Source organism: Chryseobacterium sp. RLHN22 (assembly GCF_051011795.1).
GTDB classification, from domain to species: domain Bacteria; phylum Bacteroidota; class Bacteroidia; order Flavobacteriales; family Weeksellaceae; genus Chryseobacterium; species Chryseobacterium zhengzhouense.
Map to the genome: position 1 here is coordinate 1 of NZ_JBPCHW010000011.1, position 115,343 is coordinate 115,343.

General features: G+C 34.4%; 105 protein-coding genes and 3 pseudogenes (1 of these 108 running past the window's edge). 33 read left to right on the forward strand and 75 right to left on the reverse strand.

Annotated elements, in window-relative coordinates:
- Positions 1-205: 205 nt before the first annotated feature.
- A complete protein-coding gene (locus ACR1PN_RS12070; protein ID WP_433980237.1) occupies positions 206-1,876 on the reverse strand; it encodes an amino acid ABC transporter ATP-binding/permease protein in 1,671 nt (556 codons plus the stop codon).
- Entirely contained in the window at positions 1,866-3,608 is a 1,743-nt protein-coding gene (locus ACR1PN_RS12075) for an ABC transporter ATP-binding protein/permease (RefSeq protein WP_433980238.1), read from the reverse strand. Before ACR1PN_RS12075 ends, ACR1PN_RS12070 begins: the two co-directional genes overlap by 11 nt.
- A 246-nt stretch (positions 3,609-3,854) precedes the next feature.
- Here ACR1PN_RS12075 and ACR1PN_RS12080 point away from each other — a divergent pair, with 246 nt between their 5' ends.
- A complete protein-coding gene (locus ACR1PN_RS12080) occupies positions 3,855-4,295 on the forward strand; it encodes an RrF2 family transcriptional regulator (protein ID WP_079466029.1) in 441 nt (146 codons plus the stop codon).
- A gap of 15 nt (positions 4,296-4,310) precedes the next feature.
- On the opposite strand, the gene ACR1PN_RS12085 is transcribed toward ACR1PN_RS12080, so the two are convergent.
- The 39 genes from ACR1PN_RS12085 to ACR1PN_RS12275 all read right to left on the reverse strand — a co-directional run bounded on the left by ACR1PN_RS12085 (position 4,311) and on the right by ACR1PN_RS12275 (position 41,561).
- Positions 4,311-5,519 (reverse strand): hypothetical protein, encoded by a 1,209-nt coding sequence (locus ACR1PN_RS12085; protein ID WP_433980239.1) that lies wholly within the window; start codon positions 5,517-5,519, stop codon positions 4,311-4,313.
- A 33-nt stretch (positions 5,520-5,552) separates the two neighbouring features.
- Positions 5,553-5,870 carry a DUF2149 domain-containing protein gene (locus ACR1PN_RS12090; RefSeq protein WP_228418942.1) on the reverse strand — a complete coding sequence of 106 codons (318 nt, stop codon included), beginning with the start codon at positions 5,868-5,870 and terminating at the stop codon, positions 5,553-5,555.
- Positions 5,871-5,884: 14 nt separating this feature from the next.
- Positions 5,885-6,484, reverse strand: a complete 600-nt coding sequence (locus tag ACR1PN_RS12095) for a MotA/TolQ/ExbB proton channel family protein (protein WP_426473889.1) — start codon at positions 6,482-6,484, stop codon at positions 5,885-5,887.
- 191 nt (positions 6,485-6,675) lie between these two features.
- On the reverse strand, positions 6,676-7,359 hold the full coding sequence (locus ACR1PN_RS12100; RefSeq protein WP_433980240.1) for a hypothetical protein: 684 nt from the start codon (positions 7,357-7,359) through the stop codon (positions 6,676-6,678).
- Between the two features lie 3 nt (positions 7,360-7,362).
- A complete protein-coding gene (locus ACR1PN_RS12105; protein WP_433980241.1) occupies positions 7,363-11,598 on the reverse strand; it encodes a cobaltochelatase subunit CobN in 4,236 nt (1,411 codons plus the stop codon).
- Positions 11,583-13,574 carry a TonB-dependent receptor plug domain-containing protein gene (locus ACR1PN_RS12110; RefSeq protein ID WP_433980242.1) on the reverse strand — a complete coding sequence of 664 codons (1,992 nt, stop codon included), beginning with the start codon at positions 13,572-13,574 and terminating at the stop codon, positions 11,583-11,585. The genes ACR1PN_RS12105 and ACR1PN_RS12110 overlap by 16 nt, the downstream gene beginning before the upstream one ends.
- Before the next feature lie 80 nt (positions 13,575-13,654).
- Positions 13,655-14,269 (reverse strand): HmuY family protein, encoded by a 615-nt coding sequence (locus tag ACR1PN_RS12115; protein WP_072408830.1) that lies wholly within the window; start codon positions 14,267-14,269, stop codon positions 13,655-13,657.
- A gap of 182 nt (positions 14,270-14,451) precedes the next feature.
- Positions 14,452-15,075, reverse strand: coding sequence for an ATP-binding cassette domain-containing protein (locus tag ACR1PN_RS12120; RefSeq protein ID WP_433980243.1), 624 nt, complete (start codon positions 15,073-15,075; stop codon positions 14,452-14,454).
- Complete coding sequence (gene modB / locus ACR1PN_RS12125) at positions 15,072-15,755, reverse strand: molybdate ABC transporter permease subunit (RefSeq protein ID WP_433980244.1); 684 nt, start codon at positions 15,753-15,755, stop codon at positions 15,072-15,074. The genes ACR1PN_RS12120 and modB overlap by 4 nt, the downstream gene beginning before the upstream one ends.
- Positions 15,756-16,502: a molybdate ABC transporter substrate-binding protein gene (modA, locus tag ACR1PN_RS12130; RefSeq protein WP_228418940.1), complete on the reverse strand. Its 747-nt coding sequence runs from the start codon at positions 16,500-16,502 to the stop codon at positions 15,756-15,758. It abuts the gene before it with no gap.
- Positions 16,503-16,661: 159 nt separating this feature from the next.
- Positions 16,662-16,886 (reverse strand): hypothetical protein, encoded by a 225-nt coding sequence (locus ACR1PN_RS12135; protein ID WP_079466024.1) that lies wholly within the window; start codon positions 16,884-16,886, stop codon positions 16,662-16,664.
- Between the two features lie 23 nt (positions 16,887-16,909).
- Positions 16,910-17,362, reverse strand: coding sequence for a hemerythrin domain-containing protein (locus ACR1PN_RS12140; protein WP_433980245.1), 453 nt, complete (start codon positions 17,360-17,362; stop codon positions 16,910-16,912).
- 61 nt (positions 17,363-17,423) lie between these two features.
- Positions 17,424-19,670: a nitric-oxide reductase large subunit gene (locus ACR1PN_RS12145; protein ID WP_072408822.1), complete on the reverse strand. Its 2,247-nt coding sequence runs from the start codon at positions 19,668-19,670 to the stop codon at positions 17,424-17,426.
- A gap of 12 nt (positions 19,671-19,682) precedes the next feature.
- Positions 19,683-20,408 carry an iron-sulfur cluster repair di-iron protein gene (ric, locus tag ACR1PN_RS12150; RefSeq protein ID WP_433980246.1) on the reverse strand — a complete coding sequence of 242 codons (726 nt, stop codon included), beginning with the start codon at positions 20,406-20,408 and terminating at the stop codon, positions 19,683-19,685.
- 246 nt (positions 20,409-20,654) lie between these two features.
- Positions 20,655-21,068 carry a c-type cytochrome gene (locus tag ACR1PN_RS12155; protein WP_072408819.1) on the reverse strand — a complete coding sequence of 138 codons (414 nt, stop codon included), beginning with the start codon at positions 21,066-21,068 and terminating at the stop codon, positions 20,655-20,657.
- Positions 21,069-21,087: 19 nt separating this feature from the next.
- The gene (locus ACR1PN_RS12160; RefSeq protein WP_433980247.1) at positions 21,088-21,651 is read right to left on the reverse strand and encodes an SCO family protein; all 564 of its coding nucleotides are present in this window, start codon (positions 21,649-21,651) and stop codon (positions 21,088-21,090) included.
- Between the two features lie 3 nt (positions 21,652-21,654).
- Positions 21,655-22,416, reverse strand: coding sequence for a formylglycine-generating enzyme family protein (locus ACR1PN_RS12165; protein WP_433980248.1), 762 nt, complete (start codon positions 22,414-22,416; stop codon positions 21,655-21,657).
- Positions 22,417-22,526: 110 nt separating this feature from the next.
- A complete protein-coding gene (gene nirK, locus ACR1PN_RS12170; RefSeq protein WP_433980249.1) occupies positions 22,527-23,561 on the reverse strand; it encodes a copper-containing nitrite reductase in 1,035 nt (344 codons plus the stop codon).
- 129 nt (positions 23,562-23,690) lie between these two features.
- Positions 23,691-24,122 carry an RrF2 family transcriptional regulator gene (locus tag ACR1PN_RS12175; RefSeq protein WP_072408812.1) on the reverse strand — a complete coding sequence of 144 codons (432 nt, stop codon included), beginning with the start codon at positions 24,120-24,122 and terminating at the stop codon, positions 23,691-23,693.
- Between the two features lie 79 nt (positions 24,123-24,201).
- Positions 24,202-25,158, reverse strand: coding sequence for a DUF438 domain-containing protein (locus ACR1PN_RS12180; RefSeq protein ID WP_433980250.1), 957 nt, complete (start codon positions 25,156-25,158; stop codon positions 24,202-24,204).
- A 162-nt stretch (positions 25,159-25,320) separates the two neighbouring features.
- A complete protein-coding gene (gene moaCB, locus ACR1PN_RS12185; RefSeq protein ID WP_433980251.1) occupies positions 25,321-26,226 on the reverse strand; it encodes a bifunctional molybdenum cofactor biosynthesis protein MoaC/MoaB in 906 nt (301 codons plus the stop codon).
- 11 nt (positions 26,227-26,237) lie between these two features.
- On the reverse strand, positions 26,238-26,675 hold the full coding sequence (locus ACR1PN_RS12190; protein WP_072408807.1) for a molybdenum cofactor biosynthesis protein MoaE: 438 nt from the start codon (positions 26,673-26,675) through the stop codon (positions 26,238-26,240).
- Entirely contained in the window at positions 26,672-27,754 is a 1,083-nt protein-coding gene (locus ACR1PN_RS12195) for a ThiF family adenylyltransferase (RefSeq protein WP_433980252.1), read from the reverse strand. Before ACR1PN_RS12195 ends, ACR1PN_RS12190 begins: the two co-directional genes overlap by 4 nt.
- Before the next feature lie 12 nt (positions 27,755-27,766).
- The gene (locus tag ACR1PN_RS12200; RefSeq protein WP_072408803.1) at positions 27,767-28,000 is read right to left on the reverse strand and encodes a MoaD/ThiS family protein; all 234 of its coding nucleotides are present in this window, start codon (positions 27,998-28,000) and stop codon (positions 27,767-27,769) included.
- An 11-nt stretch (positions 28,001-28,011) separates the two neighbouring features.
- Positions 28,012-29,553, reverse strand: a complete 1,542-nt coding sequence (locus ACR1PN_RS12205) for a TonB-dependent receptor (protein WP_433980253.1) — start codon at positions 29,551-29,553, stop codon at positions 28,012-28,014.
- Between the two features lie 53 nt (positions 29,554-29,606).
- Positions 29,607-30,074, reverse strand: coding sequence for a TonB-dependent receptor (locus ACR1PN_RS12210; protein WP_433980254.1), 468 nt, complete (start codon positions 30,072-30,074; stop codon positions 29,607-29,609).
- Between the two features lie 2 nt (positions 30,075-30,076).
- Positions 30,077-30,658, reverse strand: coding sequence for a molybdenum cofactor guanylyltransferase (mobA, locus tag ACR1PN_RS12215; RefSeq protein ID WP_433980255.1), 582 nt, complete (start codon positions 30,656-30,658; stop codon positions 30,077-30,079).
- 147 nt (positions 30,659-30,805) lie between these two features.
- On the reverse strand, positions 30,806-30,970 hold the full coding sequence (locus ACR1PN_RS12220) for a hypothetical protein (protein ID WP_433980256.1): 165 nt from the start codon (positions 30,968-30,970) through the stop codon (positions 30,806-30,808).
- Entirely contained in the window at positions 30,958-32,154 is a 1,197-nt protein-coding gene (locus ACR1PN_RS12225) for a molybdopterin molybdotransferase MoeA (protein WP_433980257.1), read from the reverse strand. Before ACR1PN_RS12225 ends, ACR1PN_RS12220 begins: the two co-directional genes overlap by 13 nt.
- 62 nt (positions 32,155-32,216) lie before the next feature.
- Complete coding sequence (locus ACR1PN_RS12230) at positions 32,217-32,816, reverse strand: molybdopterin-dependent oxidoreductase (protein WP_072408916.1); 600 nt, start codon at positions 32,814-32,816, stop codon at positions 32,217-32,219.
- An 88-nt stretch (positions 32,817-32,904) separates the two neighbouring features.
- On the reverse strand, positions 32,905-33,300 hold the full coding sequence (locus ACR1PN_RS12235; RefSeq protein ID WP_433980258.1) for a T9SS type A sorting domain-containing protein: 396 nt from the start codon (positions 33,298-33,300) through the stop codon (positions 32,905-32,907).
- A 219-nt stretch (positions 33,301-33,519) separates the two neighbouring features.
- The gene (locus tag ACR1PN_RS12240) at positions 33,520-34,428 is read right to left on the reverse strand and encodes a hypothetical protein (protein WP_433980259.1); all 909 of its coding nucleotides are present in this window, start codon (positions 34,426-34,428) and stop codon (positions 33,520-33,522) included.
- 76 nt (positions 34,429-34,504) lie between these two features.
- Complete coding sequence (moaA, locus tag ACR1PN_RS12245; protein ID WP_433980260.1) at positions 34,505-35,503, reverse strand: GTP 3',8-cyclase MoaA; 999 nt, start codon at positions 35,501-35,503, stop codon at positions 34,505-34,507.
- Positions 35,487-35,771, reverse strand: coding sequence for a DUF6755 family protein (locus ACR1PN_RS12250; protein WP_433980261.1), 285 nt, complete (start codon positions 35,769-35,771; stop codon positions 35,487-35,489). The genes moaA and ACR1PN_RS12250 overlap by 17 nt, the downstream gene beginning before the upstream one ends.
- Positions 35,772-36,032: 261 nt before the next feature.
- Positions 36,033-36,560, reverse strand: a complete 528-nt coding sequence (locus ACR1PN_RS12255) for a ubiquinol-cytochrome c reductase iron-sulfur subunit (RefSeq protein WP_072408790.1) — start codon at positions 36,558-36,560, stop codon at positions 36,033-36,035.
- Between the two features lie 10 nt (positions 36,561-36,570).
- The gene (locus tag ACR1PN_RS12260; protein WP_433980262.1) at positions 36,571-37,146 is read right to left on the reverse strand and encodes a 4Fe-4S dicluster domain-containing protein; all 576 of its coding nucleotides are present in this window, start codon (positions 37,144-37,146) and stop codon (positions 36,571-36,573) included.
- Positions 37,147-37,159: 13 nt separating this feature from the next.
- Complete coding sequence (locus ACR1PN_RS12265; RefSeq protein ID WP_433980263.1) at positions 37,160-39,391, reverse strand: molybdopterin oxidoreductase family protein; 2,232 nt, start codon at positions 39,389-39,391, stop codon at positions 37,160-37,162.
- Between the two features lie 12 nt (positions 39,392-39,403).
- The gene (locus ACR1PN_RS12270) at positions 39,404-40,459 is read right to left on the reverse strand and encodes an MFS transporter (RefSeq protein WP_072408784.1); all 1,056 of its coding nucleotides are present in this window, start codon (positions 40,457-40,459) and stop codon (positions 39,404-39,406) included.
- A 634-nt stretch (positions 40,460-41,093) separates the two neighbouring features.
- Positions 41,094-41,561, reverse strand: coding sequence for a DNA/RNA non-specific endonuclease (locus tag ACR1PN_RS12275; protein WP_433980264.1), 468 nt, complete (start codon positions 41,559-41,561; stop codon positions 41,094-41,096).
- A 57-nt stretch (positions 41,562-41,618) separates the two neighbouring features.
- Between ACR1PN_RS12275 and ACR1PN_RS12280 the strand changes: the two genes are divergently transcribed.
- Both ACR1PN_RS12280 and ACR1PN_RS12285 read left to right on the forward strand, forming a co-directional pair.
- Positions 41,619-42,998 carry a hypothetical protein gene (locus ACR1PN_RS12280; RefSeq protein ID WP_433980265.1) on the forward strand — a complete coding sequence of 460 codons (1,380 nt, stop codon included), beginning with the start codon at positions 41,619-41,621 and terminating at the stop codon, positions 42,996-42,998.
- 39 nt (positions 42,999-43,037) lie between these two features.
- Complete coding sequence (locus tag ACR1PN_RS12285; protein WP_433980266.1) at positions 43,038-43,481, forward strand: hypothetical protein; 444 nt, start codon at positions 43,038-43,040, stop codon at positions 43,479-43,481.
- Positions 43,482-43,487: 6 nt separating this feature from the next.
- On the opposite strand, the gene ACR1PN_RS12290 is transcribed toward ACR1PN_RS12285, so the two are convergent.
- The 4 genes from ACR1PN_RS12290 to ACR1PN_RS12305 form a co-directional block, all read right to left on the reverse strand.
- Positions 43,488-43,622 (reverse strand): hypothetical protein, encoded by a 135-nt coding sequence (locus ACR1PN_RS12290; RefSeq protein WP_433980267.1) that lies wholly within the window; start codon positions 43,620-43,622, stop codon positions 43,488-43,490.
- Positions 43,623-43,720: 98 nt separating this feature from the next.
- Positions 43,721-44,020 (reverse strand): helix-turn-helix domain-containing protein, encoded by a 300-nt coding sequence (locus tag ACR1PN_RS12295; RefSeq protein ID WP_433980268.1) that lies wholly within the window; start codon positions 44,018-44,020, stop codon positions 43,721-43,723.
- Positions 44,021-44,177: 157 nt separating this feature from the next.
- A complete protein-coding gene (locus tag ACR1PN_RS12300) occupies positions 44,178-45,029 on the reverse strand; it encodes an RteC domain-containing protein (RefSeq protein WP_433980269.1) in 852 nt (283 codons plus the stop codon).
- A gap of 123 nt (positions 45,030-45,152) precedes the next feature.
- Positions 45,153-46,859 carry a helix-turn-helix domain-containing protein gene (locus ACR1PN_RS12305; RefSeq protein WP_433980270.1) on the reverse strand — a complete coding sequence of 569 codons (1,707 nt, stop codon included), beginning with the start codon at positions 46,857-46,859 and terminating at the stop codon, positions 45,153-45,155.
- Positions 46,860-47,059: 200 nt separating this feature from the next.
- Here ACR1PN_RS12305 and ACR1PN_RS12310 point away from each other — a divergent pair, with 200 nt between their 5' ends.
- The 3 genes from ACR1PN_RS12310 to ACR1PN_RS12320 all read left to right on the forward strand — a co-directional run bounded on the left by ACR1PN_RS12310 (position 47,060) and on the right by ACR1PN_RS12320 (position 49,375).
- Complete coding sequence (locus ACR1PN_RS12310) at positions 47,060-47,371, forward strand: hypothetical protein (protein WP_433980271.1); 312 nt, start codon at positions 47,060-47,062, stop codon at positions 47,369-47,371.
- Between the two features lie 195 nt (positions 47,372-47,566).
- A complete protein-coding gene (locus tag ACR1PN_RS12315) occupies positions 47,567-49,069 on the forward strand; it encodes a MauE/DoxX family redox-associated membrane protein (protein WP_433980272.1) in 1,503 nt (500 codons plus the stop codon).
- Between the two features lie 33 nt (positions 49,070-49,102).
- The gene (locus ACR1PN_RS12320) at positions 49,103-49,375 is read left to right on the forward strand and encodes a DUF6520 family protein (RefSeq protein WP_433980273.1); all 273 of its coding nucleotides are present in this window, start codon (positions 49,103-49,105) and stop codon (positions 49,373-49,375) included.
- Between the two features lie 28 nt (positions 49,376-49,403).
- Here the strand turns inward: ACR1PN_RS12320 and ACR1PN_RS12325 are convergent, their stop codons facing one another.
- The 3 genes from ACR1PN_RS12325 to ACR1PN_RS12335 are packed head-to-tail and all read right to left on the reverse strand — an operon-like array spanning position 49,404 to position 56,473.
- Positions 49,404-51,884 (reverse strand): alpha/beta hydrolase family protein, encoded by a 2,481-nt coding sequence (locus ACR1PN_RS12325; RefSeq protein ID WP_433980274.1) that lies wholly within the window; start codon positions 51,882-51,884, stop codon positions 49,404-49,406.
- A 47-nt stretch (positions 51,885-51,931) separates the two neighbouring features.
- On the reverse strand, positions 51,932-53,314 hold the full coding sequence (locus tag ACR1PN_RS12330) for a RagB/SusD family nutrient uptake outer membrane protein (RefSeq protein ID WP_433980275.1): 1,383 nt from the start codon (positions 53,312-53,314) through the stop codon (positions 51,932-51,934).
- A gap of 18 nt (positions 53,315-53,332) precedes the next feature.
- On the reverse strand, positions 53,333-56,473 hold the full coding sequence (locus ACR1PN_RS12335; protein ID WP_433980276.1) for a SusC/RagA family TonB-linked outer membrane protein: 3,141 nt from the start codon (positions 56,471-56,473) through the stop codon (positions 53,333-53,335).
- Between the two features lie 700 nt (positions 56,474-57,173).
- On the opposite strand from ACR1PN_RS12335, the gene ACR1PN_RS12340 reads away from it, so the two are divergent.
- The gene (locus tag ACR1PN_RS12340; protein ID WP_433980277.1) at positions 57,174-57,482 is read left to right on the forward strand and encodes a helix-turn-helix domain-containing protein; all 309 of its coding nucleotides are present in this window, start codon (positions 57,174-57,176) and stop codon (positions 57,480-57,482) included.
- A 334-nt stretch (positions 57,483-57,816) separates the two neighbouring features.
- Here ACR1PN_RS12340 and ACR1PN_RS12345 read toward each other — a convergent pair whose 3' ends face one another.
- The 9 genes from ACR1PN_RS12345 to ACR1PN_RS12385 form a co-directional block, all read right to left on the reverse strand.
- Positions 57,817-59,835 (reverse strand): AIPR family protein, encoded by a 2,019-nt coding sequence (locus ACR1PN_RS12345; protein WP_433980278.1) that lies wholly within the window; start codon positions 59,833-59,835, stop codon positions 57,817-57,819.
- A 7-nt stretch (positions 59,836-59,842) separates the two neighbouring features.
- Positions 59,843-60,844 (reverse strand): PD-(D/E)XK motif protein, encoded by a 1,002-nt coding sequence (locus tag ACR1PN_RS12350; RefSeq protein WP_433980279.1) that lies wholly within the window; start codon positions 60,842-60,844, stop codon positions 59,843-59,845.
- Complete coding sequence (locus ACR1PN_RS12355) at positions 60,837-63,605, reverse strand: Z1 domain-containing protein (RefSeq protein ID WP_433980280.1); 2,769 nt, start codon at positions 63,603-63,605, stop codon at positions 60,837-60,839. Before ACR1PN_RS12355 ends, ACR1PN_RS12350 begins: the two co-directional genes overlap by 8 nt.
- Before the next feature lie 7 nt (positions 63,606-63,612).
- A complete protein-coding gene (locus ACR1PN_RS12360) occupies positions 63,613-65,073 on the reverse strand; it encodes an ATP-binding protein (RefSeq protein ID WP_433980281.1) in 1,461 nt (486 codons plus the stop codon).
- A complete protein-coding gene (locus ACR1PN_RS12365; protein WP_433980282.1) occupies positions 65,070-65,765 on the reverse strand; it encodes a hypothetical protein in 696 nt (231 codons plus the stop codon). Before ACR1PN_RS12365 ends, ACR1PN_RS12360 begins: the two co-directional genes overlap by 4 nt.
- Positions 65,762-66,817 carry a DNA cytosine methyltransferase gene (locus ACR1PN_RS12370; RefSeq protein WP_433980283.1) on the reverse strand — a complete coding sequence of 352 codons (1,056 nt, stop codon included), beginning with the start codon at positions 66,815-66,817 and terminating at the stop codon, positions 65,762-65,764. Before ACR1PN_RS12370 ends, ACR1PN_RS12365 begins: the two co-directional genes overlap by 4 nt.
- Positions 66,814-68,241 (reverse strand): DNA cytosine methyltransferase, encoded by a 1,428-nt coding sequence (locus tag ACR1PN_RS12375; RefSeq protein WP_433980284.1) that lies wholly within the window; start codon positions 68,239-68,241, stop codon positions 66,814-66,816. The genes ACR1PN_RS12370 and ACR1PN_RS12375 overlap by 4 nt, the downstream gene beginning before the upstream one ends.
- Positions 68,241-68,645 (reverse strand): very short patch repair endonuclease, encoded by a 405-nt coding sequence (locus tag ACR1PN_RS12380; RefSeq protein ID WP_433980285.1) that lies wholly within the window; start codon positions 68,643-68,645, stop codon positions 68,241-68,243. Before ACR1PN_RS12380 ends, ACR1PN_RS12375 begins: the two co-directional genes overlap by 1 nt.
- A gap of 405 nt (positions 68,646-69,050) precedes the next feature.
- A complete protein-coding gene (locus ACR1PN_RS12385; protein ID WP_433980286.1) occupies positions 69,051-73,901 on the reverse strand; it encodes a sacsin N-terminal ATP-binding-like domain-containing protein in 4,851 nt (1,616 codons plus the stop codon).
- A gap of 230 nt (positions 73,902-74,131) precedes the next feature.
- Between ACR1PN_RS12385 and ACR1PN_RS12390 the strand changes: the two genes are divergently transcribed.
- Positions 74,132-75,223 (forward strand): hypothetical protein, encoded by a 1,092-nt coding sequence (locus ACR1PN_RS12390; RefSeq protein WP_433980287.1) that lies wholly within the window; start codon positions 74,132-74,134, stop codon positions 75,221-75,223.
- Between the two features lie 77 nt (positions 75,224-75,300).
- On the opposite strand, the gene ACR1PN_RS12395 is transcribed toward ACR1PN_RS12390, so the two are convergent.
- Positions 75,301-76,557: an exodeoxyribonuclease VII large subunit gene (locus tag ACR1PN_RS12395; RefSeq protein WP_433980288.1), complete on the reverse strand. Its 1,257-nt coding sequence runs from the start codon at positions 76,555-76,557 to the stop codon at positions 75,301-75,303.
- Positions 76,558-76,759: 202 nt separating this feature from the next.
- Here ACR1PN_RS12395 and ACR1PN_RS12400 point away from each other — a divergent pair, with 202 nt between their 5' ends.
- Both ACR1PN_RS12400 and ACR1PN_RS12405 read left to right on the forward strand, forming a co-directional pair.
- Positions 76,760-77,563 carry a hypothetical protein gene (locus tag ACR1PN_RS12400; protein WP_433980289.1) on the forward strand — a complete coding sequence of 268 codons (804 nt, stop codon included), beginning with the start codon at positions 76,760-76,762 and terminating at the stop codon, positions 77,561-77,563.
- A pseudogene (locus ACR1PN_RS12405) lies at positions 77,564-77,662 on the forward strand.
- 37 nt (positions 77,663-77,699) lie between these two features.
- On the opposite strand, the gene ACR1PN_RS12410 reads toward ACR1PN_RS12405, so the two are convergent.
- The 4 genes from ACR1PN_RS12410 to dinB all read right to left on the reverse strand — a co-directional run bounded on the left by ACR1PN_RS12410 (position 77,700) and on the right by dinB (position 83,807).
- Entirely contained in the window at positions 77,700-78,860 is a 1,161-nt protein-coding gene (locus ACR1PN_RS12410) for a hypothetical protein (protein ID WP_433980290.1), read from the reverse strand.
- A gap of 18 nt (positions 78,861-78,878) precedes the next feature.
- On the reverse strand, positions 78,879-79,487 hold the full coding sequence (locus ACR1PN_RS12415) for a hypothetical protein (protein WP_433980291.1): 609 nt from the start codon (positions 79,485-79,487) through the stop codon (positions 78,879-78,881).
- Between the two features lie 90 nt (positions 79,488-79,577).
- On the reverse strand, positions 79,578-82,652 hold the full coding sequence (locus ACR1PN_RS12420) for a DNA polymerase III subunit alpha (RefSeq protein ID WP_433980292.1): 3,075 nt from the start codon (positions 82,650-82,652) through the stop codon (positions 79,578-79,580).
- A 12-nt stretch (positions 82,653-82,664) separates the two neighbouring features.
- A complete protein-coding gene (gene dinB / locus ACR1PN_RS12425; protein WP_343679446.1) occupies positions 82,665-83,807 on the reverse strand; it encodes a DNA polymerase IV in 1,143 nt (380 codons plus the stop codon).
- A 61-nt stretch (positions 83,808-83,868) separates the two neighbouring features.
- On the opposite strand from dinB, the gene ACR1PN_RS12430 reads away from it, so the two are divergent.
- The 4 genes from ACR1PN_RS12430 to ACR1PN_RS12445 all read left to right on the forward strand — a co-directional run bounded on the left by ACR1PN_RS12430 (position 83,869) and on the right by ACR1PN_RS12445 (position 88,942).
- Entirely contained in the window at positions 83,869-84,651 is a 783-nt protein-coding gene (locus ACR1PN_RS12430; RefSeq protein ID WP_433980293.1) for an XRE family transcriptional regulator, read from the forward strand.
- A gap of 96 nt (positions 84,652-84,747) precedes the next feature.
- Complete coding sequence (locus tag ACR1PN_RS12435) at positions 84,748-85,362, forward strand: alpha-ketoglutarate-dependent dioxygenase AlkB family protein (RefSeq protein ID WP_433980294.1); 615 nt, start codon at positions 84,748-84,750, stop codon at positions 85,360-85,362.
- A 98-nt stretch (positions 85,363-85,460) separates the two neighbouring features.
- Positions 85,461-86,849: a DUF3945 domain-containing protein gene (locus ACR1PN_RS12440; protein ID WP_433980295.1), complete on the forward strand. Its 1,389-nt coding sequence runs from the start codon at positions 85,461-85,463 to the stop codon at positions 86,847-86,849.
- Positions 86,850-86,872: 23 nt separating this feature from the next.
- Entirely contained in the window at positions 86,873-88,942 is a 2,070-nt protein-coding gene (locus ACR1PN_RS12445) for a DNA topoisomerase (protein WP_433980296.1), read from the forward strand.
- A gap of 166 nt (positions 88,943-89,108) precedes the next feature.
- On the opposite strand, the pseudogene ACR1PN_RS12450 reads toward ACR1PN_RS12445, so the two are convergent.
- Positions 89,109-89,429 (reverse strand): annotated as a pseudogene (locus ACR1PN_RS12450) (conjugal transfer protein TraG); the annotation flags it as partial.
- Between ACR1PN_RS12450 and ACR1PN_RS12455 the strand changes: the two are divergent.
- Positions 89,416-89,673, forward strand: a complete 258-nt coding sequence (locus tag ACR1PN_RS12455; RefSeq protein WP_433980297.1) for a hypothetical protein — start codon at positions 89,416-89,418, stop codon at positions 89,671-89,673. The pseudogene ACR1PN_RS12450 and the gene ACR1PN_RS12455 sit on opposite strands and share 14 nt — an antisense overlap.
- A 119-nt stretch (positions 89,674-89,792) precedes the next feature.
- Here the strand turns inward: ACR1PN_RS12455 and ACR1PN_RS12460 are convergent, their stop codons facing one another.
- A complete protein-coding gene (locus ACR1PN_RS12460) occupies positions 89,793-90,575 on the reverse strand; it encodes a hypothetical protein (protein ID WP_378172408.1) in 783 nt (260 codons plus the stop codon).
- Between the two features lie 270 nt (positions 90,576-90,845).
- On the opposite strand from ACR1PN_RS12460, the gene mobC reads away from it, so the two are divergent.
- On the forward strand, positions 90,846-92,840 hold the full coding sequence (mobC, locus tag ACR1PN_RS12465; RefSeq protein WP_433980298.1) for a conjugal transfer protein MobC: 1,995 nt from the start codon (positions 90,846-90,848) through the stop codon (positions 92,838-92,840).
- A gap of 102 nt (positions 92,841-92,942) precedes the next feature.
- Here the strand turns inward: mobC and ACR1PN_RS12470 are convergent, their stop codons facing one another.
- The 3 genes from ACR1PN_RS12470 to ACR1PN_RS12480 all read right to left on the reverse strand — a co-directional run bounded on the left by ACR1PN_RS12470 (position 92,943) and on the right by ACR1PN_RS12480 (position 95,098).
- Positions 92,943-93,710 (reverse strand): MBL fold metallo-hydrolase, encoded by a 768-nt coding sequence (locus ACR1PN_RS12470; RefSeq protein WP_378172415.1) that lies wholly within the window; start codon positions 93,708-93,710, stop codon positions 92,943-92,945.
- Positions 93,711-93,777: 67 nt separating this feature from the next.
- The gene (locus ACR1PN_RS12475; RefSeq protein ID WP_433980299.1) at positions 93,778-94,644 is read right to left on the reverse strand and encodes an AraC family transcriptional regulator; all 867 of its coding nucleotides are present in this window, start codon (positions 94,642-94,644) and stop codon (positions 93,778-93,780) included.
- Positions 94,645-94,759: 115 nt separating this feature from the next.
- On the reverse strand, positions 94,760-95,098 hold the full coding sequence (locus ACR1PN_RS12480; RefSeq protein WP_378172421.1) for a winged helix-turn-helix transcriptional regulator: 339 nt from the start codon (positions 95,096-95,098) through the stop codon (positions 94,760-94,762).
- A 113-nt stretch (positions 95,099-95,211) separates the two neighbouring features.
- Between ACR1PN_RS12480 and ACR1PN_RS12485 the strand changes: the two genes are divergently transcribed.
- From ACR1PN_RS12485 to ACR1PN_RS12520, 8 genes are all read left to right on the forward strand, one after another.
- A complete protein-coding gene (locus ACR1PN_RS12485) occupies positions 95,212-95,670 on the forward strand; it encodes a hypothetical protein (protein WP_378172424.1) in 459 nt (152 codons plus the stop codon).
- Between the two features lie 19 nt (positions 95,671-95,689).
- Complete coding sequence (locus tag ACR1PN_RS12490; RefSeq protein ID WP_378172427.1) at positions 95,690-96,586, forward strand: SDR family oxidoreductase; 897 nt, start codon at positions 95,690-95,692, stop codon at positions 96,584-96,586.
- 11 nt (positions 96,587-96,597) lie between these two features.
- Positions 96,598-96,987 carry a nuclear transport factor 2 family protein gene (locus ACR1PN_RS12495; protein WP_378172432.1) on the forward strand — a complete coding sequence of 130 codons (390 nt, stop codon included), beginning with the start codon at positions 96,598-96,600 and terminating at the stop codon, positions 96,985-96,987.
- Positions 96,988-97,178: 191 nt separating this feature from the next.
- Entirely contained in the window at positions 97,179-98,027 is an 849-nt protein-coding gene (locus tag ACR1PN_RS12500) for a helix-turn-helix domain-containing protein (RefSeq protein WP_433980300.1), read from the forward strand.
- A 99-nt stretch (positions 98,028-98,126) separates the two neighbouring features.
- Positions 98,127-98,537, forward strand: coding sequence for an OsmC family peroxiredoxin (locus ACR1PN_RS12505; protein WP_433980301.1), 411 nt, complete (start codon positions 98,127-98,129; stop codon positions 98,535-98,537).
- A 62-nt stretch (positions 98,538-98,599) separates the two neighbouring features.
- Positions 98,600-98,893, forward strand: coding sequence for a thioredoxin (trxA, locus tag ACR1PN_RS12510; protein WP_433980302.1), 294 nt, complete (start codon positions 98,600-98,602; stop codon positions 98,891-98,893).
- Positions 98,894-98,936: 43 nt separating this feature from the next.
- A complete protein-coding gene (locus tag ACR1PN_RS12515) occupies positions 98,937-99,644 on the forward strand; it encodes a DsbA family oxidoreductase (protein WP_407476054.1) in 708 nt (235 codons plus the stop codon).
- Positions 99,645-99,683: 39 nt separating this feature from the next.
- Positions 99,684-100,250: a class I SAM-dependent methyltransferase gene (locus ACR1PN_RS12520; RefSeq protein ID WP_433980303.1), complete on the forward strand. Its 567-nt coding sequence runs from the start codon at positions 99,684-99,686 to the stop codon at positions 100,248-100,250.
- 1,019 nt (positions 100,251-101,269) lie between these two features.
- On the opposite strand, the pseudogene ACR1PN_RS12525 reads toward ACR1PN_RS12520, so the two are convergent.
- A pseudogene (locus tag ACR1PN_RS12525) lies at positions 101,270-101,389 on the reverse strand (YWFCY domain-containing protein); the annotation flags it as partial.
- A 179-nt stretch (positions 101,390-101,568) separates the two neighbouring features.
- Here ACR1PN_RS12525 and ACR1PN_RS12530 point away from each other — a divergent pair.
- Positions 101,569-102,576 (forward strand): PDDEXK nuclease domain-containing protein, encoded by a 1,008-nt coding sequence (locus ACR1PN_RS12530; protein WP_378172448.1) that lies wholly within the window; start codon positions 101,569-101,571, stop codon positions 102,574-102,576.
- Positions 102,577-102,594: 18 nt separating this feature from the next.
- On the opposite strand, the gene mobB is transcribed toward ACR1PN_RS12530, so the two are convergent.
- A complete protein-coding gene (gene mobB / locus ACR1PN_RS12535) occupies positions 102,595-103,878 on the reverse strand; it encodes a conjugal transfer protein MobB (RefSeq protein ID WP_378172451.1) in 1,284 nt (427 codons plus the stop codon).
- Positions 103,879-103,885: 7 nt separating this feature from the next.
- Positions 103,886-104,317, reverse strand: coding sequence for a conjugal transfer protein MobA (gene mobA, locus ACR1PN_RS12540; protein ID WP_378172455.1), 432 nt, complete (start codon positions 104,315-104,317; stop codon positions 103,886-103,888).
- A gap of 608 nt (positions 104,318-104,925) precedes the next feature.
- On the opposite strand from mobA (ACR1PN_RS12540), the gene ACR1PN_RS12545 reads away from it, so the two are divergent.
- The 3 genes from ACR1PN_RS12545 to ACR1PN_RS12555 are packed head-to-tail and all read left to right on the forward strand — an operon-like array spanning position 104,926 to position 106,737.
- Entirely contained in the window at positions 104,926-105,693 is a 768-nt protein-coding gene (locus ACR1PN_RS12545) for a ParA family protein (RefSeq protein ID WP_433980304.1), read from the forward strand.
- A 10-nt stretch (positions 105,694-105,703) separates the two neighbouring features.
- The gene (locus ACR1PN_RS12550; protein ID WP_433980305.1) at positions 105,704-106,102 is read left to right on the forward strand and encodes a DUF3408 domain-containing protein; all 399 of its coding nucleotides are present in this window, start codon (positions 105,704-105,706) and stop codon (positions 106,100-106,102) included.
- Between the two features lie 2 nt (positions 106,103-106,104).
- The gene (locus ACR1PN_RS12555; protein WP_433980306.1) at positions 106,105-106,737 is read left to right on the forward strand and encodes a conjugal transfer protein TraD; all 633 of its coding nucleotides are present in this window, start codon (positions 106,105-106,107) and stop codon (positions 106,735-106,737) included.
- A 25-nt stretch (positions 106,738-106,762) separates the two neighbouring features.
- Here ACR1PN_RS12555 and ACR1PN_RS12560 read toward each other — a convergent pair whose 3' ends face one another.
- Complete coding sequence (locus ACR1PN_RS12560; RefSeq protein WP_433980307.1) at positions 106,763-107,629, reverse strand: DUF4238 domain-containing protein; 867 nt, start codon at positions 107,627-107,629, stop codon at positions 106,763-106,765.
- 166 nt (positions 107,630-107,795) lie between these two features.
- Between ACR1PN_RS12560 and ACR1PN_RS12565 the strand changes: the two genes are divergently transcribed.
- The 5 genes from ACR1PN_RS12565 to traJ are packed head-to-tail and all read left to right on the forward strand — an operon-like array spanning position 107,796 to position 112,455.
- Positions 107,796-108,101, forward strand: coding sequence for a DUF4134 domain-containing protein (locus ACR1PN_RS12565; protein WP_433980308.1), 306 nt, complete (start codon positions 107,796-107,798; stop codon positions 108,099-108,101).
- 11 nt (positions 108,102-108,112) lie between these two features.
- On the forward strand, positions 108,113-108,445 hold the full coding sequence (locus tag ACR1PN_RS12570) for a DUF4133 domain-containing protein (protein WP_115929548.1): 333 nt from the start codon (positions 108,113-108,115) through the stop codon (positions 108,443-108,445).
- Positions 108,442-110,952 (forward strand): TraG family conjugative transposon ATPase, encoded by a 2,511-nt coding sequence (locus ACR1PN_RS12575; protein ID WP_433980309.1) that lies wholly within the window; start codon positions 108,442-108,444, stop codon positions 110,950-110,952. The genes ACR1PN_RS12570 and ACR1PN_RS12575 overlap by 4 nt, the downstream gene beginning before the upstream one ends.
- A gap of 20 nt (positions 110,953-110,972) precedes the next feature.
- Positions 110,973-111,605, forward strand: coding sequence for a DUF4141 domain-containing protein (locus ACR1PN_RS12580; protein ID WP_115929550.1), 633 nt, complete (start codon positions 110,973-110,975; stop codon positions 111,603-111,605).
- A 1-nt stretch (position 111,606) separates the two neighbouring features.
- Entirely contained in the window at positions 111,607-112,455 is an 849-nt protein-coding gene (gene traJ, locus ACR1PN_RS12585) for a conjugative transposon protein TraJ (RefSeq protein ID WP_433980310.1), read from the forward strand.
- Positions 112,456-112,680: 225 nt separating this feature from the next.
- Here traJ and ACR1PN_RS12590 read toward each other — a convergent pair whose 3' ends face one another.
- The 4 genes from ACR1PN_RS12590 to ACR1PN_RS12605 all read right to left on the reverse strand — a co-directional run.
- Complete coding sequence (locus tag ACR1PN_RS12590; RefSeq protein ID WP_433980311.1) at positions 112,681-113,013, reverse strand: hypothetical protein; 333 nt, start codon at positions 113,011-113,013, stop codon at positions 112,681-112,683.
- 61 nt (positions 113,014-113,074) lie between these two features.
- On the reverse strand, positions 113,075-113,875 hold the full coding sequence (locus tag ACR1PN_RS12595) for a GLPGLI family protein (protein WP_433980312.1): 801 nt from the start codon (positions 113,873-113,875) through the stop codon (positions 113,075-113,077).
- 357 nt (positions 113,876-114,232) lie between these two features.
- On the reverse strand, positions 114,233-114,907 hold the full coding sequence (locus ACR1PN_RS12600; protein WP_433980313.1) for a hypothetical protein: 675 nt from the start codon (positions 114,905-114,907) through the stop codon (positions 114,233-114,235).
- Positions 114,908-115,343: the 3' portion of an RHS repeat-associated core domain-containing protein gene (locus ACR1PN_RS12605; protein ID WP_433980314.1), read on the reverse strand. Its footprint extends 6,062 nt past the window's final position; only the last 436 of its 6,498 coding nucleotides appear in the window; its start codon lies beyond the right edge, outside the window — the gene reads right to left on this strand; its stop codon occupies positions 114,908-114,910.

Consider the following 115,343-nt stretch of genomic DNA (forward strand, 5'->3'; position numbering starts at 1 on the left):
CATTACTTAACACCAAACCAAATGCACCAGCAGTCTGAATTAAAAATGAAAACCTATAAAACTAAAAACCAAAGCAAAAACGTTTTTGCTTTGGTTTAATTATTATTTTTATCCTATAATCTGTATCGAAGTTTTAGGACGAGACAATTTATATAAAAAAAAGGCTGTCTCAAAAGTGAGGCAGCCTCTTTTTTTTGTTGACTTATCATTTGCGAATCTCTGACATATTTAAATACTCTTCAGCAATTCCCTTTGTTGAAGTTCTATGCGTTACTAAAATTATAGTTTTATCTACTGAAGCCTCTTTAAGTGATTTTAAAATAATGCCTTCATTAAGACTATCTATATTGCTTGTAGGTTCATCTAAAAGTAAAAGCGGTGCATCATGCAAGAATAATCTTGCTAAACTTATTCTTTGTTTTTCTCCTGCAGACAGACGGTCTCCCAACTCTCCCACTCTAGTATCGTAACCATTTTCGAGCTTATTTATAAACTCATCTATACTCGCTTTTTTTGCGGCATTTTTAATATTCTCCAAATCTGCATTATAGTTACCAATACGAATATTCTCAGCAATGGTATCGTCTAGCAAAATAGGATTTTGAATAAGGTATGATTGATTAATCCTTAAAGATGATGTATTAATATGGTTTATATTTTCGTCTGATATTTTTATTGTTCCACTATCTGTTTCCCAAAAACGCATCATAAGTTTCAGTAAGGTAGATTTTCCGGAACCACTTTTACCATTGATGGAGAGAATTTTATTTTGTTCTAAATTTAAAGATAAACCGTTCAAAATATTTTCTTTTTGATAAGAAAAACTGATATTATCACATTCAAGTTTATTAAAAATAATATTAGAACCGTTTGTTATTTCATTTACTTCAGGCTGTTCATTAATTAAATCGATGATTCTTTTTCCGGAAGCAGAAACCAGTAGTAAAGTATTAGCGACATTCGAAAGCGCTAAAACAGGACCAAATGATGATAAAAGCGCAATCACGGGAATAATCATCGATGGGAAATCTATCTGACCTGTTTGATATAGCTTCCCCCCGAAAATAAGAATTAAAGCAGGAAAAAAAACCATTGCAAAACCATTCAATAAACTTGTTTGAAAGCCATATTTTTTCAGTTTCCGCTGATTATTCTTTAAGTCGGTTCCAATTTTAGAAATGGTATCAACTCTTTGTTTTTCAACACCAAACTGAAAAATCTCACTAATTCCTTTTAAAGTTTCATACATATAATCGTTGAGTTTAGAAAAACTTTCACGTTGCCTTATGCCGCTTTTCCTTCCTGCTTTTGAAATATATAAAGGTAAAAATACACCTACGAATAGATAGGTCAATAATGCAATTATACCAAATATCCAGTGAAATGATCCAATGAACAATACCATTACAATAGATACTATTCCGCCAATTATCATAGGTGATACCGTATGTGCATAGAAAACCTCCATAATCTCAACATCTGCTGTAACCATCGAAATAAGTGATCCTTTATCTCTGTTTTCTAATTTTGCAGGTGCGAGCCGACGCAAGGCAGAAAAAATTTTATCACGCAATAAGGCAAGTACGGTAAATGCAATAAAATGATTGCATAGTTGCTCTCCGTAACGCAGAAATCCTCTCAAAGCGGCAAACGTAAAACATAAAATGATGAGAACATTGAATGATAAAGGAACTTTAAACCCCAAAATATCTGCCATGGCATATGTTCCGAAAATTAGAATGAAAATAGCCATTAAAAAACCAATAACACCAGCGCTTACCGCCAAACACATATAGCCTGTAAGTGGTTTCACTAACTTTAGAAGTTCTAAAAAAAGATTCAGCATATTATCTTTTCTTTTATTACTATTTTGCATACTTTTCTAAATGTTTTTGATGTTGATATAAAATTGCATAGTCTTTCTGTGCATTAATAAGTTCTTCGTGAGTGCCCTGTTCTTTCACTTCTCCGTCTGACATATAATAAATATTATCAGAAAGTTTTACATTGGAAAGGCGGTGAGAAATAATGATAATGGTTTTCTCGCATGAGATTTTACGAATCAATTTCATGATAATTTCTTCGCTTTCTTCATCGATGTTAGAAGTTGCTTCATCAAATATTAAAATTTTAGGATCTTGAAGAAGGGTTCTTGCAATGGCAAGCCGCTGCTTTTGTCCTCCTGAAAAATTGCCGGCATTTTCAGAAAGATATGTTTCCAGCCCTTGTTGCTCATAGAGAAAATCATAAAGATGTACGTCTCTCAACAAAGAATCCATCTCTTCATTGGTTGCATTTGGATTTGCTATATGTAAATTTTCTTTGACAGTTCCTTTAAAAAAATAAGGATTATGAGTCAGCATATTGACCGTCATCATGCGGTTTTCCGTGGTAAGAAACTTATTCTCAATTCCTCCAATAATTATTTTACCCTGATAGCCAGTAACTGTTGCAATGAGTAAATTTGCAATTGTTGATTTTCCACATCCAGATTGCCCCACAATTGAAGTAATTTTTTTGTGAGGAAATTCCATATTCAAATGACTTATGATTTTATTCTTATCATATGAAGAACTAACTTCTTTCAGTTGTATGTCATAATCCAAATTCTCTATTGTTTGATTTGCCTGAGTATTCTCAGGAGCATCAAGAACATCCTTTATAAAAGTGCTAGCCCAGATTCCATTCATTGCAACATGAAATAATGAGCCCAAAATTCTTAATGGTACAAAGAAATCATAACAGAGAAGAATAATAAAAAATACTGCCAGAAGACGTATATCACCTTGTAAAACAAACATTGACATTTGATGATTTTTTAGTTGATACAAAGCTGTAACAATTCCGGCGGCAAGACCTCCAAATGCAATAATATCCATCATATTAATTGAATTAAGCTGCGATCTCAGCAGACTCATTGTCTTTTTACGAAAGTCTTCAGCTTTAAGATTCATTTGCAAATGTTTTTCTGCATCTAAATCATAACTTTTTAGCATGGTGAGGCCTTGTATATTATCTAAAAAAATGTGTCCAAGACTAAAGTAGCTTTTCCAATATTTACCTAATATTTTTTTTGCTATCCTCAATCCAATCCCTATCACTAATGGGATAATTGGTGATAGTAATAACAGAATAAGTGATGTTTTAATATTAATAAAAAAGCTGATCACAACCATTGTTAAAGTGGCCGCAATACTGTAAAACAACTGAGGCATAAAACCTGAATAATACGTTTGCAGTTGCTCAATACCCTCCCCGGCAAGCTGCATAATTTTGGAGGTAGAAATTTTCTGATTATAAGAAGGTCCAATCGAAATAATCTTTTTGAAAAATTTTTGGCGTAGGTCTATTTTAACACTTTCTGATAATTGATGTCCGTAAAGTTCAGCCCTTCTTTCAAATAAAAATTTGACCAACCAAAAACTCAGTACCGAGATAAAATATAAAAAATAATTAGGAGGTTGACCAATAAACAAATCATTTAAAAGCCGTGCAACTGAAAAAGAAATTAGAATGTTCATCAACAAAGCAAACCATCGAAAAAGAACGTTCAACAGAATATTCTTCTTAGTTCCCTGTACATAATGTAAAAGTTCTGAATTAAGCATATAATGAAGTTTTAAATTAATAGTATAAGACCTTTTTATCTTATTTTTTATATTAGTTAAGTTTTTTCCATACATTCAAATATTGAATCAGAAACAACGACATATTTCATAATGCTTTATTTCATCAATATGTCTGATAACAAAATTCAATTTCAATAGTAAGCTGATTACTTAAAGATTTTGTAATTTTATCACTATTTTTTTGGGTAGAAATATTCAAAAAACATTTTTAAATAATTATTATAAATGCTAATATTTTCTTATACCTGTCAATACGCTATTAAAGCCTGCATTGTTCTTGCTACAGAAAGAAAAAAGATAGGTATCATTGATATTTCTGAGCAAATAGGTACCCCAACATATTTCACCTCTAAAATCTTACAACAGCTCACTAAAAAACAGTTGATCTCTTCAGGAAAAGGAAAAGGAGGAGGATTCTATCTAACAGATGAGCAATTTGAAAATCTTACCATTCAAGATATCTACGAGAATTTTGAAGGTAAAGAAGTTCTCACTTCTTGTCTTTTGGGTTTAAAACACTGCAGCGGTGAAAACCCTTGTCCTATTCATCATCTTGCAGTTGCAGTAAGAGAAAAGGTCCTTATTATGTTCCAATATAAAATTAAAGATTTGAAAGATTTGGGAAGTGTATTTCAAATTATGAGTCAACCTCCTGAATTACTGTAATTTTTTTATATTAAATTATTTATTTTCAATTTTTAAAGATCGTATAAAAGTTAGGATTGAAATCATTATAACAACCGAAGCAAAGAGCAGCCAATATTTTGAGCTTAAAAAAGGAATGTAGAATATTGAAAAAATTCCGGATAAAGCTAAGATAAATTCGTTGCAAATAATTCCGAAAACCATTAATAACACACTGAATTTTAATACGAGATTTAGTTTTATCATTCTATTCTGCAAAATTCTCCAAACCAAAAATAGACTAACTCCCATCAATAAAACCAAATGCAGATAAGCTATAACAATGTTAATATTGCTAAAAGCAAAAATTCCTAAACTTGGAATTACCGATAAACTTTGAAGAATAAATTTTAGAATAAAAGCAAAACCAAAAACACAAAGAAGAAGTTTCTGTATAAAATTTTGACGCTTAAAAATATTCGTTTTTCTTATCCAATTCAAAAATGGAATTGCGCCGAAGAATTGAATTACGGAAATCAAGACAAAAAATCCATATAAAACTGAGTTCATTTCAATCCATAAAACGGACAATCCGTAACCGAAAAAACATCCGAAAAACAAAAGATAGAAAATGGTTTTGTTGAGTTTTTCCTTGATTTCAATTCCGATTTTTTTTAATGAAATCAACAATAATCCGATGCAGGAAAACAGGAAAAATCCGTTGTATTGATAATGCAAATAAAAGTAAGTGGAAGCTCGAAACAGAACATCAAACTCTTCTTTCTTGCTAGAAAAATACGCCAATCCGAAAATCCCGATTGCTGAAAATGTGGCAAAAAAAGCGCCTGATTTCAACCAGATAATTTCAGGATTTTCATTCGATTTTGTATCAATTAACAAAAAAATAAAATATGCAAACCCAGTAAACAAAGCAATCGACGCAAAGACAATCGACAACCAAAAATAGCCTCCATAAAGAAATGTAAACAACATTCCGTAGGAACCAATTTGATTGCAAATCATTAAATATTGATATTTCGCAAGATTGATTTTCTTGAAATTTTCACTTAAATATTTCGTCACAAAAAGAAAAATTCCCGCCGAAACCCAACCATAAAATGCAAAATGTGAATGCGATTCCTGCATAAATTTATGATTAAACCCAGACAAAGAAAAAGCCATATTGTAGCGCATCATCACACCGACGGTCGATACAACGAAGAAATTGAAAACGCAGATTTTTAACCAAAAATTAAAGTTTTTCATTTCTTATTCAGTACTATTTCTCAAAGTTAAAAATTACTCCGGAACATAAATAATTTCACCATTTTCCAGCTCATACGCGATTCCGATTTTCTTGCCTTTTTTGTCAGACGATTTTTTGTCTTCAGATGGTGTATATTTATTAATTTTTCCGCCTTCTTTGGTGATGATTTCCATATTATCTTTACCCGGATTTTTCACAACGGTGAAATCTTCTTTTGTGAAAACTTCCGACATATTCATATTCATCACCATTGCAACCATCAGAGCCACAGAGAAAACCATCGCAACATCAAAAAGATTTACAATCACACTCAACGGATCAACATCCTCTTCTACCCGAAATTTAGACATGCGTCTTTTTCTTCTCATTTCTGCAAATCTTGGGTTAAAACTTGGGCAACATAATCCAAATTATTGGTTTCTTTGGCATACCATCTTTGCTTGAATTGCAAAGTCACCAAACCGACAGCACTCACCACCAAACCGACAACCGTGGTCGCAAAAACCACTTGCATATTGTACGCCATACCAGAAATATCGCCCGAAGACAAACCAACCAAAGCGGGACTCATCGCTATCAAAGTTCCAATCAAACCCAAAACAGGTCCTAATTTTGCCAAAAGTTTGGAAACCGCAATGTCTTTTTCCGCTTCACCTTCAAAATTTGAAATCAAAAAATCAGAATAAGTAACATCCGGACGATGCGTGAGCAAATCTCTTAAATATTTAATATACAAAGAATTATCTTTTTTCGGCAAATTGTTTCTCAGATTTTCTGAGGTTTCAGAACTTAATGTTTTGATAGACAAATCCAGCAATTTGTCGTTTTTCTGTTTCGTGATAAACTGGTTGTAAAAACTGCCCGTAAGCAATAAAGATCGTACAAATAAAATCAGCAAAATGATGATATCGGGAATCAGCAAACTGTTGGCGACCCAAAAAAGTACTTTAGAAATTGTTTCCATTTTCGTTTTATTCTATTATTTTTTTAAATTATTTTTATGATTTGGGCAGCTATTTGACTACGTCGAAAGCAATTTTATATTTACTTTTTATGGCAGCTTTTACGCCTTCCACTCCCGCTTTTTTGCTCGTCATTCCTCCTCACAAAAAGAGCTCCATTCAAGTCGGGCTGCGAGCAATTCTGTGTTCCAGACTATGGTTTCCGAAAAAATTTCCACCAGATTTTATTAATGAAAAATCCTGCAAAAAATAAAAATCCAAACAACCCAAAAGTAAATCCTAACCTTTGGAAATTCAGAGGTTCATCTACTGCAACATAAACCATTTTTCCACTTGTTGTGACGATTAATCCAAGAATTGCAACAAACAAACTCATCAAAAAATGAATCTCCAATCTCAAATCTTTTTCAGGAACCAAATAGCGAATTCCGAAACTTAAACCGATTATCCAAACAATGACAATCACAGCAAAAAGCATCGATAAAACTTCAAAATCAAAACCTGTAAAAGTGAAAAAACTTTGTGTCAGGAGGTACAACAAAACAGGAAAAATCAACAAACCGGGATAAAATTTCAAAACCGAATTCCATTTGCTTTGTTTTCCATTCATATATTCCAGCAAAGCCGTAAAACAAAAACTGAGGCAAATTGCAGATTCCAGCGTTACCAAAATCGCAATATTGCTGAGAATCTCTGTATTTTGAAGATATTCTTTCATTTTCACCTGCGACTGTTCTATCGCAAAAGGATAGACAAAAAATAGAAATCCGCCGGCTAAAATCGCCATTACCAAAATCTGCCAGAATTTCCAAAAACTCAATTTCAGCAGTGTGTTGATGATGATGAAGAGAATCAATATGTCGATGATGATGTTCATAGATTATTGTTCGTTTTTTCTTCTTTTTCTTAAAACAAAAATCAAAATTCCGAATAAAATCACAACCACAGCTCCGATGAAAACGCCGTTCAGTTCAGTTTTTTCCTGTTGATCTGCAGTTTGTCTTTCTTCTTTTTTAAGAACTTTTCCGTCTTTAGAAATTTTCCCATCGTTCACGCCTTCTTTCATTTCCCGAATCTGTTCTTTATAAATTTTCGCATCTTCAGGAGAGCTGTTTTTAGAAATATAATCCTGTAATTTTGTATTGTCTCCAGCAAAACCTCCAGGTTCTGCGCCAAATTCTTTTACCAATTTCGTATGAAGCGAAGCAAGACCTTTCAATTGTTCTGCATTGGCTTTCCACATTCCTTTTCGGGAAGTTTCCAGCATTACGGCTGTCATTTCTTGCAAAGTGGCAGGATTTTCTTTCGTAAAAAATTCTTTCACGCCAAGATTATGAACGTCATTCATATAAGTATCATAGATTTCGTTCCACATTTCATTGTCAATAACTTCTGGTCTGGTTGCGTTCCAGCCGTAAGTATTGGTCACGATTTCTGTAATTTGCGATGCGCTGGAAGCTTTTCCTTTCATCACCTCATTAATATAAGTCGGGTTGAAAATCGTTGCTCTGGCTTCCACACCAATTGCTTCTTTCAGTTCCTGCATTCTCATATTATTTCGGTTTCGGTAATCTGCCAAATATGCGTCTGGATCTTTGCCCGTCACTTCTTTGATTGCCGTGTTCATTCCGCCCATAAATTCGTAAACGTGGTCCAAACTTATTGCGCCCCAAGTATTATTTTGACGAGGCTGAATAATGACATCCGTATTTTTAAGCGCCGCTCTCAACATTCCTTCGCTGTATTTTCCCCAATCTTTTTCCTGTCCGTAAGTTGCGCCCATATTGTAAATATATTGGTCGGCGATTTCCTTTTGGGAAGTCCATTTATCTCCTGCTGTAATCAGTTCTTTGATTCCTGTATCGTATCTTCCCTGCAAACCTCCGAAAATCCTTTGCTTCGACATTTCCCGCGCATCTTTTGGTGGAACTCCGTTGGCTACCAATTGTTTTTCAATATCTAAAGTTCCTTTATTAACTTGATTTTCAAAACCTTCATCTTTTGCATTCGCTGCTAATTCGATGGCTTTAGAAATTAAGAATAATCGTGAAGTCGCCAAATCTCTAAACTGACCAGAAGTCTGAATAATCACATCAATTCTTGGTCTTCCCAATTGTTTTGATGGAATCAATCTCACATCCGAAACTCTACCGTAAGTATCTCTCACAGGCTCGGTTCCCAACATGTATAAAACCTGCGCAATGGAAACACCTTCCGTTTCTACAAACTCACTGCTCCAAAATGTATAACAGATTTTTTTAGGAAATTCTTTATGTTTTTTCTTGTATTCGTCCAGTGTTTTTTGAGCTAAAGTCACGCCTCTGTCCCATGCAATTTCTGACGGCGTAGATTCTGCATTTACGGAATATAAATTATGCCCAGTTGGAACAGCATTCGGATTTGCAACTGCGTCTCCGCCAGAAGAAGGCGCAATGTAACCGCCGGATAAAGCGTTTAGCAAAGTCTGCAATTCAAATTCAGGGCTTTTTAGAAGATTTTCTTTGTAGCGCAAAACATTGGTCAAAGTTCTGTCGATTTCCAAAATTGCCCTCGCTTTATCCTTCATCGCTTTTGGAATTTCAGGTTTTTTGGAATCTGCAAAAGATGGCTTTCCTGATGGTTTTTCAGCATTTGGTTTTCCTGAATATTTCTGATTTCCGGATTTTGCAAAGTCTGGTTTTTGACCTTTCATTTTACTTAAATTCGGTTTTCCTTTTCCTGATTTTTTATCTAAAAACGCAGGTCGCATTTTTGGAGGATTCAAAAGCAATTTGGATTTTTCTAATTCATCCATTTTAACACCAGCAACAGAGCTTACAAATTCTGGAGAAACTTGTTTTCCATTTAAAATTTGATTCACTAAAACTTTCGCAGGATTCAAATATTTTTGATTAAAAAAAGCTTTATTTTTCAGTTGAATATCCGTTACTTTTCCATTCATTTTATCCAATGAAGCTAAACTGTAAGCAATTGGATCTGCGCTCATCGCCAAAACGGTAGAATTTATTTTTTCTGATTTATAAGCTTGTCCAGCAACATAAAATTCACCATTGATTTTTTCCGTAGAAACTTCTTCAGCAAAATTATCCAGCTTTTCGATTTCCATTTCAGAATAAGGTTTTGTGAGAATACTGTCTAATCTCAAACTTCTGTGAAGTCCCATTTTAACAGCCATTTTCTTAACCTCGATAGAAATTTCAGGTTTATTTTTAGCATCCGTTTTATGATAAAATCTAATCTTATCTTGCAAACTTCGGAAGTAATTTCGCATATCGCTTTCTACAAAAGCTGGCGTTAAATAAGAAATCGTTGTTGCATAAGTTCTTCGTTTAGCCATCATACTTTCGCCGATATTTCCAATCGTGTAATAGTAAAAATGAGGAATCGTTCCGACCAAAATATCGCCCCAATCGTTTCCGGAAAGAGCAACTTGTTTGTCTGGCGTAAATTCTAAACTTCCGTGCGTCCCGAAATGAAGCATTGCATCTGCTTTAAACTCTTTCTGAGCCCAAAGATAAGCGCCCAAATAAGCGTGAGTTGGAGGTTCTTTTACGCCGTGAGTAATTTTAAATTCATCATCACCAATCGCTGCAGATGGTTGTGGAAGCAATGCTATGTTACCAAAACGAACCGCAGAAATTGCGAGATAAGATTTTTCGTTTTGATTGATATTCATAAAATCTCCCGGTGCAGAACCATATTTTTTGATGACATCATCATAGGATTTTTTGCTTAATGAAGATTTCAGCCAAGAATCATATTTCGAAGATTCTATCAAAGTCGGTTTTCCATTTTTCACAAATTCCTCGAAATGACCTTTCGCTTTTGGACTGAAAATACTCCCTTGTTTTTGAATAATATTTTCAAATTCTTTCTCGGTTTCGGGAAGCCCGTTCAGGTTGTAACCTTCAGCTTTCAATCGCTTCAGAACGTTGTAGAGAGACTCTGTACCTTCCATTCCTTGTGCGTTCAGCGTGTTTTTTCCTTCACCTTTAAAATAATAGACCGCAACTTTTTTATCCTGATTTTTTATGTTTTTCAAATCAATAAAATTATTTACGATTTGGGTGAATTTTGCCAATCTGTCAGGAATCGTTTTAAACAAAAACATTCCGTCTTTGGTTTTTTCCTGAGCGATGAGAACATAAGGATAAATCGCGCCGTCCAATTCCGGCATTACGATACATTGCCCCATAAATCCACCGACCATTCCCATTGCATCTTCCAACCATTTTTCTTCCAACTGCAAAATAGAAAGTGGTGTGAAAAACGGAATATTTCTTTGTTTCAGCCAATTGACAGCTTCGTCGGGATTTCCCATTGTGAGACGACCGTGTGGAAAATAGACGACTGCATTTGGATTTATTTCTGATAAAAATCTGATTCTATCGGTGAAAGAAGCAACAGGATAAACATTCAAACCGGACTTTTGAAATGAGACAATAATGCTGTCCAAATACTGCTTGTTTCCGCTAAAAGGATCGTGAATACCAGAAATCAAAGCTACTTTTGGTGCACCTTCTTTATAGAAATTATTTTTTTTGAGGTAATCTTCATAAGATTTAATATCGTTAAAAGCTACTTTCTCATCAATATGGAAATAGACATTTTCTTTACTCGCAATCGCATCTTTAGGATTGGTGACGAATAGTTTTTTACCATCAATATCCTTTCGGATGTAGCGAACCAGATTTTGATAATTTTCTTTATTTCCGCTTTCGAGATAAGACGAAACTTTCTTCAGTTGAAGCGAATCTAAACTGTTGATATTATTTTCAGGATTCGTAACCGAAGTGAAATGCATCGGTACTTCTTTGGAAATCTTAGTTAGTTTTGCACGTTGTTTGTCATCGATTTTAAGTCCCATTCCGAAACCGAGAACAAAATCATAATTCTTGAGTTTATCGATATTATCCAAAGAAACTTCCTTAAATTTTATCATTTTATCCTGATTCGACAATGCGATATTCGACGCTTGATACGGCTGAAAATTGACCAAAGCAATGCGTGTTGCAGATGCAGTTGATTTCCAAATAAACCAACCTGCGAAAAGTAAAACGATGGCAAGACCAAAGTAGATTGCCTTTTTTTTGTTTTTAATTAATTGAGATCCCATTTTAATCCTATATAATATGTTCTGCCAGGCGAAATGCTGGAGTAAAAACTTGAAAATTTGGTTTTATAATCAAATAAATTATTGATTCCTGCGCTTGCTGTAAAATTTAAAAGCAAAGGCGCAGACAACTGCAATCGCCAGATCGAATATGGCTCGTAGTAAATTTTGTATTCTTCTGTGTGCGTATCGCTTCCCGTTGTGTTATCAACATCTGTGATATCCGCAGTTCCGAACGTATTCATACTGCTGAAATATTTTCCACTGAAACTAATTGTTGAAGCATATTTTTTGAGAAAATCCAAAGTATAATCCGCTCTCACAGTCGCTGTATGCGGTCTTGTTATCGATCTTTTTTGTGGATTTTCATAAACATAAGTATAGGCACCTTTCAACAACAATGATTTTCTCAAACGATAAGACAAAGAAACTTCACTGCTGAAAACATCGGTTTTCCCAACATTTATGTACTGAACGGTATCGCTGGAAACCCAATTTGCATTGATTTTGTCCTGAATTTTGGAATATTGAGCCATCAATGTGATGTTCAGTTTTTTGAAATTTAAGTCCGAAGAAATATTGAAATTGTTGCTTTTCTCCGCTTTCATATTGTTGTTTCCAATGATCTGAAAACCGCCACCATAAGGATGAAACCAATCGGTGTACAATTCTTTCAGCGTCGGTGCTCGGAAACCTCCGGAATATCCACCTCGAAGAGTCATATTTTTATTGACTTTGTACATTCCCGACAAACGAAAAGTCGGATGTCCTTTGAATTGTGAATGATAATCGTATCTCGCACCTGTAACCAAGGTAAAAGCATCTGCCAATTTCCATTCCTGCTGTGTGAAAAGTGAATAATTCTGAGCATCTCTTTTCGCACCAGAACCATCACTCACAAACATAAATGTGAGCAAATCTTCAGAAAAAGCTTCTGCACCGGCAACCAAAGAATGTTTTCCGAAAAGTTGAACATCGTAAATGGAACCAACTCGCCAGATTTTGTTCTCGTAGTTTTTATCTTTTTGATTTAATAATTTATAAAAATCGAATTTCTGATACTCATCATAACTTCCTGATACAACCAAATTGCTGTTCTCGCGAAGCTGAAAACTTGTCTTCATCCCAGTTCTGAAATTATGAAACTGATCCCGAACTTTAAAGCCATCCAAACCACCCATATTTCTCTCCTGAAAGTAAAAACCTGTATTGATTTCTGTCTGGATTTTTGGCGTAATTTTTGTGGAAACATTCGGACTGAAACCGTAATCTGTATATCCAGCAATGTAGGTACTGCTCAGTTTTTGTTCCACAATATTTCCGTGGGTGTAATCTTGTTTTAACGCTTCTGTATCAGTCAATAAATAAGGATCTCTGCTTTTATAAAACGCTGAAAAACCTGCACTTCCCCATTTTTGTTTTGTTCCGAAAGTTAAATTGTAATTCTGATCTTTATTGCTTCCGTATAAAGCCGAAGCACTGCTCTGCAAAGGTTTTTTAAGCTTTTTAGTAATGATATTGATGACACCACCAATCGCATTGGAGCCATACAAAGAAGACGACGCTCCTTTCACGATTTCCACACGCTCGATGTTGTTCATATCAATTCTGTTGTAATCGATATTATCAAAAGTTTCCCCTGCCATTCTTTCGCCGTCAATCAGAAAAAGAACATATTTCCCGCCAAATCCCATCATATTGATGTTTGCGTGACCACCATTATTAGTAAATTCTACACCCGCCAATTCTTGCTCCATAAAATCACGAAAATTTGCCATTTTCGATTTCTCAATCGCTTCAGAAGTGATGACTTGTGTGGTTACAGGAACGTCTTTCAGTTTTCTTTCGGTTCTGGTCGCCGTTACTACAACTTGCTCAATATCTTTGTATTGTTCTTGTTTTTCGGAAAGATTTTCAGTCTGAGACCAGAGAATATTTGAAAGAAATATCAGTGGAAGAATTATCAGTTTTTTTAGCATCTCCATTCTTTTTTAAATGAATTGCTGAAACATATCCAACAATTCATTTCATTCAATAACCCGAGATTAATTTGTTGATTTTAAAAAGCAGAACCGCCTTCAGCATTGTATTGGTATTTGAAACTTACGTGACCAGCAGTGTTTGTTGCACTTTTATTATCGTAAATCTGTAGTTTCACAAATTTTCCAGAAGCCGATTTCACAACATACACAAAATTATGAACCGTATATTTTGGTGGCGGACTGCTTGTATCGACTGTTAACCAAGTTGTTAAAGTTTGAGAAAACGGTTGATCTTCCTCCGTGATTCCAGTTCCTGTAAACGCAGTTGTGATTTTTCCAATTTCGTCTTTCACGTATCCGGAAGTTGGTGCAGAAATGATGGAGTTCCATTCAGTTTTGTTTGTGTTGATTGCTTCGCCACTCCCTTTTCCAGATTTTCCACCATTCAGTTTTACATCACCTCTGTGGAAAGCGATGTCCCAATTATTATCATTTTGAGGATCTGAAACGGTAACAATTTCATTTTTTGAAAATGAAAAATAAATCCAGTTGGTGTACGATCTTGCATCTAAAAATTGATGCGTTTTGATTTCTCCTGCTGTTGCAATATCTTCTTCTCTATCGTCGCTACTGCTACATGAAGTGAAAATTAGAAGCACTAATAAAAGAGCAAAAATTGATTTTAATTTCATAATGTATAAATTATTTTTACAAAGGAATTAATTTTATTTATACTTAATAAAAATAGCAATATGATAAGAGTCATAAATAAGACATTTTTGTCTTATTTTAAATTTCAAAGCAGTTTTATGAAGAAAATAAAGAATTATTAAAATTTAATGATGAATAAAGTTTAGAGGATAAAAACTTTATATTAACTGATTATCAAATTTTTGAAACTAACATTTTGAAATTCGCCTTGGTTATGACTGATCATAAAAATCGTCGAATCTTTATCTTGATTAATTTTCAAAATTTCTTCCATCATCGAGTGTCGTAAAGATGCATCAACAGCTGATAGTGGTTCGTCAAGCAAAATAATTTCGGCATTTTGAGCCAACGCTCTCGCTAAGGCAACTCTTTGCTGTTGTCCGCCAGAAAGCTTTGGAGGAAAAACATTTTCCAGAATTTTCAGATTAAATTTTTCTAAATAATAATCGATTATTTCTAGGTTTTTGTCTTTTTGTGCAAAAGTGATATTTTGCTTTACCGTCATATTCGGAAACAACGCGTAATTCTGGAACATTATCGAAATATTTCGCTTTTGAGGAGACAGAAAAATTCGGTTTTCGGTATCTAACAAAATGGAATTATTGACTTTAATAATGCCAAAATTCGGAGTAATAATTCCTGCTAAAATCTTGAAAAAAGTGGTTTTTCCAATTCCGGAATCGCCCGAAATGTAGATAAAACTTCCCTTTTCAATCACTTCACTAACCTCCAGAAATTTGCTTCCGGAAGAAGTGAAAATCTGATGTTTTATATTCAATTCAATCATCGGAAAGTGGTAAAATTAATTTTTCGATTGATACCGTAAATCAACAATAAAATCAAAAAAGAAACGATGAAAAGTATGAATGCATAACGGTTTGCAACTTCAAAATTCAGCGCCTGAACCTGGTCGTAAATCGCGACAGAAGCGATTCTTGTTTCTTTAGGAATATTTCCGCCGACCATAATGACAATACCAAATTCACCGATGCAATGGGCAAAAGTGAGCGCAATTCCTGTAATAACAGACGTTTTGACATTAGGAATAAGAACTTTAAATAGAGTTGTAATTTTAGATTTTCCCATAGTGTAAGAAATTTGGCGCAAATCATCATTCAATGCAGAAAAGCCGTTCTGCAAAGGCTGAATCATAAACGGAAGATTCGCGATAATGCTCGCAACCACAATTCCGTTAAAGGAAAATGCGAGGCGAACATCAAAAAATTCCTGCAAAACATTTCCGAATGCATTTTCGGGGCTGAAGGCGACCAACAAGTAATATCCCATCACTGTTGGTGGCAAAACCATTGGCATACAGATTAAAGTTTCGACGATAAATTTCAATTTAAACTTTGAATAAGCAAGCCAATATGCAATCGGAACACCGGTGAATATCAGAATCGTTGTTGTTATCAACGCTAATTTTCCGGTGAGTAATAAAGTGTAAATAAAATCCTGATCAAGCATTTACTTTGAAATTTTTGTTTGATAACCGTACTTTTCCCAAGTTTGGCTGGCTTTTTTACTTTTAATAAAATCAAAAAAATCTTTTGCTTCGGTTTGATTTTTACTTTTCAAAACAATTCCGCTTTGGGCGATTGGTAAACATTCGCTTGCTGATAATTCGTAGAAATTTCCTCGTGTCATCATTCCTTTGTTCTTTGCATTGGAAAGTGCGATGAATGCGATATCTGCGTTTCCTGTTGAAGCAAATTGTGCGGACTGATTGATATTTTCTGCCCAAACAATTTTGTTTTCAATTTGAGAATAAATTCCCATTTTTTTCAAAGCTTCGACCGTATTTTTTCCATAAGGTGCAAGATCTGGATTGGCGATAGCTATTTTTTTTATTTCAGGATTTAAAATCAGTTTCAAACCTTTGGAAACATTGGCTTTTGAACTCCATAAAGCCACTTTTCCAAAGGTGTAAATTTCAGAATTTCCAGAAGTTTTATTTTTACTTTTTAACTTATCTGGAAAAGAAGAATCGGCTGACAGAAACAAATCGAAAGGTGCTCCATTTAAAATCTGCTGAACCAGCAAACCCGACGAACCAAAAGTAATTTCGACTTTTTTATCAGGATTTTCTTTCATATAAATCTGTTTCAATTCTTCCAAAACATCCCGAAGATTAGCTGCTGCTGCAACTGAAATTGTAAAGTTTTGTGTCGACTTTTTTGTAAAATCAGATTCAGTTTTTTTACAATTTAACATTAAAATTGTTGCTAAAAATAAGCAAAAAGAAAGTCTTAAATAAATCCAATTTTTCATAAAATAAACGAAAAGAAAGATTTAAAATAAGACTTTCTTATCCTTTTCAAAGATAAGGCTATCCATTGAAAATTCAAAAATATTTTGTGGGGATTTGTAAGATCAAACCAATTTTTCCAAAGTTTTGCATTTTTCTTTATCACCAGATTTCACGACTGAAATATCAATATATTTTACCGTTCCCTGACTTGCTTCTTCAAATTGTTTAGCTTTTTTATCTGCGTAACCATAAGTGTAACCAACTGCTATTACAACTTTATGGCCGTTACAGTCACCCATCGCCAAATAAAGATAGTCGCCCAATCGTGATTGAATATGAATGCTCATGTTTTTAATTTAAATTCAATAATTTATTTCCAGAATTCATCTTGATAAAAATCATTTTCTTTTTGATGTATTTGCTCAAGTTGAGCTCCAATATTATTCAGTTTCACATCAGATAAATGTTCTTCTAAATGAGGAAAATACATCCGCTCTTCGAAACGAATATGATTGCTTAAAGCATCCGCAAAATCTCCTAAAATACGGATATCGTTAGTTTGATTCATAGTATTGATCAACTTACGGATCTCGATGTGTTCTTTTTCCATCTGAATCTGAAGAATATTGTTTTCAGTTTCGGGAAGTACGAGATCTTCGATTTCAAAATGACGACTCAGATTTTCCTGCCAATAGTAATTGATGTATTTTTTTATTCTGTCATAAGAAACATTCTTTTTGATCCCTTGACGAATTTTCCAGCTGCAAAGCAATCCGAAATGATGATCTCGGGAAAGCGGGACTAAGTTTTCGTTTCTTTTCATATTTTAAAATTTAAAAGAACCACCACTACAAAAGTGGCAGTTCTCAGGATTAAATAATTGATTATCTTTTATCTTTTAAAGACCAGCCGGTTTTCAGTCCGATAATGAAAATTACTAACAGCATTTCTCCTATTGCCAATAAAATATCACCCGGAACACGTAGCCATCTCAATGTATGCATCATATCGGTTTGCATAAATTCGGCGGAACGTGCATACCAATACCCTTCTTTAATTGAGGCTACAGATTGCATAATTCCTATCGGCAGCAAACTTATGGTTACCATCACCAATAATCCGATATTAGTTAACCAAAAAGCCCAACCGATCAGTTTATCATTCCATTCTCTGTCCGGATACAATCCTCTCAACATAAACATCATCAAACCAATTCCCAGGATTCCATACACTCCAAATAGTGCAGCATGGCCGTGAACTGCAGTGGTATTAAGCCCTTGAATATAGTACAATGCTATCGGTGGATTAATGGCAAATCCGAAAATACCTGCTCCTAAGAAATTCCAAAAACACATTGCAATGAAACAGTAAATTGGCCACTTATACGCTTTGATCCATTTGGTAGATTTACTAATTTGGTAATTTTGATACGCTTCAAATCCTATTAAAACCAACGGAACAATTTCGAGTGCACTAAATGTTGCTCCCAAAGCCAGAACTGCTGTTGGTGTTGCACTGAAATATAAATGGTGGAACGTCCCCAAAATACCTCCGGCAAGGAAAATAATTGTAGAAAATAATACTGCGTGAGTTGCTGCTTTTAATCTTAGTAATCCTAATCTCGTAAATAAAAACGCAGCTACAACGGTTGCAAATACTTCAAAGAATCCTTCTACCCAAAGATGAACCACCCACCATCTCCAATATTCTGCAATTGCCATGTGGGTTTGTCTTCCATACATCAATCCTGCACCATAAAATAATGCGATTGCCACTGCGGAAAGTGTAAAGAGTAATAATAAATGTCTGTCGCCATCTTTCTTTTTCAATGCTGGTAAAAGAGCTCTTACCATTAAAATTAACCAAAGAATTAATCCCACTAACAATAAGATCTGCCAAATTCTTCCCAATTCTACGTACTCATAACCAGAATGTCCCCAAAGGAAATTATCTACATAGCCCAACTTTTGCATCACGCCTAACCATTGTCCGGCTAATGAGCCAAAAACTACGATCAATAGGGCTCCAAACAAAATATTGACACCCAAAACCTGATATTTTGGCTCGTATCCTGAAACTGCAGGAGCGATGTATAATCCTGTCGCTAACCAAGAAGTTGCAATCCAGAAAATAGCTAATTGCACATGCCAGCTTCTCGAAATTGACTGCGGTAAAAACTCATCGAGCGGAAAACCATAGAACCCACTTCCTTCAACTCCGTAATGCGCTGTGATGACACCTGCAAACATTTGCACTAAAATCAATAAAGCAACAACCCAAATGTATTTTAAAGTTGCACGCATCGAAGCTGTAGGTTTCATACTTCTCAAAGGATCTTCCAATGGAAGCATTTCACTGATCTCTTCTTCTTTATTTTTAGCGTGATAGAAAACCAACAACCCAACGCAACCTAATAACATTAATACACTGAATCCAGACCACAAATGCAGCGATGGTGGAGGAATATTTCCTATCAGTTCATCATGAGGCCAATTGTTGGTGTATGTAATTCCTGTGTCTCCGGGACGATCTGTGATACAAACCCAGGCTGCCCAAGAGAAAAAAGCATTCATTTTTGCCATCCTCTCCTCAGTTTTCACTGTATTTTTAGGAATGGCATAATGGTCACGAAGCTGATTCATCTCCGCATCATTCATAAATATCTTAGCATAATATTCTGCTAATTCTGCCTGTACTTTAGCTCTTTCAGGAGAAATTACAATCGTCTGAGTTGCCTCATCTAAAGTGTTTTTTCGGATTTCTCTTTTCAGAAGTACCTTATATCTTGCCTGCTCATCATCGGGAAGATCTTTATAAGTTTTCCCGTCTTTTTTTGCCAATTCATCTAATAAAAGCAGAGATTCGCGATGAAGGTAATCTGCGCTCCAATCGGGTGCAATATAGGCTCCGTGCCCCCAAATACTCCCAACAGTCTGTCCACCGATCGACTGCCAAACATTTTGACCATCTTTTATATCTTGCCCTGTTGCCATAACTGTTCCATCAGCTGTAACAACTTTATCGGGAACCGGAGGGATTTTCCTGTAAATATCTACACCGTAGTAAATCAAAACGGCAAATGATCCGATAATAACGGCAGCAAGCCAGGTCCATAACTTTTTAGTTGTCATAATCTTCTCAATTTAGTGTTCTACTGAAAATTCTTTTTCTAATTGAATCGCTTTTGGAAAGAGAATATTATTTTCTAAATGAATATGTTTATGAAGATCATTTTCAAAATCCTGAAGCATTGCAAATGTTACTTTATAGGTATTACAAGCATCTGCAGGAGGTGTATATTCATCTGTAAGTTCTGCAATTTTTCTTAATCGCTCTCCTTCAACAGTATGCTCGTGCTTCATCATATTTACCGGGTTTTCTACCGATCCAAATGGAGGTTGCGGAATTGCCATTCCTTCTATTTGCGCTCTAACCATATTTTTAACAAATGGGAAAAGCATTAACTCTTCTTTTTTCATGTGTGAAGCCAAATCCTGTGCAGATGCAAAAAACAGATCCCTGATCTCGAATAACTCAGGATGCAGGGCACCATGAACTTTACATAACTTATCCAAAAATTGTTTCAAAACAGGTGTTTTTTCTTCCACATAGCGGTGATGCGTTTTTTCTACGTAATCTGCTAAAAGATCTAATGGCCAACTGTTGAAATCAATAGAATTACCATCAGTCTTCGGAAGATTTTCTATGTCTGAATAAATTTGATCACTATCTAAATTTCTCGGACCACACGCTTCTTCTATCGTTCTACCTCCTTTACAACAAAAATCGATGCCATATTTTTTGAATATCGCAGCAGTTCTAAAATCTTCTGCTACAATGTCTCCTATAAAGTCTGTCTGTGTATTCATAATTTAATACTTTTTTATCTTTTATTATTTTAAAATTTTTTTGTTTTTTCACTATTGCTTTGTTTCAATTACAGATTTTTAAAATAAAAACTGTAACTCAATTATTTCAAAAGCCACTCTCTTTCATGGCATTACGATAATTATAAATTCAGCAAGTAAAAAACATGGATTCGTAATGCCAGAGAGAAAAGTGAGATCAAAACAGGTTCAGCTGTTTTAACTTCCAAATATTATATAAATATTTATCTATTTTTTTAAAGAAAGAATATATTTTACCATCTTCTGAGCATTTTCTTTACTCATTCCTGAGTGAGGTGTCATTGGGATATCTCCCCAGTTTCCTTTTCCGCCATCAATGATTTTCTGCGCAAGCATATCAATATCAGCTTCTGTATATTTTGCTGCAACATCCTGATATGATGGACCAACCAATTTAGCGTCTACTTTATGACATGACAGACAATCCATTCCTTCTAACAACTCTTTTCCTTCGGCTTCGGGTGTTAATGTTTCAGATTTAGATGCCATTGCTGCAGAATCTATTGTCTTAGGCTCTTCAAGCATTACATTAGATTCTACCGCTGTTTCTGTTGGCTTTTTATCTGAGCATGAGATCATTGTGAGTGCTGATAAAACTGCACCTAATACTACCTTTTTCATTTTTCAATTTTTTTATAATTTATAACTCTAGTTGCTTTTTAATTTCTTTTGCAGTGCGTTGAATATTGTTATCGAGGCCTTCTTTCTGGTAAGCCAGTGTACCTTTTTTTGAATACACACTAATAATATTGGAGTGCGAAAATTCAATAGGAGAAATCTCTTTATACTTCACGGCAATAATATTGGCAATTTCCCTTGTATCGTTTTCGTTGCTGCGGATAAACATCCATTCTTTTTCATCAAGCTGATGGGTTTTTAGATAAGCCTTCATAACTTCAGGAGTATCTGTTTTAGGGTCAATAGAAATCAATAAATATTCGATATTATCAGGATCTACTTTTCCAACTTCTTTTGCTATTTTTTTCATTTCCGCAGTCAGCCTCGGACAAGCAGTTTTACATGAGGTAAAAATCATTGTCGTTACAATTACTTTCCCTTTAAGATCTATAAAGGAAATTTTACTTCCATCCTGTTTTTCCCATACTGACCCCACGTTGTAAATCGAGTCGGGACTTATAATCTCTTCTTTTTTGCTGCACGACAAAATTGAAAATGCAAACAAAAGATATAGTAACCGTTTCATTTTTTATTTATTTAAATTTTTTGCACATCTGAATCCTAAGTTATTAAGACAATAATCAGCTTTAAGGCTCCCTCTGAGTGCATATCTCACGAATCCGGCATAATTTCTAAGATCACTAGAAGTGATGGCAGCACCTGCACAGAAAAGAGATTCGTTTGTCGTATTATCCTTGCGGGATTCTCCGCTCATCATTACAGAATTAAAATCAAATGTCCATTCCCAAACCATTCCATACATATCATAAACACCATAATAATTAGGTAAATCTTGTTTGATAACTTGCTTATTTTTATTCTTTTTCTGATATGATTTTAAAATATAGTCCGTAAACTCAGGTTTCTTAGAAGCATTTTTTGAATTACGATCTGCCAATGCTGTAAATTCCCATTCGTCAATTGTAGGTAATCTTTTACCAACACTTCTTGCATACTCTTTAGCTGCGTACCAGGAAACATTTGTAACTGGTGCATCCGGACTTACATTTTCGGGTATTTCGTAATCACTTTTCCAATGTTGAAGATATGAGCTGTCTGCATAAAGACGTTTTACTTTACTTTTGGTCCATTGAGGATTTGCTTTAAGAAATCTGAGATAGTCTGCATTGGTAACCGGGCTGTCGTCCAGATAAAAGGTTTCTACTTTTACAGTTCTTCCTGAATCTTTACCTATAAAAGCTTCATAGACACCTCCGTCAATTCTTACCATTTTTTTTGAGTTGGAGACATATTTTAAATGGCTATGAACATCCGGAGATTTTTCTTGCATATTAGAATGTCTGGAACAAGAAAACAGGGTTACGGCAATTGCAAAAAACATACTCACCACAATTCTCATTATTTCTATATTTTAGATCCTCAATGTAACCTTAAGTAATTTTAGTTTTTTTTGTAAACCGCAGGATTTTCAGCTCCGGTGATTTTAATTTTACCTAAAGCACCTTTATTAAAGGCTCTGAAAATCGCATGATCCACAATCACATACTCACCGGGAACTGTCGCTTTAAACTCTACGATTGAAGCTCCGCCCGGAGGAATTACCGTTGTTTGTACATTCTCATTAATTTTACTTCCACCTTCTATGTATACTTTATCGAAAATTTCACCAATAACATGGAATGATGATGTCATATTTGGTCCACCATTTCCAACATAGAATCTTACGGTTTCACCTACCTTGGCCTGAAGCTCATTTGCACCTAACAGGGCACCTGTATTACCATTGAATACAATATAATCAGGATGTTCGGCAATAGCTTTATCCATATCAAATTCCTGAAGACCTTTGTCTCCAAATTTACCTTTGGTATAGAAATCACCCTGCATAATGTAGAATTCTTTGTCCACTTTTGGCAGTCCACCTTCCGGTTCAATTAAAATCAAACCATACATTCCGTTGGCAATATGCATTCCTACAGGTGCAGTTGCACAATGGTAAACGTATAACCCCGGATTGGTTGCTTTAAAAGTAAACACGGCTTCTTTTCCTGGCGCAACAAAAGTTGCTTCTGCTCCACCTCCGGGGCCGTTTACCGCATGTAAATCTATATTGTGAGGAAAGGTTGAATTTTCGTTATTTTTAAGATGAAGTTCAATGTCATCTCCCACTCTTGCTCTGATGAAACTTCCGGGAACTGTTCCGTTGAACGTCCAAAAATTATATTGCGTTCCATCTGCAAGTTCGCCCACTTTTTCAATGGTTTCAAGTCTGACGATAACTTTTTTTGCAGCACGGTTACCAATGGGTAAGGGAACATTAGGTGCTACTGTAAACTTGTATTCTTCGGTAGTTCCGTCAGTTTTGATCTGTTCTGCATCTTGCTTGTTTTCAGATGAAGCAGATTCGTTTTGTTTGCAGGAATTCAAACTAATGAATGCAGACAAAACAGCTGTTACTAAGAGTGATTTTCTCATTTTGTATAGATTTACAAAGATTCTCATGTTTTAAAATAATTAAATTTAAATAATATATAAATACCTTAAAGTATTTTATTATTTGATAGTTTTTATATTCAAAATTATTATCTTTTTAATTATTTAAGTTTATTTTTTTAGAAAAGTCAATTTCAAATCTAGATTTTTAACAAACATTTCGATTTTAGAATTTTCCAGCATATCTTTTATTTTCTGGCGAATATGCTTAAAATCATTATGAATAGGACAAGGATGATCTTCCGAACATTCTTTAAGACCGAGACCACAACCCGAAAAGAGTTTATCTCCATCTATTTCTCTCACGATATCAGCTACAGACTGTTCAAGATCTTTTCCTTCCATGTAAAAACCTCCGTTGGGTCCTTTTGCTGATTGTACAAAGCCCTTTCTGCTGAGATCCTGTAATATTTTAGCAATAAAATATTCCGGAGAATCTATCCCTGATGAAATATCTTTAATCCCCACCCTACTTCCGTCCTTAGACTTCTGTGCGATAAATATCAAAGCTCGAATGGCGTATTCACAGGTTTTAGAAAACATTTGCTATTTTTATAATACAAAGATAAAAATCTATTTTGAAATAAAAGACAATTTAGTATTTTATTTTAAATGATAATTATCATTCCCATTCCAAAAGTCTTCGCTCCCCTTCAATTTTTTTTGTCTCAGAAATATCCTGCGACATCTCAATTACGCCACGATAATTTTTTTCCGAATCACGGACTGCAAAATATCTAACATAAATCAGTTTATCTCGGTAATTAAACCAAAACGAAGCTTCATTTTGTTCACCTTTTCTGAAAGCTTCTAAAATTTTCAGTACCGTATCAACACTTTTCGGAGGATGGCAAAAACGAACTTCCCTTCCTATAATACCAGCACTTCTGGGAAAAACACGCTCTTCTCCACGGTTATAGAAAATTACACGATCGTTTTCATCTACATACGTTAGATCTAATGGCAAAGTTCTGAACAACAGATTTACCTGCTCTACCGTCATATATCCTTCATCAAAATGTGATGCATTTTCATCAAAAACAACCTCTGTTCTCAAAGTCGTATCTTCGGAGGGATAAACATATTGTACTTCATCAGGATATTTTGCAGGTGATTCATTCAGCATCCAGCCTATTTCGTTTTCACCTTCACGCATTTTTATCCATTCCTCATCTGAGAGAATATCCATCGCATTGGGGAACAGTACTCTTTTTTCAACTTCCATCAGGTTTTTCAGATTCTGACCCGCATATTCTATATTTTGTTTAGCAGAATCTAAATCTTTATCGTCAATATTTTTTCTGATTATTCTGAAAATATCCCGAATCGTATCATGAAAAGACCACATATTTCTTGAAGGCCCTGTCCAGCCCTTTTGTTCTAAAAAGGGAAACAACTGATTTTCTTTTCGCTCAAACCTTCTTTCTACAGTTGCTAAATGATTGAAAAGGTTATAAAATTTCTGAAACTCTTCGTTCGGATTTGTATTAATTAACTCTTCCAACAGAGTGATGATTAACACCTCTTCAACCAAATAGGTATGAACGGGATGACCTGCTTTAAATTGTTCTTTGACCATTTTTAAATTTTAAATAAAATATTAATATCTTTTTATCTTTTAATTTTAAAGAAAAACCTTTGACTTTCCTTTTTTACTATTTAGATAATGACAAATTTAAGGTTTGAATTCCAAATAAAAGACTTTTTAGTATTTTATTATTCTGATAAATATCAGTTTACTTTAATGTTTTCCTCCGTTCAAAATTTTATAGATATGTAAAATTCCAGGGAAGATGGCATCCATAGATTCTTCCGCACCTTTTGTAGAGCCGGGAAGTGCAATAATCAACGTATCGCCAATCATTCCGGCAAGACTTCTGGAAAGCATAGAATAAGGAGTTCGCAATTGCCCGTAGCTTCTGATTGCTTCGGCAATTCCGGGAATTTCTCTGTCTAAAAGCGGACGAACTGCTTCTGGTGTAACGTCTCTTTTTGAAAGTCCGGTTCCGCCTGTAATCATTATTAGGTCAATCCCATTTTCAATATCAGACTTTATTTTATTTTGAATTTCTAAAACTTCATCAGGAATAATTACATAATCATTTGTCTTTACATTATTCTTTTCTAAAGATGAAATAATTGCTTTCCCTGCTTTATCTTCTTTTTTTCCTGCAAAAATACTGTCGGAACAAACAATTACAGAAGCATCGATACCTTCTCCCGAATCTTTGATATCAGATTTTCCGCCCTTTTTCTCAATGAGTCTGATATTTCTGATTTCAATGTTTTTATCGATTGGCTTCAGCATATCGTACATTGTAAGCGCTACAACGGATGCCGAGTGCATTGCCTCTACTTCCAAACCCGTTTTATAAATCGTGTGAATCTCTGAAGTAATATAAATATCAAGATCTCTAATTTCAAACTGTATGGAAGTATATTCTATCGGAAGCGGATGACAATCAGGAATCATGTCACTTGTTTTTTTTGCTGCAAATAATCCTGCTGTTTTTGACATTTCAAAAACATTGCCTTTAGGAACTTTGTTGTTAACTATTGCATCAATTGTATCTTGTGAACTAACGCTCAGTACAGCTTCGGCTAAAGCTTTTCTGAGAGTACTATTTTTGTGAGTAATATTAACCATTTTATTTTTAATTATTTATTTTCTTTCCAAGTGTGAGTATTATCTTCCCATATTTCTTTCCCCCATAAAGGAACTTCTTTCTTGATCCTATCAACCATTTCATCGCAGGCACGAATGGCTTCCTTGCGATGTGGGGCTGAAGTGAAGACGAAAAGACATATTTCGCCAACTTTGATTTTGCCCAGAGAATGGTAAATATGTGCGCAAGTCAATTCATATTTTGTAATGATATCTTCGCGAATTTCTCCAGCTTTTTCTAAGGCCATTTCATGATATGTGGTGAAATCAATTGCTTCTACTTTTTTATCGTCAATTAAATCTTCACGGATCTGACCGAGAAAAATACTATGTCCTCCAATAGCAGTTTTTACTGTATGCTTAGTGATGCTTTCCGCAACAAAAGCAGGATTTATAGGGCCTTCGATAAAAATATTTTTTAATTTTTTCATTGTTGAATTGATTTTATCCCTGATTTAAGATGCTTTATTTCTTTATCAGGAAAGTGACTTTTTAACAGTTTTAATGCTTTTTGGCTTCGAGCTCCTGAAGCACAGACAAAACAGATGGATGTGTAACAATTTAGTTTGTTCAGATTTTGTTCCAGTGAACTTAACGGAATTTCTAAAGTCTTTGCTAATGCAATTTTAGGTTGTTCATCGCTTTCCCTAACATCTATCAAAATACTGTTGTTTTGATTTAAAAACGATATCAATTCCTGATGTGATTTTATGCAATTATCAAAACTGTTACAAAATTCATTATAATTAAAGTTCAGAAATTCTTGAATCGTTTTCGGTCCTGATTTTTCCGTACTTTCCTTAAAATTGATTTTCATTGACTCATAATTCTTCGTGTTGAAAACCAATAATTGGTGAATCAGAGTTTCGGGAGAGTCAATCAATAATTTGATAACTTCATTTGCCTGAAAAGTACCGATAACCGCCGAATGCGCAGGCAAAACTCCGGCTTCATTACAGTTCGGAACTTCATTCTGATTGGGTGGAACCGGGAAAAGATCCCGATAATTGGTGATTTGATTTTCCTTTTCCACATTAAAAACCGAAACCTGACCTTCATTCTGAAAAATAGAGGCATAGACCAAAGGTTTTTTCATCAGATAGCAAGCGTCATTCAACAAATATCTTGTTGCAAAATTGTCTGTGCAATCTACCACTACATCAAAATTATGGATCATCGACAAAACATTTTTACCCGTTATCATTTCCTGAAATGCAATAATCTCAATTTCAGAATTAATTTTACTTAGATGTTCTACCGCGGTAATAACTTTGGGTAATCCTACATCTTGCTCTCTGTACAAAGACTGGCGATGAAGGTTTTCTAATTCTATTGTATCAAAATCTACTATACCTACTACCCCAACGCCCGTAGACACCAATATGTGGAGAACCGGGCATCCCAATCCACCTGCGCCGACCACCAATACAGATGAATGGGCGATTTTTTCCTGTGCAGAAACTCCGAAATCCGGTAATATAATCTGCCTGTTGTATCGATTTAAATTCATTATGTTTAAATTTTAACCACCTGAATATGGAGGCAATAAAGCTATTTCAGATACATTAGAGATTGCTTGAGTATTTTCTGCTTTAGTTCCGTTAACGGCGACCAAATAAGTCGTTTCTTTTAGTTTGGGGAATTCTTTTTCAAGCATCAATTTCAGTTCAGCAATGGATTTTATGTTTTCTAAAGAAAAATTATATTCATCCGTTGTAAAGATATCCGTGAGTTTTCCAAATATTTTAAGTTTCATTAATTTAAATTTTAAAAATGATATCGCAATGCAGTTATAAAAGATCTTCCTTCTTTAGGATAGCCATAAGACAAATAATAATCTCTGTCCAATAAATTTCTGACACCAAAATCAAAGTTGACTCCTTTCACAATGTCTACCGATAATTTAGCATTAACCAACGTAAATTCGGGTGCCTGATCTCCTGTACTTGTTGTGTATCTTTTTCCATAAAATTCCATATTTACATTAAGTGTAGAGCGTAATTTTGGTACTTCCAATTTAGTATAAGCCATTAATTTATGATTCGGAACGTCGGTAAATTTTTCGTTACTACCTTCCGTTTTATCTTTCATATCAATATAGCTGTAGTTAGCTCCTAAAGTCATATTTTTAATCGGCATATATCCGAATGCCAGTTCATAACCCTGGAAAACGGCTTTGCCGATATTCACATTTTGACTGACGGGGTTTCCGTTGTCTAAAGCGCCGACTGTTCTGGCAAAAATGGCATCTTTCACATTATTGATGAAACCTGAAACTTCATAGTTGAATTTGTTTCCCAACTTTGCAGAATAGGTGATATCATAAGCCCAGGTGTATTCTGATTTCAAATCCGGATTGGGAACCTGACTTCCGAATCGGCTTGAATATCTTTCTTTCTGAGAGGCAAATCTTGATCTTTTGGAAGCTGAAAGTGTGATTAAATGATTCTTTACAGGTTCCACAATAATTCCTCCTTTGTAATCGAAAGCGTGATCTGAACCTTTTGGAAAATCATACAGTACATTTTTTTCTCCTGTTTCAAAGTGAGTTCCGTATTCCTGAGCCTTGATATTATTTCTTGAATTGTAAGAAGCTCCCACTACGGCTTTTATCAATGAATTAATTGTCACGACATCCTCCACACCAACATAAAAAGTATTATCCCTATAATTTTGCTCAGGTTCACCTTCTTTAAATTTTTGTCCGGTAGAGGTATTGGCTAAAATTTCCTCGTTATGTTCTTTATGAGAATCAAACTTATTATTAACAGAAAGTGTAATAACATTATTTTTAATCGCTTCGGTCGTTAAATTTAAAATTCCACCTAATGAATAATCGTCATAGACGCTTGAAAATGAAGAATTTTTGTTGAGCAAAGTATACTGATCGTCATCATATTGCTTCATTTTATTGTAATAGGTATCATAATATCCGGTAAAATTCAAAAAGGTTTTATTGGCAACCAAAGTTCTTGTTTTCAAATACATGCTTCTCTTATCGTACGTCGGGTAATTTCTCCAGTTGCTGTTTCCTGCTTTCAATGCATTGGGAGCAATGTCTTTATCTGCATTTTGGGAAATGATGCTGAATGAATATTCGTCCGTTTTGTTTGGCGTATAACCGAATTTTGCACTGAGCCTGACATCCATAGATTCGGAATTCACTCTTTGTAATGAAGGCTGCAACGGTGTTCCGTCAAATTTTCTTGAAATCAGATAATTATCAACTTTCAATAAAGAAGCAGAACCCATGATATAATATTTATCTTGTCTTGTTCCGATGTTGAGTGCCGTAAAATAAGAATTCACTCCCGTTCCGTCTGCAAAACCAACGCCTGACTGCCCATCGATATCTAAAGCTTTTACAGGTTTCTGGATACGATATTCACTGCTCCACCCATCGTATTGGGTCCATACTGTACTGAAACCAAACTTTTTTCTACAGAAATACTATGAATATCAAAAGTTGTAAATCTGCTTAAGTCAAAATTACCGTCATAAGGTGTATAAATAGGAATACCATCAAAAAAAACAGGTGTTCTGAGTGAATTGAACCCTCTTACTAAAATACTTCCTTCATTTCTTGCACCCATTTGTGTAATGCTAACTCCGGGCAAAAGATTGACCGCATCTACGACGTTCGTTTTATTAAAATCTTGAATTAATTGTACATCCACCTTGTGAATAGGACCTTCATTTTTATCTTTTCCAAAGATATTCACTTCCTGAATTTCATAATAATTCTTTAAGGAATCTACTTTTGGTTGTTCTTGTGCGAACATATTTACTGAAAGCAGAATTGCTCCTGCCACTACATAGTTCTTTTTCATTTTTATAAATTTTTATTGATTATAATTTCTGCAGCACGGAAGTTTTCCGGCGTATTTATATTTAAAAGTTGAGTTTCAAAACCATCATCATAATCAATATAATGAGCGTTTTGTTGCTGAAGGAAGCTGGTCATTCTGAGATTTTCATTTTTAATTGTTTCTTCTAGAGTACCGAGTACCGCCAGAGGATAAATACCCAAAACCGGATATATTTTTTCGCCATGACGCACCACATTAATTTTATTTTCAACCTTTTTTTGAAGAAAATCTTGAATTAAACCTGAAGAAACGAAGGGCATATCGCAACTGCAGACAAAAATATCTTCCCGGCAGAATTCTAAGGCGGAGTGAATACCCCCCATCGGACCTTTTTGTATTGTAATATCTGTAATAATACCCTTCGAATTTGGATAATCTGTATGATTTCCTGATATAAAAACCTCTTCAAAAACAGAAGATAAATTATCAATAATATGCTGTATTACATATTTTTCACCCAACACCATCGAGGCCTTGTCTTGTCCCATTCTGGAGCTTTTGCCTCCTGCTAAAATGACTGCTTTCATTTTGATTTTAGATTTCATCCTGAGAAAATTTGATAAAACATTCTTCTGCTGTTTTGAACTTTTCCACTATCAGTTTCCCATAATCTGTAAGTGAACTTTTCCCACCTGTTTTTCCGCCCACTTCCTTAATGACGATTTCTTTGGAAGAATTGGAATTAATATCTTTTACAATTCCCCACGCTTTTCGGTAAGGAATTTTAAAACTTTTGCCGCTTCTGTGATAGAACCCAAATCATTGATTTGCTGTAAAAGCCGGGCTCTTCCAATTCCAATCTTTAATCCGGATTCGGTTTCAATCCATATTCTGCCTTTGATTTTCAGACTTTCCATATTGTAACTTTCTCTCCTATATTAATTTCAGTTGCATTTTCAGGAAACTCTACCAGACAATTGGTCTGTGCAACAGAATCCATTTTATAAGATTCTTGTGCGTTGAGAATTTGCACACGACCTTTAGAATAGAAGGCTTTCAAAAACTGCGTCTGGTCTTTGCTTTTTTTCTTTACAAAAGATTCTGAAATGGCAAAATCTTGTTCTTCATTAAAATCTTTCCGCCCGAAACAACCTAGTAAAAAGGGTTTTACATATTGATGATAGCAGGAAAAAACAGAAGCCGGGTTACCGGGCAATGCAAAAACAATTTTCTTGTTTAACTTACCGAAATACAGAGGTTTTCCTGGCTTTTGCTTGATTTTATAGAATAATTCTGAAACGCCTGATTTTTCTAAAGCAGGTTTCACATAATCATAATCTCCTACAGAAATTCCCCCTGTAATTAGTAAAACATCCACCATTTCAAAACCATTTTTTATGGCAGAAAAAGTAGCTTCTTCCGTATCTTCGACATGATCGATGAATGACAACTGATGATTAATTTCAGCCAAAGCTGATTGAAGCGTGTACGTATTAGAATTGTAGATTTCCCCATCCAGAAGAGGTTTCCCTATTTCCACCAATTCATCTCCTGTATAGAGTAGTCCTATTTTTAATTTTCTGTAAACATCAATTCTGTCAATTCCAAATCCTGCTAAAAAACCTATAACCGCGTGATTGACAAATGTATTTTCATCTATTATTTTTGTTCCTACTTGAGTTTGAGAACCTTTCAAACGGATGTTTTCTCCTTTTAAAATTTCATTACAATTAAATTGAATTTGGTCTTCAATCCTTATCGTTTTTTCCTGCATAATTACGGTATCAACACCTTCAGGAATTTTTGCACCTGTGAAAATACGTACAGCCTCTCCCCGAGCAAGCTCAAAACTATTTTTTGATACTCCGGCAGGAATGATATGTTTAACTTTTAATTCTGAAACATCTGCTAAATCTTCAAATCGAAATCCGTAACCATCCATCGCAGAGTTATCAAAAGAAGGAACATCTAAAGTTGCCCAAATAGGTTCTGAGGTATAAAAACCTTGAGCTTCTAATAGTGAAACTGTTATTTTCTCTGTACGATAAATTTGTGTTTCGATTATTCTTTTAGCATCGGAAACAGGGATGAAATATTTCATTTTGCAGATGTTTTTGAAAGTTTAAAAATTGGAGGTATAAAATTGTTTCTTATTAATCTCTCCTATTTCACTCGGTTTACTTCAATGTTTTTCAGCCACTTTACGTGTCGTGGGCCGGTTTTGGTATCGTTAAGACTTACCACAATCATTTCTCCTTTTTCTTTAAGAGGCTGACCGTTTTGTTCAAATAATACGTACACCTTTTCACCTGTCGGACTATTGAATAACTCTGCCCAGGAAAATGTCGCTTTGTAATCATCCGATGCTCTTGCAACAATGTAAAAATTTCGGTCTTTATGCTCCTGTTGTGCGATTTTTGCTTTCTCTAAAATATCTGTCAGAAGAACTCCTTTTGTTGTTTTAATGTCGTCTTTCGTAATCCCAGATTGACAAACGATTTTCATGTCATTCAGTTCTTTCACATTCATTTTTTTTAAAGAATCGACTGTTAATGTCAATTGATTTACAACATCTCCAGTCACTTTTACTTCTTTTGAAATGTATTTTAAGTCATCTTTTTCGTCGTGTTTGTGATTTTCTTTTTCAGAACTATTTTGTGAGGTTCGTGGTTGATTTTCGGTTACAACAGTTTCAGATTTTTTGCATTGCAGTGTTGTGATTGCAATCATCGCAACAGCGATTAGCTTTGTTAATTTTTTCATTGGTAATTGTTTAAAGATTTTATTTCTGAAAAGCATTATGCTTTTTGAAGTTTGTATTGGCTTATAGATTAATTATCCGGTAAGAACTTTATTTTTTAATCAGTTTTAGTGTAATTAAATTATCAATTCTAATAATGTATGCTCCGGTCGGCTGATTAGAAATATCAATTGAATAAGATTTTCCAGATATATTTTTAACTTTTTGTATAAGTTTTCCTGTTAATGAGTAAACTTCTAAGCTGCTGTTATTAAAAAGATGATTAATCGTAAAGTAACCGTTTGAAGGATTTGGAGCCACAGTTGAATCTTTTTTCAAGCTTGTTTCTGACGTTGACAATGAACCATTTCCTTCTAATTTGATGAGTAGGACATCGTTATTTCCGTGGTGTGTTCCTGCGGAAATATTCGTCGACTTTGAACCTAAAGCAATTACAAAACCTCCATCTTCTGTTTCCGTTAAACGTCTCCCCCAGTCATAACCCATTCCTCCCAGTGATTTTTGCCATTCAATGGTTCCTGTTTCATTCAGCTTTGCAATCCAACAATCAAATCCACCATTATTTCCGCTTACATTTCCGTTATTTGAGTTAGAATAACCTGCAACGATGTATCCTCCATCTAAAGTAGGTTGTGAAAACGCCCATAATCGGAATTTGTTCCACCCAAAGATTTTTGCCAGATCAAATCTCCTGTATTACTTACTTTAATAATCAAATTGTCCGTGATTACCCGTAACATCACCATTATTCGGTGTATTTGATCTTCCTGATGCGATATAACCACCATCTAATGTCTGATATATTGCATAGGGCTGATCCATACCTGTACCCCCATAAGTTTTTTGCCATTCTATATTTCCAGCTGAATTAAGCTTGATAAACCAATAATCAAAATCACCATGATTAGAAGTCAAATCACCATTGTTTGAGGTAGTTGTAACTGCTACGATATATCCTCCATCTGAAGTATTTTGAATATATTCTGCTCCTTCATATGCCGTTCCTCCGTAATTTTTCTGCCATTCTAAAGTTCCGTCTGAAGAAATTTTAAAAACCCATGCATCATAACTTCCTTTATTTTGAGTTAAATCTCCATTGTTAGAATTCGAGTCCCCTGCAACAATGTACCCTCCATCTCCAGTAGGTTCAATAAAATTGGCGGAATCGCTATTGGATCCTCCATACGTTTTTTGCCAGACCAAATCTCCATTTTGATTCAACTTTACAATCCAGGCATCTGTCCCTCCGTGATTTCCTGTGACATCTCCGTCATTTGAATTTGTTTCACCGGCAATAATGTATCCTCCATCAGCCGTTTGTCTGATTGAATGTGCTTCTTCGTCCTGACTTCCTCCGAGTGATCTTTGCCACTGTATAGCTCCTAAGGGATTGCTCTTTACAACCCAAAAATCTTTTTTCCCATTATTGGATGTTAAATCACCGTTATTAGAATCAGAATCTCCTATAAATATATATCCTCCATCCGAAGTCTGCCTAATACTGATTACGTCATCATCTTTCGTTCCGCCATAAAATTTCTGCCACTCAATTGCTGGTGTTTGGCCATAAGCCAGCCCCGCTATAGCCAGAGCGCATAGCATTAATTGTTTCATATAATAAAATTTTTTGTTAGTTTATAGTAAAACCTGCCGTTATGTTTTTTTTATCCTATCGGTGGCCAAATAAAAATCAACCTCCTATTTTTATCATACTTCTATTGACAATTTCATTGTTCTGTATATTTTCCATTTTAGAAAACTGTCCACCCTTTTCCTTGTGTTTTTTGAGGATTCCGAATTGGATGAGTTGTTTTAGATCTTCATTATTTCTTAAAGATTTCAGCAAATCAAATTCATCAGCTCCGAAAAGACAGTTTTTCATTTTCCCGTCAGATGTGATACGAATTCGGTTACAACCTGCGCAAAATGAGTTGCTCATTGTAGAAATCAATCCGAAAACCCCTTTGCTTTCTGAGTTGATCCTATATTTTCTGGAAGTATCATTTTTATGGTCTTTTACTTTTTCATAAGTGAAGTGTTTGGAAACTAAACTCAGCATTTCCGAAATCGGAATCACTTTATTTTTCTCCCAGGAATTTCCGGTAAAAGGCATAAATTCTATAAACCTCAACTCTATCGGATAATGATGCGAAAGTGCGATGAATTCTGGAATTTCGTCTTCATTGAAACCTCGCATCATGACAACATTCAATTTTACATTAAATCCTCTTTTAATACTTTCTTTGATATTGTCCCAAACCGTTTGAAACAAATCTCTTTTCGTGATGTATTTGAATTTTTCGCGGTCGAGAGAATCGATACTGATGTTAAGATTTTTCACGCCACATTCTTCAAATAAATCAAAATATTTGTGAAGCAAAACGCCATTTGTGGTGATTCCAATCCTTGCATTTAAGGTAGACATCTGGCGAATAATTGTTTCAAGATCACTTCTTACCAAAGGTTCGCCACCCGTAATTCTGATTTTATTGATATTGAATTTTTGAACGAAAACTCTAGCAAGCTCATAAATTTCCTGACTATTCATCAACTCAATTGAAGGCGCACTTTTGAACGGCTCATCGGGCATACAATACAGGCAACGAAAATTACAGCTGTCAGTAATCGAAAGCCGGAGATAATCATGTTTTCTCCCGAAAGAATCGAGTAAATCAGTAGAATTTGTCATCGTTTTCTGTTTTTGAATTTTTGATTTGCCCTGTCGGAATATCGGGTACATATCTCAGAAAGAAAATTGTACATATAAAAATAACCACTGAGCCAATTGCCGAATACCAAGCAAAATCAATATGCTCTTTGTCTAACGCTTTATTGATAGTTCCAAACAAAAGCCACATCTGTAAACTGACCAGCAAAATGTAAATACTAATGATGGCAACCAACATTTCGTTGACGCGGAAGGTTACTTTTTTTATAGGTTTCTTTCGTACAGACATTTCTTTTCAGTTTTAATAATTTTATTTCAATTACGATGGGCTTTAGGCCAAACTTATTTTTTGTCTAAAACCAGTGTTTATTATAGTCTTCAAAAACGGGTAAAAGTCCGTTTACATCGATTTTTACTTGATTTCTCTGTAATTTTCAACAGTGAATTGTTGCAACCCGGCTTGAGCGGAAATCTTTTTTTTGCGTTGGGAAAAGCCTTGGCAAAAAGATTGGGAGCGGAAGACGGAATAGTTGCCCAAATAATTATCGTTCTAACCGTGACCGTGAGTTTCTTTAGTTTCTTTAGCGAAATCTGTCACGTAAATTTTATCTTCTTTTATCACAACCGTTAATTGTGGAAGCGGTCTTGGCGGCGGACCTTGAATCACAGAACCATCGTCTGGATTGAAAAAACCGTGGTGACAAGGACATTCTATTATTTTTTCTTGATGATTGTACAAAACAGAACACGATAAATGAGTACATTTCTGCTCAAAAACTTTCCATTTATCTTCTGCGAGACGAATGAGCATATAGGGAACCCTATGATTCTCATTGATGTAGAAAGTTCGCATTCCTCCGACTTCCAAATCAGTGGTTAATCCTACAAAATATTCACCAATAGTTTCTTCTTTTCTAAAATGATTAAACACCGGAACCGCCACGTTCGCCAATGCTAAAGTACCTGAAAAAAAGGTGATTAGTTTAATAAATTCTTTGCGAGACACATAGGCTGCTTCTCGTTTTTTTATAGGAAAATCAGCTTTCCAGGCGGGGATTTTTTTATTATCTTCTGACATTGTTGTAGGTTTAAAAAACTTTTAATTCTTCGCTGCCTTTTGGCATCATAATATTCACTTTGGTATTCACTATTTCTTTTCCAAAAATAAAACGGTTGACCGGAGTACTGTTTGGCCTTTTTTTCCCAACATTATCTCTTGTATCGAAAGTTAACGCGCCACTCGGACAAACGGTTGCACACATTGGTTTCAGTCCCACACTTGTTCTGTCGTAACACATATTGCATTTCATCATCAACATCGCACTTTCATCAGGAATTTGCGGAACTCCGAACGGGCATCCAATCACGCAATTCGCACAACCGATGCATTTTGAAGTATCTGCAGTGTGCACGATTCCGTACTCGTCTTTTGTAATTGCGTCTGCCGGACAAACATTGGCGCAAATAGGATCTTCGCAGTGCATACAGACCTGAACCGTGGTTTGAATTGTTTCTGCTCTGTCTACATAATGAATATGAATCATCGAGGTTTCTCCGTTAGTTTCACATTCTGCACACGCCATCTCACATGAGTGACAGCCGATACATCGTTGCATATCCACAAAAAACTCCATGTCATTAAATTTTTCAAATTGTTCCGCCATAATTTTTTAAAATTTAATATTGAATATCTCTACTTTGGTTGGCAAACTCTTCTGAATGTTCGCCTTTTTTTCTTCCGGTTTTTTCAACTTTACAAGCGCAAACTTTAAATTCAGGAATTTTTGAAACCGGATCTAAAGCATCAATGGTTAATTGATTTGCTGAGTTTACACCACCCCAATGATAAGGAATGAAAACAGTATCTTGTCTAATGGTCTCCACGACGTTTGCAGGAAATAATGCACTTCCGCGTCTTGTAGAAACTTTAATTAAATCATTTTCTTCGATACCGTATTTTGCTGCCAATTTTGGATGAATTTCCAATAAAGGTTCAGGATAAAGGTCAACCAACTTCCCGATTCTTCTTGTTTGAGAACCGCTTAAATACTGACTTACCACTCTTCCTGTTGTCAACACAATCGGATATTCTTCGTCCGGCTCTTCGGTTGGTTTTTTGTAAGGAGTTGGGTTGAAATGTGCCTTTTTATCATTGGTATTGAAAACCTTATCTTCCCAAAGCCTTGGTGTTCCGGAGTGATTTTCGGTTGGACAAGGCCAGAAAATCCCGAGATTTTTTTCTACTCTTTCGTAGGTAATGCCGTAATAATCTGCGGCGCTTCCTCTGGATGCAACTCTTAATTCATTAAAAGTTTCTTCACTGTTTTTATAATTGAATTTATCGCCTTCACCTAATCTTCTGGCTAATTCCATTAAGATCTCGCTATCCCGTTTTGCTTTTCCGGGTGGGTCTACAACTGCTCTGATTCTGATAACACGACCTTCCGCAGAAGTTGTAGTTCCTTCTTCCTCTTCCTGTAAAGAACCTGCGAGAATAATGTTGGCGTGACGTAAAGTTTCGGACAAAAAGAAATCAATTCCGGCATAAAATTCCAGTTTTTCTAAGGCTGCACGAACGTTGCTATTATTTGGCAATGAAACTAAGGGATTGAAACAAATCGACAACAAACCTTTGATTTCGCCTCGGTTGATTGCTTCGATAATTTCGTAAGCACTTAAACCCTTTCCTGGCATATCTTCTTCTTTGATTCCCCAGACATTGGCCACAAATTTTCGGTGTTCAGGATTTTCGATATCTCTGTTTCCGGGAAGTTGGTCGCATTTGTGTCCGTGTTCTCGTCCACCTTGTCCGTTTCCTTGTCCGGTAATTGTTCCGTAACCACAATAAGGCTTTCCTATTCTTCCGGTTGCTAACACCAAATTAATACAGCTTGAAACATTCTGAACACCCTTAGAATGATGTTCTATTCCACGAGCATGCATCAGGAAACTGGTTTTTGCTTTCCCCCACATTTCTGCCGCTTTAAAAATCAATTCTTTCGGAATTCCGGTTACTTCTTCGCCCCATTCCAAAGTACACTCTTGTACAGCTTCCGCAGTTTCTTCAAATCCTGAAGTATAATTATTAATGAAATCGTTATCCAGCCAATTGTTATCAATTAAAACTTTCAACATTGTATTCGTTAAAGCAGAATCTGTTCCCGGTCTTAACGGCAAATGAATATCGGCAGTTCTCGCAATTGGGATCTGACGCGGATCAATGACAATGAGTTTGGCTCCATTGTCTCTTGCTTCCCAAATTTTATGTGTTAAAACAGGAAAACATTCGCTCACATTAGCTCCGGTAATGATGATGACTTCGGCATGCGCCAAGTCTGCCCAACTGTTGGATGATCGATCAATCCCGAATGCTTTTTTATTTCCCGCACCTGCACTTACCATACAAAGACGACCGTTATAATCGAGATTTGCGGTTTTCAGGGCAACTCTGGCAAATTTCCCGACCATATAACTTTTCTCATTCGTAAGAGAAACACCGGACAACATTGCGAAAGAATTTTTACCATATTTTTCCTGAATTCTTCTGATTTCTTTGATGACAACATCATATGCTTCGTCCCACTCAATCGGAACAAAACCTTTATCTTCTACCCTTTTGTATGGTGAAAGTAAACGATCCGGATGGTTATCCTGCATATATCGTTGCACACCTTTTGGGCACAGTCTTCCTTCATTAAAAGGGAAATCATTCCATGGTTCGAAACCTACAACTTTTTTGTCTTTCACTTTTAATTGAATTCCACATTGTAAACCACAAAAACAGCAGTGTGTTTTCACCAAAGCATCGGGATTTTGAGGATTTGATCTCACTGTTCCCTTGTTTGGGTAATGCTTGTGGGGTCCGAATACATTAATGATTTCGTCGGCTGTTACGGGTAATTTTGCCATTTCTATTTTATTTTAACCAAAATAAGTTCCTGATTCTTGTCTTGCTTTAAGATGCGCTTTTGCAAGCATTGCTCTTTTTCCTTCGGGGCTGTAATCTAGATAACTTTTTCCTTCTTCATTTTCTAGATTGAAACCTATTTCTTGGGTGATTTCTTTTAAATCTTCTATGTGCATTGAAGTAGTATATTCATCTCCTGTATGCGGACAAATCTGCATTCCGCGACGTCTTCCTTCTATTTTATAGATGTTTGCACCCACTTGTGCAGGTCTTTGAAAAATGTGAAAGAATTTTCCGAAAGGAATCCACATCAGAAACATCGCAACAGTAATTGCGTGAATAATTGCCATAAACTGGCTCATTTTACCTTCGAGATAAGTATAATCAAACCAAATTCCTAATCCTGTAACTGAAACTGCAACGAGTAAAATCAACGGAAGCCAATCTCTTTCAAACCATTGTGTTGCTATTAAACCTTCATCAATAAATCTTCTATGCATCATTATCAAACAACCTACGATAACCATAATCGCAGTCCAGACCAAAATGTGGAAAAAGAAAACTGCAATAAAGGTATCTAATGGAAAAGTCATCACCGTTACTCCCATCATATGTGTTTCGTAGATATCAATAGTTCCAGGTTTAAGCGTAAAGTGCAGCCAACCAAATGTAAGCCCGAAAGTAACTCCAAAAGAAATTAAACATCCGGTAGCTAAAAGAAAATGTCCAAGCCAGCGCATCCTTCCTCTCGGTACAATAAATTTTTGGAATAAAATATTACGAACAGAAAGCCGAATGACCTCTTTCATATACACCGGATAATCTTTGCTAAAAATGAATTCCCAGGTACGTTTCCAATATTTCTGTGTCGCAGGACGCTGCTTCCAAACAGAATGGTGATAAACCACACCAAACGTCATACTGATAGTTCCGAAGAAATAAATAATTAGCGCAGCATCGAAATTTTGCAAATTGACCGAACCTAATATGGTAATTGCAATTACTACAAACGTTGCTATTATTGCATTGATAAATGCTTTTTTGTTGATGTTAGTAAAAATGCTGAACATAGCTAAGAATTTTAAGTAAAAACCTTATTAATAATCGATGACGACTTATTTTTTCTTTAACAAAGATACAGTAATACATCCTTAAATAAGATAAAAACATCTTATTTAAAATTATTCTAAAGCAATAAGTTTTAAATAATACAAATCATTAATTTGATAATCAAATAATTACAAATAACATGATTTACATCATATTGAAAGAATTAAAGATTTTTTTTTAAAATCAAATTAGAACTGAAGATACATTCACATTATATCAACTACTGAAGTGTTGATATTTTTGACGATTTTTTAAAATTTTGAATGAAGAGATGTATGAATTAAAAAAGTAAACGCCTGATAACTTATTATTATCAAGCGCTGTTTGGCTTTAAATGGCATTTGTGACCCCAAACGTACAGTTCTCGAACACTTTTATTGAGGATTTGACCAAATTAGCTGATCTTGAATACTTACAAGTTTTACAATAAAAAGATCACTTCTGTATATTAAAATGTTGAGATAAGAGATGATATAAACGGTTCTATTTCATTCTTTGAGGGGATTTATTAAAGACACATTAGAAGATAACAAGTTCTATCTGCTGAGATCTTATTCATTAAAATCAAGTTTCCAATTATTTTAAAAAACTTTGTCAAAGATTTAGATTTTCGATTGCAAAACCCAGCTGGTATTCAATAGAATCGCTTTCTAGATCCGGATCAATATCTATTTCCTTTAGAACCAATTTTGTATTTCGCTTATCAGTATAGGAGTCTATCGTTAAAGGCATCTTTAAACCTGTCAGCTCTTCTATAAGAGATAGATTAACCTGATACGTTTCCGCATCGTCAAATTGCATAAAAATCTCCTCATCGGCTGTTACAGCTTCCAATTCTTCAATAATACCAGCATTTTGTAACAATTTTCTTTGACTCATCATAAACCCAACACGATGAAGTTCTCCATCTGCTTTTTGAAAAATCACTACTTTCCAAAAGACAACTGGAATTTGAATGTGCTCACCGTTTATTGGTGTCACAAAGTATGGATTGGCAGATGAAAGTACAGGTCCGGTAAAAACACATACTCTTAATTTATTCTGGATTGTAGGTATGTTCAAAATCAAATCAGATTATGGAAAAAAAATAAAATCAAGAACGATGCATTCAGTAGACTATTGAATAAATACACAAATGATATTTACAAAGCATATCTAAAATTAGACTGGGACAGAATTAGAGACAAAGAAAGATATGATTACGAAGATTATCGCGAATATGATCGATTAAAAGAAAAAGAAATTCGATCTTCATTTGTGTTTTGTAATGTAGCAGAAGTAACTAAGTTTTATAATACTTTCAAATATTTAAAAAATCAGGCAGCGAATGACTACGAATATAATAATTCTTTGGATTTTGTGATTGATGAAAACTACAAGTATAATAAAGAAATCGGCCTCGCTGTTTTAAAGGAAGTTATTAAAGACGATAACTCAGTAAATTACATAACAATAAAGATTTTTCAAAATAATCTTAAAAATGAAAATGAGAGCGTTTCCCTTTGGAATATAATTACCGACGAGAAATATCAACATCAAGCATCTTGGGAAGTATCTTACTTCTATTACTTAGATGATTCATTGATTAACAATTCATACATTAAAAAACTTATTAATAGTATTGGAAAGATAAATGAAAGAACTTATATCTACTTTGAATACTTGCACAAATTTTTGAGAATAGACTCTACAATTTTCCATAAACTCATTAACATTATAACAGACAGAAACGAGTTAGAAAACATCGAAATTATAGTTCAAACAGACTTTCTTGAAGAAAGTCTAGAGTTACTAAATAATGATTTAGAATTAGTTAAAAAGCTATTTATTCAGCAAAGTAAAATTCATAGGCTTTATGATTATAATGGTAAAATATTTTTGAACATACTGCAAAAAGACACAAGCTTTCTTGCCGATTACACTGACTACTTTTATAAAGATACTGATAACAAGAATTCAGGAAACAATAAAAAATTAAAGCTTATTTGGCAGATTAAATATATTGAGTCCTCATTATCTAAGACCTTAGACCATTTCGCTTCTAAAGAAAGTTATCTTATTGCAGTTGGAACACATGATTGCAATGTGTTTTTTGAGAATATAGATATTCTGTATCGTGAAAGAGCTGCTACTTTTTTGAGAAAGTATTGTATTGATAACTATGAAAATCCCGACCGTATGAACCTGTTGATTAATATTGTCAGACATTCATTCAAAGAATTATTTGAGCAAATTATCTTATTATTTCTAACCTTTACACAAGATGTAAAGTTATTTGAACAGATTTACTGGATAGGTAATGGAGGAACCGTAGTAAGAGGTGATGTCAGTTTTTGGGACATTAACGCTGCCGAATGGAGAAATATATTATCTATTATAGGCAAATCATCTCTAGGTATTTCTCTACTTCCTATTAAACGTCATATAAATGATAAAATCGATCACCATCTTGAATACGCAGAGTGGGAAAGAAAAAGAAGTTTTTTGGGGCGATATTAATAAGGAAATTATTCTAGATAAGAATTATTACCTTTGATTATGGCAGATTTAATAAAAGAATTCTTAGTAAAAACGGTTGAAGATATAAAATTATTAGCACCTAAGCCTTATTGGGCTGTCAATGAAAACAGTTCCTCTTTAAAAGCTTCAGACTTACTTCCTGAAGAAGGTATTTTTAAAATACATTTAGTAAGAACCGAAGAATTGGTCAACAATTCTTATTTTAGAGAGGTAGATATGACATCTCTATTCCTTCCTGAAAATGTTAACATTAATAATAATCATAGAATATACAGAATAATTCAGCATTGGATCAATAAAGAATATCTTGATCCCCCAAAAGTGCATTATAACACCTTTGATAAAAAAATTGAATTCGAAGACGGCCGTCATCGAGTTAAAACTTCTTATTTATTAGGATATGAATTAATTCCTGTTGCTATATATTTCGAAGATGTTGACGCTGTTGGAAATCTAATTTAAATTAAACTATGCGATATTAATAGCTTCGGCTAATTCTAATGGATCTTTTAATTCAGAGGAAGTCCACGGGTCATGTAATTGTTGCGCAATAATATTCAGGTTTTGCAGCAAAAACAAACATAAGAACAGTATATTTTTCATAATTTAAAATTTTAACAAAGATACAAAACAAGTATTCAATAAAACAATTGAATATCTGTTGCGGCAAAATTATTCTTAAAATACGGTGTCATTCTATCCTACTTGTGATTCTTTCGTGGTGAAGTTAAGCTTTCCCTTATAAGTTGATGAACATCAGACAATTTATAGTACAATTTTCCACTAATGGTATAATAAGGTAATTTCTGTGTTGATCTGTATCTTTGTAGGGATCTTGCACTGATCTTCAGCATCTGAAGAACATCCTGGTTGTCAAGAAGCTGATCACCGTCAATGCTGAATAATTCATTGTTGTTTTCTTTGACTCTTTCGTGCAGGATATCAAATCGTTTCATGATCCTATCCATCCACATAATAAATTCAGTATGGTCAATATTCATGATTTTATTTTAATGATTTTTATTATCTGCAAATTTTGAAATAGATTCTGAAAAAAAATCACTACTTTTTCGTTATACCGAAAAAAATTACAACGAAATGAAAATTTTGCCTCAGTTTAAACTAATCATTACCATAAGGATTACCGCTATGTACCGGTTATAATTGCTCACTATCTGCGAAATGCTGATTAAGATTATCGCTCAGATTTTTCAAAAATTTCGTGGTCCCATTTTTCCTGTTTCTGATCTCAAAGATGGTTTTATGATAGTTCCCCAAATCGATCACCAATGATTTTTCAACAAACTTCATTACTTCACTGAGTTCAATATTGCCCCCATTAAAACAACGCATATGGTAGAGTCCGTATATAAGTTCAATAAGTGCTACTTTCGGAGCAGACCAAGTTATGGTCGCGTTTGGTGAAGATTCTGTAATACTGCCCTTCTGAATGTCGGATATTGACTTTTTTAAATAATGTTCCATTTTCTTGTAAGCCATAATCTGAGACACATGGTGGTCATGAGAAGTCGTGAAATTTGAATCGTAGTTATAATATGCAAGCGGAATATTCATCTTAATATCAAAAGAATTTCTGACAAAATATTTGTGATCTAAATAGGTAGCTTTTCTCTTGTAATAACTACAGAATTCGGCATTTTCTTGATAATAAGCCTGAATTTTTTCAAGTTCGCTCTCAAAGTGTTTTTTTAAAGATTTGTGTCCAGCAACGGGTTTATAGGTTTCGATACTTAATGTAGTAGAGTAGTAAATAAACAATGAAATAAAAAGAGGCTTTACCTCCTTAAAGAAATAGATCTCTTCAGCGATATTGTTAAAAATATGATCACTAATTAGGTATTTCAATTCTTTAATAGCGTCATCAATTTTCATCAGACTGTACTCGGCTATGATAATTATATCCTTCTGTTCGAGTTCAATCTGCTCCAAATCTGTTTTTAATTGTGCATACAGCTGTTTTGTTTGTTTAAAAATTGCTTTTGTTTCCATGTCCTTTTTTAAGAAAATTACAAACTTTTATTCAAACATTATGGATTAAAAATTAAAAATCAACAACCTACAATTTCCGTACAATACGAATTTTTATCAGCAACTGATATAATCATGACCTCTTTAGATATTCTTGTTCAGTTCTTCTTTTCTTTTTCTGATATAATCTTTTGGACGGATACCATTAATTTCATAGAAAAGAGCAGAAAAATTCTGTCTGGCTGCGATTCCGCATTCCTCTGCAAGAGCTTCAATAGTATAAAGCAAATATTTCCTATCCGTATTCAGAAGATTAGTGATGTAATTGATCCTAAGTTCCGCCATATACCTATTAAAGTTCACTCCTTTATTTTCATTGATTAAAATGGACAAATAATGAGAGTTGGTTCCCAGTTTTGTTGCTACGCTTTTCTGTGTTAGTCCTTTCTTCTTAAAATATAACGTTTCTTCGAAGATCTTTAGTTTTTGAAGTAATTCTTCAGTTAATTCCGGTGATAAAGAAGTTTTTCGTATGGGGATATCGTCGACGGTTTCTTTATCATTTCCTGATTCATTGCCATTAAGTTTTTGCTGTAATTTATCATATTGTATCCTGATCTCACGATCACGGTAAAAACGAATGCAGAAAATGATAATGATTACCGCTGCCAGTCCAATTAAAATGATTGCATAGTGCAATTTCCTCTTTTCCTTTCTCTCTAGACTATCCCTTTCTTTTTTTAGCGAATCAACATCGTAGTCCCTACAGATTTTCGACGCGATGTATGAAAAGTCTTTATTGATTGCATGGTCGGCTTTTAAAAGCTGGTTGGTGTAATACAACTGCTTGTCAACATTATCTGTTTTTGCAGCATTATTCATAAGATAACGATAGCAATCGGCTGCTTCCGGCAAAATAAACTGCTGTTTGTTAAATATGGAATCGATTTTCATGAAATTATTCATTGATTTGTCCACTTCATTCCGTGAAAAATAAATCTTCCCCAGATGCAGGTAGATGATGGAACATGTGGCGAAGTCATTTCTTTTTACGATTCCGGGCAACGCTTTTCTTAAACTTATCTCTGAATTTTTATAATCTTTCTTATTAAAGTACACAAGCCCCTTGCTTTTGTGAAAATAGCTGTTTTCCAGAAAGTAGTCCGGTTTACTGACTGTATTTTTAAGACCGAGTTCAGCCAAGCTGTCAACTTTATCAAACTCACCCAGATACCGATATACAACAGCCAGTTGATGCAAACTGTTATAATACCCTTTACTGTAATTATACAGTTCATTTTCATGCAGATCTTTTTCTAACGAGTATTGGTAAAAGCGCGTACAATCTAAAAAATGCTGCAATGCTTTTTCATAATATCCAAGATGGCTTTTAACAATTCCCATGTGATAGATCACTTTATATTTATGATACTGATCTTTAGAATGTTCAGCAAACTGGTATGCTTTAAGATAATGATCTAAAGCTGCTTTATACTTTTTTGCATTAAAATAGAATAAGATTCCTTTGCTAAGATAAGCCTTGCTGATCTCGGCAGAATCATTCAAAGCAATAGCTGCCTGAATCGTACTGTCAGCATATTTAAATTTCTTGTCCAGCGATACGCAGTATTGTCGCGCATCACGGTATCCCTGAACCAGTTTTTCCTTATTCTTCTCTTTTTTAGCCTTATTAATGTACAATTTAACGAAAGGAAGTGCCCTCCGATCGTCATTCAACATTTTTTCATAATTCTTTCGAATATCGCTGTATGTTTCAGCACTGTTTTTTTGAGAATATACCCACAGTGAAAACAGCGAAAATACAAACAGAAAGTATTTACACTTTTTCATAGCTCTTCTATATTAACCACACCTCCCAAAAGTAGGCAATTAAAAACGTAATAATTCCAATTTTAAAGAATTACGGAAACGAAAAGAGATTTTATCCAGTAACTGTTTCCAGCAGGTGCATTGTGCAATTATTTTCATGTCTCTATTTTAAAATTGAGACGTCTCAATTTTAAAATAGCACCTTCAAAAACTGTTTCCAGATGGCTAAAGCAGCTAATTTTGGTTCAACAATTCAATTGAATCCGGCCGGATCAAGTCTCAAAAAAATGAAAAAAATGAAAAAACTAATCTTACTTATCAGCACGATATTTTTGACATTGATTGTACATCAATGCACTGATCGTAGCCTTAGTCTTGAGCAGACCGAATTACCACTGGATAGATCACTTGCAAAACAGGAAAAGGAACATAACTCCGCCAAAGATTCTACAAAGTCAGGATCAGAAATAGTAATTGTAAAAGATCCTCCGGTTCGTGATGGAGACGACTGGCGGCAAAGTTCAACAAAATAAAGAATGGTGATGAATCCTCACACTTCTTTATCAATTGCCACAGGGTCACCATGTCCGACCAGTGGTATTTGGGAGAGTGTGGGGAGTTTTAAAACGACCATCGCTCTCATGGAGGGTGCTGAAATGCCACCTTACTGTGGCAGAAAGGTACTCTGGAAATTACTGATAGCCTGTTAACTAAATAAAACTAATGCTATGACACAATTTATTGAACGGTTGTATACTTTGGCCTGCTTCTTTTTCATCCTTTTATTTTGCTATGCTGCCATCAGCAAGATCATGGACTTTGAAACGTTTCAGGTTCAGATTACCCAATCGCCTTTATTGAATATTATTTCAGGTTTGGTATCGTACGGAATTTTAGCCGTTGAACTTGTAATCTGTGGGCTTCTTATTTTTGAGCGCTCAAGGCTTTTGGGTTTATATGCTTCATTTACTTTAATGGTCTTATTCACCTTTTACATTTATATTATTTTACATTACAGTGAGTTTGTTCCCTGTTCATGTGGTGGTATTCTGGAAAAGATGGGCTGGAATACCCATCTGGTTTTCAATATCGTCTGTGTGATTATTGCTGGTGTTGTGCTTATTGTAAAAACAAAGATCTCTGGCCATCGCATCATTAAACCTGCGATCCTGCTGTTACTAATTTCAATCCTATGTGGAATTTCATTGGTACTACTCTACCAGAGATCCGAGTATATGCTGATAAAAGAAAACAACTTTACCCGCCGATTGCTGAAACATCCTTTTGATTTGGAAAAAAAATATAACCTTGAACTCGATTCCTATTATTTTGCAGGTTCCAGTGACGATTCCATTTATCTGGGTAACAGTAAAACACCGTTTGTATATTACAGCATGGATGCGAAACTCAACGATCTAAAACAGCATACCGTTATTCCGGATCAATTTAACTTTGAGTTCAAGAGTCCACGTATAAAAGTTAACCATCCGAATTTCTATTTTTTCGATGGAACAGTACCCGTTATTTATCAGGGGACTGTGGGAAAAGAAAAGATGCGTACCATCAGTTTTCATCAGAGCTATTTTTTGCAACTTCAACCAATGATAGAAGATCATTTCGCAATGATCGGTTATTCTAAAAAAGAAGATATTCAGTCTTTAGGGCTGTTATCAACAGGCTCCTACCCTTCATCACTGTTGAAACCAAATCTTTTGGAGAAAATCAATGACGGAATCTTTGATACCGATGGAAAATTGTTATTTGATGAGACTGCGGAGAAGTTGGTCTATGTCTACAATTATAGGAATCAATTTGTCGTTGCAGACCAGCAGCTTGAACACAGCCATACTTTTCAAACCATTGACAATCTCCAGATCCCAAAGATTGAGGTGACCCAGCTGTCCGACGGAACTAAAAAAATGAAAAATCCTTCAACGACTGTTAATAGAACCGCATTTGTGTATAAGGGTGTTCTTTTTATCGAATCACCCCGTATGGGAAAATCCGAAGATAAAAAGCAATGGAAAAAATCTTTTAGTATTGATATGTATGCTATCAGTGAGCAAAAATACCTGGGTAGTTTTTATTTGCCAAAAACCTCTGAGTCGTCGATGACGGGACTGATGGTCAGTAACAATACCCTATTTACAATTATTGGAAATGAGTTGATCAGATATCGTTTAGCGCAAAACATTACTCAACATTTCATTCAGGGGAAGCCGAAAACCTGATCCAAGAGTAGGCACCAAAACAAATTTTACATCATGAAAAAAATGAGAAAAATCGCGCTGCCTCTAGCTATTTTCGCTTTAGGAATCGGAAGTGCGTACGCTTCCACAGCGTCAGACAAAACAGAAAGTGCAATTCAAAACGGATTCCGTTATGATCCAATGGCTCCGGTAGGAGAAGAATGTGTCGAAACCACTAATTCTTGCAGCACAGAATTTAACGATGAAATCTGTACTTATACAGACTCTTTGGGACAGCACAATCTCTTTGATCAAGGTTGTGTCAATGTATTGTTCAAAATACCTTAACCATCAACCAATTAACCAAAGAAGGATGCTAAACAGCATCCTTCGTTTGTTTCAATATCCACGGAACATTTCTTTTTCCTTTTAAAAAATACTCCCACCACTCTATTATTCTCGTTGTAAGATCTTTCTGAAGTTTGGAATCTATAATACCGTGATTTTCGTCAGTATAGAACAATGCGATGACCTGTTTTCTATATTTCCTAAGAGCACTGAATGTTGATTTATTTCCTTCGGGACTGACATTTTTATCCTTCAGACCTGACCATAGCAGCATAGGAGCTGTAACCTGCTCCATATAAAATAAAGGACTGTTTTTAATATACTTTTCCTTATTTTCTGAAAAATCTCCAAATGAATACTGTCCATGTTCCAAGCGTGCATAGTCAGGAGAATAGCTACCATAATTAAACGCAAATGCGGAATGCATAGGGTCTGAAAAACCAGTTCCTGAAATATAGGCTGCAAATCGGTTCGTTTGCGTTGCAATAAAATTGGTTTCATATCCTCCAAATGACCTTCCCATCAGTCCTACCTTTGTCATGTCAGCCTCCTTAATTTTCGTAAGCTGATCCATTGCCTGATTCACACAATAGAGCGCTGAAATTCCCGGACCTTCAGATCCCTTTGTGATATCCGGCAACATCACCATAAAACCTGCTTCCAGCAATAGCCGAATGCTGAATCCATCCTGATTTTTGAAAGTGGGCTGCAAATAATCATTGTGATACTTTCTTTGAACTTCATAGATATATACTACTACAGGCAGTTTTTCATTCTTCTTTATGTTCGGCGGTAAATACAACAATGCAGTTAAGTCTTCATTATTAGGCCCTTTGTAATGTAATCGCTTCATCCCAATTTTTACCGTAGTATCCGGCTGTTTTGATTCATACAGTTGCACCGCTGTCTTTTTTACATAGCCTTTCTTCATGATCATCGGATTTTTATTGTAATTTTCAGCAATCCAATAGTGTGATTTGGAGGTATTATTCCCGGACAGTGAACTAATTTTATCATTCGTCTGATTAATAACCGTTTTGACAACTCCATTTTTCCAACTGATAACCGAATGTTTTACATCATCTTCAGCAATAACTTTTAACAGCAGTTCCTGGTGCAAATCGACAACAAACCCTGAAATATTATTATCATTATAGATAGGATCCTTTCTTGCGTTCAGAACTTCCAGTTTCCCCTCAAAAGTCTTTAGCTTGTGCAACTTTGAGTTCTTCATATCCTGAGACCACAATTCATTGTTTAAAGTCCATAATACAGTTTCACCTGCGAAGTACGGAGAAGCATCAATTCCAATAGACAGGGCTGTTTTTTTCCCTGTAGCTATTTCGTAGCTTATCCATTGTCCATCTTTTTTATACAACAAAATTTTACCTAAAGGATCAACCATTGTATATTTAAGAATTTCGTCAACATAAATATCTGATCCCGTTTTTGTATCATACAAAAAAGTCTTTTCAGGGACAGGACTAATTTCCGTATCCCTGTAATCTACTTGATTAGGATTCTTTTCAATCGACAGGTACATGCCTGATTTTCCTGCTGCAATACCGTCGATAAAACGGCTGTCTATCTGTTGGATTTTATTTTCTTCAGGAAACCAGATCACACGATTAGGTTCATAAACCTTACGAAAGTGTCCTGTGAGATTGACTTCATTGCCATACCAAATATCGAGTGCGTCATTGTTCATTTTTTCGTAATTCCCTAAAAACAAAAACAATCCATCTTCATTAGCCGACGGCTTATTACTGATTACATCAAAGTACTTTTGCCCATTCACTATCAATTCTTTCGATTGATGATTGTGATCCACGTAGATAGCTTTCAAACCTTGCTTTTCCATTACAGTCATCAACCATCCGCCAGATGCTATTTTGGATTCCGCCAGTGAATACACCTCACTTTTTCCGCTGTATATTTTTTCAGATTTTTTTTGAACACTGCTGAAAATTGAAATTTCCTTCAATTCATCAGTACTTGTGTAGAACGCTAAATTCTGATCTAACGGCTTAACCCGGTCGACTTCAGACATTTTGTAAATCACTTTCAAATCTTTACTGTACACTTCAACCGCGTTAGCCTTTTTCGCATCATAATGGATCCAAAAAAGATCATTTGATTCAATGGATCCGAATGCTTTTACGTTTTGAAACTCTTTTGTCGTTCCTTTTACCGGGTCTTTAAACTCTACTGCACTTCCCTTTTGAATCAGCAGATTATGATCATGGATAAACAGTATATTTTTAGCATCAAACTTCATCATCTTTTCAGGATGTTTTGTATCTATGATCTTCATCTCCGAAGGTTTTGTTTCGTATACTCCCTGCCACATCATCCACCGTCCGTCTCTCGATACTTGCAACAAACGAATTTCTTCGGATTGCTGAACTATTTTCTCTAGTTTCTCAATATTACTTTGTGCGGGAAGCTTTTGTAACAACGCCATCACAATAATGATGAGCAGTTCTATAAGCCTATTCAATATTTTCATTGTCTTACTTCTTGTTAATTTTAATTATCTCATCCATACACTTTTCTTTAGTACCCTTCATTTTGAGGATTCAGATTAGGATTCAGCAGAAGTTCTTTCTGAGGAAGAGGCCATTGACGATGGTAAGATTTCCAGTTTGTTTTTACCGACGCCAGCTGATCCAATTGCCCCCATCTTTTTAAATCAAAAAAACGGGTTCCATGTTCAGAGAAAAACTCTTTTCTTTTCTCCTGTTTTAATTCTTCTTTAGCAGAAGTGGGATTCAATCCTGTCGAAAGGGCCGACAGACCAGCTCTTTGCCGGGTTCTATTGATGTAAGGAATTGCTTCAGCAACTTTATTTTGCTGAATGAGAACCTCAGCATACAGAAGGTAAACTTCCTCCAACCTGAAAATAACCGAGTCCTCAGAAGTGTTGGCTCCGGCAAGGTTTTTATATTTTACCGCTCTGTAATTCGTCTGTCCTTGGGACGTCACGGTAGCAATATAAATCTGCTTACGCAGATCATTTGCCGAAAAGCTGTTCACCAGATCTACGTTGAGCATATAGGTTGTCGGAATTCCTGAGAAATTATAGAGGGCTGCTTCCTTTGTTGCATCGCCGCTGTTTCTGGGTTTCAGCTGCCAGATGATGTGCGTACCCGTTTTCTGAAAAACCTTTGTGATATCATTTTGAAAAGCATAATCCGAGGACTGCAATACCAATTGCAGAAGATTTTCAGCCTCAGGCCATTGTTTACGCAGTATTTTCAATTTTGCCCAAAGCAGATTTGCGATGTTCTTATTCACATAAATCCGTTCGGCATTCCGGTATGCAGAAGGTAAAAGATTCACTGCCTGCTCCAAATCAGCATCTATACGGCTTAGCAAATCATCGGCTGAAAGCTTGGAAAGTTTGCTGTTAATCTGATAATCTGTCGTATCGGTGTATGGTATCTCTCCATAGATCTGCTGTAAATAGAAATACAGTAAAGATCGGATGAAGAGAGTTTCTCCGGTGATACGGTTTCTGGCACTTTGAGAAAGGGTTTTGGAATTCTTTACCCCTTCAATGATACTGTTTGCTGCATAAATATGCTGATAAGCATTTGTCCACACATTGGATACAATCAGGTTGCTTGATATTTGCTGATTGTAATACAAATCAATAATGCTGTTGCTTCCCGGTGAAGACACTGAAGCAATTTCATCGGTATACATACCTAATAGAAGCCCCATTCCGTCTGATCCTCCGGAGATCAAAGAATTATTCCATAAGTTAGCATAGAGCCCGGCTAAAGCAGCCTCGGCGGTCTGTTCATCTTCAAATACCAGTTCTGTGGGTAATTGATTGGAAGGAAAATCTGTTTCTATCCACTGCTCACAGGAACTAGCGGTTAATGCTGCAGAAACAGCAATGATGATCATATATGGTTTTACTATTGTTTTCATTGTAATAGAACATAGAGGTTAAAAAGTGAGTTGAAATCCTAATGAGTAGGTCTTCAGCGGAGGAAGATATCCCACCACTGTAAACTCGGGATCAATCCCAAAATAGTTGGTCAGCGTAAGAAGATTCTGTCCCTGCACATAAATCATGGCTTCCTTGATTCCCATCTTCTGAACAGGAATACTGTAGTTGATCTGTACATTTTTAAGACGTATAAAAGAAGCATCACTGATGGCTGCCGTGGAATTCTGAAAATAAGAATGCAAAGCATTTTTCTGTGCATTTGTTCCTGCACTGTACTGCATGTACGTTCCATTCGGATTTGACGGCGACCATGCATTTAATACTTCCACAGGCTGATTGCTCATTATTCCCGGAATCAGCATACTTTTATTGTAGTTCCAGTTTCTTTGTTTGACAAACTGGAAAAGAAATGATGCTGACCACCTTTTATATTTCATAGCAGCGGTCCATCCACCGAAAAACTCCACACCGATTTTCTCCACCACTTTATTATCATCGGGTGAACTGATTTTTCCGTCACCATTAAAATCCGTAAAACTGTAGAGCCCAGTCTGAGGGTTGACCCCTTCAAACTGATATACTTTAACAAGGGTCATGGGATATCCGATGACGTATTGGTTCGCATAGGTTGAACCTTCAAGATTCGGAAATTCTAACAAAGTATTTCGGGGTATGGACAGGTTCAAAGATGATTCCAGGCGTAGCTCTCCAGCTCTCAGTATCTGTGCTGACAGATCAAATTCCCATCCTGTATTTCTGACTTTTGCAGGAAGATTCGACTGAATCGTTGGAAATCCCGTTGTTGCCGGCAGCGGAATACCTACCAATTGATTGGAGGAGGTATTGCTGTAGAAAGCGGCCGACAGATTTAGTCTGTTCTTCAGAAACCCCAATTCAAGGGCAATCTCTTTTTTGCTTGTCTTTTCCCAGCTAAAATCACGGTTGTACAACCTTGAGGGAGACAATCCGGTAATGCCGTTATAGATATTGGTTGTTACCGAATAAGTATTCAGGTACTGATAATCTCCTATTTTATCATTCCCTGTTGTTCCGATACTTCCCCTAAGCTTTCCAAAACTCAGCCATGATAATTTCTTCATCCATGGCTCATCTGAAAATATCCATGCTGCCCCTACAGCACCGAAATTTCCGAAACGATTTTCGGGACTGAACCTGCTGGATCCGTCTCTCCTACCCGTAAGATTCAGAATATACCTTTTCCGGAACTGATAATTGAACCGGGCAAAAGCAGCGGTATAATAATACTGGTTCACCACCTGATCAGATACCGTCTTGGTCTTGGCTGCCCCCAGGTTCTGAATCAGTGCATTGCTTTCAAAGCCCACGCCCTGTATAGAGCCCTGCTTTGTTTCAGTCTGCTGTAAAGTTGTTCCCACTAGGACATCAAAATGATGTTCCTTCCATTTAAAATCTGCATTGATCTGCGGTTCCAACAGATAAGAAAACACGGTCTGACGGTTAAGTAAAGAAATGGAATTTGCGCTGGTCAATCCGGATGCGGGATTATACATGGTATGAGGTTTCAAACTTCTTTCTTCAAAATCCTGATAGGTTACCCCTCCGTTTAATTTCAGAGACAGGAACGGAAACAGGCGATAAGAAATATTTGTCCCGTTGTTGATGAATGTTGTTGAATTCAGATATTGACTGTTAAAGGATGCTACCGGATTGTTAAACGTATTGTTCTCCCAATTAAGATTTCCATTACTGTCATATAAAGCCGGAGCATTGGGACTTAACTGAAGACTTTTTTTGGTCATGTCATCATTCTGAACATTATTTTTCTGAAACGAAAACGTATTGTTCATGTTAGCCTCCAGTTTTTTATCAGGCGACCTAAAAGTAAAATTACCCGTCAGATTATTCGTTTTATACTTAAAATCTGCCGGAAATACTGTACTCTGCTCCTGATGCCCGTAACTGATAAGGTATGACGAATTCTCTGCTCCCCCACTTAAAGACAACTGTACAACCGAAGCATCGGCAGTATTTCCGATCAGTGTTTTTTGCCAGTCCGTGTATCGATTCTGATCCCAGGCTTTGAGATCATACGCCGAAGCAGGAATCGTTGTCACTCCATCATTGACATAGCCTTCACGTCTCATATTGAGATACTGCTCGGTGTTCATCATCTCCATGTGGCTGGCAACCTTACTCAAAGAATAGGCGGTGTTCAGTTTCAGTTCCGTTCTTCCTTTCCTACCCTTTTTGGTTGTCACAATAACAACCCCATTGGCTCCACGCGAACCATAGATGGCTGTTGCATCGGCATCTTTTAATATTTCAAAACTTTCGATATCATTAGGATTAATGGCATTCAGCGGATTAATTGAGGCTGAAGGCAGAATCGTTACAGCATATAAAGAAGGCGTTTCCGCACTTAAGGGCACCCCGTCAATAATATACAGCGGTTCGTTTCCTTCCTTTCGCAGGCTGTTCTTACCCCGAATCTGAATATCAAAACCACCTCCGGGAACCCCTGAGTTCTGTGTAATGCTAACCCCTGCCATGCGTCCCTGTGCCGCAGAAAGCACATTGGTGACGGGCTGGTTCTCAATATCCTTAGCCGATACCTTGGCAATACTACCCGTCCTCTCTTTATCTTTTACTTTATAATAGCCTGCATTGATAATCACTTCCTCAATTCCTTTGATCTTAGCATCCTGATGAGCATCACGATCAATACCACCATTAGCACTGGAATCAGAATCAGCATAACCATGCTTACCATGACTATCACCATCCACATTATCACGCGACAGTTCAATATCAATGACCATTTGTCCTAATCCTGCTGAATCATGATCATTATCCTTCTTATTCAAAATAACAGGAATCGCTCTCTCTTTGTATTGCGGATGCTTAAACAAAAGAACAGGCTTTTGTTTATTGTTACTAGCATCACTCATCTTTAAAGTGAGCATAAAAACACCTTTGGAATTGGTTAAGGTGGTTTGATTGGAATTCTTCTCTGAAACAGTCACCCCGGAAAGAGGTTTATTTCCTGCAGTGACCGTACCTGAGATAACTTGAGTCTGAGCATTGACATGCGTGCACACTATTGTTAACATTAGGGTAAGACCAATGCCTCCTATGTTGATATAGGATTTTTTCATAGCTTTGTAAAGGTTTTTAATTAACTTTAAATTCTCACGCTCTTTCCCGATGTCGTCAAACTGTAAGGGAAAGGGCTTTTTTTATATTTTCATTTATATTTCGTTTATCAGTATTTCTTTCCAGTCATAATATGATAGGGTTCCTATAAAACAATAGCGTAAATTTTCGTCGTTTAAGATTCTATTTAATCAGGATAAAATAAAACTTTCCGGGTGCCCATGGTATAAACGAAGGGTGTGTGGTCCAAAAGAGCTCAGTGACCTCAGACACCGGAAAGCATATGAATGAAAAATTTGTCCCATGTAAGCTTAAAAAGCCACAATAGGCTGTACCCTCCTATTGTATCGTGCACTCTGATACTTATGTTGTAAGCGAGCTTAGATTTTAATGTAGAGATAAAGCGAACAGCATGAAATAAAATGGCATGGAACTCTACATTATCCGAGCAGAGGCACTGGTATACCCATAACAACAGATAAGAGAGCCCACGCCTAGGTCGTGAGCTTCAAGCCTATCATCTCGTTGTTATTTGAAAATTACCAGTTTTCTGCTTCGAGATTCTAAGCAATAGCTTCTAATATTTCGTTGAAGTATCGCAAAGTTACATTATCTGTAACCTATTTTACAAATATAATAAAAAAAACATTAGACGACATATATATCTTCATGAAAAGTATTTAAAAGATCAAAATTTACTACATGTATAAATGGCAGGTAGAAGATTTAAAGTTTCAAATTGGTAAGGTAATTCAAGTCTATAGATTAAGGAGAGAATTATCCCAATTCCAGTTAGGATTGGAATTAAATATTTCTAAAGATCACGTAGGTAGAATTGAGAGAGGATTGACAAATCCAACAATTGAAAATATCGTAAAACTTAGCAACTTTTTAGACATTAATATATTATTCCTTTTCACAAAATTGGACACTAAAGAATTACAAAAAATAGAATTAGAAATTGATCGCTTACAAAAAGAGTTTAAAAATAAAAATAAGAGAAAATCCTGACTCTCGTCAGGATTTTCTCTTATTATATTGGTATGAAAACTCCTTAAAGGCATAATACAATTTGGATAATTTTAACAGAAAATTCAAGAAAAATTAAAATTAAAAGAACTTATATTTTTAAATAATTTTTTTACGAATTTGTTAATATTACTTTTAAAGACGGTGGTTAAATCTTTTCTTACGCTATATTGTAAAGAATTTGATATAGTACTTTTATAGGAGCTGATTTAGTGCTGTGCTAAAATCATATCTAAATATTTTCTTATAAAATGAATTCATATTCAGAATGCCTCCTACTTGCGTCTTTATTCATGAATTTTAAACTTTAATGCGTCTATTCTGAGAATCCCTCATGAGCAGCCTGTTTTAATAATCTTAATGCATTTTTTGCTTGTTTAACTGACAAAATATTTTTTCTATTTGCAAGAACACCAAGATTATAAGATAATTTTCTATCAAAAGGGGTAAATTTACTATATTCTTTTGCCCATTTAGCAAGAGCGAACCATGTTTCACTTTTCACATTACTCGCTTCCTCTATTATTTTCAATTCTAGATGTGAAAGTTCTTGACCAATTAAATCATTCTCAATATACGAATCTAATTTTTTTATTTCCTCATTTATAATACTAGTGTCAATAAACTTATCTTTAAGTGTTAACCAACATTCTGGTTTTTTACACCATTCTCCGATATTCATACCTACTTTTAAAGGATTATTCAAATGATTCCAAACAATACTAATCATCTGTTCAATTATGTTATTAAGATTTTCATTTATACCTTGATTTTCCCATATCATATCAAGATTTAATTTTTTGTTGGTTTTAAAGGATAACCATGAGAAAATATATGATACCATGTTTGCTTTGTATCCGCCAAGATTTTTCTTGGCTACTATCCTATCAATTTCTTTAAACAAAATTGCCTTTGCTATAAGCCTTTGATAATACATTTTGCTAATTTCATTTTTTTGGCTTGCAAGCTCTTTAGTAAAGAGCTTAAAATTATTTTCAGCGCCTTTACTTACATCGTAAGGTCGCTGTAACCAACTCATTTCATATTTTGCTAAATCTGTCTTTATAAATTTTTGTTTTTTAGGATATTCACGATCGAATATTTTTGATTCTTTAACGGTCTTTTTGGATCTCTCATCAAGATACTGTCCTCTGGTTCTCTCATAAAACCATTTGTTAGTTGCCTTACCTCCTGTCTTTGTTGGCATCCATTCTGTTCTTGAAAAATTTTCGATTGCAATATGATATTCGTTATTAGAGCTGAAATCGGAATCTTTAATAATTGTTTGTGTATTTGCAAAACGCGAAATTTTTGCTACAATAGCTCCCACTTCATCCTGCTGCCGAACAACTGAAATCTTCATTTGTACAAATACTTTCGACAAATCAATATCCTTTTCTGTTGATGTGGCGAAAATTGACGCAGTAGTCTGACCACCATTCACAACTTGCCAATTCTCAATTTTTGTAATATAAGGTATATTATCTTCAAATTCGACTTCAACCTTCTCGGCTGTTGTTGAAATACCATTATTATATGCAAAAAACATATCTGGCTCTTTACGAATAGTTTCACGTATCCCTTGATTCACTCGTGCTCTAAATTGTAAAAATGTTCTAACGTTTTTCTCTAGAAGTCCTTGTCTATATTTTTCATAAACAGAAGCTAGAATTCTTCCAGGAATGATAGCTATAAATGCATCTACTTTTTCACTTACCTTTTCCATATGCAAACATTTTAGTTTATGGTTAAAATCATTCAAAAAGTCTATTTCAATTTTTTGTTTACCAGCACGTATAAGGTATTGTTGATAAACCCTTTCCATATCCCATAATTGGAAATCTATATAGACACCGTTTTGTTCTAATGCCTCCGGAATAATCTCAGCTGAAGCTTCTCCATTTGTAAGAACAAAAATTCTTGCGTTTTTCACTTCGCTTTTTGATTGTTCAATTATTTGAACCAGATCAAACACATTTATATCCGATTCATCAATTTTTGCAGAAAGTTTACCATCCCTAGCTTGCCAAAAAAAATTTTCGGCTTTATTAAATGCATCCAAAACATCTTTATCAGAAACCTTAGTCAATCTTGGCTCTCCCTTAAAAATGGTTACAAATAAGTCAATCGATGCATTTTCTTCATCGTAATTCCATGCATTTATTTTAATACCTCTCACTTTATAGTGACACAATTCATGTGCAATTACTTCTCCTGAATCGATTGCATACTCAAGTATATCATTAGTAATAGCATCTTCCTGTGAAATTTTTTCTTCTTCTACAGTAATCAAAGCATTTTCTAAAAAATCTATTCCAAATTCTGACAGATTCATAACCTTTTTATATATAATTTAAAATGTCTGTTGTTATTTCAAAAGGAACACAGGCAGCAACTACAATGGAATATTGCAAGTCCCCAACTCCACTAGGTAGGTTTTTTTGAAGTAACCTAGGAAACCCTTCTTTCACATCAAAAAATTTACTTTCAGAAATGGAAAATCCAACAGTGTATTTATCAGCAAGGGCCTCATTATATCCATATTTCAAAAGTTTTACATAAAACTGAAATGTTGCAACAGGATCATATTGAATTTGCATACAGATTTCACGTATCAATACAGGTAGTGTGCAGTTTGGCAAATTGCTATGAAGATTCACTGAAAACAATGAAAGATAAAGATAATCGATCCCTGTGTTATCAAGCTGTTTCTCAGAAGCTATGCAAAATTTCTTATGCTGTTTGCCCGAAGTAGTTTTTATTTCAACAACTTTTTTCATTATTTGAAAATCATGAGTAGTTTTATCTGAACCTGTCCAGTATAAAACCGATTCAGCAAAGGAATACTTCTGAAAAAGATAATCTTTCAGGAAATGCAGTTCACCAAAAAGCCCTTTCTGTGCGGAAATAGAAAGAATTTTCTTTTCATATTTCTCAAAAAATATTCTCCATTCTAACAGTGTTTTTATTAATGTGCCAGAAAGATTATTTTTATTCTTTAACTGAATGACCTTATCACATAAATCTGAAATAACCAACTCAAAAATATTATCAGTGTTAGGTATCGACTGAGTTAATTTTAGAAAAACTGCATTGGAAAACTCACCAAGATTTTGAACAATTATAGAGATTTCAAGTCCTCTAAACTTTGGCAAAGAATCAATTAAAATATCTTGATCGCTATCAAGCTTAATATATAATATACGAAGATGTTTTCTGAAATCAGTTGCCAGAAAAGAACTAAACAAACCTTCTGAAGGAATTCTCCTAGCAATCTGCGATTGCATAGGATTATTTTTGGATTCATTATTAATTGACTCCCAAATTTCTTTATAGTTAATCATAATTTGCCAGTTCTAACTCTTCATATACACTATTTATATCGTAGGTTGATTGTTTAAGATTATTATTGTTTGGCCAACTAATTGCAAATCCAAATGGCATCTTATCCAGAGATAATAATTCAACAGGATCTTCACTATTTTCTCTATAATTTTCAATAAGTAAAGGATAAATAGTAATAAGCGGCCTATTTAATCGTGGTAATAATGCTCTCAGATCTTTACTAGTAGCTGTTGTTTCTGTCTCAAAATCTATTTTTTCATCATCAGGACTAACTAATCTTTGGATAAACAATCTATTGTTAATAAATTCTTCTTTAATCGATCTTGTAAAAGGTTTGATATCTAATCCTGCAATCTGAACTAACCCTTCCTGTGTATTTCTTATAAGTGATGCCAAAGCTACATTCCAGATGTCAAGAATATCATTTGGACTATCATCTTCTTTTTGTTTCTCAATAAATTCAATTATTCTTTTTGTACTTGATGCTGGCGCTCCTCTGTATGAAATATATGCATCCAAAAATGAAATAACTATTTCCTTAGGAACTCCAGTCCATAAATAAGTGTTTTCTTTTGGTACTATTGGAAAGGGACTTAATTCTTGAATAAAATCTTCAACAGCATTAGAATTGTTTATTAATATTGATCTGTCACCAGAAAGAGAAGATGTTTCTGTAAGTTTTCCTTTATATGTTAATGGTAAAGTTGTAGTATGTCTCATTTTCATTGCATTTGTTGCCATCATATCAGGATGAGATAAGACTCGTAAACCAAATTCCATCGGAGTAGATTTTTGACGGCTCATTTCCATAAATTCCTTTCGTAAAATTTCAAATGCAGTTGAAATATGCCTATACCAACTAAATAAATCATCAGTTGTGTAAATTCTGCACAGGTCTTCAAATCCGGTTCTATATCCAAACCATCTTCCCATTTGCATCAAAGTATCATATAATGTACTTGCTCTTGTAAAATAACTAATTGTCAAACCTTCCAGAGTTAATCCTCTCGATAGTTTATCTCCGCCGATAGCAATAACACTCAGTCCAGACCCTTCTCTGTTTTTGTAATCAAGAATATCGCCAGCTGTTCCATTTATAATATGTGGTCTTCTTTCCATTTTTAAAACAGCAGGTTTTAAATTACCTCTTACTTCATCCCAATTATTTAATACCCCTTCCATTTGGGTTGTTATTCTTATATAATCTCTTTCAAATAAAATTTTGAATTCTTGAATTATATCATTATCATCATTAGCAATACCTTCTCTCAGACGATTAAATTCATCCTCAACAAATCTTCCTACAGCATTTTGTATATCATTAAATCTTGTACAATGTATTAACATTGTATTATGTTTATTACCCTGTCCTCTTAATCTTCTGATTGCAGAACTTAGTATGAAACATTTGATTGCCTCTTTCATTGATTCAGGTATATGGTCAGGTACATCTGTAGCACGATGACGCAATGGAAGGAAATCAGAATTTGGCATTGAAGCATCATCAACAGTTATATGGATTGGCAAACCCTGTTCTGTTTCACTTTCATTTAAGCCAAAAACTTGAACAGGACCAAAATAATTAGATGGTGCTTCCATTGAAATAATAAAAGATGACGGAAACAAATCTTTACCATACAATGAATGCTCATTATCATGATGCATAAAAATATTCGCAAAAGGAGTGGCTGTATAGCCAACATAAGCCTTCTGATTAAAAATATTTAAGAGCTGTCTTATATTTCTGTTGATTGATGTTGGATCAAGTTCCCCAGTGTCGTTTGCAGACGCTCTTGTATTAGGTGTTGCCTGATCTGCTTCATCATCTATTAAAAGTAACGGAAGATTATTTAATATTGATTCACCTTCTGAATTCTGTAAAACGTATTCATCACTAAGCGTATCTAAACTCTCACGAAAATATCTTATAAGATTTCCTAGAACTGAAACATTTTTCTTTACAATAAGAATCATTGGTCTGTCAGATCCGGGTTGAACTCCTCCAACCTGTTGAGCAAAGCTTCTGGAAAAATCACCACTGTCATTTTGAGTAGTAAACGTATCTACATTAATGTATCCTTCACCTGGTAAAGTTGTAACACCAATTCTTTTTACCTGTGCTTGATCACTTGTATCCCTGCCAATTACTTCTTCATCAATTCGCATCTGGGTCTGACTTCTTAAATTCTTATGCATTCCACTAAGAACAATTATCACTTTATATCCTGAATCAATTGCTTTATTAATTAACCCGGTAAAGTTTGCCGTTTTTCCTGATTGAACATATCCAACCACCAAACCTCTTCTATCAAATGTTCTATCTTTTACCGTAGGATCTTCTAACCTCTCTATGATATCATCAGTAATTTCATCAAGTCGATCTACAGTTGATACAGGCCATTGCTTTATATTTAGAAGGTATTTTCTGTAACGTTTCCAAAATTTAAAATCAATCTTATCTGTTGCTACTATATCTCGATACCAGGGAATATGCCCCGAATCATCTGTAAGCGTGTGATATTCTCCTGCTTCAACACCTTGATTTATATTTACTTCATACTGTAATTCCGAAATCAAAAAGTCTCTGATTTCTTCTTTAGAACTGAAAGTAATTGATGGGTGATCAACACTTTTAACATCCAATGGCGTCAAAACATTTGACACTGCCATATCCATTGCTTCTTCATAAGACATTGAATCTTTAAAAAGCTCATAGTTATCCTTAACAATACTTTTAATAAAATTGTAGGGTCTGCTCATTTTTAATTCATTTTAATTGTTGAAAGCATTCGATACTGTTTACTTTTTCAGTTGCTTCTTTCTCTGAGAAGCCAGCATTAATAAGTGCTGACAATGTATTTTCATATATTAGTTTAAGTTCTTTTTTTGAATCTTCAAAGAAGTCTTTCATTACAATTGAATGATCAGAAAAATCTGATACTATAAAGCTGATCGGCAATGATTCGCCAACTAACTTCATATAATCATTAAAAATATATGCCTCTTCTTCAAGATTGTCTGCAATCAGATTATAAATCGGATGCTCTTTATTTATTTCATAAAATCTTTTACCCTTTTTTTGTCTAGCCTTCCATAAATAGACAATTTCTTTTTTGAGCTCAGTACGTCTGAGATATGCCCCTCTATGGGTATAAACCTTTATTGCTTTTTCTATAGAAATAATACATATTGTCTTAATTCTTTTGCGAATGACATCCGGGATTTTAGCAGAAGCTTTTTTTACATCAATTTGCCATTCAGAATCAAGAGTGTTTGGAATGTCAATTCTGATTCTACACAAACGCTGATTTTCTTTTTTCTTAAAACCAAGGTCAAGCCAGGTTCCATCTGCTATAAGACGTTTATTTCTGTAAAGATAAATTCCTTGGTGTTCTATCCATCCTTTTGTTATCTCAAGATTACTTCTTTCAACATTAGAAAGCTTGGATTCATGTGGAAGTATAAATGGTTGTATATATATATTCTGTTGCTTTATTGAAAGTTGCTCTTCAGCAAGTTCTACTGAAGGATATTCATTAGAAATATTAAAAGGATTAATAGCTTGTAGCTCTTCATCAAAAATAAAAATTCTGATTTTTTTCTCTTCAATAAAACGATGAAAGACCAGACCTAAATGCTTACGAACATTCACAAATTTTCTGTAAAAATGTTCTTTATCTGATTTTAATTCCTCGGACTCAACTAGTCTGTCAAGTTTTTCCCAAAGTATTATTGTTCCTGAACCAATATCTGAAAATTCACCAAGAAGCTTTTCAGAGTTTTTATCTGCACAGTTCCGAAGCAATATCCAATCTTTTTTTTCTTTTACAATATCCAAATCCCAACAGCGAATAAATTCATTATTTGATCTATTCCTTGTTTTTACAGTAAGTCGTTTGCATTGAGAGAATGATGCGGTTTTCAGCCCCAAACCAAATCGTCCTAAATCATTATTGTTTCTATTATCAAGAGGATTAAAACTACCCATTTTCATTGCATTCAGCAATTCTTTTTCATTCATCCCTTTTCCATTATCTTCAATTTTTATATATGAAGAATAGCGATCAATTCCAAAAGTAATTTTTATCTCCTTTGCTCCGGCTGTAATACTATTGTCAATTAAATCTGCCAGAGCTGTTTCAACAGAATACCCAAAAGATCTTGCTGACTGAAGCAAGCATTCTGGCTGCGGTCTTACAATATCATATTGTTGATTCTGTTTTTTCATTTAGTTTTTTTTATTAGCTTTTTTAAGTCAGAAGCATAAAGAAGTCCAAAATTTTTGTCCAACACTTTATGACAATTGCTGCAAACAATTATTGAATCTTTTATTTCCGTCGTGTCCAATGTCGGTTCATTTTTAAGCTCAAAATGTACTTCCATCAAGTCATCTCCTATTTCTCCATAAAAAGATTGCGAATTAAAACCACAAACTTCACATTTAAGCTGATTTGTAGTAACCAATGCCATTTCTTTTTTTATTTTTATAAATAATGGATCTGTTTCTCTGTTTTTATGAAAATGAAAAAGAAATTCAGATTTATATTTTACTTCAGATGGTATTTTTGATTTTGGTTTTAAATAAACCTGCCTAATAACGTCTGCCTCATTTTTAAGCCTTTCTCTATGTTTATAAAATTCATTCCATATATCTTTATCCATTTTCCCCCCCATCTTCATACCCTTACCTTTAAAATTCCCATCTAATCTTTTAAAATTTGCTAATTTTAAGGAAACACTATTAATACTTCTAAAAGTATTGATATTTGCAATATTTTTATGTAAATCCAACTCTCTCAAATCTTTACTTAACTTTATAATCGCTGGATTACTACCATGCATTTGGCCATAATCCATTTTAAAATATAAGTCTAAGCACAGTATAAGTTCTTCTCTACTAAAGTTGGGATTCTTTTTCATATTTCTTGAATCTTTAGATGCACAAATAAATAGTGAAGAAGAGCATAGCCTGTATTTACACTCAAGGCATTTCCTGCCTGCTTGTAAAGTTGATGTTCACTAACTCCAGCAGCTATAGCTTTATTATAGAATGTTTCATTAAATCCTTGCAGCAGTAAAGCCTCTTTTGGGGTTAATCTTCGAACTGGTTTTTTAAAAAGAATTTCTTTTGAAGTGTTTTTATGAGATTCCCCATTAATAATAAAATCATCAGAATAATAATTATCTTGACAAGCTCTATGCATTTTCATCATTGTTGCAGTCAGTGTTCTTGCTATTTCAAGATCTATTTGTGATTTGCTTTTAAAATTTTTAGATCCATCAGCAAGAATAGTATGTTTAATTTTTTCTGAAAGATAATATTTTTTATCAACTGATTTTTCCAGTATATCTAAGACATTATTATAGGTTTTAAGAGAATGCTTTTTTATGCTTCTGAAATTCTCAATAATTGCTTCTTCGGTTAAATCAATGTTGATTTTTTTTGTACTACAAACAAAAAAGATCCTAGCTCTTTTTTGTGGTAATCCAAAATTCTGAGTGTTGAGCACTACGTAATTTACATAGTTATATTTATGTTCTTTAAAATAGTCGAGAATCTGATTTAATGTTTTGCCTTTATCATGATTAATAATATTTCTTACATTTTCTAATACAATGAATTCTGGTTTTTTTGTTGTCAAAAGTTTATCAATACTAAATAAAATCCTTCCTCTTTCATCTTCAAGCCCTAGTTTTTTACCTAGCAGACTGAATGATTGACATGGAAATCCGCCAAGTAATAATTCAAAATCTTTAAGCTGTTTAAGTTTTTCCTTATCCTCAACAAATTCTATGATATCATTCATTCGCATTTCTCCATTCAGATTGTAATTACTATTATACGTAGAAACCGCAAATTTATCAATCTCAGAAAATCCAACACATTTCAGTTTAACATCAGTATCACTCGAAATACTTTCTGCTGCACTTCTAAAGCCTCCTATGCCTGAAAATAATTCTGCATATTTCATAAATAATATTTTTTTATTTCTTTACCAATCATTTCCGCAAGTTTTACTGGTACAGCATTACCTATCTGTTGGTACCAAGCATTCAAAGAACCTCTGAAAACGTAATCATCTGAAAAAGTTTGAATCCTTGCGGCCTCTCTTGGACTTAACCCGCGAGCTTGTATCGGATGAATATACATGTGACAATCATATTTCATATGAGAAGTTATTGTTTTACAAACTTCATTTTGCTTAAGCTTATAATACTTATCTTTAAAAATGTGATTACGGTTATTATAATTACTTAATTTTTGAACACTTGGGTGAAGTGAATTTTCGCCTTCTGGTAAGGTTCTGAATATTTCCAGATCGTTCTCATTATTATATCTTGATTTATGATTAAAAACATAACCAATTTCTCTATTTCCGTTTATTTCTTTCAAAAACTCATTTTGTTCTGTTTTTAACTTCCTGATTTTGTAGCCATGAGTATTACTTTCATAATCAACTTTAAGTTTATATGGATTTGTTAATATTTCAGGAAGGCCAAAAAGAGCATCGATAAGCTTATATTTACTAGTACGATTTTTTTTGTTGTAAATAGTTTGTTTTATTTGCTCAATAAACATAAAATCTTTTCCGCCAATAAGAATATACCTTTTTCTGCTCTGTGGAATATCAAAATTTTGAGAATCTAATTCGAGAGGAATGAAAAAGAATTCCTCATTAGTTTCTTTCTGAATATCTTCTTCAATCTGTTTTTCAACCTTCATCATACCTCTTACATTTTCCATGATGAAAAAATCAGGTTGAATCAAACCTAATAATTTTACAAAATACTTATAAAGAACATTTCTTTCATCCTCTATAAAACGTTTCTCTTGAGTTGATTCTTCAACTTCAAAATTCCACCTGTTTGCGTTCGAAAATCCTTGACAAGGAGGGCCTCCGCAGATAATTTTCACATTTTTAAAAAGATGTCTATATTTTGAAAAATTTTCAACTAATACTTTTATATCCCCATTATAAAAATTATCAAGAGGAAGAGTGTGATTAAAATAATAAGTTTCTAAAGCATCAGTTTTATTATCATTAACAAATGTGGGATAGAAACCAGCATTAATTAACCCTTGACTTAATCCTCCGGCACCACTGAAAAAGTCCGCAAATAACAATCCTTCAGGTTTTTGCCTTGTCTCTGGTAAATATTTTTTTAATAATGGATGATTTAATCCATTATTTTGTCTAATTGTAAAATAAATATTATTTAATCTGGTGAACAGCTCTTCACCTAATTTTTCTTTATATTCAATTGGAAGATTGAGTTGGTCCGTTGCTTTTATTTTTATTTTTTCATTTTTTAAAACAGACGCAAGTTCATCTGCAATCTGTTTGCCTTTACCTTTGAAAAATTTCAAATGAAAATTATAATAAAATTCAAGCATCAGTTTGTTATTTGTTTTAAAAGTTTTTGCATTCTTATCTCGTTTTTTATTTCACATTCCCAAACTATAATGACGTTCCATCCATCTTTTTTTAACGCTTCAATATTTTTGTTATCGTTTGAGATATTTGTGTTAATTTTATTAAGCCAAAAATGAGTTCTAGTTTTTGGGATTACAAATTTTTCACATCCGTCGTGACCGTGCCAAAAACAACCATGAACAAAAATAACAGCTTTATACTTACGTAAAACAATATCAGGTTTTCCCGGCAATTTTTTGTCATGCAGTCTGTAACGAAATCCATTTGCAAACAAAAATTTTCTAACCAGAATTTCAGGTTTAGTATTTTTTCCTTTAATCTGGCTCATATTATAACTTCTCGTCTCCTTGCTATGTCTGTCCATCTATGCAAAAATACAAAATATAAAGTAGGCAAATAGTTCAGAATATTTGGATTGTACAACACTAGTAATGTGAAAAATACTGCATAAATAGAGTACTTATACAAAAAGAAAATTTGATTTTATGTTTCATGAATATTAGTTTTCTTGGTTACTGCAATTTACATTTTTATATTGAAAATTATAAAAATTATTGAATGAATATAGAAACTATATCTAACAGTTATAGATCGGTAAGGTGTATTCAAATCCAATTATATTTTTAACATTCTATCAGATCGCAAATTAAATAATTTACGAGTAATATGTTTACGGAAAACCATAAATCTCAAGTTTATTTAAATTTGTCGAAATGCTTCTATCGATCCAACTGTTGTTTTTAACATTTTATGGTAATCTTGAATTGTCTTAAATTTCCCTTTTAAATTTTAAAATAAAGTTATCATTTACAACCGTAAACATGTCATTGTCTGAAAACGATTTACCTTTATAATTAAAAATACCTTGTATTTTTTCAATCTTTAGTGATGCTAGATTATCAATATTTTTAACCAAAAAGATCTCATAGTTATTTTTTAAACGCTCGCCGGCATATACTTCTGTGGGAGTAATATGAAACGAATCATCCCAACCAACAACTTTTACTTCCACAAAACGTTTATGTTTTGCGCCTTTTGGAATATATTCTATATCGTATCCCCAGCCATCTTTACCATCTAAATTGATTCCACACTTTTTTGCATAATCAGATACCCAATTTACATTTGACTTATCTTCGCTTAATTTAAGTAAGTGCTTATAAACCAAATATTCGCCTAAAAATCCAATTTCTTCCTTTGGTTTTTTATTGCTTACTCTTTTTGGAGGATTTTTTCCCGAAGAATTTCTCTTTCGCTGAGAAATATCTTTCTTTGATATTTTGATATTTTCAAGTTTAACATGACTTAAGGCATCATCGCTAACCAAATGATCAAGTTGTGATCTTAGATCAAAAAAATCATCATAGAACAATTGATTATTACCAAAATTTACTTTAAAAGATTTTGAAGAATTAGGGTTAGGAGTATCTGAACCATTTTGATTCCGTCCCAACCATCCCAGTAAAACTTCTTCTATGTTTGAAAATTCATCTTCAAACAAAAGCAATGATTGCATTTGAGAATCATCTAAAAACTGATTAAAAAGTTTATAATCTAAGTTTTCAAAATTTAGAAACTTCCACAAGCTGTTCTTATTTTCAAAATGCAGCTTATTGAAGTCAATAGTTATGTACAAATCATTTAAATCGATATCAAATCTATCTTTTACAGCAGTCTTTAAATCCTGTAATATATCAAAATTGACATCACTTGTATTTTCGAATTTCAAACTATGATATTCATCACTTAATTTAAGAAAGTCTTTCTTATCGAATACTCCGATTCTACATTTTTCATATAATAAACTTTTAAAAGAATCCGAGTAATCTGAAATTGTTTTTTTTAATTCAATTTCATATAGTAAATCAAGATCAATTGAAGGATAATGATACTTATTAAATTGTTCTAAAGTAATTCCGAAATCTTTAAATAAATTTACAATAATCATTAAACTATCCTCATCATTGTAATCCAGATAATTTATTAAATCTATAGATGTTTTGATTATTGAACTATGATTTGAAAACTTTGTCAAAAGCGAAGCTAAAATTTCATTATCAGTATTATCTTTTAGTGATAATTTTTTCCCTTTAAAACACCTAAGAAATGAAGTCCAAAAATCTATTTTCGGATTGCTGGTAATTCCTAATTTTTTTCGAGCATCTTTTAATTTTTCAAGCTTATCATCATCAAGTTCTGATCTTAAGAGTTCATCACGCACAGACGCACTTTTTGAAAACAGTTCTCTAATCTGAAGACGCGGAGCATCCACATCAATGATTGCTGAAAATATTTCTGCTATTGCAGAACAAAAATGAATGTCATCTTTTAAATCTACAATTTCGTCAAAATGAGTGGGAGTTTTTAAATATATCATATTTCGTTTTCTGATATATAAATATTCAAAATCATTCAATTCAAATGTTTTCTTATGCTGTCCTTTGTTTGATGCTGCTTTTAGTTGGGAGACAAGCTGAAACTTTGTACTCTTTATAATATTTTTTTCATTGCCATTATCCTGTTCTTTTCTTAATACATAAACATACGGCTTAAAACTTTCGATTTCCTGCTCAAATTTAAGAGAGAGTGGATGAACTAAAGGGTTTCCAATTGTACTAAATTCAAGATTATCTAATGCCTTTACCCCAAAGATTTTACGGATCTTATCCTTACCACGCCTACGTTCAATATCTATGGTGTTAAACTGTCTAATAACAGCTTCTCCATACCGTCTGTCATTCACATAAAAAACTTCTTCAACAGAGTGAAACTTACCATCTTTACAATATACTTTTCCTGTTTTGATGTACGTATCCCTTTCCGTGTTCTGCAGTTTGGTAAGTGAAATATCATCATAATTAACTGCTATCTGATTATAGATAGTTTTAGCCTTTTTTTCAATTTCATGAATCTCAGGTAGCTTGTTCAAAATTGAATAAATTAGAGCAGGTGGTAAGGTACTCATAGATTTATGAACACCGACTTGAGAAAGAATATAATCTACCTTATCCTTTTCAACCTTCAATTTTTTTAATCTATCATAATTAATATTTGGCTTTTCAATCAGTCCTTTAAAATCTTCATTAATATAAGCCGCAGTCATGCATCTGGAAGGTTCGGCTTTAATTTGGCTTTCGGTAAGCAACCAGCTAAAATATCCTAATTTCCACTTTAAATAAGACTTCATTCTTTTACCATTGATTTGACGGTAATTTCTAGTGTTATAGAAATTAAAGTATATTAAACTGGAATCTCCCTCAATATCTTTCTCTAAAAGAGACAGCATCTCTAGATCTTTATCAATCCAATTGATTATAGATTCAGTTGTATTGTTTTTTAAAATACCCTCTAAGTCATCTACTGATTGAACATATATTGGTCCATAGCCCCCTGTTAATTCCTCTTTAAATTCATTATAACCACCCTTAAAGTTATAATTTCCGATATCATATCTGTAGTTGAAATTCATCATCACATAGTCAGCATAGTCCTGTTTTGCCGTGACTTGTAATTTTCTTGGGAGGTCTGCAACACCTAGCCACTCAAGATACCTTTTCCAATCTGAGATTTCAATAGCATCGATCTCATAAACTTTCATAGCCGCAACAATTTTATCTTTTTTATAATGATAAAGATCTTCAGCCAGAAAATTGTCATAATCTTTTCCAAAATAAAGTTCTTTTGAATCTAGTATACTTAATTTCTTACTTAGGAGCTTTATTGTTGATCCTTTCCAAAATTTATCATGTTCGGAACTCGACTTAAAAAGACTGAAAATAATGTGATGCATTTTCTTGATTTCTTCTATTTGTAAGTTCTTTTTAGCTGAATAGAAAGAAATAATCGACTCAGCAACTTCATTAAAATTGAATTCTTTAATGTTATATTTTTCAAGCTGAAAAGTCAGATTTTTGTAGTCATGAGAATTGTAGCAAATTAACAGTTGTTGAGCCAACTCATCATCCATGATCTTAACACCTATTTCTTCGGGAACAGCGTAGCTTATTCCATTAGTAGGTAAAAATATAGGAGAATCGAAGGATAATAAATTGTTGAATTTATCATAGAAAAGACCATCTGTTTTCTGTAAATCAATATTGCTATCTACATATTCTTCTATTGCCTTAATTAATCTTGCATATTCAGAAACGGCTATATTTTTTCCGCTTTTTGCAACACTTTTAATAATTTCGTCAATATCGTATGTGCAGTGCTCTAATTTGTCAAGAAGACCAATAATAAATTCATCATCACTAGGCAAAAGAAGATAAGTATATTCGTGAGGATCTAAATATTGAGAAAAAACACTTTCCTTGTAGAAAGCTGGTGGAGTTTCGTCTTCGTCCCATCTTATATATTCATTATTAATCGTAGGAAAAACTCTTTTATTTTTCAAGGAATCTAATACACTTGTCTTAAAAGACAACTCTTTAATAAGATTATTGAGATTACTAAAATCAACGTTAGTTATGTGTAATGGTAAATAACTAACAGGATTAGAATTCTTTTCTGCAATAATTTGTGCAACTTCTGAAATTAAATTGGCTGCTTCTTTAAAAAGAAATGCATTATAGCCTTTGCCCTTGATTAATTCATTCCGATTGCTACTTAACTCGAACGTACCATGCAGAATTCCAGGGAAACTGAAAGCTACTTCAGTCTTAAAATATGAATGAAGAACCTTTTTTGCTCCCTGAAGATCATCCTTCCAAGCTATAGAAAGTTCATAATTTTTTTTACTTCCAGTTATTGGTTGATGATTTCCCTTCCTAGTAAATATATTCCATTCATTTTTTAAATGATCCGTTCCTACCGCAATTCTTTTTAATATGTGATCATTACTAACATTTTCCTCTGAAACAACTTCTTTAGTTATTACTTCATCTATGTTAGGTGTTTTAATTTTAATCTCATGCAAGTTATTTAAGAACAGTAAAACTTCCGGATCTACATTTTTGGACAATTGCTCTTCAATTACCTCTAATGTAGCCTTCACTTGACCATCAACCACAATACTATCCTTTAAATCAAGAATAATTACAGTATCATAACCCTCTAAATCTGGAATTAAATTAATTTTTTCAATGATTTCCGGACATCTGAAAATTGAAATAGCATCTTCCATTCTTGAATAAGTCTGCCATATAAGTTCTTTTATTGAAGGATTAATTTCAATTAGCTCATCGAGGATATTTTTACTATTGATATTTGAAAAACTTATTTTTAGATCACCACTCAAAATTGAAACCCTCTCTGCCCATGATAATGTGGTTCTAAAACCTAATCCTTTATTGCCAATCTGGTTCTTTTGATTGAACTTTGAACTGAGATGGCTGTGAAATATAGACATAAGTCCTTCATCCGAAAAAACCTTGCCTGTATTTGCAATAATAAGTTGATTACCTATCAGATGGATAAAAACTTTTGGATCAAAAGTACTTTCGGCAGCATCATCAGCATTTTGAAGGAGTTCAAGTAATTCTCTTCCCTCATATTCATAAGTTGTACTTTTTTCTAATTGATAATGCTCAAGCATAAAGTGTGGATCATCGGCATAGAGTTTTTTTATAGTATTCAGTTGGCGAATTGCCAATGATTGTATATTTTCTTTTATTATCATTTTATGGGAATATAGATTGTCTCATTAAATATCGGAATGAATGGCGGAGTTTACCATCAATAATTAAAAAATGAAATTAATAAGTTTTCTGTTAGCTGAGTTATTAGTTTTTTTATATGTTAACATTAATTCCAAATTTATTAAAAATATTTATCTATAATTACGGAAAGCCGTATTCTTCCTTTAACTTCCCCTAATTATCAGTATTATTGCTATATTAAATTCATTCAATGAAAGAATATCCTCATATATTTTACCCTAAGCACACTCCTTCGGAACAAAAAATAATACCAACCAAAAACTCCAAAACAGGTTTTAGTGAAAGTTTCTTTGAAAAGAAGTTCTTAAGTTATTTTAAAAATTATGTCTACAAAAATGTAATAATAGATGATGGCAAAACACATCCATATTATCCTGACTATGTGCTGCATATTCCAGAATATAATCTCTATATAGATATTGAAATCGATGAACCTTACACTTTAAGAGGAAATATTCCAATTCATACAAATGATCAAGAGAAGGATGAAGTTAGAAATCAGTACTTTTTAAATAAAGGATGGGGAATCATAAGGTTTGCTGAAGTGCAGGTTGTTAAATTTCCTCAACTTTGCTGTAAAGTTATTTCTGAGTATGTGAGAAACGTAACAGGAGATCATATCTGGTTAGAAGGGTTTCATGAATTTGAAGATTTAGAGATTGTTAGAGCATGGTCAAGTGATGATTCACAGTCAATGGCTTCAGATTTTTTCAGACAAAAATACTTTAATCTCTTAAAAACTATAAAACAAGCCAAACCTTCTATTAACATTTTAGCCGATGGAATTTATTTAAATAATGAGATCCGAGCTACCATTAGGTCTCTTGAAAATGATAATACAATTAAATCATTCAACAAAAGTGTAAGAAGTTCTTTGTTTCTTAGATTTTTAAGTGATTTCTTCGTACATTTTAAAACAATGGATACGACAAATGGAAAAATTTTTGTTGAACTTACAATTTTCATTTCTAATTATCATAGTATTGAAAGTTTTTCATTTGATTCAGAAATAGTAGAAGTCGATAATTACTTGATTAATATTTACTATGTACGTACACATGATTTAATATGTTTTTCAATCTATGATAGCATAATAGATGACAACTTAAAGAAGGTTATTTTAATCGCTGATGATCCAGCTTATCCTCCATTACTAGAAAGTTTAACAGATACAGAAGTTATTTTGGTTAGAAATTATCATGATACCACCATGTCTCCGTATATGAAATATTTATCAATTAATAGCCTTATTGAAAATTCTCTTCAGATAAAGTATAAGTGACAAGCTAATAAATTCTCAGCATTCAACTCTGAGGGTAATTAGAAAAATAGGAAATTACATAATGATTGTAAAGGATATCATAAAATTTTTGCTACAGCAAAACCAATTAACAGAGCCACAATCACAGCAATAATAATCTTGGAATGATCTCCTTTGCTTTGCTGAACTTCTGTCGTCAGTCTGGAATTTTCTTTCTGTAAAGATTCCATTCCTGCTTTCAAAGATGCGGTCTTCTCATTAATAACAGATTGCAAATTCTTTTCGTAAAGTGCAGATATTTCTTTTTTATAATTATCCATCTCCAGCTGTCTTTGTTTTTGCTGTTCAGCAAAGTTTTTCTGTGTATCAAGAAGTTGCTTAGAAGAAAGCTCCTGTAGTTTTTGAAATTCTTCCGTCTTTTTAGCAAGTTGCTCGGACAATGTTTTCACTTGCTCAGTAAATTGCTTGCTGACATCTTTTTTAACCTCATCAATAAGCAACGCTCTCGAATTGGACTTTTCATGTAGAAGCTTCTCTACAATAGCGTGTAGACCTGCACCATAATCGTGAGGCAAATGAAAACGCTTATCTGCGAGTTTATCCAAAAGGGTTTCATCCACTGTATGTCCAATAGCCGTTACCGACACTGCCGGTAAATTGATAAAGAGTTTTGATAATGTAATATCATTAAAGGTTTCCATGCTTTGGCGATCCCCTCCTCCTCTGACTAACGCAATAATATCATAATCAGATTTAGAGACCTCCTTCAGTTTTTCTGAAATGGATGTCGAAGAAGTAATGCTGCAGGTATATTCAGAAATCTGAAAATATTTCTGCGAAACATCAAGTCCTTCAGCAAAATCTCTTTGAACAATTGCATTATTACCATAAATATTCGCAATTCTGATAGGCTCTTCTTTTAGGATTTTATTTCTGATTACCGTTTCCAGATCCGTTGATCCTTTTTCCAGTTTTTCCTGTATAAGTTCATACCGTTGTAACTCGTCTTCTGAGATTGCTTTTTCCTCTTGTTGTATAATTTCATCTACCACAAACCTTAACTCAACAGAAGAGTTCTTTATACTTTTTTCAATATATCCACGTAAAGTATACACCTCATTATTGACAATCTTTGTTCTCAATAATGCTGAAACTCTAACTCCTATTGAAATATTATCCGATTCCGAAAATAAATTATCGTAATAGTAATTACCGTAGGCCTTGCCTCCACCATATGCATATCTACCTTTTAGGTAAATAAGATTAATTGTTGCGTTAATTTTTAATGCATTGCTAAATAATCCCAAAACAGAGGATGGTGAATATATTTGATATGTTGTTTCCTCAGACTGCATAATAATGAAAATACTGAAATTTATTTTACAAAGTTATTATATTAAGTAAAAAAAGCACAAAAGGAAAAGTTATGAATTAACAAAAGAATATGTAACGACAGTTATCAATAATAAAATCCATAAACAGTAATAGTCAGATAATTTATTATATTTGAAAGTCTAGACAAAAATCAAAAAAATTACTATCCAAGAAAGAATTATAATGCAATTTAAATATAAAGCTTATAAAAATCTATTAGCGGAGTTAGGCAGAATGGATTATGTTGTGGAATTATCTGAAATTGCAATTAAAGATTTTCTAAAAAATTTAAATAATGCTGGAAGTCCCGAACAATTTTTGGAACAGAAATGTAAGGAGCATAATATTTGGGTTTCGTTGGACTCAAGCAACACCAGCTACAACCAATCTATTTTAGGTTACATATCCGGAGTATATCACTTATTTGAAGCATTTCTTTATGAGATGAAAGAGGAATATAAGTTACTTACAGATGGTGAATCGATCAACTTCAATACGGAGACTACAAAGCTAAATCAGATTATAAACTATTTTAAATCCAAAGGTAGATTTAATAATGTAGACTATATACCATCTTATTTAATAGATATTTTTGAGTATTATCACGGATTAAGAATTTATTTTTCACACAAAAAGACGGTTTCAATAAACGAAATTAAAAATAAATGGGAAAAAGCAAATGTACATTCTAATGAAGAACTTTATGCCAAGTACCGTATTAACAATAGTCCGAAAGAACTTAATGAAGTAGATTTTGAGGATTACTTTTTATTCACTCAAATTTGCAAAGAATTAGCATTAAGGATAAGTTCACTCTGTTATCCTGATCCTGATAAACTGGCAATCTCTTTAAAAAGATTCAAAAAATATGAAAATGAATCCGAAATAATTAAACGACTTGAAATATATCTTCTAAATGAATATGCATTCGTAAAGGAAGATGATTATGATAAGTCATTTTTAAAGTCTATCTTTACTCATCTTTAAAGGTATTAGGTCTGTTGGTTAAGGCGCTTAAAGCCATTTTTGGAAATATAATTTCAAAAATGATTTTAAGAGACGCAGGTTCGATTCCTGCAATACCTACATTTTTGATATGATCTACGATCAACACCTAAATTCCTCATTTGTAAGGATTCTTAGTTTTCTTATTAATTGATTCTCTAAACGGATAATTTTCTTTGAGCTTTTTGTCCATTACGGGATCGAAAGTCCACGTTTCATCAAGGAAATACCATCCTGTGTCTATCTTCTCTAAATTGTCTGGATTCCTGTAAATTACCACTCCTAAAGCTTTTTGAGATCTGCAGTCTTGTTTTATTGCATATGTATAATTTTTTAATGCAGTAATTGCATGTTGAAAATTTATAGAGTGTATAGGAATAAATACAAAAGCACAATCTGTTCTCTCTGAATACATTTTATAAGGGGTTATAAATTCAAATTTTTCACATTTCTCCATAGCAACAGAAATTCGTTTTTTGAATTCAATCAATTCAGATCTGTGTAATTTTGCGATAGCTTTAATAATGGGATAATAATGGATATCAACCGATGAAGTTGAACTAATAACAGCTTGTTTAAAGTTTTCAATTAATCCTGATATATCAAAATCCTCTTCTTTTTTATATTTCTGTACATTATCAATATACTTTGCATTAAAATGATCTACATTAAGAGTTTCAAAAAAATGACCTAAGAGGTATTGTTCAGGTACACGATGAATAGCGAGTTTATGAAATTCCAAAAAATCTTCTCTAAAATTCAGGTATTCAGATATTTCGGTAGGAGTAATTAGATATTTACAAATATAAAAATAGTCTTCTATATGAAAAAGATGAATATTTCCTACGTCTGAACTCTCATAAAATTTTTGATACCGTAGTGTTTCTGGAAAATCAACATTAGCAGAATAAATAATAATCTTTTTTATATCCTTGACTTCATTAGCGGCTTTAACATTCATTTTATGACCTCTCTCATTTTCAATGATTATAGAATCATGGACATCAAAATAATGCAATGTATTTTTTATCTGTTTCACTGCTTTATTCATGACTTTATTTTTAAACCAATTTTCATAATTAGAAGAAGTCTGGTTCATTTCTTTAATCTGAAAAATAAAGCAGTATTCATCTAACCAAACCACATTATCAGCAAGTTCCTGTTCAAAATTGTCATTACTTTTAAAGTCATTGTTACTGAATGTAAATTCTTTAAAAAAGACATTTTGATTAATTAAAGATAAGTGACTTTCTGATTTTGTTTTTTCTGTTCCGCTCATTGTATCACATTGTAATTATTATGCTAATAAATTTTCCAAAGATTCATAGGAAATATAATCATCCTCTTTAATGATATAATAAATTTTAGATAGGTTTACAAATTCATTTTTCTTTGTCTTTAAATATTTAATTACTTTCTCAGAAATATCAATATTACCTTTAATTTGAATAAATGCGCATATTTGATAGTTCAAATCTTTAATATAATTATCAAGTTTAAAAAGGTCTTTTTTTACTTTATTTGAACCACCTGTTGATTCTACTGCTTTGATTGTTTTAATTTCACAAGCTAAAATCTGTTGGTTCATATTGTTCTGCTGTTCATGTAAAATAAGATCTGGATATACAATATTTATATTCTCTCTGTAAATAGACCCATCCTTTCTTATTTCTCCATTAATTATCAAATTTTCATATTGATATATTTCAGAAACAATTCTCCATTGATGATATAGTTCATAAGCAAATACTCGCTCACACATCTGCTCTTTCATTCCATACGGCCAGAGTAAATATTTAGGATCTACTTTAATAAGTGCAAGCAAAAAATCATTAAAATGTATATTTTCACACCATTCTCTATTATTTTCAATAGTGGCTATTTGGTCATTAGTTATTGTGATCATAAAATTAAAGTATTTAATGGCGTAATACCATTGATAAAAATATTATTAGATTATTTTTGATAGTTACTAAAATACAAAAAAGGACTTGAGCTACCTCATCTTTTCCCTCGGCAACCCAATCTCATGTTCCTGTGGATAAGGTTTTCTAAAGGTCATACTAACGTCTTCCCTAAGATTTCTTTGTGTTTCCTGTGATTTTTCCTGATCCATTGAATACCTGGGATCGGGAATGAAGGGCATTTTTGCCATTTTATGAATGGTAATCGTAGGAAAATGGAAGTCGACTTCCACAGTTCCCAACAGCAGATAACATCCTCCGCCCTGAAAAGGGTATTGTTTAAGAGAATCCGGAAAATGAGCGGTATCAAAATACTCCCCTTCTGCGTCAATCCAGGTCCCAAAAAACATTTCATCTCTTTTATTTCCTTCCCGTTTATTTTTGATAGGAACATGTTTTCTCGAAATCAGATATGCCAGCATTTTCACCTGCTTCTTATGGTATTGTATCAGATTCTTAGCCATAACTGATCCACGGTATTTTGTCTGCAAAATATCAAAAGGAGAAAAGGAAACAGGAAACCCCAGAATTTCTATTTCATCAAAAGCATCTTCAAACTTATTTCTTTCAATCTTAGGAAGGTGATAACTTTTTTGCGGCTCCTCCAATAAGGTAGGCTGCCGGTAAACCTCTTTATTATTCCCTAATAAAAATCTTGCTTCAATAAGCAGCTCATGTTTTTGTTTTCCTGTAAACCGGAATGCACCGATAAAAATCAGGATCTGTAATGTTTCGATGCCTATAGGAATTCTCTTGATAAAGTTCTCTAAGGATCGATATTCCCCATTCTTTTTTCTTTCTTCGGGAATCAACTGAGCCAGTCTTCCTTCCAGTTTTTCGATATGCATCAGTCCCAGATAGACATCAGTCCCATATACTGTGGTCTGCCATTCACTGAGATTAACACAGGGGTTATTAATGGTAGCTCCCGACATCTTAGCTTCATGCACATAAACTTCCGTTCTGTAAAAGCCACCGCCGTTATTGATTGCGCACACCATGAACTCGATAGGATAATAGACTTTAAGGAATAGACTCTGGTAGCTTTCAACGGCATAAGATGCGGAATGTGCTTTACAAAAGGAGTATCCGGCAAAAGATTCTATCTGGCGGTAGACTTCTTTAGACAGCTGTTCAGGATGCCCTTTCACTCTGCAGGATTCAAAAAAATGATCTTTCACTTTCTGAAGTGCAGCCAGAGAACGTCCCTTACCGCTCATTGCCCTTCGAAGAACATCACCATCGCAGGCTGGCAGTCCTCCGAAGTGTAAGGCAATTTTAATCACATCTTCCTGGTATACCATAATACCGTAGGTTTCACCCAGTTCCTTTTCGAAAACCTCATGAAAGTATTCAAACTGAGAGGGATTATTGTGTCTGAAAATATACTCTTTCATCATTCCGCTTTGCGCTACACCCGGGCGAATAATCGATGAAGCAGCCACGAGCACTTTATAATTATCGCACTTCAGTCTTCTCAGTAATCCCCGCATGGCAGGCGATTCAATATAAAAACATCCGATAGTTTTTCCGATACTCAGAAATTCATTGCATTTCACTTCATCTTTAGAAAGTGTTGTATCTTCTATATCTACTTTAATCCCTCTTTTTTCTTCAATCAGTTGCACGGTATCATTAATAGTTCCCAACCCCCGTTGTGAGAGAATATCAAATTTTTCCAGTCCGATGTCTTCAGCGGTATGCATATCGAACTGTACAATCGGAAATCCTTTAGGAGGCATCTCCAGTGCGGAATAATTGGTAATAGGTTCTTCCGATATCAAGATTCCACATGAATGCATACTTCTTTGATTGGGAAATTTCTCTAACAATTTCCCATATTTATGAACCAGCCTGAATACTGAATTATCATCATGCTGATTCATGGGTTTTGTCGCCAGGGCATCCAGTTCTTCTTTCGGAAGTCCGAATGCTTTTCCTACTTCCCGGAAAATAGAACGGTATTTAAACTCAACATTGGTTCCGCAAAAAGCGACATGATCTTTTCCATACTTTTTAAAAATATATTCCAGAATAATATCCCTTCTCTGCCAGCTCCAATCAATATCAAAGTCAGGAGGAGTCTTGCGGTTAAGATTCAGAAACCGTTCAAAATACAAGTCAAGTTCCAACGGACAGATAGCGGTAATACCGATACAGTAACTAACAATAGAGTTAGCTCCACTCCCCCTTCCTACATGCATAAATCCCATTTTATTACTGTATTGGATAATATCCCAGGTAATCAAAAAGTACGCACAGAAATTCAACTGATCAATGACTGCCAATTCCTTTTCCAGCCTTTGTTTAGCTTCTGTATGATTCATTGAATACTTTTTTTCCAAACCTTCATAGGCTAATTTTCTCAGCAGCTTAATGTCATTTTCTTTTGAATCCGTATAATACTTCTTGTTTTTAGGAGTGGAAAAATCAAAATCAAAACTGCAGGAACCGATTATCATTTTAGTATTTTCGATAATCTGAGGATAATGAATATATTTCTGTAACAGTTCTTTTTTATCAACAAAAGTTTCTGTAGCCTTACATACATCTGATTCATTAAGCTTTGATAACAATGTATTGTTGTCAATGGCCCGCAATATCCTGTGCAGGTTATATTCCTGTTTTGTTTTAAATGTTACGGGATGAAGAATAACCATTTTGGGAATCAGCTTTTTCAGTTCAGGTTTGATCAGCAGATTAAGTTCCTCATATCGAATACCGATGAATTCATTATCAGATAATTTTTCCGGCAGATTATGCAGAGGATAAATGATGATATTGTCAGGCAGATCAGGATTGATCTTTGGAATCTGTACATGTTCACAATTGTAATTGGTGAGGAGTTTATTGACTTCTCCGATCCCTTTCGGATTTTTGGCGAGGCAGATATAATATAATTCATGATCTATCCTGACTTCCATTCCTACAATAGGCTTGATCCCTTTTTCCTTACAAATCTTATAGAAATCATAGATTCCGGTAACAGTATTGATATCCGTTAATGCTAAACATCTTACATTATGCTCAGCAGCCTGCTGAACAAGATCCTGAATAGAAATGGTTCCATAGCGTAAGCTGTGAAAAGAATGACAATTGAGAAACATAACCTAAAATTTTTAACGTATTAAACCTGAAGCCCTGCATACACTGGTTGTACCAAACCTGTTTTTAATCTTGTCCATTGCCTGATACAATGAGATCTGTTCCTCAGTATCTTCAAAAAGATTCATCTGGTGGCATCCATGAACCAGGTTGGTAAATTTTACACCCACCATTCTGATCCTGATTCTTCTGGTATAGAGTTTATTAAACAGTTCAAGTACATATTTCAGTAAGGTGTGATCAGCTGAAGTATGAGGGATTCTGCATTGCTTTGTTTCCGTATCAAAGTTGGAATATCGGATTTTTACCACCACTGTGGAAGTAAGCCATTTCTCTTCTCTCAACTGGTAACATAGCTTTTCCACCATTCCTGAAAGAATGCTTCTCACAGCAAACACATCAATGGTATCCTGTGAAAAGGTATCTTCCGTAGAAATGGATTTTCTTTCAGAATACTGCATGACGGGCGTTTCATCAATCCCATTGGCTTTTTTCCAGAGCACTGTTCCGTTTTTGCCAATCAACTGCTGCAATACATCAGGCGGGGTCTGGGAAAGCGTTTCAATGGTACGGACTCCTAATCTTGACAGTAACTGGAATGTCTCATTGCCTACCATTGGAATCTTCTTAATAGATAAAGGATTCAGAAAAGGCTGAACATCTTTTTCTTTAACCTCCAGTTTTCCGACAGGTTTAGATTCGCCTGTTCCTATTTTAGCCACGGTCTTATTGGTAGAGAGTGCAAAACTGATGGGAAGCCCTGTGTTGTCTGTTACTGCCTGTGCCACTTCCTGAGTCCATTTATAGCAACCAAAAAACTTATCCATTCCTGAGAGATCAAGATAGAACTCATCAATACTTGCTTTTTCCATTACCGGAACTTTATCTCTTATTACTTCGGTGACAAGCTGAGACATGTTAAGATACATATCCATATCACCTTTGATCACCATTGCTTCAGGGCATAAGCGTAAAGCCATCTTGATGGGCATAGCTGACCGTACGCCAAAGAATCTTGTTTCGTATGAGCAGGATGCAACAACCCCACGGTCACCACCTCCAATGATGATCGGTCTTCCCGTCAATTCTGAATTCTTTTTCCGTTCGCAAGAGACAAAAAAAGTATCCAGATCCATATGTACTATCGAACGATTCATGCGACAAAATTAGATACTATTTGTCTCAAAATTTATATATTTGCTGGTATAAATTATACCAATGTCAATTTTTTCAGAAAACATCAGGTTTCTGAGAGATCAGAAAAAAATCTCTCAGGCAAAGATTTCAGCTGACCTTACCATTACCCGTGAACGGTACGCGAAGTACGAAGATGGTCGCTCTGAACCACCGATTGAAATCTTATTGAGGATTTCAAAATATCATAAGGTCAGTATTGATTTACTGGTCAGTATTGATATTCGTAAATATCCTTTAGATGATATTGTTAGACTTCCGGGTAATAAAATTATTTTACCTGTTGTAGTAGATTCAAATGGCGATAATTTTATTGAGATTGTTCCTCAAAAAGCTTCTATGGGTTATCTGAACGGATACAGCGACCCTGAGTATATGGAAAGACTTCAGAAGATGCAGCTTCCGTTTCTGAAAAACGGCAAGTTCAGAGCTTTTCTTGCAGATGGAGATTCTATGCCTCCTTTTGCAGATCAGTCCATTATTATTGGGGAATATGTTGAAAGACCTGAAGATCTCAAAGCCAAAAAAGAATATATTTTTGTTACGACTGAGGGAATCACCTATAAAACTTTTGTTAAGCGGAATTCAAGAACAATTACGGTGGCTGCGGATAATATGTTTTATGAACCATATGATATTTTTCTTAAAGATGTCGTGGAAATATGGAGGTATGTCAGAGGAATTTTACCTCAGGACTACAAACCGCATTATCTGCCTGATGAGGAGAGTCTGAAAAATCTGGTCGATGATGCCAAACGCAGTATCAGTAATCTAGAAAACAGGCTACTTAATATGAAAACAAAATAAAACTTCCCCGAAGGGAAGTAAAAAACACAAATGATGAAAAAAAAATCCCAATGAATCGGGATTTTGTAAAAGTAAAAATTTTATTAAAAATTGACAATGAGCCAGCTCAGTTTATTTAATGCAGAAGAATTTTATGAGTTTCCAAAAGATCTTTTGGAATACAGGGAACATTTTTTAAGTGCGGAAGAGGCGGATACACTTAAAGCATTACTATTAGAGAATACTCCCTGGGAACAGCGTACTCAAAAGATGTATGACAAAATGGTTTTGACCCCGAGATTAACAGCATGGTACGGTGATGATAAGAAATCTTATCAACCCGCAGACAGCAACTCCTCAAAGACTAATACATGGACCCCGGAACTACTATCGTTAAAAGAAAGAATTGAAAATGAGTTCGGATACAGATTTAATGGTGTATTATTGAACCTTTACAGAGATAACAATGATTCTGTTGCGTGGCATAGGGACAAAGAAAGCAGATATGGGAAGCGACCGGTTATTGCTTCAATCAGCCTGGGACAAACCCGAAATTTCGATTTCAGAAAGAAAGACCATCATCAGAGTAAATACAGTCTGCCGCTTCCCCATGGTTCTTTGCTTATTATGAGAGGTGATTTACAGGAAAACTGGGAGCATCGAATTGCTAAATCAGCCACTCCTATGAAAGAGCGCATCAATCTTACTTTCAGATTAATTAACAATATCTGATTCAACCTTTTACAGCCAAAGGCTTCCACTTCATTCCAACCTATTTTCTTAACGAGTTTAGTCCGCTAACTTCGATGTTAAATTAAATATTTAGCATCATGGAAGACATTCAAAACACTCAACCGGATCCTTCTTTAATCAATATTCTATTGGTTTTCAATCCCAAAACCAATCAGATTGAAGCTGTGAAAACAGTAGACGATAAAGGAGATCTGAAAACAGTACCCAACACCAAGAAGAATCAGAATCAATTTCTAAAGATTGATAAACAGGGTGATCTATTCTCCAACTTTTTCTCCAATTTTTTGAGTCAACTTAAAAATCCGACTCTGTTCAACTTTTTTAAATCGCCACTCAAAGAATCAGAGAAGATCGGAAAACAGATCCAGCATCACCTTACCCACCCCAGTACTGAGGGTGAAGAATTTCTGAAGACCTACAAAATATTAACCTCAAATACCAATATGATGAGTACAAACCCTTTATCAGAAAAAGAATATCAGTATTCTGCTGATCAAATCGACTGGAATATGATGTCAAAATTCGGCTTAACTCAAGAAAAATTAGAAAAAGCAAATGCTTTAGATCCTATGTTAAAAGGATTTAAAACCAACGGTCTTGTTCCTGTTACCATCAATCTCGGAACAGCCCTTACCAGAATGGATGCCCGGCTTTCACTGAATACCAATGATGCCGGAGATGTGGTCATCAATATTCATGGAATCAGAAAAGAACCTAATTTCAATTTTAAGTTTCTGGGTCATGAGTTTACTGCAGAAGACAAAAAAAATTTAATGGAAAACGGAAATATGGGACGTGTTGTGGAACTTATTAATCCAAAGACTGATGAAATTATTCCTTCCGTTATCAGCAGAGACCGTCTCACGAATGAACTGGTTGCTTATAAAGTTGAAAATATCAAAATTCCCGATGAGATTAAAGGTATCAAATTAAATGAAGAGCAAAAGCAAACTTTAATAGAAGGCAAGGCATTATATCTGGAAGGCATGATTTCTACCAAAGGGGAGCCCTTTAATGCACATGTTCAGTTTAATGCTGATAAAAAATATGTTGAATTTTTATTCGATCATAAAGAGCGTCAACAACAATCTCATTCAGAAATTCCAAAAACATTCAGAGGCAAAGCCTTAAGTGATGAACAGTATGAGAAATTTAAAGGTGGGCAAACCATCTATCTGGATGGACTGCTGGATAAAAAAGGCCGGCCCTATAAGGGTTATATCACCCTTAATCAAGAGACAGGAAAAGTAGATTTTTCGTTTCAGAATCCAAATAAAGCGAGAGAACAGGCAAGACCTACGGAGGGACACAAAACACAAACGGCAGTTAATTCAGAAGGTAAAACCAATGAAGCCACTAAGAATTTAAAAGAACCGTTACAGAAAGGGCAACAAACTCCTAAAGATAAAATTCAGCAGGCAAAACAGGATAAGCCACAGTCTCATGCAAGAAGACGAGGTGTTTGATGTAAACTTTAATAACGATCGATATGAAAGTAATATTAGCAGAAAAGCCCAGTGTTGCCAGAGAAATAGCGATGGTCTTGGGAGCAACTGAAAAGAAAGATGGATATATAACAGGTAATGGCTATGCCGTTACCTGGTCTTTTGGCCATTTACTGGTATTGGCAATGCCTGAAGATTATGGTATCTCAAGCTTTAATAAACAGGCATTGCCTATTTTACCCGAACCGTTCAAATTAACCATCAGAAAAGTAAAAAAGGGCAGGCAGTTTTTAGTGGACCATGGCGCATCCAAACAACTGAAAATCATTGAAAAGTTATTCGATGCAGGTGACCGTATTATTGTCGCTACAGATGCAGGAAGAGAAGGAGAGCTTATCTTTAGGTATATCTATGAATATCTGAATTGTAAAAAACCTTTTGAAAGGCTATGGATCAGTTCCCTAACAGAAAAAGCCATTAAAAATGGTTTTCAAAATTTAAAATCCGGAGGTCAGTATGATGGCTTATTTCATGCAGGTCAATGCAGAAGCAGGGCCGACTGGTTATTAGGGAGTAATACCACTCAGGCATTGACTATAGCTGCAGGTAGCGGATTATATTCCTTAGGCAGGGTTCAGACTCCGACATTAGGTTTAATCTGCAAACGTTATCATGAACACAAAAATTTCATCAGTCAGAAATACTGGCAGATTGAACTTCGGCATCAAAAGGACTTTATTGAATTCAATAGTCTCGGTAAACTAAAATTCACAGAAAGAAAACAAGCTGAAGATATTGTAAAAGCCTTGGAAAGAAACCCGACAACAGCAACCATTACTTCCATTGATGTAAAGACGGTAAAAGAGCAGCCTCCTCTCCTTTTTGATTTGACAGGTCTGCAAAAAGAAGCAAACAAGAGGTTAAATTTCAGTGCAGAGGAGACGCTGAATATTGCTCAGAGTCTCTATGAGAATAAATTTATTACCTATCCCCGCACGGGAAGTCAATACATCCCGGAAGATCTATGGCAGGAAATACCTGATCTCATCAGAATTCTTCAGGAAAAAGAGCTTTATAAAAATGCAGCAGGTTCACTTCCCTGGGGAAACTTCACCAAAAGAATTGTCAATGATGTGAAAGTTACCGATCATCATGGACTGCTTACTACTGAAAAAATTCCTTCAGCACTTACGGCAAAAGAGAATGCTATTTATGAACTGATCGCTTTTCGATTACTGGAGGCTGTTTCTCAGCCATGTATCAAAGAAATTACAGATATTGGTTTACAGGTGCTTCATTTTGATTTTGCAGCTCAGGGATGTAAAATCCTGCAAAGAGGTTGGCGTAATATAGCCGGTATTTCTTCAGATGATTTTGAGACGGTTGAGGAGTTGCCTGAGGTCAGGGAAGGTGCAGAACTGAAAATTAAAGAGATTACGATCCTCGAAAAGAAAACCCAGGCTCCAAGCCTTTATACTGAAGCAAGCCTATTGTCTGCAATGGAAAATGCAGGGAAGGATATTGAAGAAACAGAACAGCGAAAAATATTAAAAAATATAGGCATTGGCACACCTGCAACAAGGGCATCTATTATTGAGACGCTAATTCATCGGGGTTATATTAAAAGAGATAAAAAATCAATCATCCCAACTGATAAAGGTCTATATGTTCATGATCTGGTAAAAGATAAAAAAATAGCTGATATTTCTTTAACTGCAGAATGGGAACTGGAAATGCAGCGTATAGAAAATAATGAATCCAAGGCAGCTGAATTTCAAAAGCAAATCGAAAGCTATACAAAATCTGTTACTAAAGAATTACTGCAGATCCGCATTGAACAGCCTCATCTCCCCAATATTATATGTCCAAAATGTAAAACGCAGTATTTGGTTATTCATGATCATATTGTAAAGTGTCCTGATATTCGTTGCAGTTGGTTGCAGTTTAGAAATATCTGCGGTGTCCAAATCTCAGTATATGATATCGAAAGCCTTGTTAACACAGGCAGAACTTCATTAATAAAAGGAATGAAAAGTAGGTCAGGGAAAACTTTTAACGCTCACATTACACTGAATGACAAGGCTGAAAGCTCATTTGAATTTGAAAGAACTTGATAGATTAATTTCCTTTTAAGCGAAGCAAACTATATTTACAATACAACTCATAGATGAGGTGAATCGGAAAAAAAACTTATTTACAGTAAATTTGCATCTGATTCTCATGTTTAATTGAGTTTTCATGGTTATTAGTTTTTATCCCCGGTCTCCGGGGATTTTTACTTTATTCTTTTGGTATTAAATGCTGTAGTTCAGGGTGGGCTTTTATACGCTCAATCTCATTTTCAATGATCCTGATAACGTCCTGCTTAACATTTCTGTAATTCTCTTCAATGATTGATGTGAACCGGTCTTCTCCACTATCATTTACAAATGATAGAATCTCCGGTATCCGTTGATAAAATTTAATTTCTTCAGCTACTTTCCCATTATCCACTACTATTTCTGCATGAAACATTTTCTGTTCAATTCTTTCATCAAAATTATCAGATACAGCCCCTACAAACATTCCCTGGCTTAATGTTGAAATTTTGGAAGCCGGTAACGTCAAACCGGATATTAAAAAGCCTGCCGAATTACAACCCAAACTATCCACATCAAATGATGCGGATCTTGCTACGGAAGAACCACACCATCTGTTCGACTTCTTAACTATGGAAAAGCACGAAGACGGTTTGATTGAAGCGTTAGGCGGCTTACTTCCCGAAGCCCGGGGCGAAGATTACGAAGAACAGGACTTTGCCAATAAGACGAGGAGAAAACGCAAACATCAAAGAGGTCAAAAATAATATTCAGCCAAATACTGCTACACAACGTTGGAGTAATTTTATTGACAAATTATAGTAGTTTAATTTACAAAAATGTCCCATCGATGCGAGTGCTGTCAGAACGTGAGCCGTTCGTTTTTTTATTTAGGTTTATGTTTCAAGTCATCCTGATGAACTTTTGCAGCTCTACTCCAGTCAACAAAAATATTGTTGGTCTTTGCTGTTTCAAGAGTTTCTTTGAATTTAATTAAAGTATTGTTTATTGCTTCTTTTGTTGGTCTTGTTCCAGCAAAAGTTGGAATTTCAATAGGTAAACCATCAAGATTTCGGGTATATTTAATTGATAATTCTTCCCTTTTATCCTCTGGAATATTAGCCATATCACACAAGTCTCCAAAGGAACTTGAAATACCAACAATGTTTTCTATTTCCGTTCCTTTTAGTGTTGATTTTAAAATTATTTCTGATTGATAATCTTTGAAGTTAATTAAAGGTTTTGCAGCTTCGTAATCTTCATTTTTAAATTCTTCCACAGCTTTTTTAAATGCTTCATCTTTCCATAGTGAAATGATATTGATTACGATTTCATTGAGTTGTGGAGTATGTTTAAACAACATTACAAATTTTGTATTAGGTTTAATTATGCCTTTAAATTTCTTAGCATAATCCTTGTCTTTTGTCCAACTTGCTACTCCTTCAAAAAAATCATTGTCTATTAGTATTGGTATAATTTCGCCTTCAAGTATGAACCTCTTTCTATAACAACAATGACTTACTGTTTTAAATTTAACTGGTATATTCTCACACTGTTTTACTAATTCATCCGCAATTTGTCTTCTTCTTGCTTGATTTTCTGCCCAACCTCTTTGCCAATTTGATAAAGCGATTAAAAAATCTTTTGAAAATACGTTTTTATCATTCATTTCGGGTGGTATAATTTTTTCAACTATTCATCTCTTGATCCTGATCTCTGACGCAGACTGTTTACTTTCAGATAAATGTATGTTATTAGATTATTATTGTTTGGAAATATTTGTTCTTTGAGCAACAAATTTAATTCAAATAATCTTCTACTACAACGACTTAAATGTACAATAAAGCCAAACACTGCCCGACAAAGCCACAGACCGCCACATTCTTGTAGTCACTCCACATAGCCTTTAAATTCACATCCAAAAATTAAAACTTAAATAATGCAGGGAGAAGACGATTTAAGAGGGCTTGCGAAGATAATGGCTTTTATGCGGGCAGTTAGTATTCTTTTGGTGCTGATGCACTTGTATTGGTTCTGTTACGGTTTCTTTTTAGAACGTGGTTGGACTTTGAAAGTCATCAACAAAATATTAGGCAATTTCGACCGGACGGCGGGTTTGTTTTCGCATACCCTGTACACCAAAGTATTTGCTTTGGTATTGCTGGCTTTAAGTTGTTTGGGGACAAAAGGAGTAAAAAATGAGAAAATAACCTGGTCAAAAATTAAGGTAGCTTTGGGCTTGGGCTTTGTGTTGTTTTTTCTGAACACACGATTGTTAGATCTTTCTCCGGTAACAGGCACTTTTCTTTATTTCTTTACTATATCGTTAGGATATATCGCCTTATTGATGGCGGGCTTATGGATGAGCCGATTGCTACGCACAAACCTAATGGACGACGTTTTCAATAACGAAAACGAGAGCTTTCAACAGGAAACTAAGTTGATGGAAAACGACTATTCAATCAATCTACCCACTAAATTTTACTACAAAGGCAAATGGAACAATGGTTGGATAAACATTGTAAATCCTTTTAGAGCAACCATCGTTTTGGGTACTCCGGGTTCCGGTAAATCGTATGCAATCGTAAACAGTTACATTAAACAGCAGATTGAGAAAGGCTTTAGTATGTATATCTACGATTTCAAGTTTGACGACCTTTCTACGATTGCCTACAATCATTTACTGAAGCATCGGGATAAGTACAAAGTTCAGCCTAAATTTTACGTTATCAATTTTGACGATCCACGCAAGAGCCACCGTTGCAATCCACTCAATCCCGATTTTATGACGGACATTTCAGATGCTTACGAAGCGGCATATACCATTATGTTGAACCTCAACAGATCGTGGATACAGAAGCAAGGTGATTTTTTCGTGGAAAGTCCAATCATATTATTGGCGGCCATTATCTGGTATTTGAAAATTTATGAAGACGGAAAGTATTGTACGTTCCCACACGCTATTGAATTGTTGAACAAAAAGTATTCAGATGTATTCACGATTTTAACTTCGTATCCTGATTTAGAAAATTATTTGTCGCCGTTCATGGATGCCTGGCAAGGAGGCGCACAAGACCAGTTACAGGGACAAATAGCATCGGCAAAAATTCCTTTATCAAGAATGATTAGCCCCCAATTGTATTGGGTAATGACAGGCGATGACTTTACCCTCGATATCAATAACCCGAAAGAACCCAAGATTTTATGCGTAGGTAATAATCCCGACCGTCAAAATATCTATTCGGCAGCTTTGGGCTTATACAATTCAAGGATTGTTAAACTCATTAATAAAAAAGGACAATTAAAGAGTTCCGTTATCATAGATGAGTTGCCGACAATCTATTTCAGGGGATTGGATAATTTGATTGCAACTGCGAGAAGTAATAAGGTGGCAGTATGTTTAGGATTTCAGGATTTTTCGCAATTAACGAGGGATTACGGCGACAAAGAGAGCAAGGTCATCCAGAATACCGTCGGTAATATATTTAGTGGCCAAGTGGTTGGTGAAACGGCAAAAAGCCTTTCGGAACGCTTCGGTAAAGTGTTGCAGAAACGCCAAAGTATGACGATTAACCGCAATGATAAATCTACTTCTATATCCACACAGCTCGATAGCCTAATACCTGCTTCGAAAATTTCAACTTTGACACAAGGTATGTTTGTCGGTTCTGTATCGGATAACTTTGATGAGCGTATCGACCAGAAAATTTTCCACGCTGAAATTGTAGTAGACAACGAAAAAGTTGCCGCAGAAACTAAAGTCTATCAGAAGATACCAGAAATCCTATCCTTTGTTGATGAACACGGAGAAGATAAAATGAAGCAGGAAATTGAAAGTAATTACAAGCAGATAAAATCAGATATACTGAATATTGTCGCAAGCGAAATGGAGCGCATCAAAAATGATCCGGATTTACAGCATCTGATAAATTAGATATACAATATCTTACACTTGTAAAGTATACTTCGAGATTTTTATAATGTTTACTGTATAAAATTAAAACTAGATTTTATAGTTAGCCTTAGCCTTATAAAATTATAAATTAATTTCTTGACCGTCTTCTGGAATAATTATATTCTGCTCAATCTGGTTTTCCTTTACATACTTTCTCAGCTCTTTACGTGATAGCGTATTATGATATACACCTTCCATGTGCACTACGATAATTTTTGCGTTTGGTGCTGCCATTTGTGTTTTACGTATATCTTCCTTATTCATGATCAATTGATCACCAATAAAAAATCTGTTATCTCCGCCATTAACTATGATAACTTCAGGTTTATAATGTATTATTACTTTCTCAACTTCGTCATACCAAACAGTGTCAGCTGCAATATAAAGTTTTTTCTCAGAAGGATGTTGTAATACCATACCACTGACGCTTCCAGCAATTTTTAAAATGAAGCCTTTTCCGTGCTGGGCCTTGGTTCGATCTAGCTTGATGTCTTCAAATGTTGAGCCTCCTGAAAGAACTTCGATATTTGTAAAACCTAGCTTTGAAATTTTATTCTTATCATTATCATCTTGAACAAAGATTTTTACATTTTTAGGCAGCGCATTTGCAGCTACTTTATCCCAGTGATCAAAATGCAAGTGAGTTAGAAAAACAAAGTCAATATCTCGAATAATATCTTCAATAGGTAATGGAAGTTCGTGAAGAGGATTTCTTTTCATATTCCAATCTTTTGCTGGGAAAGGGACGCGTCCTAACTCTCCTTTTTTTGAAAACATAGGATCTATCAATATTTTTTTACCTGCATATTCAATAATCATTGTAGCATTTCTGATTAATTGTACTTTCATAATAATAATATTTAATTGCAGTACAAAGATATGTCGAAGCAGAAACTAAAATTCTACCTTTAGATGATTATAAACTATCATTTTGATAAGTATTAATAAACTCAGAAGGCGTTTTACCGGTCTGCTTTTTAAAAAAACGCATCAAATGATTTGGATCCGAGTAACCAAATTCATAAGCAATCTCACTCACATTTTTGCCGGAATAAATTAATTCAGTCTTTATTTCTGATAATAAACGTTTTTTTAATAGGTCAGTAGCCGTGGTATTAAACTGCTTTTTTACAGCTGAATTTATTGTTATCCTGCTTATCCCAAGTAATTCACAATATTCGTTTATACGCTGCTTTTGACGAATATGTGTTTCCATTAATCTTTTAAATGCGTAAGCATGGTTAGAAGCGTCTATTTGATAAGATAAATTATATGATGAACCATACAGCCTATTTAATCTCTGTAATAAATAATATATCAACGACCGAATAATATGTGCACTGTCAAAATTGGTCGCTTTGAGTTCAACCTTTACTTCTTTAAGAATATTGCAAAAACTTCGAATCTGTTCTTTAGGCAAATTTAGAATTAATGGATACTGATTTTGATAAAAATAAGATAAGCGATATGTGAAAAGTTTATCAGAGAAAAACTCATTTAAAAAATCTTCCTGGAAAACCAATAGTGATACGTCTAAGCTGTGCTTTTCTATGTCCCATTTTTTTTTCTGAAATGGAGATATAAAAATGATCGAATCATTTTTGATATTTATAATTGTATCATTTAAGAACAATCTTCCATTACCTTTCCTGATAAAAACAATTTCAAAAAAATTGGTATTATGATACTCTGCTTTAAAGAATTGTCCGGGTTCGGGATTGTTTAGAACATTTATTAAAAAATCAACACCACATTCTGTTTTACTGAATGTTATAGTCTCCATATTATTTCATTTTAGCGTATCAAAAAAAAACATTTATATAGATTTATAAAATTTATAATCAATACAATCAAACTCTATATAATTTACATGATAGTTAACGCATCAGGCTGTATGATTAAGGCTTTAATAAATTTTCTTTTCCAAACTCTACAAGTTTATCAATAATGGGAATAGTTTTTAAGCCTAAATCTGTTAATCTGTATTCAACTCTTGGTGGAATCTCCGGGTAAGCCTTTTTACTTACCAATCTATTTTCAACAAGCATGTTCAGCTCCTGTATAAGCATTTTTTCACTGATGCTGGGAATAGCTCTTTTTAATTCGCCATATCTCATCACGTCGTTGCCAATTTGGAAGATAATCATCATGGTCCATTTTCCTGCTAAAAGACTTAGTGATGCCTTTACTGGGCAGTTATCATCGCATGGCAAAATTTTTTTTTCTTTCTTTTCCATTGTATTATAATAATTCTAACTTTTTGGTAAGTACCTAACTATCATGTAAGTACTTGTGCAAAAGTAAGTAATTATGGAACTTTGTACAAGTTTTAAATTTAAATTATCAGAAAATGAGAAAAAATGTATTAACAATGTTGCTCCTTTTTGTTTCAGTTTTACTAATAAGCAATAGCTTGTTAGCTCAGGAACGTAGCATTACCCTTGCAAAAGAAATGAAATGGATTCCTATGGTTAAAGAGATGGGAGATAAAGGTCCTGTATTCTCAGTTGTATTTGGCAATTTGTCAGATGTAGGAAAACCAATTGGAGTTATGGTAAAAATTCCTGCCGGTACTGTGTCACCACTTCATACACACAGCTCAAGTTATTGGGCAGTAATGATTGAAGGAAATGAAAGTGCCTTTGTAGGTGACGTTAAGAATGCAAAACCAATTCCTCCTGGATCTACTTGGTTTGAACCTGGTAAAAATCCGCATTGCAATAAATGCTTTGAGGGCAAGGACTGTCTCTTTTTTGTTTACTATGACAAAGGGATGGATATGCAGTTATTAGAAGAAATGAAACATTAATCAAAACAATAGATAAAAAATGAAAATTTTAGTATTTGGAGCCACAGGCTCACAACAATTCAATGTAATTGCAGAAGGAAAGAAAAAAGGAGCTGAAGTATTTGCAGCTACAAGTTCAGAAAAAAGCTTTGATAAGCTGAAAGATGCTGGCGCAACGCCTGTGTTAGGAGACTTAAGCGATGTTGCAAAAATGAACGAAATCACTAAAGGTATTGACGCTATAGCATTTATGATTCCTGTTTCATTACCAAATCCTTTTGATGGTTTAGTGTATGCGAAAAATGTAATAGACGCTGCCAAAGCAAACGGTGTTAAGAAAATTGTTTGGAACACTAGCGGATGGATTCCTGAGCAAAAAATCGGGGTTCCTACTGATGATGTTAAGTTAGACATCAAAGATTATCTTATAAACAGTGGATTGGAATATGTGATAATAGAACCAACAATCTATATGGAAAATATGATGGGAGGTTTTTGCGCACCATTTATCACTAACGAGAAAAAATTAGCATACCCTACTCCTGAAGCAATGCCAATTGGATGGATCGCTTCAAAAGATGTAAGTGCTTTTGTAGTAGAGGCAATTTACAATGAAGACCTTAAAGCGGACACTTTCCAGATAAGTGGTTTGGAGAACTTAAAAGGAAATGATCTTGCGGAAAGGTTCTCAAAAGGATTTGGCGATAACATTGTTTACTATGCACAACCTCCACAAGAATTCAAGGAGATTTTAGCTCCTTACGTTGGAGAAGCAGGAGCATCTGCAGTTGCCTCATACTACGAAAGTTTGAAAACGGCGACCGAATATCCTTCAAAATTTAACCCTGAAATGAACAAGGTACTTGAAAAGCTACCTGTAAAAATGACTTCTCTTGAAGAATGGGCTAGAGATAACAAAGGATACTTTACGAACTAAATTCGAAATCCATGGAGGCAAAGGAAATCGTAGCAGCTTATTTCGCTGCATTAGCAAAAGGTGAAACAGAAAAAGTTCTTTCCTTTTTCACACCAGAAACCAAATGGAGCCAACCCGGTAATAATAAGTTTTCCGGTTTGAAAAATGGTCCAGATGAAATTTTTAAAATGATTGGCGGTATGATGAGCGATACATCGGGAACTATGGCAGTAAGAATCAACGGATCACTGATGGAAAGTGGTTCTTTGGTTGCTGCCCCGGTATGGTTCACGGGTAATAAGGAGACGAAGAACATCAATATGAGCGGAATTGATTTATTTGAACTGAAGGACGGAAAAATTGTTCACGTTTGGACATTTTCAGATGACCAAGATGGTGAAAATGAATTTTGGGGTAAGTGAAAAGATTAAGTTTTGGGAGAGGCGGGTGGTATTTTATGCCATACCGCCTTTTTTGTCTTTACCGCAAAATTAATAGCTATCTGGTTGTGAATATTAAAAAATCGGATAACAACTAAACCATAGAAAGCCGTAAGAAATGGATTTTGAAAATTTAAAATCTACCTGCTACTAACTGATATTAAAATCTACAAATGGAACTTCTAAAATCTTTTGGAAATAAGATAATTGGGTATTTAGATTTTGATACTGCAATTCCGGTCGACGAAAACCCCTTGCCTTGCAGTAATTCATCAGATTGCTATGTTATTCTTTTTGCACAAAAAGGAAGTACCGTCATTGTTGATTTTTCAATATTTAAAGCTGAGCAGGACACAATGTTCTTTTTCAATTTAGGACAACAATTTCAATTTAGAAATCAAGCAAAAGGACATCTGATTTACTTCAATCCTCAGTTTTATTGTATTGCCTTCCATGACAAGGAACTTACTTGTGACGGTGTCCTTTTCAATAACGTTTTTGAGACGCCGATGATTGGTTTAGATACTAAAGAAAGTAATCACTTTTACAGGATTATGGTAAGTTTGAAAGACGAATTTCAGATAGACGACTACTGGTTAGAAGAAATGCTCCGGACAAAATTGAAAGAACTTATTATTTCAGCAAGCAGAGCATGGATTGAACGGACGCCGGATAAAAATGATATGGAAGTGAAAGAAGACGGTTTGAGCAGGAAATTCAGTCAGCTTGTGGAAGTTAAATACAACCAACTGCATAGTGTTAAGGAATATGCAGAATTGCTTTACGTTAGCCCCAAAACATTAAACAGAAAAATAGTAAATGAAAAAGGGATATCACCAAACTCAATCATAAAAAATAGGATCATGTTACAGGCAAAGCGATTATTGGCCAATACAGATCTTACCGTAAAGGAAATATCAGCACAGCTCGGATATGATGACCAATCCTATTTTATCCGTTTTTTTAAAATACATACAGGGACATCACCTTTGGAATTTAGGAAGGATGCTAACATGGACTAAAAAAGGAAAAATGTCCTATACATTGGGCCTTATATCCATTGCCTAAAAACTAATGCAAAAGTAATTTTGTAGCATAGCTAATTTAAAAAAAAAGAAAAAATGGGAATAGACATTAAAGCCATTTGGCAGGGAGGTTTCAAACAGGGAAACGGGAAACTGAGTATAGAAAATTCAGGTTTGGACGGTGTTAACTTCAAGCCTTTTTTTGCAAAAAGTGATGGCACATTTACAAACCCAGAAGAGCTGCTGGCCTCAGCCCATGCCACCTGTTATGCCATGACATTTGGGTACATTCTTTCAGAAAATGAAATTATTGCCGACAGACTTGAAACCAATGTTTCAGTGGTAATAGAAAATAATGTTTTAAAGAGTTCAAACATCAATTTTAAAGCAAGTATTCCGGGTATTGAGAATGATCTCTTCCAACAGTTAGCTGATAAGGCCAAAGAGATGTGTACCGTAGGAAATGCATTAAATATTGAAATAACTTTAAACGCATCATTGCTATAATGAGACAAATCCGTTGAAACAGACGGCTTTTTATCACTCCGTTAAAGCTAAATCAGGAAACAATGAATTTTGAGGAACTAATAAATCAGGACAAACCATTATTAATTGATTTTTTTGCAACCTGGTGCGGCCCTTGTCAGTTGCAGGCCCCAATTGTGGATGAAGTGAAAAGAAATATTGGAGATAGTGCTACGATCATCAAAATCGATATTGATAAAAATAGAGAACTTGCTACACAACTTCAGGTTCGTAGTGTACCAACTTTAATGATTTATAATAAAGGAGAGCTGAAGTGGAGACAATCAGGAGTTTTCCCCGCGTCAGATTTGATAACATTAATAAAAAGAGAGTTATAATAAAAAAGAAGCTTTAGATATCAAATTTAAAATAGATAATGAAATGAAAATAGAAATATGGAGTGATGTGATTTGCCCGTTCTGTTATATCGGGAAAAGAAATTTTGAAGCAGCCTTGGAACAATTTGAGCATAAGGAACACATCGAAGTAGTTTGGAAGAGTTTCCTGCTTGATCCTTCTATTTCGGAATTATCCAGTGAAACTTACCACGAATATCTGACAAAGCGTAAAAATATGCCCTTAGATCAGGTAAATGGAATGCTGGCAAATGTAACCGAAATGGCAAAGCAGTCAGGATTGGATTATCATCTAGATCAATCTATCGTTGTTAATTCTCAAAAAGCACACCAGCTTATACAATTTGCAAAATCTAAAAATATCGGAGATAAGGCAGAAGAGCTTTTATTTCTTGCTTTTTTTACAAAAGGAAAAAATATCGCCGATACAGGAAGCCTAATTCACATAGGTTTAGAACTGGGGCTGAACGAAATAGAGTTGAATTCAATTTTTGATGATCAAAAGTATAGTTACGAAGTCAATCAGGATATACAGGAAGCTAAAAATATTGGGGTAAGCGGTGTGCCTTTCTTTTTGTTCGACAGAAAATATGCGATTTCCGGTGCACAGCCGTCGCAGGTATTTTTAGAAACACTGAACACAACCTTTACAAAATGGAATGCATCAAATCCTAAAGCTTCTATACAGGTAATTGGTGATAACAGCTGCTCAGTTGAAGATGGATGCAAATGAAATGCTAGAAATGAAAAAGCAACCTAAAATAAATCAGAGATGTTTGATATATATCGAATGTTTGTAAAACCGGAAGGGAAATGGGGACAAAGAGGAGCTTCTATGATGGTTAGCTTAGGCGATACTATGGCAATCCAAGCCTTTGAACATCTTGGTCTTACTCCAAGTGACAGCGCTATTGAAATAGGATTTGGACCTGGAATAGGTCTTCAGGTTCTTGCAAATGCTTTACCAGAAGGAACTGTTACAGGTATCGACCCGTCAGATCTTATGCACAAGCTGGCAGCCGAACGAAATGTCAAGGCAATAGGTTCAGGCAGGATGGCTCTTTTTAAAGGTACAGCTTCAAACCTGCCATTTGATGACAATAGTTTCAATGGAGCTCTTGCAATGGATAATATGCATTTTTGGGACCATCCCCTTAATGCATTAAAGGAAGTTTATCGGGTACTTGTGCCAGGAGCTAAATTAATATGTTCCTTTACACCTTTTTCAGGAGGCGGCAGAAGAGACTGGTCGGAACTGTTTGCAAATGCAGGATTTATTGATTTCAAAATCAGTGAGCATGAAAAAGGATTTTTTATAATAGGAACAGTTCCCAAGTGATATAATTCGTGGCCTCAAAAAAAAACTAATCAGCTAAACATTTTAAAATGATTCTGAAAATGTATACTTGGATAATGATAGAATTTAAGATTAGCTCAGTAAAAAACTGATAAGGGATTTTTTTATAGGAATTGTTGCAAAACAAATGGTTTTGGAATGTGGAAAGGATATATCTAATCGTATATAAAAAAATTAAATAACAATGATAAAGTATTTGAGTAACTGGAATATTATCCGTGTGTTGAGGCTTTTATTAGGTCTCTTTGTGATTGTGCAAGGCATCATGGACAAACAGTGGATGCTTATAGGTCTTGGAGTCTTGTTTGCATTAATACCTTTAATGAATAAGGGCTGCTGTAGTACTGCGGGATGCCGCAATACTAATAACTGAGGCAATAAACAATTTGAAAAAGTTACATATGAAGAAGTTCGTTAATAATTATATGATTGCCATCTTTGGCATTATCGTTGGAGCAGTTGCGGGATACTTATATTGGAAATTTATAGGTTGCAATAACGGATGCTTTTAATGAGGTAAGGACTTCTTGCAAATAGCTAATCATTTTGAGTACCTCTTCCAAAGATCCAGATGCCTCATTCACAATTTTGCTTTCATATTGACTTACATCGTCAATGATTTTATGTAAAGAGTATTTCATGGCAATATAGTTTTTGTTAGAATACTAATTGCAATTGAATGAATTGCTCTTTACAAAGATTGGGATTATCAATCGCTCTTTTTCCCAAGTTACACCCAAGTTGGGTAAGATTTTTTTTCTTATATGGTTTTACTTTTCTCTAATTAATACTGAATGCTATTTGTTTTATATAGTGTTTAAAAAGGGAAAAAACTTCTGCTTAGCACAAAAGATGTTATTCATATTTTGTAAATTTGCACTGAATTACAAGGAGAAAACTACTGAAAGTGAGTGCAGTTAGCACCATTACTAAATCGTTACCTATAAGAAATCTCCTTAACGTAATCTACTCTGTATTAACTCGCTTAGAGTTTTCTAATGTTTTTCGCTAAAAAATGGATAACAATACCAGTAATAATGCATCAGTACCAATAAAATACTGACGGCACGCATAAAAGCCATAATTTTAGCTAAGCCCCGTAGATCATCTTCACCCTGCATATCATTTATTTTTAGAGTTAGGATGTTGAATTTATCGGGTAACAGAAGTCTGTTTTCTACACTGGCAGTGTCAGGCATTATAAGGAAGCGTTTGGCACAGTGCTGAAACTTATTTTCTCATGAATCATAGCATTTGTTGACCAAGGAATTTTTTACATTTGTCTTATAACAAAATATCAATGAAACCTGTACAATCAAAATACACAGAACTACTGGACAGTATCGGATCCGCTATTGAGGTTGCAAGACAAAATGCGGTTAAGGCAGTCAATACCGAGCTGGTGAAAGCCAACTGGGAAATTGGCAGGCATATCGTGGAATACGAGCAGCATGGTGAGGAACGTGCAGAATACGGAAGTAACTTGCTGGCAACACTTTCCAAAGATCTAAGGCAGCGTTACGGCAAAGGATTTGGCAGGCGTAATATTTTAGATATGCGCAGATTTTATCTGACCTATCAGAAATGGCAGGCAGTGCCTGCCAAATTAAGCTGGACTCATCTGGTTACTTTGCTCGGTATTTCTGATGATACGTCAAGGAAGTTCTATGAAAAACAGGCCGTGCTGGAAAATTGGGGCTATCGCGAACTGGAAAGGCAGATCAACTCTTCCCTTTTTGAAAGACTGGCATTGAGCAAGGATAAAAAGGGTGTACTGCAACTGGCGGAAAAAGGTCATATTGTGACCGATTCTACTGAGGCTATAAAAGATCCGTATGTCCTGGACTTTCTTAAATTACCTCAAAGTCATCGTGTTACCGAAAAAGCATTGGAACAGAAGATTATTGACAATCTGCAGATGTTTCTTTTAGAACTGGGAAAGGGTTTTACATTTGTCGGAAGACAGTATAAGATATCACTTCGTAACAGGCATTTTTATATTGATCTTGTATTCTATCACCGTATCTTAAAATGTTTTGTACTTATTGATTTAAAAATAAAACAGGTTGAGCACAATGATATAGGACAAATGAATTTATATCTGAACTACTTTAAATCTGAAGAAAATGTTGTGGATGATAATGAGCCTATAGGCATTATCCTTTCTGCGGAAAAAGATGAAGTATTGGTGGAATATGCAACAGGTGGTATTTCTAATAAAATATTTGTTTCCAAATACCAGTTGTATTTACCTGATAAAAAGGAATTACAGCAAAAAGTACAGGCAATTATGCAAAAAGAAGCCTAAGAGTAAGAAATCATCAGACTATCTTTTTCTTTTCTTTTTCCACTTTCGCATTTGCTGTGAAAAAAACTGTTCTTCATCGTCTTCTCTCTGTACTATTGGCAACAATCCGGGAAATGAGTCCATTGATTCAGTGTCACGTAAATCATCATTGCCATCATCTAAAAATCCAAATAAGGGATGAAGTTGAAGGGGCAAAAATTGATTTGTTGGGAGTGATTTCGCTTCTGCCTGCTTTGCGTCAGAGGATTTATTTAAATGCTCCTGGTTCTTCCATAAATCATTAAAAACAGCAGCGGAGTATCCTTTTCCCAAATTTGAACCATTCCATACTGTTTGGGTGTTATGATCGATAAACGTGATTCCATACATACGTCCGGCTTCATTTCTGCGGATTATCGTATTAACACCCACAGACTTTAATTTCTCAACAAAATCTTTTTCATGAAGACTCACTTTGAGGGCATTATCAATCCAGCCCTTTATTTCAGTTTTATTCGATTGAAGAATAGATTCTTTACTTTTTAAAAAATGAGATTCCAGTGCAGGTAAGAGTGCAGCTTTTCCAATCCTTGAAGCTTTCAATGGGTTTCCAATTTTATGTTTGTTTGTATCCAATGCAAAATACACCAACCCCCGCTGTGGTTTGCCATGCAATTCACCTTCAATTTTTTCAACTGCTATATTGAAAAGTGAAAGCAGCGCATTGTACTCTCCAAGCGTTTTAAAGGAATACACATTAGCTATATTCCTGATGACAGAGGCGATCTGATGTCTAATATTTCCGGTCTGATAATCAACAGGTTTGAAAACCATGTTATTTTTCACCTTCTGCCCTTTTGCAGCTGGCCATAAATCATAGGTATTTTCGAGTTGTCTGCACATATTCATCGATCGCCTTTTCTCAAATCGATCTGATATTTTCCTGCCATTTTCATCAACACATACAGACACAATATGAATATGGGTACGGTCGATATCAGTGTGCTTAAAAACCATGTAAGGCTGTTCACCGTACCCCATTCCATTCATATACTCTTCGGCCATCTTCACAAAATCCTTATCACTGACCTTATCATTCGGATCTGGATTAAGCGATATATGTAAAGTATGTTTTTCCGTCTTTTGATTGGCAGCCAGATAAGGATCGAAAGATCTCATTAATTTGGATATTGTATACGTCCCATCTGTGGATTCTACCATTTTATGCATCAACAAAATTTGTCCTTGTCCCTTTTCCACCTTATGATGATTATAGGCTAAGGCACCATATAGATTACTGCTTCTGCCAATTTTTGCAATCATTGAATCATCATTTTTCTATATTCCCGTTAATAAATTCATTAGCCAATTCGATAATTTTCCGGCATAACACTGAAAGTTCAGCAGTGTGTCTCTCCAATTGATACAGAAATGCTGCTGCTTTTTTTTCGGTAAAATGAGTGTATAATAATTTAACTACCTGATTGTAATTCACGCCCACTGCTCTGAACTGGGAATAAAAGGAAGTCAGCCTCATGTAAAAATCAACAGTACCTTTATCAATTTTTACTGTTTTTATTTCTTTTGAAAACAATACAGAAGTTATAAATTTAGCTTTATTATCTATTCCAGAGGCTTCAAATAAAGACAGAAATTTGCTATTATCTTCATCATCCAGCCGAAAAACATACCGGTGATTACAAGGGTTTATCTTTGGCTTTCGCCCACCTTTACTTCTCCTATTATTTTTCTGATCATTCATTAGATTTCCATTTAAAGTTTATAAACCTCGACTTCGGAGAGTGTTTCAAAGCTCCCGGCAGGGCAAGTTGTTTTGAGGCACAAAAAACAGTTATGAGGCACTCAAAACACAACTTGCCGTGTTCAGGTGAACACCATATTTATCGTATTACAAAAACTATTGTAACAAGAAATCAACATCTTTCAGATGTTGTAATAAACACCAACTCTTCTTAAAATTGTATGCAACAAGGTAAACAGAAACAACCGGATATCTGCAATAATCCCCCCTTCCAATAACTGCCAAATAACACCAGCAATTACCTGAAGATCCGTACTGGTTTTGAAGACTCTTTTCTTTACAGAAAAATTTAAAGTTGATGATGAAACGGGTAAATCATAAAAATGTAAAGTTTTAAAACTATAAAAGCGCAAAAGTAGAAAAGCAGTTACAGATATTCAAAAAAAGGTATTCTCTCAACAAAGCAGTTGCAGATATGCCCTGTAAAAATGAAGTAAATGTATACATCTTTAGATTTTTAAGATAATACTGGAGTACCCCTGCATATAAATCAACTTATACAGATTGTTACCATTCAACATTATAAAACAACAATAAATACATTCATCATGAAAGCAACAAAAAAAACTTTAAAAGTAAGTTTCTCCACTCAAAAAGGAGGTGTGGGAAAATCGACGATTACCATATTACTTGCCAGCGTATTACATTACCGCCTGGGATACAATGTTTTGGTCATGGATTGTGATTTTCCACAATACAGCCTAAGCAATATGAGGGAACGTGATAAAAAAGCAATTATGCTGAACGAGTACCATAAGAAAGCTGTTATGAAACAATTCCAACTGATCAATAAGAAAGCATATCCGATTATACGCTGTAAGGCAGAAAATGCAATAGAAGAATCTACCCGATATATTAAACAAACTACCCTAGTTCCGGATATTATCTTTTATGATCTGCCTGGTACCGCCAATACCAAAGGGGTGCTGACGACCTTGAAATCGATGGATTTTATTTTTGCTCCCATGACTGCTGACCGTTTGGTTGTAGAAAGTACATTAGGATTTACCAAAGCTTTTATAGCTCTTCCTTCCGGTGAGCATGATCTTCAGGAACAAGCGTTATGGCTATTCTGGAATCAGATTGATGGTCGGGAAAAGACCGGGTTATACGAAATCTACGAAAAAGCGATTGCGACTCTTCAGATGAATATAATGGATACGCGAATCATGGACAGTAAACGATTTCGTAAGGAATCCGACCATATCGGAAACAGTATTTTCAGATCAACACTGTTACCAGCAGACAATCCGCTTTTAAAAGCGACAAGAATGGATCTGTTTGTTGAAGAATTTCTAAGAATCACAAATCTGTAAAACCCGAAAGATGGCTACAAACAATGACACCAACGATTTAGAAAAGGCTACCGTTGATGAAGAATATTTAATGCAGGTCATCAGTGGTGAACAAACCGCTCTTGATGAACAAGATCATGTAACCAAACAAGCTGTTCAAAAGTCCAAAGAAAAAGCAAAAACCAATTCTTTTAAAAAGCTGAACTATGAAGAGACCTTTTTAACGAATCGCTTTCCTTCAGGACGTAATGGTAAAGTGGTCTACATACGTCCGGAGTACCATGAAAGATTATTACGAATTGTACAGCTTTCCAGAGAAGAAAGGACAACTCTCTATTCCTATATTGACAATATTCTCGAACAGCATTTTCTGGAATATGGTAACGAGATTACGGACTATTTTAACAATCATTTTAAACCCATTTTATAACTATGGAAACTCTCATCATCATTTGTCTTCTGGCGATAATTCTACTATTACTCCATGACAAAATTATCCGAAAACAATCTCATACTCACAAAACTGAAGACCACGCAAATAATAAAAACCAACCCAATATTATGGGTGAAGCAAAAACTTCACTCCATTCTATGACAATGACTTCCTCTGAAAGACAAGAAAATGAACTTGGTTTTGATCCTTCTAATTTAGACATAGAATATGATATCGGCGAAAATATCAGTCTAATAAATCCGCAGGAAGAGCCGGAATATGGTTTTAATAGTGAACCTGATTTTATTGAAGAGGAAGAAGAATGGAAAAAGTATAGAATAATCGGTGAGGATAACAGTTTAGCCCAAGGGGTTACCTTTGAAGAACTGAGCTCTGTGGAGATGTTTGTGAAACAAAATAGTTTTACCTTATCTCAAAAGGAAACAGCAGCAGCGATCGTTCAAAAAACTTATGGAACCGAATTATATACCTTACTTGAGAATTCTATGGAAAATGATTCCCATAAAATAGCATTACTATTAGATAATTCTTTTAACAATGAAGGAATATCCGGTTCTTCCGATATGCGGAAAAGCGATCTCAATGATTTTGAAATAGGGAAATTCATTTGAAGTTCCCTATTTTCTTTATAAAGCACTAAACTATTTGATCAAAAACAGCTTTTTGTAAAAAATGAAGATCTCCTTTTTCTACCATTATTTTATACAATTTTTCCATTTTTTCTAATTGATCACGACTTTTACAAGCAACATATTTTTGTGATAAATGAAAGATGTTCAAATCTTTCCAAATATAGAATAGCTCACTTTTTATTTCTTTTTTCGCATCTTTTTTACAAACCAAAGTCGCACTGTCACTCAATGGAAATATAAAGTTTCCCATAGTCTTATAGTTTGCATTGTCTTCTTCAATAATAGGACAATCCCCTATCAGAGAGGGAAACTTATCATAAAAAGTGATAAAGCAATTCTTATGAATCTCATCTAAAATTTCTTCATTTGAGATGGGCTGTATTGAAAGAAGTATTCGTTTTGTTTCCTGAATTATCTCTTTCTTATTTAAATTATTTATAACTTCTTGTGTTATTTCCTTACTTGAATCAATTGGACGTATCGCTAAGCCCAATTGTTCTATAGGAATATCTTTAACAAGATTTTTAGCAATATCATCAACTTTGGGAACTCTCCACTTTGTTAAATTAGCCAAATAAATCATCCATGTAAGTTCTCTACCGCTCATCTGCTGACTTTTTAAAATTTTTGTTAAAGTTTTAGACAGTAAAGTATCTACTTCTTCATACATCCTTTCGATATTATCCCCCTTATTCCCATTTATATCAAAAAGATTCCTGCCATCTTCAAAGAAAATAGCTTTAGGACTTTGCATCTTACTGATAATTCTTTTGGATTCTTTGTTATATACCCACAACATATTGTTTTCATCACTAAAATTCTTACTCAGGAATTTGGGTATGTAGTGATGTCTCTTTGATTGTTCTTTCATGGTTAAGTACTATTTTTTGAAAGTAATCAAAATATTCTTTATAAAGCATTATAGGGCCAAACAATTCCTGAAAACACCAAATTCTCAGGTGGCAATCCCATACCAAACACCTTTGTCTCAGAACCCATAAAGCATGGGTTTTCATAATCATAAAAATCTATTCATTATGAAAAGACAAAGAAAAAAAATCGTGTTAACAGCATTGCTTCTGTTAATCGGATTGAGTACGAATGCTCAGGGAAATGGTTCTGCCGGAATCAATGAAGCCACTCAAATGGTTACTTCCTATTTTGATCCGGCAACGAAACTGATCTACGCCATTGGTGCGGTGGTCGGCTTGATTGGCGGGGTCAAGGTTTACAACAAATTCAGCAATGGTGACCCTGATACCAGTAAAACTGCTGCCAGCTGGTTTGGAGCTTGTATTTTTTTAATAGTTGCAGCTACCATCCTACGTTCATTCTTCCTTTAAAATCATTGATGATGAATACCTATCATATCAACAAGGGAATAGGAAGAACGGTTGAGTTCAAAGGATTGAAAGCACAGTACCTGTTCATTTTTGCAGGAGGATTATTGGGAATACTTGTATTTATTATGATCATGTATATGGCTGGTGTCAATACCTATATCTGCTTACTTCTTGGAGGAACTATTTCTGGTCTTCTCATTTGGAAGACCTTTTCTCTCAACAGAAAGTATGGAGAACATGGATTAATGAAATTGGGAGCAAAAAAGAAGCATCCAAGGTACATCATCAGCCGAAAATCCATTTTCAGGTATATCAAGGTACACTCTAAAAAAGCTACAGCATGAGAAATCAATCCAAAGCGACAACGCTGGAAAGCAGATTTCCACTGCTAGGTGTAGAAGAGAACTGCATTATTTCAAAAGATGTTGATGTTACGGTTTGTTTCAAGGTAAGGCTTCCGGAACTGTTTACGGTAGCGTCAGCTGAGTATGAAGCTATCCATTCGGCTTGGTTTAAAGCCATAAAGACATTACCTGATTACAGCATCGTTCACAAACAGGATTGGTTTATCAAGGAAAATTACCGTCCCGATTTATCTACTGACGATCAAAGTTTTCTGTCCAGGTCTTTTGAAAGGCACTTTAACGAAAGACCTTTCCTGAATCATTATTGCTACCTGTTTATTACCAAAACTACAAAGGAAAGGATGAGAACGCAGAGTAATTTCTCATCGCTTTGCAAAGGAGTCTTGATTCCGAAAGAGATCAGGGATAAAGAAGTGATCAGCAGGTTCATGGAAGCGGTTGATCAGTTTGAAAGGATTATGAACGACAGTGGATCTATTTTCTTAGAAAAGATAACCGCTGATGAAATTACAGGAACAGAAAAACAATCTGGATTGTTAGAACAGTATCTGACTCTGTCTAGAGAAATTAATCCATCTCTCCAAGACCTCAACTTAGGAGCAGAAGAAATGCGTATAGGTAACAACCGCATCAGCATGCACACTCTTTCGGATACGGATGATCTTCCGGGTACAGTTTCTTCGCACAGCAGATACGAAAAGTTAAGTACCGACAGAAGTGACTGCTTACTCTCATTTGCATCTCCGGTTGGACTGCTACTCAGCTGCAATCACATCTACAATCAGTATTTATTTATTGACAATAGTGAAGACAATCTTACTAAGTTTGAAAAGTCTGCCAGGAATATGCATTCTCTGGCAAGATACAGCAGAGCCAATCAGATCAATAAAGAATGGATTGAAAAGTATCTCAATGAAGCGCACTCTTTCGGATTACAGTCTATTCGCGCCCATTTCAATGTGATATGTTGGTCTGACAGTCCTGCGGAGCTCAAACAATTAAAAAATGATACTGGCAGCGCTTTGGCATTGATGGAATGCAAGCCCCGTCACAACACAACAGATACTGCAACATTGTACTGGGCAGGAATTCCCGGGAATGCAGGAGATTTTCCAAGTGAAGAAAGTTTCTACACGTTTATAGAACCTGCATTATGCTTTTTCACTGAAGAAACCAATTATCAGGATTCCCCTTCACCTTTTGGGATAAAGATGGCAGACCGATTGACGGGAAAACCTATCCATCTGGATATTTCAGATCTGCCGATGAAACAGGGAATCATTACCAATCGAAACAAGTTCATTTTGGGACCTTCGGGGAGTGGGAAGTCTTTTTTCACCAACCATATGGTGAGGCAGTATTATGAGCAGGGAGCCCATGTTCTGTTAGTCGACACCGGAAATTCCTATCAGGGGTTATGCGAACTGATCAAAGGTAAAACAAAGGGTGAAGATGGAGTTTACTCTACTTATACAGAAGACAATCCGATTGCTTTCAATCCATTCTATACTGATGATGGAGTTTTTGATATAGAAAAACGGGAAAGCATCAAAACACTTATTCTCACACTATGGAAAAGAGATGATGAACCGCCAACCCGCTCCGAAGAAGTTGCTTTATCAAATGCAGTCAGCGGCTATATTGATCGAATCAAAAATAATGAGCAGTTCCCTTCATTTAATGGCTTTTACGAGTATGTAAAAAATGATTATCAAAAAGTATTAGAGCAAAAAAAAGTCAGGGAAAAAGACTTTGATATTGCCAACTTTCTGAATGTTTTAGAGCCTTATTATAAAGGCGGAGAATATGATTACTTATTGAATTCAGAAAAGCAATTAGATCTTCTCTCTAAGCGATTTATCGTTTTTGAAATTGATGCGATCAAGGATCATAAAATCCTTTTTCCCATTGTAACCATTATCATCATGGAAGTTTTCATTAACAAAATGCGAAGACTGAAAGGAATCAGAAAACTGATCCTGATCGAAGAAGCCTGGAAGGCAATTGCGAAAGAAGGAATGGCTGAATACATTAAATATCTCTTCAAGACGGTCAGAAAATTCTTTGGAGAAGCCATAGTGGTTACACAGGAGGTGGATGACATTATTCAGTCTCCAATAGTTAAGGAAAGCATCATCAACAATTCAGACTGTAAGATCCTTTTGGATCAGCGGAAATACATGAACAAGTTTGATGATATTCAGTCTATGCTGGGTCTTACAGACAAAGAAAAAGCACAGGTTCTTTCCATCAATATGAATAATGATCCGAAAAGACTGTATAAAGAAGTCTGGATCGGATTAGGAGGAACGCACTCTGCTGTATATGCCACGGAAGTTTCCACAGAAGAATATCTGGCCTATACCACAGAAGAAACGGAGAAAATGGAAGTCATGCAATTGGCTTCTGAACTTGATGGCAATGTAGAGCATGCCATCAAGAGGATTTCTCTTAAGAGAATCAAATCGAATACAAAAGAAACTTAAATCATTAAAATTTTAAAACAATGAAAAATTCAATCATTACAACAGTTATGGTTATTGTATTAGCTATAACATCATTTGCGAAAGCGCAATTTGTTGTTACTGATCCGGCTAATCTGGCTTCAGGAATACTCAACTCCGCCAATGAAATTGTACAGACCTCATCGACTGTTTCGAATGTAGTTAAGAACTTCAATGAAGTTAAAAAGGTTTATGAGCAAGGTAAGGAATATTATGACAAACTGAAAGCAGTAAACAATTTAGTAAAAGATGCCCGTAAAGTTCAGCAGACTGTTTTATTGGTGGGTGATGTTTCCGAAATGTATGTCAATAATTTCGGAAAGATGCTGAATGATCCCAATTTCAATGCTCAGGAGTTGACCGCTATCGCTAACGGTTATTCAACACTATTGAACGAAAGCACTGAACTGCTTAAAGAACTAAAACAGATTGTCACTTCTACCAATCTATCATTGAATGATAAGGAAAGAATGGAAATTATTGACAGAGTATATAAAGAGGTGAAAGATTATCACAATCTGGTAAGATATTACACCAATAAGAATATCTCTGTCAGTTATCTGAGAGCCAAAAAGCAGAACAACGCGCAGAGAGTTCTCAACCTGTATGGTACCGTTAATCAAAAATACTGGTAAGATGGAACCTACTAATTTACATGAGGTGCTTCGTTCTGTGTATGAAGAGATGATGCCGATGTGTGCTGACATGGCAGCAGTAGCAAAAGGAGTTGCAGGGCTGGGAGCATTATTTTATGTGGCCGTAAAGGTTTGGCAGGCATTAAGTCGTGCCGAACCGATTGATCTGTTTCCTATGCTCAGACCATTTGCCATTGGAATCTGCATTATGTTCTTTTCAACAATTGTCTTGGGCAGCATCAACGGAGTATTAAGTCCGATCGTTCAGGGTAGCCACTCCATGCTGGAGGGTCAGGTATTAGATCTTAATGAACTCCAGCAGAAAAAAGATCTGCTGGAAAGGGAGGCTATGCTTCGAAATCCTGAAATGGCATATCTCATTTCTGATGAAGAATTTGACAAAAAATTGGAAGAACTGGGATGGTCACCTTCTGATTTGGTGACGATGTCTGGAATGTATATAGAGCGGGAAATGTTTGCCATTAAAAAAGATATCAGAGACGGTTTCAGAGAGTTTCTGGAAATACTCTTTCAGGCAGCGGCATTGGTGATTGATACAATCAGAACTTTCTTTCTCATTGTGCTTTCGATCCTTGGTCCTATTGCATTTGCCATATCGGTTTGGGATGGTTTTCAGTCTACGCTTACCCAATGGCTGACCAGATACATCAGTGTATACCTATGGTTACCAGTGGCTGATATGTTCAGTGCTATCCTGGCAAAGATTCAATCCCTTATTATAGAAAGGGATATTGAAATGCTGGCAGATCCCAACTTTATTCCAGATACTTCCAATACGGTCTACATTATCTACATGATCATTGGAATCATTAAAACTTGTTTGTACTAAGTTTTTATGGGCAGGTGTATGGCGACCTTTTCCAATAAGTTCTTTACAATCAGAACAAAGTTCATCCGTTTTAAGATCATTTTTTTTTGAGTCGTTATTTTCCATAAAATTAATAATATAGTTGAATATAAATATATACATTTTTGTATATGATAATTGATGTTACCATTTTCTATAAAAAAAGCTCTCCTGATATAGAAGAGCTTTATTAGTAAATAAAGTAAGTTAAATTAATCCGTGATCTGCCATTTGTTGGCAACCTTGTATTGTTCCTTGATTAATAGCATTTGCAAGTTCAATCAATGCCCCCAAACTACCATTATTATCTGAAAGATATGTTACCGTCATGTGACCTGTCTGACCACCACAATTGATGTCAAATTCTATTGTAACATACCCTCTTGGCTTTAAAAGTGCCTGTGTATTATTATTAGTAATTTTTACTTCTTGAAGATTTTCTTTAGAAGTCTCATTTTTAGAGAATTCTTCTGTGTTTCCTGTGTTAGCAAAAGTAAAAGTACCGAAAAGGATTGCTCCTGCAAATAGTAGTTTTTTCATATTTAAAAATTTTCTTAAAAATAATAAAATTTCTTAAAACTCACAACATATTGAAAACTTATTAATCTAAAAAAACATTTGTTGTAATTTTTTTCATACCTGTATTATTGTCTAAAAGTACACCATCTTTTTTTACAATAATTCCAGTGTTCATATTCTGGATATTAGGGTTTTCATTATATTCAGCTCTTGTTTTTAAATAAGTATTTTTATTTTTAATCTTAATACTTGATGCTGTCAAAAAGGGTTCAATAGGTAATACAGCTTTTTTTATCCCAATCGCTTCTATTTCGATTGTTTTATTCTTATTATAAACCTTTAATATTAATCCGGGTAAACCTTTAAATCGAAATGGCCCTTCTGAAAAGGGATATTCCATTGAATACCAAGCAAAAAATGTGTCACCTGTATCTGTAGTTGTTTTTGCAAGATTGCAATTAGTACCATTGATAACAGATTTTTCATTTAACAAAATCCATTCTAATTTCGGTTCTTCAAATGAATAGAAATATTTTCCAACAGGTAAAGTTGCTGTAATTACTTCGCCATGTTTATAAACACTTGCTCTTGATCGAGGATACGGCGGTAAAGTACCTAAAGATATCTTTCCATTTTGCATGGTAGAAATACCTTTAGTCAGGTAATCATAGTAAGTTTTTGCATCTTGGCTAAAATAAATCGATGTATCGTTATTAAATAAAAGTACAAGATTATCTACAGATATTTTTTTTTCGGTATTTAAGCTATCTGGAATGTAATTCATTTTATAAACTACCTCCATTTCAGAATTATTATTTTGAGCAATTAGATTTCCGTAAAGCAAAAATATAAAGATGCTGCTGAAAAAAAATTTAAATTTCATTGATAATTTTTTACTAAAGTATGATATTTTCTATATTCAATTAATACTTTCTTTTATCAATTATTTTCAAAATACATTTTTTCATTGTTTTTATCAATTATCATTTCTTTATTTTCTTTTAATCCAATTATGGAACTTTCTATCTGATTCAGAAATTTAAATTGCCTAACTTTTAGACTATCTTTAGTTTCAACAATATATTTGAATTTGCATTTAAAAAAGAATAATCGTAGCTGTTTTTAGAACCTACTTTTGTCGAGATACAAGAATTCAATATTAAAATAAATGATATATTAATTTTCATTAAATAATTGTATAAAGTTTAAAATGTAAAAATATTTTTCCATACAAGTATTATCAAAAGCCATTATAAACTTCATAGACTAATGGGATTTTATTTGATAACAAGTTTCCTGAAAAAATATGAATTTTTTTATCTTCTTTTTGAATTATTGCTTGATAATATTTTGAAATAATCTCTTTAGGAACATGTAAACTAATTTGAAATTTATACTTTATTTTATTATTTAAATGAAAAAATCTACTCTTATAATTGGGGAAATTTATTGTAGTTACAAAAGTTTTCTCTTCTTTTGGATTTAATTTTACTATTTTCTTAGATATTCTGTAAGCAATTTTTATTTCTGTTGAATTAAAAATATTAGAATATTTTTTTTTAAAATTGATAAAATCAGTTGATTTTGGATCAAACTCAAATAACTTGTTTTTGCTATGAGTCCCAAAACTTCCTTCTGGAATTAACTTTTCGTCTTGATGATAAATATAATAATCTGGCAATCCTACAAAAAAAGGTTCTATCGTATAATCCGGATCTTCATTAAATTCATTATCATCTAAAATTAAATGATAAGTTACATCTGAATTATTTTTTATTCTGTAAATAATCTTATTATGGTCATAATAAGACACTTTTTTTATTGAATCATTTAATATTTTCAGTTCAAGCATATTCTGTCCAATAACTAGATCAGTTGTTAAAAAGAAACATAAAATAAATAATAACTTACACATTTAAAATAAATTTTTAGGTCTGTATTGTAATTTATAGACAGTTTTAAGCTCCTCAATATTCTTCTTTTGTCCCCATACACCATGTTCAATATTACCCATTTTAATTTCCCATGTGTATGCCTCTACTTCTGAAATCACAAATGCTCCTCGCCAACTATTTCTTATCATACCTCGTAATTCACTTGTTAAAAATACATTATGATAAACGTGTATCATTTCATGCCCTAATGTTGTTGCAAGTTCCCAATTATTTAGAACATAACTCTCAGAGATAAATACATTTACTCCTAAAGTAACTCCCATTTCATTTGTTTTATTTCCTTTTTCATCAATTAAATATGGCAAAACTTTAAAAACAGCCTTCTTCCCTCCTTTTTCATAAATTCTTTTAAGCTCTGGTAAAGAATCTATCATCTTCTTTATACCTTCATCCGAA

What these genes read in the sequence shown, in the direction of transcription:
- ACR1PN_RS12070 (WP_433980237.1), bottom strand. Translation starts at nt 1,876, where the DNA reads ATGCAAAATAGTAATAAAAGAAAAGATAATATGCTGAATCTTTTTTTA.
- ACR1PN_RS12075 (WP_433980238.1), bottom strand. Translation starts at nt 3,608, where the DNA reads ATGCTTAATTCAGAACTTTTACATTATGTACAGGGAACTAAGAAGAAT.
- ACR1PN_RS12080 (WP_079466029.1), top strand. Translation starts at nt 3,855, where the DNA reads ATGCTAATATTTTCTTATACCTGTCAATACGCTATTAAAGCCTGCATT.
- ACR1PN_RS12085 (WP_433980239.1), bottom strand. Translation starts at nt 5,519, where the DNA reads ATGAAAAACTTTAATTTTTGGTTAAAAATCTGCGTTTTCAATTTCTTC.
- ACR1PN_RS12090 (WP_228418942.1), bottom strand. Translation starts at nt 5,870, where the DNA reads ATGTCTAAATTTCGGGTAGAAGAGGATGTTGATCCGTTGAGTGTGATT.
- ACR1PN_RS12095 (WP_426473889.1), bottom strand. Translation starts at nt 6,484, where the DNA reads ATGGAAACAATTTCTAAAGTACTTTTTTGGGTCGCCAACAGTTTGCTG.
- ACR1PN_RS12100 (WP_433980240.1), bottom strand. Translation starts at nt 7,359, where the DNA reads ATGAACATCATCATCGACATATTGATTCTCTTCATCATCATCAACACA.
- ACR1PN_RS12105 (WP_433980241.1), bottom strand. Translation starts at nt 11,598, where the DNA reads ATGGGATCTCAATTAATTAAAAACAAAAAAAAGGCAATCTACTTTGGT.
- ACR1PN_RS12110 (WP_433980242.1), bottom strand. Translation starts at nt 13,574, where the DNA reads ATGCTAAAAAAACTGATAATTCTTCCACTGATATTTCTTTCAAATATT.
- ACR1PN_RS12115 (WP_072408830.1), bottom strand. Translation starts at nt 14,269, where the DNA reads ATGAAATTAAAATCAATTTTTGCTCTTTTATTAGTGCTTCTAATTTTC.
- ACR1PN_RS12120 (WP_433980243.1), bottom strand. Translation starts at nt 15,075, where the DNA reads ATGATTGAATTGAATATAAAACATCAGATTTTCACTTCTTCCGGAAGC.
- modB (WP_433980244.1), bottom strand. Translation starts at nt 15,755, where the DNA reads ATGCTTGATCAGGATTTTATTTACACTTTATTACTCACCGGAAAATTA.
- modA (WP_228418940.1), bottom strand. Translation starts at nt 16,502, where the DNA reads ATGTTAAATTGTAAAAAAACTGAATCTGATTTTACAAAAAAGTCGACA.
- ACR1PN_RS12135 (WP_079466024.1), bottom strand. Translation starts at nt 16,886, where the DNA reads ATGAGCATTCATATTCAATCACGATTGGGCGACTATCTTTATTTGGCG.
- ACR1PN_RS12140 (WP_433980245.1), bottom strand. Translation starts at nt 17,362, where the DNA reads ATGAAAAGAAACGAAAACTTAGTCCCGCTTTCCCGAGATCATCATTTC.
- ACR1PN_RS12145 (WP_072408822.1), bottom strand. Translation starts at nt 19,670, where the DNA reads ATGACAACTAAAAAGTTATGGACCTGGCTTGCTGCCGTTATTATCGGA.
- ric (WP_433980246.1), bottom strand. Translation starts at nt 20,408, where the DNA reads ATGAATACACAGACAGACTTTATAGGAGACATTGTAGCAGAAGATTTT.
- ACR1PN_RS12155 (WP_072408819.1), bottom strand. Translation starts at nt 21,068, where the DNA reads ATGAAAAAGGTAGTATTAGGTGCAGTTTTATCAGCACTCACAATGATC.
- ACR1PN_RS12160 (WP_433980247.1), bottom strand. Translation starts at nt 21,651, where the DNA reads ATGAAACGGTTACTATATCTTTTGTTTGCATTTTCAATTTTGTCGTGC.
- ACR1PN_RS12165 (WP_433980248.1), bottom strand. Translation starts at nt 22,416, where the DNA reads ATGCAAGAAAAATCTCCGGATGTTCATAGCCATTTAAAATATGTCTCC.
- nirK (WP_433980249.1), bottom strand. Translation starts at nt 23,561, where the DNA reads ATGAGAAAATCACTCTTAGTAACAGCTGTTTTGTCTGCATTCATTAGT.
- ACR1PN_RS12175 (WP_072408812.1), bottom strand. Translation starts at nt 24,122, where the DNA reads ATGTTTTCTAAAACCTGTGAATACGCCATTCGAGCTTTGATATTTATC.
- ACR1PN_RS12180 (WP_433980250.1), bottom strand. Translation starts at nt 25,158, where the DNA reads ATGGTCAAAGAACAATTTAAAGCAGGTCATCCCGTTCATACCTATTTG.
- moaCB (WP_433980251.1), bottom strand. Translation starts at nt 26,226, where the DNA reads ATGGTTAATATTACTCACAAAAATAGTACTCTCAGAAAAGCTTTAGCC.
- ACR1PN_RS12190 (WP_072408807.1), bottom strand. Translation starts at nt 26,675, where the DNA reads ATGAAAAAATTAAAAAATATTTTTATCGAAGGCCCTATAAATCCTGCT.
- ACR1PN_RS12195 (WP_433980252.1), bottom strand. Translation starts at nt 27,754, where the DNA reads ATGAATTTAAATCGATACAACAGGCAGATTATATTACCGGATTTCGGA.
- ACR1PN_RS12200 (WP_072408803.1), bottom strand. Translation starts at nt 28,000, where the DNA reads ATGAAACTTAAAATATTTGGAAAACTCACGGATATCTTTACAACGGAT.
- ACR1PN_RS12210 (WP_433980254.1), bottom strand. Translation starts at nt 30,074, where the DNA reads ATGAAAAAGAACTATGTAGTGGCAGGAGCAATTCTGCTTTCAGTAAAT.
- mobA (WP_433980255.1), bottom strand. Translation starts at nt 30,658, where the DNA reads ATGAAATCTAAAATCAAAATGAAAGCAGTCATTTTAGCAGGAGGCAAA.
- ACR1PN_RS12220 (WP_433980256.1), bottom strand. Translation starts at nt 30,970, where the DNA reads ATGGAAAGTCTGAAAATCAAAGGCAGAATATGGATTGAAACCGAATCC.
- ACR1PN_RS12225 (WP_433980257.1), bottom strand. Translation starts at nt 32,154, where the DNA reads ATGAAATATTTCATCCCTGTTTCCGATGCTAAAAGAATAATCGAAACA.
- ACR1PN_RS12230 (WP_072408916.1), bottom strand. Translation starts at nt 32,816, where the DNA reads ATGAAAAAATTAACAAAGCTAATCGCTGTTGCGATGATTGCAATCACA.
- ACR1PN_RS12235 (WP_433980258.1), bottom strand. Translation starts at nt 33,300, where the DNA reads ATGGGTTATGACTGGGGGAGACGTTTAACGGAAACAGAAGATGGAGGT.
- ACR1PN_RS12240 (WP_433980259.1), bottom strand. Translation starts at nt 34,428, where the DNA reads ATGAAACAATTAATGCTATGCGCTCTGGCTATAGCGGGGCTGGCTTAT.
- moaA (WP_433980260.1), bottom strand. Translation starts at nt 35,503, where the DNA reads ATGACAAATTCTACTGATTTACTCGATTCTTTCGGGAGAAAACATGAT.
- ACR1PN_RS12250 (WP_433980261.1), bottom strand. Translation starts at nt 35,771, where the DNA reads ATGTCTGTACGAAAGAAACCTATAAAAAAAGTAACCTTCCGCGTCAAC.
- ACR1PN_RS12255 (WP_072408790.1), bottom strand. Translation starts at nt 36,560, where the DNA reads ATGTCAGAAGATAATAAAAAAATCCCCGCCTGGAAAGCTGATTTTCCT.
- ACR1PN_RS12260 (WP_433980262.1), bottom strand. Translation starts at nt 37,146, where the DNA reads ATGGCGGAACAATTTGAAAAATTTAATGACATGGAGTTTTTTGTGGAT.
- ACR1PN_RS12265 (WP_433980263.1), bottom strand. Translation starts at nt 39,391, where the DNA reads ATGGCAAAATTACCCGTAACAGCCGACGAAATCATTAATGTATTCGGA.
- ACR1PN_RS12270 (WP_072408784.1), bottom strand. Translation starts at nt 40,459, where the DNA reads ATGTTCAGCATTTTTACTAACATCAACAAAAAAGCATTTATCAATGCA.
- ACR1PN_RS12285 (WP_433980266.1), top strand. Translation starts at nt 43,038, where the DNA reads ATGGCAGATTTAATAAAAGAATTCTTAGTAAAAACGGTTGAAGATATA.
- ACR1PN_RS12290 (WP_433980267.1), bottom strand. Translation starts at nt 43,622, where the DNA reads ATGAAAAATATACTGTTCTTATGTTTGTTTTTGCTGCAAAACCTGAAT.
- ACR1PN_RS12295 (WP_433980268.1), bottom strand. Translation starts at nt 44,020, where the DNA reads ATGAATATTGACCATACTGAATTTATTATGTGGATGGATAGGATCATG.
- ACR1PN_RS12300 (WP_433980269.1), bottom strand. Translation starts at nt 45,029, where the DNA reads ATGGAAACAAAAGCAATTTTTAAACAAACAAAACAGCTGTATGCACAA.
- ACR1PN_RS12305 (WP_433980270.1), bottom strand. Translation starts at nt 46,859, where the DNA reads ATGAAAAAGTGTAAATACTTTCTGTTTGTATTTTCGCTGTTTTCACTG.
- ACR1PN_RS12310 (WP_433980271.1), top strand. Translation starts at nt 47,060, where the DNA reads ATGGCTAAAGCAGCTAATTTTGGTTCAACAATTCAATTGAATCCGGCC.
- ACR1PN_RS12315 (WP_433980272.1), top strand. Translation starts at nt 47,567, where the DNA reads ATGACACAATTTATTGAACGGTTGTATACTTTGGCCTGCTTCTTTTTC.
- ACR1PN_RS12320 (WP_433980273.1), top strand. Translation starts at nt 49,103, where the DNA reads ATGAAAAAAATGAGAAAAATCGCGCTGCCTCTAGCTATTTTCGCTTTA.
- ACR1PN_RS12325 (WP_433980274.1), bottom strand. Translation starts at nt 51,884, where the DNA reads ATGAAAATATTGAATAGGCTTATAGAACTGCTCATCATTATTGTGATG.
- ACR1PN_RS12330 (WP_433980275.1), bottom strand. Translation starts at nt 53,314, where the DNA reads ATGAAAACAATAGTAAAACCATATATGATCATCATTGCTGTTTCTGCA.
- ACR1PN_RS12335 (WP_433980276.1), bottom strand. Translation starts at nt 56,473, where the DNA reads ATGAAAAAATCCTATATCAACATAGGAGGCATTGGTCTTACCCTAATG.
- ACR1PN_RS12340 (WP_433980277.1), top strand. Translation starts at nt 57,174, where the DNA reads ATGTATAAATGGCAGGTAGAAGATTTAAAGTTTCAAATTGGTAAGGTA.
- ACR1PN_RS12345 (WP_433980278.1), bottom strand. Translation starts at nt 59,835, where the DNA reads ATGAATCTGTCAGAATTTGGAATAGATTTTTTAGAAAATGCTTTGATT.
- ACR1PN_RS12350 (WP_433980279.1), bottom strand. Translation starts at nt 60,844, where the DNA reads ATGATTAACTATAAAGAAATTTGGGAGTCAATTAATAATGAATCCAAA.
- ACR1PN_RS12355 (WP_433980280.1), bottom strand. Translation starts at nt 63,605, where the DNA reads ATGAGCAGACCCTACAATTTTATTAAAAGTATTGTTAAGGATAACTAT.
- ACR1PN_RS12360 (WP_433980281.1), bottom strand. Translation starts at nt 65,073, where the DNA reads ATGAAAAAACAGAATCAACAATATGATATTGTAAGACCGCAGCCAGAA.
- ACR1PN_RS12365 (WP_433980282.1), bottom strand. Translation starts at nt 65,765, where the DNA reads ATGAAAAAGAATCCCAACTTTAGTAGAGAAGAACTTATACTGTGCTTA.
- ACR1PN_RS12370 (WP_433980283.1), bottom strand. Translation starts at nt 66,817, where the DNA reads ATGAAATATGCAGAATTATTTTCAGGCATAGGAGGCTTTAGAAGTGCA.
- ACR1PN_RS12375 (WP_433980284.1), bottom strand. Translation starts at nt 68,241, where the DNA reads ATGCTTGAATTTTATTATAATTTTCATTTGAAATTTTTCAAAGGTAAA.
- ACR1PN_RS12380 (WP_433980285.1), bottom strand. Translation starts at nt 68,645, where the DNA reads ATGGACAGACATAGCAAGGAGACGAGAAGTTATAATATGAGCCAGATT.
- ACR1PN_RS12385 (WP_433980286.1), bottom strand. Translation starts at nt 73,901, where the DNA reads ATGATAATAAAAGAAAATATACAATCATTGGCAATTCGCCAACTGAAT.
- ACR1PN_RS12390 (WP_433980287.1), top strand. Translation starts at nt 74,132, where the DNA reads ATGAAAGAATATCCTCATATATTTTACCCTAAGCACACTCCTTCGGAA.
- ACR1PN_RS12395 (WP_433980288.1), bottom strand. Translation starts at nt 76,557, where the DNA reads ATGCAGTCTGAGGAAACAACATATCAAATATATTCACCATCCTCTGTT.
- ACR1PN_RS12400 (WP_433980289.1), top strand. Translation starts at nt 76,760, where the DNA reads ATGCAATTTAAATATAAAGCTTATAAAAATCTATTAGCGGAGTTAGGC.
- ACR1PN_RS12410 (WP_433980290.1), bottom strand. Translation starts at nt 78,860, where the DNA reads ATGAGCGGAACAGAAAAAACAAAATCAGAAAGTCACTTATCTTTAATT.
- ACR1PN_RS12415 (WP_433980291.1), bottom strand. Translation starts at nt 79,487, where the DNA reads ATGATCACAATAACTAATGACCAAATAGCCACTATTGAAAATAATAGA.
- ACR1PN_RS12420 (WP_433980292.1), bottom strand. Translation starts at nt 82,652, where the DNA reads ATGTTTCTCAATTGTCATTCTTTTCACAGCTTACGCTATGGAACCATT.
- dinB (WP_343679446.1), bottom strand. Translation starts at nt 83,807, where the DNA reads ATGAATCGTTCGATAGTACATATGGATCTGGATACTTTTTTTGTCTCT.
- ACR1PN_RS12430 (WP_433980293.1), top strand. Translation starts at nt 83,869, where the DNA reads ATGTCAATTTTTTCAGAAAACATCAGGTTTCTGAGAGATCAGAAAAAA.
- ACR1PN_RS12435 (WP_433980294.1), top strand. Translation starts at nt 84,748, where the DNA reads ATGAGCCAGCTCAGTTTATTTAATGCAGAAGAATTTTATGAGTTTCCA.
- ACR1PN_RS12440 (WP_433980295.1), top strand. Translation starts at nt 85,461, where the DNA reads ATGGAAGACATTCAAAACACTCAACCGGATCCTTCTTTAATCAATATT.
- ACR1PN_RS12445 (WP_433980296.1), top strand. Translation starts at nt 86,873, where the DNA reads ATGAAAGTAATATTAGCAGAAAAGCCCAGTGTTGCCAGAGAAATAGCG.
- ACR1PN_RS12460 (WP_378172408.1), bottom strand. Translation starts at nt 90,575, where the DNA reads ATGAATGATAAAAACGTATTTTCAAAAGATTTTTTAATCGCTTTATCA.
- mobC (WP_433980298.1), top strand. Translation starts at nt 90,846, where the DNA reads ATGCAGGGAGAAGACGATTTAAGAGGGCTTGCGAAGATAATGGCTTTT.
- ACR1PN_RS12470 (WP_378172415.1), bottom strand. Translation starts at nt 93,710, where the DNA reads ATGAAAGTACAATTAATCAGAAATGCTACAATGATTATTGAATATGCA.
- ACR1PN_RS12475 (WP_433980299.1), bottom strand. Translation starts at nt 94,644, where the DNA reads ATGGAGACTATAACATTCAGTAAAACAGAATGTGGTGTTGATTTTTTA.
- ACR1PN_RS12480 (WP_378172421.1), bottom strand. Translation starts at nt 95,098, where the DNA reads ATGGAAAAGAAAGAAAAAAAAATTTTGCCATGCGATGATAACTGCCCA.
- ACR1PN_RS12485 (WP_378172424.1), top strand. Translation starts at nt 95,212, where the DNA reads ATGAGAAAAAATGTATTAACAATGTTGCTCCTTTTTGTTTCAGTTTTA.
- ACR1PN_RS12490 (WP_378172427.1), top strand. Translation starts at nt 95,690, where the DNA reads ATGAAAATTTTAGTATTTGGAGCCACAGGCTCACAACAATTCAATGTA.
- ACR1PN_RS12495 (WP_378172432.1), top strand. Translation starts at nt 96,598, where the DNA reads ATGGAGGCAAAGGAAATCGTAGCAGCTTATTTCGCTGCATTAGCAAAA.
- ACR1PN_RS12500 (WP_433980300.1), top strand. Translation starts at nt 97,179, where the DNA reads ATGGAACTTCTAAAATCTTTTGGAAATAAGATAATTGGGTATTTAGAT.
- ACR1PN_RS12505 (WP_433980301.1), top strand. Translation starts at nt 98,127, where the DNA reads ATGGGAATAGACATTAAAGCCATTTGGCAGGGAGGTTTCAAACAGGGA.
- trxA (WP_433980302.1), top strand. Translation starts at nt 98,600, where the DNA reads ATGAATTTTGAGGAACTAATAAATCAGGACAAACCATTATTAATTGAT.
- ACR1PN_RS12515 (WP_407476054.1), top strand. Translation starts at nt 98,937, where the DNA reads ATGAAAATAGAAATATGGAGTGATGTGATTTGCCCGTTCTGTTATATC.
- ACR1PN_RS12520 (WP_433980303.1), top strand. Translation starts at nt 99,684, where the DNA reads ATGTTTGATATATATCGAATGTTTGTAAAACCGGAAGGGAAATGGGGA.
- ACR1PN_RS12530 (WP_378172448.1), top strand. Translation starts at nt 101,569, where the DNA reads ATGAAACCTGTACAATCAAAATACACAGAACTACTGGACAGTATCGGA.
- mobB (WP_378172451.1), bottom strand. Translation starts at nt 103,878, where the DNA reads ATGATTGCAAAAATTGGCAGAAGCAGTAATCTATATGGTGCCTTAGCC.
- mobA (WP_378172455.1), bottom strand. Translation starts at nt 104,317, where the DNA reads ATGAATGATCAGAAAAATAATAGGAGAAGTAAAGGTGGGCGAAAGCCA.
- ACR1PN_RS12545 (WP_433980304.1), top strand. Translation starts at nt 104,926, where the DNA reads ATGAAAGCAACAAAAAAAACTTTAAAAGTAAGTTTCTCCACTCAAAAA.
- ACR1PN_RS12550 (WP_433980305.1), top strand. Translation starts at nt 105,704, where the DNA reads ATGGCTACAAACAATGACACCAACGATTTAGAAAAGGCTACCGTTGAT.
- ACR1PN_RS12555 (WP_433980306.1), top strand. Translation starts at nt 106,105, where the DNA reads ATGGAAACTCTCATCATCATTTGTCTTCTGGCGATAATTCTACTATTA.
- ACR1PN_RS12560 (WP_433980307.1), bottom strand. Translation starts at nt 107,629, where the DNA reads ATGAAAGAACAATCAAAGAGACATCACTACATACCCAAATTCCTGAGT.
- ACR1PN_RS12565 (WP_433980308.1), top strand. Translation starts at nt 107,796, where the DNA reads ATGAAAAGACAAAGAAAAAAAATCGTGTTAACAGCATTGCTTCTGTTA.
- ACR1PN_RS12570 (WP_115929548.1), top strand. Translation starts at nt 108,113, where the DNA reads ATGAATACCTATCATATCAACAAGGGAATAGGAAGAACGGTTGAGTTC.
- ACR1PN_RS12575 (WP_433980309.1), top strand. Translation starts at nt 108,442, where the DNA reads ATGAGAAATCAATCCAAAGCGACAACGCTGGAAAGCAGATTTCCACTG.
- ACR1PN_RS12580 (WP_115929550.1), top strand. Translation starts at nt 110,973, where the DNA reads ATGAAAAATTCAATCATTACAACAGTTATGGTTATTGTATTAGCTATA.
- traJ (WP_433980310.1), top strand. Translation starts at nt 111,607, where the DNA reads ATGGAACCTACTAATTTACATGAGGTGCTTCGTTCTGTGTATGAAGAG.
- ACR1PN_RS12590 (WP_433980311.1), bottom strand. Translation starts at nt 113,013, where the DNA reads ATGAAAAAACTACTATTTGCAGGAGCAATCCTTTTCGGTACTTTTACT.
- ACR1PN_RS12595 (WP_433980312.1), bottom strand. Translation starts at nt 113,875, where the DNA reads ATGAAATTTAAATTTTTTTTCAGCAGCATCTTTATATTTTTGCTTTAC.
- ACR1PN_RS12600 (WP_433980313.1), bottom strand. Translation starts at nt 114,907, where the DNA reads ATGTGTAAGTTATTATTTATTTTATGTTTCTTTTTAACAACTGATCTA.